Genomic DNA, 115,343 nt, shown 5'->3' on the forward strand with positions numbered 1-115,343 from the left:
GTTCGGCCGCCTTCTGGTCACCGATTCGACCGGTACCGAGTTGCTCGTCTTCACCTCGCACGACCTGCTGATGCGGCAACGGTTTCCGGTCGGGTCGCAGCCGTGGGCGATCGCCTACGATGAGCAGTCCGGTGTCGCATGGGTGACGCTTCCCGCGTCCAACGAGGTGGTCGGGTACACACTCGACACCGGAATTCCGGTCGAGGTCACGAGGTTGGCCACTGTGCGGCAGCCGAATTCGGTTGCCGTCGACGCCGACACGGGCGACTTGTACGTGGGATCGGCAACCGGCGACGGGCTGCAGCGTATCCCCGCTGCGGGTCGCTGAGCTCGAAGCAGGAGTGGAGCCTGCAGGAACGACCGATAGGGCAGGAGTGGAGCCTGCAGGAACGACCGATAAGGACGGAGGAGGCATGTGAACGCACACGAGAGTTCGGCACCTGGCCGCGCGAAGATGCCCGTCGGATGGGAAGTGTCGCCGTCCGACGACTGGGAGTACGTGCCGTTGCGGTTGCCACCGGACGTGACCCGTGTGACGGCCTCGATGCGTCTGGCGATTCAGGCGGAGTTCGGCGGCTGGGAACTGTCGCGGGTTCGCCTCTACACCGACGGCAGCAGGCGTGTGCTGCTCAAACGCAAGAAGACCGCGCATCACATCCCCGAGCCCGGAATCTGAGCGCCTCGCAGTACTGTTCGACCGCACGATCGCTGAATCACAGCACGAGTTCTACCCTGCCAGATCGACCGGAGAGAAGACCGTGGGAGACCGCCTGTACCGCGTCCTGTTGCGCCTGATGTTCCTCGTGCCACCGGAGAGGATTCACCATCTGGCGTTCGGTGTGCTTCGCGCTGTCGCCGCGGTGCCTCCGCTCCGCTTTCTGGCCGAGAAGATGTTCGTGGTCGACGATCCCCGACTGCGCTCGACGGTGTTCGGCGTCGACTTCCCGGCTCCGCTCGGTCTCGCGGCCGGTTTCGACAAGAATGCCGACGGAATCGATGCGTGGGGGCCGATCGGATTCGGTTTCGCCGAGATCGGCACCGTGACCGCGCAGAGCCAGCCGGGCAATCCGACTCCGAGACTGTTCCGGTTGCCTCTCGACCGGGCCATCGTCAACCGGATGGGCTTCAACAACCACGGTGCCGAGCACGCGGCCCAGCGCGTCCGTGCCAGGCGCACCGGTATCCCGATCGGCGCCAACATCGGCAAGACCAAGATCGTCGAGCCGGACGGTGCCGCCGCGGACTACACGGCCAGCGCCCAACTTCTGGGCCCGTTGGCGGACTTCGTCGTCGTCAACGTCAGCTCCCCCAACACCCCTGGACTGCGTGACCTGCAGGCCGTGGAATCGCTGCGACCGATCCTGGTGGCGGTGCAGTCGGTGGTGACGGTCCCGGTACTGGTCAAGATCGCCCCCGACCTGTCCGACGAGGACATCGACGCCGTGGCCGATCTGGCCGTCGAACTCGGTCTCGACGGGATCGTGGCCACCAACACGACGATCTCCCGCGCCGGTCTGCGCACCGACGCAGAACTGGTTGCCGGAATGGGAGCCGGCGGCCTGTCCGGTGCTCCGTTGGCCGACCGCTCGCTCGAGGTACTGCGACGCCTGTACCGCCGAGTGGGTACGCATCTGGCGCTGATCTCCGTCGGCGGAATCGAGACCGAGGCGCAGGCATGGGAACGCATCACCGCGGGCGCGTCACTGGTGCAGGGCTACACCGGGTTCGTCTACGGCGGCCCGCTGTGGATCGAGAACATTCACCGCGGACTGGCCGCTCGGCTCGAGCAACACGGGTTCGCCACGATCGCCGATGCGGTGGGCTCGGCGAACAAGCCCTGAACCGCCGGGTGCCGGAACATAAGTCCGGCACCCGACGACCGAGCTCAGGCCTCGTAGATGCCGGTGAGGACCGCACGACCGATGGCGTGCGAGAACAGATTGAAACCGAGGTAGGCCGGGGTGGCCGTCTCGTCCACTTCGAGCCGTTCCACGTCCACCGCGTGAACCACGATGAAGTAGCGGTGCGGGCCGTGGCCTGCCGGCGGTGCAGCACCGATGTAGCGGAACAGGCCCGCATCGTTCTTGAGCGTCACCGCGGTGCTGGGCACCCCGGTCCCGCCGTCGTCGCCCGCGCCGGACACCAGCGATGTCGTCTCGACGGGGATGTTCGCCACTGCCCAGTGCCAGAAGCCGGATGCCGTCGGCGCGTCGGGATCGTAGACGGTGACAGCGAAGCTCTTGGTGCCCTCGGGGAATCCGGACCAGGACAGCTGCGGGGAGTTGTCGTGCCCACCGGCTCCCATGATTCCACTGACCTGCTGAGCGGCCAGTGTCTTGCCGTCCTCGACGTCCTCGGACGTCAACTCGAAGGACGGTAGGTCCGGAAGCGAGTCGTATGGGTTGTACGCCACGATGGTTCCTTTCGTATCAGCTGTGCAGCAAGAAGTGTTCGAGTACCTGTGTACCGAACTCCAACGATTCCACGGGTACTCGTTCGTCGATGCCGTGAAACAACGCCGCGAAATCCAGTTCCGGCGGCAACTTCAGCGGAGCGAAGCCGAAACAGCGAATACCGATGCGCGCGAATGCTTTTGCGTCGGTTCCACCGGAGAGCATGTAGGGAACGGTTCGACCGTTCGGATCGTGTGCCAACACTGCGTCGTTCATCGCATCGACGAGATCACCGTCGAAAGTGGTCTCGTACGGTTCCAGTTTCGTGATCCACTCGCGTTCGACGTTCGGGCCGATCAACTCGTCGACCTCCTTCTCGAAGGCCGCCTGCCGCCCCGGCAGCACTCGGCAGTCCACCACTGCCGTCGCCGTCTGCGGAATCACGTTGGCCTTGTAGCCGGCCGAGAGCATCGTCGGGTTCGCTGTGTCGCGCAGGGTCGCTCCGACGATGCGGGCGATGCTGCCGAGCTTGAGCAGGGTGCCGTCGATGTCCGGTGACGTCGGATCGAAATCGAGCCCGGATTCCTCCGAGACCGCCTGCAGAAACTGCGAGACCGACTCGGTGAGCACCAGCGGGAACGTGTGATTGCCCAGTTTCGCCACTGCTTCGGCCAGGTACGTCACGGCGTTGTCGTCGTGCAGAAACGATCCGTGCCCGGCTCGCGCCTTCGCCGTCAGCCGCATCCACGCCAGGCTCTTCTCCGCCGTCTCGACCATGTAGAGCCGCTTCTCGGTGCCGTCCGGGCGGGGGACGGTCAGGGAGAAACCGCCGACCTCGCCGACTGCCTCGGTGACGCCCTCGAACAGGTCCGGTCGGTTGTCGACCAACCAGTGCGATCCGTACTTGCCACCTGCCTCCTCGTCCGCCAGGAACGCGAACAGGATGTCGCGCGGTGGGACGGTTCCGTTGGACTTGAACTGTCGGGCCAGCGCCAGGGCCATGCCGACCATGTCCTTCATGTCCACCGCGCCCCGGCCCCACACGTACCCGTCCTCGACGGCCCCGGAGAACGGATGCACGCTCCAGTCGGCGGGCTCGGCCGGCACGACGTCCAGGTGTCCGTGGAGCAGCAGCGCGCCGCGAGAGGAGTCCGATCCGCGCAGCCAGGCGAACACGTTTCCTCGACCGGGGGCCCCGGACTCGACGTACTCCGTCTCGTAGCCCACTTCCTCGAGTTTGCTCGCCACCCACTCGGCACATTCCTTCTCGCCGACCGTGGTGTCGAGCTCCCCCGTGTTCGAGGTGTCGAACCGGATGAGGGAACTGACGAGATCCACGACCTCGTCGAGGGCAACGGTGGCGTCGATATCGGTCGGGTTTCCGGGATTGCTCACATCGTTGGGCACACGTCGTTCCTACCACCAGAATCCGCTCCGGGCACCATGAGAAACGGCCTCGAGGACGAACTGACGTGGGGATTTGGGTTATCGGGAACCCGTCGGATAATCTTACGCAGCACACAGCGGCCGGCTGTGAAAGCAACAAAAGAATATGCGGCAGCGGTCGCACTTGTCCGAGTGGCGGAATGGCAGACGCGCTAGCTTGAGGTGCTAGTGTCCTATTAACGGACGTGGGGGTTCAAGTCCCCCCTCGGACACCGTCTGAAAGATGTAGCCAGACAGAAATTTTCACAGATCTGAGTTGAGACAGACGAAACGGACCCTGATTCTTCGGAATCGGGGTCTTTTTCGTTCTGCACTCGCTCCCTTCGGCTCGAAGGGGCCGATGCTAGGAGACCGACGATGAACGCGATCGACCCGACCGATCTCGAGACGTGCCTGCGCGTGCTGAAGCAGGCGGCCGAGCTGGACAAGAACCATCCCGATTCGATCGCTGTCCAGCGCGCCTCCGGTGCCATGTTCAAGGACCTCAAGCGTGCTCGACGCGTCGCGGCACGCAACGCTGTCAACGCGGCCGACCGCGCCGTCGTCGCCGCCACCGCAACAGGATCCCCGGACCGGATCGACGACGAGACAGCAGGCCTCTCCCTCACCTCCCGCGCCGAGGGAGACATCGCGGGCACGCTGATCAAGGCCCGCCCCTGCTACATCTGCAAGCAGCGCTACACCCACGTCGACTCGTTCTATCACCAGCTGTGCCCGGAGTGCGCGACGCTCAATCGCGGCAAGCGCAACGCTCGAACCGACCTGTCCGGACGTCGGGCGTTGCTGACCGGCGGGCGAGCGAAGATCGGCATGTACATCGCTCTTCGACTGCTCCGCGACGGTGCTCACACCACGATCACCACTCGCTTCCCCAACGATGCCGTACGTCGCTTCGCAGCGATGGACGACAGCGATCAGTGGCTGCACCGTCTGCGCGTCGTCGGTATCGATCTTCGCGATCCGGCTCAGGTGGTGGCACTTGCCGACTCCGTCGCCGCCGAGGGGCCTCTGGACATCCTGATCAACAACGCCGCACAGACCGTCAAACGCTCCCCCGGTTCCTACAGTGCACTGGCCGATGCGGAAGCCGAACCATTGCCCGCCGCCCTGACCGAGGGGGCAGGACCGCAGCGCATCACGTTCGGCAAGACCAGCGATGCGCACCCCGCGTCACTGGCGAGTTCGTTACCCGCCACGGCGATCGGCGGCCGATCGACTGCTGCCCTGAGCGCGGACGACGTGGCCTCCCTCGCCATGGTCGCCGGCTCGGTCACGGCCGAGAGGATCGAGAGCGGGCTCGCCATCGACGCCGGGGGTCTGGTACCCGATCTCGCCGAGACCAACAGCTGGATCCACACCGTCGAGCAGGTCGACCCGGTGGAACTGCTCGAGGTGCAGCTCTGCAATTCCGTCGCACCCTTCATCCTGGTCTCGCGGCTCCGCACCGCGATGGAGGCCTCCGACGCTCGACGAAAGTACGTCGTCAACGTCTCTGCCATGGAGGGCCAGTTCGGCCGCGCATACAAGGGGCCGGGCCATCCCCACACCAACATGGCCAAGGCCGCGTTGAACATGCTGACGCGCACCAGCGCGAAGGAGATGCTCGACAGCAGAATCTTGATGACCGCCGTCGACACCGGCTGGATCACCGACGAACGGCCGCACCCCACCAAGATGCGGCTCGCCGACGAGGGTTTCCATGCTCCACTCGACCTGGTGGACGGGGCCGCGCGGGTGTACGACCCGATCGTGCAGGGAGAGCTCGGAAACGATCTGTACGGCTCGTTCCTCAAGGATTATCAGCCCTCACCCTGGTGATTTTCGCGTGCGTCCCCCTCGGCGAACGCGTACTGCGATACTCGTAACTCGAAGTCGTTGCGCGTGAGCGAACGGCCCATCTTCACGCACCGATAGGCGGTCACCATGGGCGAGGACGTCGAGCGCCGTAAGTTCACCAGGCAGGATCGGCACGAGTTCCGCCAGAAGGTCCAGGACTGTCTCGACGCCCTGGCGGTCATGTTGGCCGACGAGACCTTCCACGTCGGTGAACCGCAGATCGGCATGGAGATCGAGCTCAATCTCGTCGACGACGACATGGAGCCGTCGATGGCCAACGCCGCCGTGCTCGACGCCATCGCCGACCCCGACTATCAAACCGAGCTCGGACAGTTCAACATCGAGATCAACGTCGACCCTCGGCCACTGCGCGGTGCGTCGATCGCCGAGTTGGAGACGGACCTGCGCAGATCGCTGAATGCGGCGGACGAACGCGCCCGCACCTCCGGTAGCCGTCTGGCCATGATCGGCATGCTCCCGACTCTGGACGAGGAACACTTCGAGCATCGGTGGCTCTCGGCGAATCCGCGCTACGACCTGCTCAATCAACAGATCTTCGCCGCGCGCGGTGAAGACATCGAACTGAAGATCGGTGGAGTGCGGCTGCCCGGTGCCGCTGCCGCCGAGGACCTCGACATCGTGACAGACACGATCCTGCCCGAGGCAGCCTGCACTTCGGTTCAGCTCCACCTGCAGGTGGCTCCGGACGAGTTCGCATCGTATTGGAATGCAGCGCAAGCTCTTTCGGGCGTACAGGTGGCGCTCGCCGCCAACTCGCCGTTCTTCGCCGGTCGCGCGCTGTGGCACGAGACTCGTATCCCGTTGTTCGAGCAGGCCACCGACACCAGGCCGCAGGAGCTCAAGAATCAGGGAGTCCGACCACGGGTGTGGTTCGGCGAACGGTGGATCACCTCGATCTTCGATCTGTTCGAGGAGAATTCGCGCTACTTCCCTGCGTTGCTTCCCGTCTGCAGCGAAGAGGACCCCAAAGCTGCGCTGGCCGAGGGCAAGACACCGTCACTGTCCGAACTGCGCATGCACAACGGAACCGTCTACCGGTGGAACCGACCGATCTACGACCGGTCCGGCGACGGCCACCACATTCGGCTCGAGAATCGTGTGCTCCCGGCCGGACCGTCGGTGGTGGACACCCTCGCCGACGCGGCGTTCTACTACGGAACCGTCCGCGCACTGGCCGTTGCAGACCGCCCGCTGTGGTCCCAGATGTCGTTCGACGCGGCCGAGGAGAACGTGCACTCCGCCGCCCGCGGCGGGTTCGATTCGATGCTCTACTGGCCCGAGGTGGGCTGGGTGAGTCCGCAGGAACTGGTGTTGCGCCGGCTGCTGCCACTGGCCGACGCCGGACTGGCCGCCTACGGCGTCGACGCGCCGGTCCGCGACCGCTATCTCGGGGTGATCGAAGCGCGGTGCCTGGCCAAGCAGTCCGGCTCGGTGTGGCAGCGCAACGCCGTCGTCGCCCGTGAACGCGCCGGTGAGAAGCGCGATCGCGCCCTCGCCGGAATGCTCGGCGACTACGTCACCCTCATGAACGCCGGAGAACCCGTGCACACCTGGACGAACTGACGGCGCGTCGACTCACGGGGGTGACCCGCGTTAGTGTCGCTGGTATGAACTCGCCAGCATCCGACTCGACCGTCGGCCCCGATCGCACTCACGACATCGTCGTCTACGGCGTCACCGGCTTCGTCGGGAAACTGACGGCGAAATACCTCGCCGAGCATGCACCGGCCGACACCCGGATCGCCCTCGCCGGGCGCTCGACGGCGCGGGTGGAGGCCGCCAGGAACGACCTGGGCTCGAGGGCTCAGCAATGGTCCGTTCTCGAGGCCGACGCCACCGACGTCGCATCGCTCGAGGCCATGGCCCGATCGACCCGCGTCGTCATCACCACGGTCGGCCCCTACGCCAAGTACGGCCTGGAATTGGCGACGGCGTGCGCCGAGGCCGGGACGGATTACGTCGACCTCACCGGCGAGGTGCTGTTCGCTCGCGAGAGCATCGACACCAATCACGAGATCGCTCAGCGCACCGGGGCCCGCATCGTCCACTCGTGCGGCTTCGATTCCATCCCGTCCGACATCGGCGTACACGCCCTGTACGAGGCCGTCACCGCGGACAACGCCGGTGAGCTGACCGACACGACCCTGGTGGTCACGTCGATGTCCGGTGGGGTCAGCGGTGGCACCATCGACTCGCTGCGAGGGCAGATCGAGGCGATGAAGAAAGACAAGCGGGCCCGACGCATCGCCGCGCGGCCGTACTCGCTCAGTCCCGATCGCGGTCTCGAGCCGCAACTCGGTCGCCAACTCGACACCGTACTGATCGACGGCAAGAAGATCGACCCGAGCCTGCGCGGTTGGAAAGCACCGTTCGTGATGGCCTCGTACAACACACGAGTCGTCCGGCGGACCAACGCACTTCGCGACTGGGCCTACGGAAAGCAGTTCCGCTACAGCGAGGTGATGAGTGTCGGCTCGTCGTTCGCCAGCCCCGTCCTCGCCGGTGCTCTGTCGGCTGGGCTTTTCGTCGGCGTGTCCGCGATGACCGTGCTTCCGGGCAAGGTGCTCGATCGCATTCTGCCCAAGCCGGGCACCGGCCCCAGTGAAAAAGCCCGCGAGAAGGGACATTTCACGGTCGACCTGTACACCCTCACCACATCGGGGGCTCGCTACCGGGCCCGGGTCAAGGCCTCGGGAGATCCCGGCTACAAGGCCACCGCAGTCATGCTGGCCGAGTCGGCACTCGCACTCGTGCACGGCGGTGACGCCCTGCCGAAGGCCAGCGGAGTCCTCACTCCGGCCACTGCGATCGGCGACGTCCTCGTGGACCGTCTCAATGCTGCCGGTATGGAGATCTGGGCCAAGCGCAGTTGATGTCGGGAACGGCAGTCCCCTCGGCGCGGTGCCCGCACCCGTGAGTGCTTGGCTCGCGGCGACACTGCCGGTGGCGACCATCGCTGCCGAATCGGTCGGTGCCCTGGGTACCGCAGTCGGCAGGCTGAGGGGTGTTCTCGAACCGTCTTCGACCGGCGCGGTCCCGACGGCATCGGCGGAGCGGATAGCAGCATCGTTCATGGGGGACTCGATGGTGCGCCTCGACGGTGCACCGGTGCAGCCGTTCGCAGATCTGTCCGGCTTCTTCCGCGTGTCCGACGGCTGGGTGAGAACTCACGCGAACTATCCGCACCACCGGACTGCGCTGCTCGAGACGGTCGGTCTCGACGAAGATTGCGGCACTGAAGAATTCGCGGAGCGGGTGGCGGGGATCACCGCTGTCGAGCTCGAATGGTCGTGCGCACAGAACGGCGCTCTCGCAGTGCGGGTCCGCACCGAAGACCAGTGGCCCGCCGAGCCCGCAGGTGGTGCAGCCGAGTCCGGTCCGGTGATTGCACGCTCGAACGACACGGGCTCCGACACATGTCGAGTTCCCCGATTCCGAGGGACTACCGCTGCTCCGCTGGCCGGGGTCCGGGTGTTGGACCTGACCCGCGTCATCGCCGGACCGGTGGCCACCCGCGCGCTCGCCCTGTTCGGTGCCGAGGTGCTCCGCGTGGATCCGCCCCACCGCCCCGAGATCAGCTGGCAGCACATGGAAAACGGTCAGGGGAAGCGTTCGGCGACGGTGGACCTGAACACGCGTGAAGGGCGTGCAGTGATGAACCGACTGCTCGAGTCCGCCGATGTCTTGGTCACCGGGTACCGCCCGGGCGCTCTCGCACGGTTCGGACTAGAACACCGAGCGGACGTCCTGCATGGACGGGTCAGTGCGTGGAGTACCCACGGACCATGGTCGGATCGGCGGGGCTTCGACAGTCTCGTCCAGGCTGCCACCGGCATCTCGGTACTCGAAGGCAGTGGTGGAGAACCCGGGCACCTGCCGGCCCAGGCGCTGGACCACGCCAGCGGGTATCTACTGGCCGCAGGGATCGTCGGCGAGCTGGCCGATCGCGCGAACAGAACGGGTTCGACCGCCTCCGTCGAGGTGTCGTTGGCCCGGACGGCCGCATGGCTACTGCAACTACCAGGGCGGGATCCGCATCACGGCCCTCGGGCGACGCCGCCGCCCGACTGTGTCGTGACCCACGGGCGTGTCACGACAGCACGGCCGGTTTTCGACGATCATGCCGACTACCCGTTTCCCGCACGCCCGTGGGGCACCGATGAGGCAACCTGGGGGTGAAGGCGAGCCGAGGCCGGATCAGTGGCGTCCGGCGGTCGCCGCTGCCTCGGAATAGAGCTCCTTGGCTTCCTCGGTCGAGTCGACCTGAGGCGGTGAGCCTTCCAGAGGTTGGGTGGCGGACTCGCGCAGGAATCCGACGGCGACGAGGCCGACGAGACCGCTCACGACGAGGTAGTACGCAGGGATCATCGGGCTACCGGTCGAGCTGACCAACGCCGAGGTCACCAACGGCGTCGTACCCCCGAAGATCGACACGGACAGGTTGAAGCCGATCGACAGCGCCGCGTAACGAATCCGGGTGGGAAACAGGGCCGGTAGCGTCGATGCGCTCGGCGCCGCGAAACAGGCCAGAACGAGGCCGAGGAGCAAGCACGCGATCAGCGGACCCAACCACCCGCTACTGCGCAGCAGCAAGAAGCAGGGCACCGCGAGAACGATCTGCCCGACGGCACCGAAGACGAACACCGGTTTGCGGCCGATTCGGTCGGTGAGCCTGCCGACACCCACGATGACGCTCACCACGACGACCATCGCCGACAGGACGAGCAAGTCCGCACTGAGCTGACTTCGACCGACGACCTCGGTGAAGTACGTGGGTAGATATGACGTCACCATGTAGTTGGTCACGTTGTACAACAACACGATTCCCATGCAGATCAACAGCGCCCGCCAATGATCGGTGAAGATCTTCCCGATCGACCTCCGGCCGCTCTCCTGCGCCTTGACCTTGTTGTCGTGTTCGTCGAGTTGCTTGCGGAACGCGGGCGTATCTTCCAGCTTGAGCCGCAGGTACAGCCCGATCAGCCCCATCGGACCCGCGACGAAGAACGGTATGCGCCAACCCCATTCGATCATGGTGGCGTCGCCCAACACCGCGTTGAGGATCGTCACCAGGCCCGAGCCCATCGCGTAACCGACGAAGGTGCCGAAGTCGAGCCAACTTCCGAGGAACCCGCGCCGCTTGTCGGGTGAATATTCTGCGATGAACGTCGTTGCACCGCCGTATTCACCACCGGTGGAGAAGCCTTGGACCAAGCGGGCGACGAGCAGCAGAATCGGTGCCCAGATGCCGATGGTCGCGTAACTGGGGATGAGGCCGACAGCCAGAGTGCCGATCGCCATCATGATCATGGTGGCGGCCAATACCTTCTGCCGACCGATCCGGTCACCGAGCGGCCCGAAGAACAGGCCGCCGAGCGGACGAACGACGAACGCTGCCGCGAACGTGGCGAACGTCGAGATGAGTTGCACCGCAGGCGTGGCATCGGGATAGAACACCTTGCCCAACGTTGCCGCCAGATAGCCGTACACACCGAAGTCGAACCACTCCATCGTGTTGCCGAGAGCAGCTGCCGAGACGGCGCGCTTGAGCATCGGCTGATCGACCACAGTGATGCCCTCCTCCGAGAGCGCCGGCTTCGTGCGCATCCGTTTCGAGAACGCAACGCGGCGAAGATGCTGGACGTGGCGGCGTCCCCATGTGGCCTGCTCTCGGCCGGGTTCGAGACTGGGCACTGATGTCATTCGTTCAACGTTAGCCAGACAAACGATTCGTTTTCAAACGACCGCTGTGCAGATCGACGCACACACTCGGGCGAATGCCCAGGTGAACGCGCGCAACGACGAATGTGCCACACCGCTTTGGCAATCGAGGCATTACGGTCAATGCGGACAACGGTTTCCGCGGCGGATTGTCACCGAACGGGCGGGTACTGGCACGATGGACCAGTGCCGAACCACGATTACGGACTCACGCTGAACTGGACGGGCAACCGCGGTGCTGGGACCACCGGTGCCGAAGCCTACGACCGCGATCACATCGTGTCGGCACCCGGGAAACCCGACCTGCACGCGAGCTCCGATCCGAGCTTCCGCGGCAATCCCGAACGCTGGAATCCCGAGGAGATGCTCGTCGCCTCGCTGTCCAGTTGCCACATGCTCTGGTACCTCGGACTCGCGGCCGCATCCGGAGTGGTGGTCACCGAATACACCGACTCCCCCACCGGAGTGATGACCGAACAATCCGATGGTTCGGGTCAGTTCGTCGAGGTCACCCTGGCTCCGGTCGTGACCGTTGTCGACCCGTCGATGGTGCCGCGCGCCGAGAAACTGCACGCGTCTGCGTCGTCGAAGTGCTTCATCGCGCGATCGGTCAACTTCCCGGTGCGGCACACCCCGACGACCGAGGTCGCATCGTGACCGTCCCCATGATCGTCGACGTCGACACCGGAATCGACGATTCTCTCGCCTTGCTGTACCTGCTGGCCAGCGACGATGCCGAGATCCTCGGTATCGCATCCACCGCGGGCAATGTGCCGGTGAACCAGGTTGCTGCGAACAATCTCGCCTGGCTCGACCTGTGCCGCGCGGGTGACGTCGAGGTCTCGCTCGGCGCACAGGTACCCCTCGTGGCGCCGCTGATGACCACCGAGGACACCCACGGCCCGCAAGGCATCGGGTACGCGGAGCTTCCGGTGTCCACGCGGTCGCTGTCCGGCCGGGACGCCACCACGATGTGGGTGGAGCTGGTTCGTTCGCGACCGGGTGAGATCACCGGACTGGTCACCGGTCCGCTGACCAATCTCGCGCTGGCGATCCGTCGGGATCCCGAGCTACCTCGACTGCTGAAGCGACTGGTGTTGATGGGCGGCGCATTTCAGCACCAGGGCAACACGACACCGACTACCGAATGGAACATCGCCGTCGACCCCGAGGCCGCAGCGGAAGTGTTCGCAGCCTTCTCCGGACTACCGCCGGAACGACATCCCATCGTCTGCGCGCTCGACATCACCGAGACCATCGAAATGACCCCCGATCACATCCGACGGCTGGCAGCGCGAGCGCGGAGCCTTCCGCCCGAGGTGATCTCGCCCGACGACGCACCGGGTGTTCGATCGACGGCGTCGAACCCGATCGTGCGGCACTTCTCCGATGCGGTGCGGTTCTACATGGAATTCCATCGCGATCACGATCAGGGATTCTTGGCGCACATGCACGACCCCTTCGCGGCGGCCGTCGCACTGGATGCCGATATCGCCACCTACCGTCATGCGACCGTCGACGTCGAACTCGTCGGAACCCTCACGCGCGGAACGACGGTCGCGGACTGGCGCGGTATGTGGGGCAAGGCCCCCAATGCGGCGATCGCAACACACACCGATCCCGAGGCATTCTTCGATCGACTCATCGAACGCGTCGGAGCTCTTGCCGACCGGCTCTATCCCGCGCTCCCGGCCGCCGGGGCAGATTCAGGAGTCGAACGCGTCGAGTAGCTCCTGGGCGGCCAGCGCGGCCGTCAGAGAACCGTCGCGTACCCGGGCTTCGACGTCGCCGCGGATGGCCTTGACGGACGGGTTCTGCGCCAGCCGGCGCAGCAGTTGGTCGTTGACCATCGTCCACGTCCAATCGACCTGCTGCTTGCGACGCTTCTCCGCGAATTCGCCTGCGTCACTGAGCACTTGCTGATGGCGCAGCACGGTGTCCCAGTACTCGTCGAGTCCGGTGCCCTCGATGGCGCTCATGGTCAACACCGGGGGCTTCCAGATCGCATCGTGCGGATAGATCAGCCGCAGCGCGCCCGCCAATTCCCGCGCCGCGTTCTTCGCGTCGGTCGCGTGCTTGCCGTCGGCCTTGTTGACGGCAACCAGATCGGCGAGTTCGAGAACGCCCTTCTTGATGCCCTGCAACTGATCTCCGGTACGCGCGAGCGTCAGGAACGTGAAGCAGTCGACCATGTTCGCGACCGTCACCTCGGACTGCCCGACGCCCACCGTCTCCACCAGAATGACGTCGAAGCCTGCCGCTTCGAGGAGCACGATCGTCTCCCTCGTCGCACGTGCGACACCACCCAGGGTTCCCGAGGTCGGAGACGGCCGAATGTATGCGTTCTCCTGCACCGCGAGACGCGACATCCGGGTCTTGTCACCCAGGATCGAACCACCGGTACGCGTCGACGACGGATCGACGGCGAGCACCGCGACCCGGTGCCCCTTCTCGATCAAGCGCATCCCCAGCGCGTCGATGAAGGTCGACTTGCCGACCCCCGGCACGCCGGTGATACCGACGCGATGGGAACCACCCGCATCGGGCAGAACCCGAAGAAGCAACTGCTGAGCCAGATCACGATGATCCGAGCGAGTGGACTCGACCAGCGTGATGGCACGCGCCAGCCCGGATCGCTCGTTCGCACGGACCGAATCGGCCACCGCGTCGATATCGATGGTTCGGCCTCTCGGCGACGGTGCACCGGTCGGAGAACCCGTCTTGTCGTTCGGAGAACCCATACTCAGGCGTTGGCCTCGCGTGGTGCGTGCCCCAGCGCAACGGACAGCTTCTCCACCAGCCCGATCGCCGCGTCGGCGATGACGGTGCCCGGAGGGAAGATCGCCGCAGCGCCCGCCGCGTAGAGCTCGTCGAAATCACCGGGCGGGATGACGCCACCGACGACGATCATGATGTCCTCACGGCCGACTTCGGCCAAGGCCTGTCGCAAGGCGGGCACCAGCGTCAGATGGCCTGCGGCCAGCGACGACACCCCGACGACGTGCACGTCGTTGTCGGCGGCCTGCCGGGCCACCTCCTCGGGGGTCTGGAACAGCGGGCCGACGTCGACGTCGAAGCCGATGTCCGCGAACGCCGTGGCAATCACCTTCTGACCTCGATCGTGTCCGTCCTGACCCATCTTGCACACCAGGACGCGAGGCCGACGGCCCTCGTCCTCGACGAACTGCTCGACCAGCGCGGTGGCGCGGGTGATGTTCTCGGATTTGCCTGCCTCGTCGCGGTACACACCACTGATTGTCCGGATTTCGGCCTGATGGCGCCCGTAGACCTTCTCCAGTGCATCGGAGATCTCGCCGACGGTGGCCATCTTGCGTGCCGCGTCGATGGCGAGAGCCAGCAGGTTGTTCTCCATCCCCGGCTGGTCCGAGGCCGCCGCTCTGGTCAGGTTCGCCAGGGCTGCCTCGACCTCGGCGGTGTCCCGTTCGGCCCGCAGCCGCTCGAGCTTCTCTATCTGCTCGCGCCGAACCTTGGAGTTCTCGACCTTGAGCACCTCGATGGTGTCGGGCTCGTCGGGAACGTACTTGTTGACGCCAACCAGGGGTTGACGGCCGGAGTCGATCCGCGCCTGGGTGCGGGCCGCAGCCTCCTCGATGCGCAACTTGGGGATGCCCTCGCCGATGGCCTGAGCCATGCCGCCTGCTTCCTCGACCTCGGCGATGTGTGCCCGAGCCCGATTCGCGAGCTGGTGGGTGAGCCATTCGACGTAATGCGAGCCGCCCCACGGATCGATCGGGCGCACGGTGTTGGACTCCTGCGCGATGAGCAGCTGGGTGTTGCGGGCGATGCGCGCCGAGAAGTCCGTCGGCAGGGCGAGTGCCTCGTCGAGGGCGTTGGTGTGCAGCGACTGGGTGTGCCCCTGGGTGGCCGCCATCGCCTCCACACAGGTGCGGGCAACGTTGTTGAACACGTCCTGTGCCGTCAAGGACCAGCCCGACGTCTGCGAATGAGTGCGCAGCGAACGGGATTTGGCGCTTTTGGGCTCGAACTGCTGCACGAGCTCGGCCCACAGCAGACGCCCGGCACGCAGCTTGGCGACCTCCATGAAGAAGTTCATTCCGATGGCCCAGAAGAACGACAGTCGCGGTGCGAAGGTATCTATGTCCATGCCTGCATCCAGACCGGCCCGGATGTACTCGACACCGTCCGCGAGGGTGTAGGCGAGTTCGAGATCGGCTGTGGCTCCGGCTTCTTGGATGTGGTAGCCGGAGATGGAGATCGAGTTGTACTTGGGCATCTTCTCGCTGGTGTACGCGAAGATGTCCGAGATGATGCGCATCGACGGTTTCGGCGGATAGATGTAGGTGTTGCGCACCATGAACTCTTTGAGAATGTCGTTCTGGATGGTGCCGGCGAGTTTCTCCGGCCCGACGCCCTGCTCCTCGGCGGCCGCGACGTACAGCGCCAGGATCGGCAGCACAGCGCCGTTCATGGTCATCGAGACCGACACGCTACCGAGGTCGATGCCGTCGAACAGTTGCCGCATGTCGTAGATGGAATCGATGGCGACGCCTGCCATTCCGACGTCACCTTGCACTCGGGGGTGATCGGAGTCGTAGCCGCGGTGGGTGGCCAGGTCGAACGCGACCGACAGACCCTTCTGGCCGGCCGCCAGGTTACGGCGGTAGAACGCGTTGGACTCCGCCGCCGTGGAGAAACCTGCGTACTGGCGGATGGTCCACGGCTGGTTGACGTACATCGTCGGGTACGGCCCGCGGAGAAACGGCGGAGCACCCGGGTAGCTGTGCAGCGGGTAGCCCTCGGCCTCGGCGGCTGCACGGTCTGCCTCGGTGAACACCGGCTTGACGTCGATGCCCTCGGGGGTGGACCACACCACCTGCTCGGGCGTGTAGAAGTTGGCCTTCGCGCCCTGCCGTACATGGGCGTCGACGTCCTGGGCCGACGGCGGCGTCGGCGTCGGCTCGTCGGGGTCGACCAGTGGCACGTCGGCGAAACTGCCGATGGTGTGCGAGATTCGGTTCTCGTCGGTCGTCACTTCGAGGCTCCCAGGGTGTCGAGAAGTTCGGTCAGCACTGCCACGGCGTCGATCTTCGCGGTCAGAAATCCGTCGGGACGCGAGGTGCCCTCGGTGCCGGTGAAGATCTTCTCGGGGCCGGCAAGCAGCACCTGGGTGACGCCTGCGGCCCGCAATGCATCCACGGCAGTGGCGGCCTCGTCGGCGTACCGCTTGTCGGTTCCGCACACCACCGCTATCCGAGCTCCGGACGTCTCTACCGATCCGGCGATTCCGTCGACGGTCAGGGGGCCGGGATCGACGGCCTCGATTCCGCCCGACGCCAGCAGGTTCGACGCGAACGTCGTTCGGACATTGTGTTCGGCGACGCTGCCCAGCGGCACCAGGAGCACCGTCGGGCGCGAATCGTGCTCGGCCAGATAGGCATCAGACCGGTCTCGCAGCGACTCGAATGCCCGGCCGTACCGATACACCGTTGTCGAGCCCTGCGGCGCGGTTCGTTGGGGATCGAGCGGAGCCTCGGCCAGGTTGGGAAATTCGTTGACGCCCGTCAGCGGGGTGACTCGGTGAGCGATGTCGGAATCGCGTTCGGCGCGGGTCTTCTCGATCGCAGTCATCAGCGAACCGTCGTCGACGGCGGCGCGGAAACCTCCGGACGTTTCGATGGTCTGGAAGAACTCCCAGGCCTTCGCCGCGACCGCTGCCGTCAGCTCCTCGATGTACCAGGACCCGGCACCGGGATCCAGGACCCGTCCGAGATGCGCTTCTTCGAGCAGCAGCAGCTGGGTGTTTCGGGCGATACGGGCCGCGAATGTCTTCGACACCCCGGCTGCGCCCCCGGCGAGTGCCGCATCGAACGGGAGCACGGTCACCGAATCGGCACCGCCCACTCCCGCTCCGAACGACGCCAGCGTGGTCCGCAGCATGTTCACCCACGGATCCCGCTGCGACATCATCGCTTCCGAGGTCACCGCATGCTGAGGAGCGTCGCCGGCGTCGGGGACTCCGCACACCTGCGCGATGCGCGCCCACAGCGTGCGAGCGGCCCGGAACTTGGCGATGGTCTGGAACTGGTCGTCGGTGGCCGAGAACCGGAACTCGATCTGCCGCAGGGCATCGGCGATGCCGATACCGGCATCGGTCATGGACCGGAGGTACTCGAGCCCTGCGGCGATCGCCGCACCGAGCTCCTGTGCGTCGCTGCCACCGAGATTGTGGAACACGGTGCCGTCGACCGTGATCGCACGAATCGTCTCGGCACGACCGATCGACTTGCGAGCCAGCTCGAGCGCCTCGGTCATCTCGATCGACTCGGTTCCGCTCAACCCGGCTGTGAGAGTGGACACGCCCAGCCGGATGTCGACGGCGGCGCGCTCGTCGATATCGGCGGAGTCGAGCACCTCGAACACCGCCGCTGCCGCTGCGGACACGTCCCCGCGCGCATCGATCGTCAGCGGTGCGAGCTCGAGAAACACCCCACGCAGAACCTCCGGCAGAGCGGTCGGGTCGACGCCACCGTTGCCGACCGTCAACCACAGGGCGCTGGTGCCGTTGGAGAGCGAATCGAGAATCTGGGTGTTCGCAGTCGCCGCGTCGTCGACACCGTCGCCCCGAACCGAGCCGTGGCGGGTGCACACCTTCCAGCCCGCGTTGACGTCGCGGTGGGGGTCGCGTCCCCGCAGGTAGGGGAACTGCCCGGGCAGCGGACCTTCCGGTCGTTCGTCGAAGGCGGTGTACAACGGGGACACGGTGATCCCGTCGTACGTCGTGGAATCGAGTAGGTGTTCGGCATCGGCCGGCAGATCGGACACCTCGACCCGACGCGATTTGGCCAGGACACCTGCCACTGCCTTCTGCCAGGCCGCATGAGCGCTGCGTGCGGCATCTTCGTGCGACGCGATGGACACGTGTGCTGCTCCCTCGGTTCGGCCGGGTAGTCCTTCGCCCGACGTGAAGTGATGCTAACCCCACCGAGTTGCACATTATCGTGAGGATCACCTCACGTTCGATCGTGCAGTGGCTCTCGGACTCGGGAGGCGACGAGGTGTCGTCTCACGCCGGTACGCTGGCCTCTCGTGACCCGGCACCTGCGTGACGTTCGACTGATCGCGCTGCTGGCGGTGATTGCCGTCTTCGCTGTGGTAGCGGTGTTCGCACCCCATCCGAGTGTCGAACAGATTCGTGATTGGGGTGCGTCCGTCGGTCCGGCATTTCCGCTCGTGTTCTTCGGTGTGCACGCGATCGTGACCGTTGCGCCTGTCCCGAGAACGCTGTTCACGCTCAGTGCAGGAGTGTTGTTCGGGCCCCTGACCGGTCTGGCGGTCACCATCGGCGCGTCGACCGTCAGTGCGATGCTGGCGCTGCTGTTGGTCCGTGCCATCGGTCGCGACGCCGTGGCAGCGCGGATGTCGCACTCGGCTCTCGATTCGGTGGACGAGAGTCTGCGTCGACGAGGATGGCTGGCCGTCGGCTCCCTGCGCCTGATCGCGCCGGTGCCGTTCTCGTTGGTGAACTACGCGTGTGGGGTGTCGGCGGTTCGGCTCGTCCCGTTCGCCCTGGCGACGGCCGTCGGGATGCTGCCGGGCACGCTCGGAATCGTCGTGATCGGCGGAGCGATCGGAGGCGAGACACATCCGGCGCTGCTGGTGTTGTCTGCGGTCTGTATCGCGATCGGTCTGAGTGGGCTGGTGGTGGATTGGCGGCTCTCGCGAGGTTCGCGATCCGTGCCTGCTCCTGCGGGCGGTCGACAGGCCGGGAACCTTGATTCCGACGAATCAAGCCTTGAAGCTTGACTAGACCACATCAACGATCTAGCCTTGTCCGATGTTCGTGCTGACCGTGGACCAACGCCGCAGTAGACGCGATATCGATCGCGTGCCCGAACTGCTCGAACGCTATCGCGACCACGAACTGATCCGGCCCTTCGAGCGCACCGCAGGAGACGAAGTGCAAGCCGTCTGCGAGGACGCCGCTACCGTCGTCTCGATCGCTCTCGAACTGGTCGCCACCCCGCACTGGAGCGTCGGCATCGGCATCGGTTCCGTCGAACTCCCGCTACCCGAGACGACTCGCGCCGGACGCGGACCGGCGTTCGAAGCAGCCAGAGACGCCGTGACCCGAGCCAAGAACGCCCCGGCTGCGCTCGCCGTCAGCGGTCCCGACGACGCTGCCGCCGAGGACGCGGAGACGGCATCGACCCTGGTTGCGCTGCTCGTGATCAGACGATCGGACCAGGGGCGAGAAGCGGTGGAACTCATGGCCCGCGGGTTCTCGCAAACCGAGGCGGCCGAACGGTTGAAGATCAGCAAACAAGCCATGTCGCAACGACTCTCGGTAGCCGGCTGGCACGTCGAGAACGCAGGTCGCACCCTGGCGACTCGACTGCTCGACACCGCGAACACGACGGGAAACCACAGGCCATGATCGTTGCCACCCTGGTGCTACTGGCACTGACCGCAATTGCCGCCATCGTCCCCACCGGCACCGGGATTCGCCGATGGCTGCCCACCGTCGCCGCGTCGAGTCTCCTCGTGGCAGCGGCAGTCCTGGCCACGGTGGCCGGACCGGCCTACGGTCTCGGCCATGCCGTCGGAGTCGTCCTGAGCGTCGTCGCAGCAGCCCTGGGTGGAACGGCGGCGGTACCCACCGTGTTTCGCATCGCACGACGACGCAGCGACTCGACCGGAGACGATCCGGTCGAGCCGCTGCGTGGTGGACTGACCATAGGCGTCCTCGAACGCGTGGCCGTCGCCGTGTCGATTCTCGCCGGATGGCCGGAGGGCATCGCGATCGTGCTGGCAGTCAAGGGCCTCGCGCGCTATCCAGAACTGCGGGAATCCCATGCCTCCGAACAGTTCATCATCGGTACCTTCGCCAGCGTCCTGTGGGCTCTGGCCGCTGCCGGGGTCGGCACGGCCCTGATCAGCTGATCGGGGCCGTCCCTCAACGCTGTTCCGGCTCCGGCTCCGCCTCCGGCGACGCCGCCAGGGCACCGACGTCGAACCCCTTCGACAGCTCGGGCGCGGACGCCAGCGACGTGTCGACCGGCTTGCGCGCCACCGCTTCTGCAGCCTTGACCGCCTCGGCGACCGCCGGATCGGTCTTGGTCTCGAACCATTCGGCAACCTCGTCCGAATCGTCCTCCGGCTTGGGCTCGTTGCCGGCCGACTCGTTGGGCTCGTACCGGAACACACCGTCTTCGCCGGGCGCACCGAGTGTCTTGGCGAACCCCTTGAGAGCGTCACCGAAATCGCTCGGGATCATCCACACCTTGTTCGCATCGCCCTGAGCCATCTGCGGCAGCGTCTGCATGTACTGGTACGCGAGCAACTCGGGCGTCGGCTTGCCTGCCTTGATGGCGCCGAACACCTTCTCGATCGCCTTGGCCTGACCCTGAGCTTCGAGGTACTTCGCGGCGCGGTCACCCTGCGCCCGCAGGATGCGGGACTGGCGCTCGCCCTCGGCGGTGAGGATGGCTGCCTGCTTGCCGCCCTCGGCCGCGAGAATCCGGCTCTGCTTGTCTCCCTCGGCCGTCTTGATCGCCGATTCGCGATGGCCTTCGGCGGTGAGGATGGTCGCTCGCTTCTCGCGATCGGCCTTCATCTGCTTCTCCATCGACTCCTGGATCGAGGGCGGCGGGTCGATGCTCTTGAGCTCGACTCGGGCCACGCGCAGGCCCCAACGGCCGGTGGCCTCGTCCAGTACGACCCGCAGCTGCCCGTTGATCGAATCACGCGAGGTGAGAGTTTCCTCCAGCGTCATTCCACCGACGACGTTGCGCAGAGTGGTGGTGGTCAACTGCTCGACACCGACGATGTAGTTGTTGATCTCGTACACGGCCGATTGCGGGTTGGTGACCTGGAAGTAGACGACGGTGTCGATGGACACGGTCAGGTTGTCCTTGGTGATCACCGGCTGCGGCGGAAACGACACGACTCGCTCACGCAGGTCGACCTTGGCACGGATGCGGTCGACGAACGGCACGAGAAACGTGAGCTGACCGGACACGGTGCGCGTGTAGCGGCCGAGCCGCTCGATCACGGCGGCCTCGGCCTGCGGGACGATCGAGATGGACTTGGCCATCAACACCGCGACGAATGCGACGATGACAGCCAGTGCGATGAGTGCTTCCACGTGGCTACGGTCCCTTCCATACGACGGCGGTTGCGCCGTCTATCTCCATCACGGTCACGGTGGTACCCGGGGCATAGACCTCGGTCTCGTCGAGTGGACGAGCGGTCCACACCTCCCCACCGAGCTTGATCTGGCCTTCGTGGGCAGTGACCTGCTCGAGAACGATCGCACTCTTGCCGGTGAGCGCAGCCATCCCCATCGGGGTTTCGGGCGGAGTCGCGAAGCGACGCAACAGTATCGGTCTCAGACCGAGCACCAATGCCAGCGACAGGACGCCGAAGACGATCGCATCGGCCCACACGGGGAAGTCGGTCAGAGCCGATACGCCTGCGGTGCCGAGCGCGCCGCCGGCGATCATGAGAAGAAAGAAGTCGCCCGTCAGTGCCTCGGCACCGGCGAGAACCACTGCCGCTATGAGCCAAATGATCGCTGCCACAGCCTCCATCCAAGCACGAATCGGACAATTGCCGGTGCGTTGCTGGACACAGCCCTACTCGGTGACGAAGTCGACCAATTGCTCGACGGCTCCGATCAACGGTGCTTCGAGATCACGGAAGCTCGAAACCGACGAGTACACCCGACGCCACCCCTCCCGCGGACTGCCCCACCCCAACTCTCGACAGATTCCGGTTTTCCAATCCTCACCCCGCGGGATCTTCGGCCAAGCATCGATGCCGACAGCAGCGGGCTTGACCGCCTCCCAGACGTCGATGAACGGATGACCGGTGACCAGAACGTGTTCGCCCAGCGACCTCGTCAACTTCGACTCCTTGGAACCGGTCACCAAGTGGTCCACCAGAACTCCCACACGGCGGCCCGGGCCGGGACCGAATTCCGCCAACCGCTCCCCCAGATTGTCCAGACCTTCCAGATGCTCGACGACCACGCCCTCCACCCGAAGATCGTGTCCCCACACACTTTCCACCAGGGCCGCATCGTGCACGCCCTCGACCCAGATGCGACTGGCGCGGGCGGTGCGCGCGCGGAGACCCTCGACCTTGGTCGAACCGGATGCGGAGCGCGTCGGTGCCGCCGCAGCCGCCGCAGGCTTGGGCCGAACCAGGGTGACCCGACGTCCGTCGATCAGGAACGCCGCCTCGCGCAGGGCGAACAGCCGCGTCGTGCGGGCACCGTCCTCGAGCCGGACGAAATCTCCGTCGTAGGTGCGCTCGAAGCCGACCACGGCACCGCAGTACCCGGTGCCGGCATCTTCGACGACCAATCCGCGCTCGGCCGACACCTCCGGTGCCGGAACCTTGCGCATGCGACTGTGCCCTCTGAGAATGTCTCCGCCGTACATGTCGTTCACGGCGACCAACGCTAGCGACACCGGCGTCCCGAGCACCGTTCGCCACGCCGACCTATGCTCGTGAGTCGTGTGTTCCTCTAGCGCAAGTCTCGCCCTGTGGGCCGGTTCCTGGCTGGCCGGTGCCAGCTCGCCCGACGACGTCATCGACGCCATGTACGAGTGGGCACCGATGCATCTGGTGGGTGCAGGCGATGCCGACGCGGCAGTGAATTTCGGGCTCGAGCATCCCGGCTACGCCGATGGAATCGCGGGTCTGCTGCACGCGATCAGGGCGGCTGCAACAGCGTCGACTCCCGAGGCCGGCGACGATCGAGTCAAACTCGTTCTGCCTGCCCCCGGCGCAGTGACCGGACTGCCCGCGAACACGGATTTCTCGCGTGCCGCCCTGAACGCGGGGCAGGCCGTGATCGTCGGGAGCTCGGGCAACGCCGGCATCGGTGTGGTGCCCGTCGTGGAGGGACCGGATGTGTTGCGCTGGACCGTGTACTCGATCGTCGTCCCCGAGCACGGTCATCGAGATCAGGGGTTGGGTGAGGCCGAGTACGAAATGCGTGAGGCCGTGCGCGGCGCAGCGGACGCGCTCGCGCAGATGCAGTCGCTACCCACCCGCACCCTCGACACCGATCCGCGCACCCGTATCGCCGCACTGATCGCCGACGCGGCACGGCATCGCTACCCGGCAGAGATGTCCGACAGAGCGTTCCGCGTCCTCGAATCGGCGGACCGGGTCGCCGCCATTCTGACGGTCGCGGCGGGATCGGCTCCGTCGGAGGCACCGACCGCGTCGGCAGCCGCGGCGCGTGAAGAACTTGTTCGACCGCTGTGGGCTGCGGTGCGCACCGCGCGCACCATTGCGGTCGCGACGAGCATCGAAGCGGCGATGCACTCCGCCTGACACCCGTTGGACGCAGGTGCCGGGCGGACGCGTTCACGACGTGGCTGCGGGCCTGGAGGGCCGGGTGGGCTGCTCACAACAGCCGACGGCGCAGCGACTGCCGTCCAGCGTCGAACCGTAGCCGGGCACACTGCCGAGGCCGCGGCACCGTCCACCGACTCGGTATTCGTCCACGAGCTCGCGAATCATCTGCGGAAAACGCGCATCGGATCCGGGAGTACCTGCACGGGCGAAGGCCATTCCCAGTTCACGGGCCTTCTCCTCCGCTTCGGTGTCCAGATCCCACACGACCTCGAGGTGGTCGGACACGAATCCGATCGGACACACGATGACGGCGTCGACGGACTTCTCCGACAGCGCTTCGAGGTGATCACAGATGTCGGGGTCGAGCCACGGCACCTGCGGAGGGCCGGAGCGGGATTGCCACACCAGGTCGTAATCGTCGACGCCCGACGCGGCTGCGACGAGCCTCGATGCCTCGGCCACCTGACGGCTGTAGAGGTGACCGCCGTCCTGGGGCGGGCCCGCATTGGCGTCGGCGGCCGAGGGGATGGAGTGTGCGGTGAACACCAGACGTGCACCGGCGCGGTGCTGCTCGGGCAGTGAGGCTCGCGCCGATGCGACGGCGTCGCCGAACGCGTCGACCATCAGCGGGTGGTCGTAGTACTGCCGGATCTTGAGCAGATGCGGTGCATCGTCACCGACGGCGGCGCGGGCCCGGGCGATGTCCTCGTGGTACTGCCTGCATCCGGAGTATCCGCCCCACGCGGAGGTCGGGAAAACGAGCGCGTTCCTGATTCCGTCCGACTTCATGGTCGCGACGGTGTCCTCGATCATCGGATGCCAGTTGCGGTTTCCGAAATAGATCGGCAGATCGACTCCGGCGGAATCGAATTCGCTGCGGAGCGCCTCGATGATGTCTCTGTTGAGTCGGTTGATCGGCGAGACTCCGCCGAAGTGCATGTAGTGCTCGACGACGGCGTCGAGCCGCTCGGGCGGCACTCCACGACCGCGAGTGACGTTCTCCAGGAACGGGCGTACGTCGGCGGGCTGTTCCGGCCCGCCGAACGAGAGCACCAACAATGCGTCGAAGTCTCCAGGGGTGGTCATGTTTTCCATTGTGCCCCCGTCGCCGACCGGCCCCTGCGGGGGTCCGATCGGCGAACCAAACCTCTCGGCGGGCGCACGTGCGGGTGCGCCCACCGCGGCATCACATGTTCTCGGGCAGGTACGTGTTGTGGCTGGCTCCGCCGTCGACGTACACGATGGATCCAGTGGTGCCGGGCAGCCAATCCGAGAGCAACGCGACAATGGACTTGGCGACGACGGTGGGGTCGTTGACATCCCAACCGATCGGGGCAGCACCGTCCCAGTAGACGTTGAGCTGGTTCATCTTTGCCGCGTCGTCCGTGGCCGTACCCGCGATGGCCTTGGCGGCGAGGGTCTTGATGGGGCCGGCAGCGACGAGGTTGGAGCGAATGCGCTTGGCGGCGCCCACTTCCCGGGCCACGTAGCGGTTGACCGATTCGAGAGCAGCCTTGGCCACGCCCATCCAGTTGTAGTACGGCATCGACGTACGAGGATCGAAGTCCATTCCGACGATGGAGCCACCCTCGTTCATGACCGGCAGAACTGCACGCGCAAGCGATGCGTAGCTCCACGCCGAGATCTCGAATGCCTTCGCGGCGTCGGGGCCGGGGCCGTCGAGGAACGGCTTGGCGTCGGGGCCCATCAGGGTGCGGGGCGCGAATGCGATCGAGTGCAGAACCCCGTCGATACCTTCGGGCGCGACCTCGCGAACGCGGTCGGCCAACGCCGCCAGGTGCTCCTCGTTGGTGGCGTCGAGCTCGATCGCCGGCGGCACCTCCTTGGGTAGACGCTGTGCGATGCGGTCGATGAGCCGGAGCCGATCGAACCCGGTGATGATCACCTTGGCACCCTGCTCCTGCGCCATGGCCGCGGCGTGGAACGCGATCGAGGCATCGGTGATGATGCCGGTGACGAGAATGGTCTTGCCTTCGAGCAATCCGCCCATAGTGCTGTGTTCCTTAGCTTTCGAAGATGAAATCGATGACGTCGAACTGAAAAATACTGTGCAAGAACGGCTCTCAGTGACCCATGCCCATGCCGCCGTCGACGGGGATGACGGCACCGGACACGTAGGAGGAGTCGGGGCCGGCCAGGAAGCTCACGACCGCCGCGACGTCCTCGGGCTGCCCCAGACGCTGAAGCGGGATGAATTCCTTGGCCTTGCCGCGTAATTCGTCGGAGAGTTCTGCGGTCATGTCGGTTTCGATGAATCCCGGGGACACCACGTTCGCGGTGATCGAGCGTGATCCGAGCTCACGAGTGATCGACCTCGCCATGCCGATGACACCGGCTTTCGAGGCGGCATAGTTGATCTGCCCCGGTCCGCCGGCCATGGCCACGACCGAACTCAGGAAGATCATCCGGCCCCAACGCGCGCGCAGCATGGCACGGTTGGCGCGCTTGGCGACCCGAAAGGCCCCGGTCAGGTTCGCGTCGATCACGCGCTGGAACTGCTCCTCGGTCATGCGCATCAGCAACGTGTCGTCGGTGATTCCGGCGTTGGCCACGAGCACCTCGACCGGACCCTGCTTCTCCTCGACCTCCTTGAAGGCCGCGTCCACCGAGGCGGAGTCGGTGACGTCGCAGACGACTCCCAACAGCCCGTCGGGGGCGCCGGAGCCGCGGTGGGTGACGGCCACCTTGTGTCCGTCGGCTAGGAGCCGCTGGGCAATGGCGAGACCGATACCTCGGTTACCTCCGGTGACGAGTACCGATCGCGCGATGAAGTCAGGTGTGGACATGCCTAGCAACCTATCTGTTCGTCCTGGAATGACAAAGCGAAACTTACTGGTGAGTAAGAACAAAGATCACGGCAGACGTTGCCGCATCACCAACGCCGAACCGAGGCCGACCGATATGCAGAGAACACCGAGTATCAGCCACGGACGCGACGCGTCGCCGCGGGTGATCTCGAACCCGATCTGTTCTTCGAGGGTGTCGTAGACGTCTCGGAGACCCTCGAGCGACGACGCGGAGAAGAAGCTGCCGCCGGACAGGTTCGCGATCTCTCGCAACGACGGATCGTCGACCGGTACGGGGACGCGTTCGACGCCGTTCTCGTCCTCGATCTCGACCGAGCCGTAGCTGGTGCCGAACGAGATCGTGGAAATGGGCACGTTCTTGTCCTTGGCGGCACGCGCTGCGGTGTACCCGCCGCGTGGGTCGTCGAGGTTCTGCGGGACGGTCTGCTTACCGTCCGAGAGCAGCACGATGCGCGCAGGCGGTGCCGCGTCGCCGCCGCCGAGGATGGCACCGAGAGTGTCGATGGACTGGAGCGAGGTGAAGATCGCCTCGCCTGTGGCCGTTCGCTCGCTGAGCTGCAACTTGTCGATGGCGGACTTGGTGGCCTCGCGGTTGGCCGTTGGCGAGACCAGAACCGAGGCCGTACCGGCGAACGCGACCAGTCCGAGATTGATGCCGGGTGTCAGACCGTCGGCGAAGGATTTCGCTGCTTCCTGCGCGGCGGCCAACCGAGTCGGCTCGACGTCCGTGGCCTCCATGGACAGTGACACGTCGATCACCAGCATGACCGTTGCCCGGTTCCGGGGCACGCGTTGATCGGCGGTGGGGCCGGCCAACGCGACGGTGAGGAACATCAGGCCGACCAGAACGAGAGCCGTCGGCAGGTGCCGCAGCCGATTGGGCCGATCGGGTGCGACGGACTCGAGCAGTTCCATGTTGGAGAACCGCAGTACGTGCTTCTGCTTGCGCCGCTGGACCCAGACGTATCCGACCGTCAGTGCGACGACGACGACGAGAAAGCCCAGCCACCACGGCGAGGCGAAATCGGTCAGGCTCATCGCGGCGCCCGCGCGGTGTTGGTGAACCCGGCCCCGATGGTGTGCCTGCGTGCGGTCACGAACCGTACGACGTCGGCGATCCAGTCACCGTCGGTACGGAGCGTCAATCGAGGTGCGCCGCACCGCCGCAGCGCCTTCTCCACGTCGTCGCGGTGTGCCGCGGCTGCGCGCGCAAAATCTGCCCGCAACCGCGGTGTCGTACTGAATTCGCGAGTACGACCGGATTCCGGATCGTGGAGAACGACGTCACCGACGTCGGGCAGTTCGAGATCACGTGGGTCGAGTACCTCGACGGCCAAGACGTCGTGACGCGCGGAGATGGCACGGAGCGAGCGCTCCCAGTCGATCGGCCCGAGAAAGTCGCTGATCACCACTGCCATCCCACGGCGTCGTTCGGGGCGTCGCAACGCTTCGATGGCCGCGCGCAGGTCGCCGCGCACACCGTCGGCTGCAGCAGGAGTGGTGGCAATGGCGCGAAGCATCGACTGCGTGTGCACGCGGCCGCCCCGTGCCGGAATGCGGTTGGTGTCCGAACCTGTTGCCACCACCGCGCCGATTCGATTTCCGCCACCGCCGGACAGATGCGTGATGGCAGCCGAGGCCGCGACCGCGAGGTCGCGCTTCTCGCACCCTGTGGTGCCGAAGTCCAGGCTGGCCGACAGATCGACCACGAGCCAGGTCTCCAGCTCGCGGTCGGCGACGGACTGCCGCACGTGCGGATGCGTCGTACGCGCGGTGACCGACCAGTCCATCTGGCGAACGTCGTCACCCGGCTGGTACTCCCTGGCATCGCCCGGCTCGGACCCCGGACCGGGTATCAATCCGAGATGGTCACCGTGCAACACCCCGTCCAGCCGTCGACGCACGGTCAGTTCCAGGGTCCGCAGCGCTGCGGCCAGCTTCGGATCACGCAGCTCACCCGAGCGGAACGACGGTGGCCGGGAAACGACGGCTCGGCCCGCGGAGGCGGTGTCGGGTCCGCTCACTGCCCCGGCGTACCGATCGATGATCCGTCACCGGACGGCTTCTGCAGAGACGGTGCGGGCTGGCCGTACTGCCCGGCTTGCGGATGGCTCTGGGGCCCTGGCTGCTGGGGACCCGGCTGCTGGGGCGCAGGCGGTTGGCCCTGGCCGGGAAACTGACCGGGTGCCGGGTACTGCCCCTGCGGCGGGTAGGGCCCCTGCGGCTGACGTCCGTCGAAGTGCTGCCCGGCCGGACCCCCTCCGTTGCTCTGCGGCACCGGTACCGCCTGCGGCGACACCTGCGGTAGACCGACGGTCTGCAGCACCCGGGAGATGACCGTCTCGGGGGTCACCTCGTCGGCCAGAGCGTCGTAGGAGAGCACGAGACGGTGCCGGAGCACGTCGGGAATGACTTCGAGAACGTCCTGAGGAACGACGTAGTCGCGACCACGGAGCAGAGCCAGTGCGCGGGAGGCCGCGATGATGCCGAGTGTCGCACGTGGCGATGCACCGTAGGCGATCCAGCTCGCCACGTCGTCCATCCCGAACTGCTCGGGCGTTCGGGTAGCGGCGATGACCCGCACCACGTAGTCGACGAGCGCGTGGTGCACGAACACCGAGCTGGCCAGATTCTGCAGCCGAACCAACTCGGCCGGGTCGAGGATCTGCTTGGGCTCGGGGGCCTTGATGCCCATGCGGTAGACGATCTCGCGTTCCTCTTCGACCGTCGGGTAGTCGACGACGATCTTGAACAGGAACCTGTCTCGCTGAGCTTCGGGAAGGGGGTACACACCCTCGTTCTCGATGGGGTTCTGCGTGGCCATCACCAGGAACGGGTCGGGCATCGGGAACGTCTTGCCGCCGATGGTCACGTGCCGCTCCGCCATGACCTCGAGCAGTGCGGACTGAACCTTGGCCGGTGCACGGTTGATCTCGTCGGCCAGCACGAAGTTGGCCACGACGGGTCCCAGTTCGGTGTCGAACTCCTCACGGCCCTGACGGTAGATCCGGGTGCCGACGAGGTCGGTGGGCACCAGGTCGGGAGTGAACTGAACTCGTGAGAACGAACCACCCACCACCCGTGCGAAGGTCTCGACGGCGAGGGTCTTGGCGACACCGGGGACGCCCTCGAGCAACACGTGTCCGCGTGCGAGCAACCCCACCAGAATGCGCTCCACCAGTCGGTCCTGACCGACGATCACGCGCTTGACCTCGTACACGGCCTTCTCGAGAAGTTGGACGTCCTCGGCCAGGGCCGGACTGTCCACCCGCTTCGGCTCCGCACTCAGTGGATTCGGAGTCGCAGACTCGACTCGCGTCGACCCCTCGTCGTTCGAAATCCGGCCGTCACGTGATGTCACCAAGAATTCACCGCTTTCAGTCGATCGTCGTCGGGCTCGTTTCGTACCGCCGCAATCAACTATTCCAGGTGATCGGTGTGTGCGCCGAAAGGCACCCCCGACGGGAAGCCGGAGTGGAGCCTGCGGAACGACTCGAGAAGCCGGAGTGGAGCCTGCGGAACGACTCGAGTAGCCGGAGTGGAGCCTGCGGATCGCGGTCAGGACACCATGCGCACGGCGTACGGCGTCATTCCGCTGTAGCGAACGTCGGACACCTTCACCACCGAACCCGATTGCGGGGCTTCGAGCATCTTGCCGTCGCCGAGGTAGAGCGCGACGTGTTGGCTCGCGTTGGGTCCGTAGAAGATCATGTCGCCGCGCTTCATCTCCGAGGACGGCACCTGCTTGCCGGCGGTGTATTGGTAGCCGGTGTAGTGCGGTAGCGAGATACCCAGTCCTGCGAAGGCGTAGATCATCAGCCCCGAGCAATCGAAGCCGACCTTGTTGTAGTCGCCGTAGCTGTCGGCGACTCCGCCGTCCCTGATGCCCTTGGTCGGTCCGTTCTCGTCGCCGCCGCCCCATGAGTACGGCACACCGAGCTGGCTCATTCCGCGGTCGATCGCCAACTCGACAGCTGCGCTGCCGGTGACGGACGGGGTCGTGGAGGTCTTCGGTTTGGTGGGCGTCTTGGGCTTGGTGGGGGTGGTGGGCGTGGTCGTGGTCGAGCTGTCCGAGTCGGTCGACGCGCTCGAATCGTCGTCCACGTCCACGTGCGAACGCTGGCCCTCGGCGATGGCGGCCGCGCGTTGCTGCGCCGCCAGGTTGGCCGACACTCGGGCAGCTGCCTGCACAGCAGCTTCCTTCGCTGCGGCCGTGGCGGCGGCAATGGCCGCGTCCTCGGCCGCCTTCTGCGCCTCCCAGTCGCCGTATGCGGCTCGCTGGTCTTGCAGACCGGCGACGTTGCTGCGGGCGGCATCGAGTTCGGTCTGCGCCGAGTCGCGCTCCGATTCGATCGTGGCCTTCCGGTCGGCCTCTGCCTGCAGCGCGGCCTGCGCCTCGGCGATCGCCTGCTCGGCCTCCGCCTTCTTCGCCTCTGCTTCCGAGGCAGCGGCGTCGGCTTGCTGCTTGGACTCACGCGCTGCCGAGTCGCGGTTCGCCTGCTCGGTACGGGCTCGCTGTAGGCCGTCGAGTACTGCGTTCTGACTGTTGGAGAGAATCTTCAGGACCTGGGCGCGGTCCAGGACGTCGTCCGGTCCGCTGGATCCCAGGAACGACGCCATCGAGGCGACGCCCGAGCCCTGGGTGTAGCTCGATTTGGCGAACTCGTCGAACTTGGCCTGGGCCGCCTGGATCTGGGTGCCTGCGTCGGCGAGAGCCTGCTGTGCGGCACCGACGACCGCGGCGGCCACGTCGGCCGCGTCGCGCGCATTCTGCAGATCGACCAGGGCCTTGTTGACGCCTTCGCGCTTCGACGCGACCTCGTCGTCGAGTTGGGCGAGCTGCTGGTTGGCCGAGGCGATCGCGTCGATCAGTTGGCCGACTCGGCCGAGGCTCGAATCGACGGCGCTGCCCGCGGCGGCGATGTCGGTGTCCGAGGGGTTGGGCGGTGGCGGTGGTACCGCGGCGGCAACCCCGGGAAGGGTCGCCGTCAACGCGAGAACGAGGCCTGCGCCTACCAGCACGAATCGGGTACGGACGAGTGCACGGCGGTGAGTTCCGCGGACTTGACGTCGGCTCACAAATGTCTCCCTCGGGTCCGGCATTCACTCGGGTTCGCGTCGAACCGTCGTGCCGTCGGGAAGCTCTCCGTCCTCCACCCCGATCGCAGGTGACGGTGAGCGCTCTCGCCGGGCAGGAAAGAAACACGCAGCGATACGACAGGTGCGAACCACGTCAGTCACACCCGAAGCAGTGGCCTCCCGAGTTCCCCACGGATGACAACCGCCTTCTGCGACACTCCTTCCCCAGCAGTGCCAATGGCACCGTACGACACTTCGCACCCTAAAGAAACTCCAGTCACAAATGACACATTGGTAATTTCACCAGGCACAACGCCGTGAACTCGGGGTTTACCGAAAACAATTTTTCCGACTTTTTCGGACGACCCGACGGTCACCATCGGGACGGGGTCGAACGGGGCGAGCGTCGGTCGGTCGAACGACACTCCGACGCGCGTGTTCAGTCGGCGACGGACTCGCTGTGCGCGCGGTCGTTCGACTCCGAACGCGAGCGATATCTGCGGACCTTCACGACAGCGGTCAGAGCCGCGACCGCGGCGACCACGACGACCAGGCCGCCCGTGAGCAGACCCCACGGCGTCTGATCCTCGACGAGGGTGTCGACGAAGTTGTCGGCCGCCACGACGTGGTTCCCGGTGTACGTACGGTCCTGGCCTGCTTCGAGGGTCACCCGGCTGATCGAGTCGCTGAACGTACCCACCTGCCCTGGGCTGAGCACGAGAACAGTCCCGCCCTCGCGTGCTCCGACAGCGGTTGCGAGGTCTCGAAGTTGCGAGTCGTGGCGAGGTTCGGTCGGCACGATGACGATGCTCAGATCGATGCCGTGGTCCTCGGCGCGCGCGACGGCCGCGGACAAACCGGCTTCCTCGTCGGCGGGGGCACTGACGCCGGACTCGCGGACCGTGGCGACGATGCTGTCGACGTCCAGACCTGCCGGTATATCGGTGGCAAGTGGGGAAACGGCGTGAATCGGCTCAGGCATCTCTCGTCCAGTCGGTAGGAACCAGTCGGCTCGAACCCTACGTCACCGCCACGTGCGAACCTGGTTGCCCCGCAGGTCCGGCTTCACTACTGAGGTCGCCCTTCATTGCGCAGCCGGGAGCACTGCGTGAGGATCGTCGTGTGGTTCGGTGCCTCCAGACCCACCGAGGACCCGACCGCAGGTTTTCACAGGACAAGCGTACTGTTAGACTTCCATCGAGACACCGACCGTGCGTCCGCCCCGAACTCTCGCTACCGAGATTCGAGGCCGAGGCCCGCAGTCGGCGCCTCGCTTCAACCGTCGACACAGCCCCGTCGGCGGTGTGCCTCATAGACGAGTGGAGCTGAAGTGACCGCAAGTAAAGATTCATTCGGTGCAAAGGGCACCCTCGAAGTCGGAGAGAACTCGTACGAGATCTTCCGACTGTCGGCCTTGCCCGGTGCCGAGAAGTTGCCCTACGCACTGAAGGTCCTCGCGGAGAACCTCCTTCGCACCGAGGACGGTGCAAACATCACCGCCGACCACATTCGTTCGATCGCCTCGTGGGATCCGTCCGCGGAACCGAGCTTCGAGATCCAGTTCACCCCTGCACGCGTCATCATGCAGGACTTCACCGGCGTTCCCTGCATCGTCGACCTCGCCACGATGCGTGAAGCCGTCACCACCCTGGGCGGCGACCCGAACAAGGTCAACCCCCTCTCCCCCGCCGACATGGTCATCGACCACTCGGTCATCCTCGACGTCTTCGGCCGCGCCGATGCTCTCGAGCGCAACGTCGACCTCGAGTACGAGCGCAACGGTGAGCGCTACCAGTTCCTGCGTTGGGGACAGGGCGCGTTCGACGACTTCAAGGTCGTCCCTCCGGGCATGGGCATCGTGCACCAGGTCAACATCGAATACCTCGCACCGACGATCATGACCCGCAAGGGCCAGGCCTACCCCGACACCTGCGTCGGCACCGACTCGCACACCACGATGGTCAACGGCCTCGGTGTGTTGGGCTGGGGCGTCGGCGGTATCGAAGCCGAGGCGGCCATGCTCGGCCAGCCCGTCTCGATGCTGATCCCCCGCGTCGTCGGTTTCAAGCTCTCCGGTGAGATCCAGCCCGGCGTCACCGCGACCGACGTGGTGCTGACCGCCACCGAGATGCTGCGCAAGCACGGCGTCGTCGGCAAGTTCGTCGAGTTCTACGGCGAGGGCGTGGCCGAGGTTCCGCTCGCGAACCGCGCCACCCTGGGCAACATGAGCCCCGAGTTCGGTTCCACCGCAGCGATCTTCCCGATCGACGAGGAAACCATCAACTACCTGCGCCTCACCGGCCGCAGCGACGAGCAGCTCGCGCTCGTCGAGGCGTACGCCAAGGAACAGGGCATGTGGCACGACCCGAAGAACGAGGCCGTGTACTCCGAGTACATCGAACTCGACCTCAACACGGTCGTTCCGTCCATCGCAGGACCGAAGCGCCCGCAGGACCGAATCCTGTTGTCCGAGTCCAAGGTTGCCTTCCGCAAGGACATCCACAACTACGTCGAGGAGAACCACCCGGCGCACGAGGGTGACAGCAAGCTCGACGAGGCACTCGACGAGTCGTTCCCGGCCAGTGATTCCGCTTCGCTGAGCTTCGCCGAAGAGGACTCCGTCGACGTACGTTCTGCCGCATACGGTTCCGAGGGCCGCCCGAGCAAGCCGATTCGGGTCACCACCGACGAGGCCGGCGAATTCGTCCTCGACCACGGTGCCGTCGTCGTCGCAGGCATCACCTCGTGCACCAACACCTCGAACCCGTCGGTCATGCTCGGCGCAGCACTGCTCGCCCGCAATGCCGTCGAGAAGGGGCTGTCCACCAAGCCGTGGGTCAAGACCAACATGGCACCCGGTTCGCAGGTCGTCACCGACTACTACGAGAAGGCCGGCCTGTGGCCGTACCTCGAGAAGCTCGGCTACTACCTCGGTGGTTACGGCTGCACCACGTGCATCGGTAACACCGGTCCGCTGCTCGAGCCGATCTCGAAGGCGATCAACGACAACGACCTCTCGGTCACCGCAGTCCTGTCGGGCAACCGCAACTTCGAAGGCCGCATCTCCCCCGACGTGAAGATGAACTACCTGGCTTCGCCGCCGCTGGTCATCGCCTACGGCCTGGCGGGCACGATGGACTTCGACTTCGAGACCGACGCTCTCGGCGAGGATCACGAGGGCAATCCGGTGTTCCTCAAGGACATCTGGCCGTCCTCGCAGGAGATCGAGGAGACCATCCAGTCCTCGATCAGCCGGGACATGTTCAGCAAGTCCTACGAGACCATCTTCGCCGGTGACAGCCGCTGGCAGAACCTGTCGACCCCCGAGGGCGACACGTTCGAGTGGGATCCCAAGTCGACGTACGTGCGCAAGCCTCCGTACTTCGACGGCATGACGATGGACCCGGCTCCCGTCGAGGACATCAAGGGTGCACGCGTGCTGGCGCTGCTCGGCGATTCGGTCACCACCGACCACATCAGCCCGGCCGGTCCCATCAAGGCGGGTACACCTGCCGCGCAGTACCTGGATTCGCACGGCGTCGAGCGCAAGGACTACAACTCGCTCGGTTCGCGCCGCGGAAACCACGAGGTCATGATTCGCGGAACGTTCGCGAACATCCGCCTGAAGAACCAGCTCCTCGACGACGTCTCGGGCGGCTACACCCGCGACTTCACGCAGGACGGCGGACCGCAGTCCTTCATCTACGACGCGTCGCAGAACTACCAGAAGGCCGGCATCCCGCTGGTCGTGCTGGGCGGCAAGGAGTACGGCAGCGGCTCCTCACGTGACTGGGCCGCCAAGGGCACCTCGCTCCTGGGCGTCAAGGCCGTCATCACCGAGTCGTTCGAGCGCATCCACCGCTCCAACCTCATCGGCATGGGCGTCGTTCCCCTGCAGTTCCCGGCCGGTGAGAGCGCATCGTCGCTCAAACTGGACGGCACCGAGACCTTCGACATCGTCGGAGTCGCGAAGCTGAACGAGGGCACCACCCCGAAGACGATGACCGTCATCGCCACCAAGGAAGACGGCTCGAAGGTCGAATTCGAGGCAGTGGTTCGCATCGACACCCCGGGTGAAGCGGACTACTACCGCAACGGCGGCATCCTGCAGTACGTGCTGCGCAACATGATCAGAGGCTGAGTGCGCGTCGTCTGACGTACGCCTCGAACGGCGATGGGCCCGGAACCGACAACGTGTTTCCGGGCCCATCGCCGTCTCGGTCGAGGCCCTCATCGAAAGTAGGAAACCCACACGTGCCCAAGGTCAGCGAAGACCACCTGGCCGCCCGTCGAAGCGAGATTCTCGACGGCGCGCGTAAGTGCTTCGGCGAGTTCGGTTACGAGGGCGCGACAGTACGGCGTCTCGAAGAAGCCACCGGCCTGTCGCGCGGAGCCATATTCCACCACTTCAAGGACAAGGACGGGCTCTTCCTCGCGCTGGCTCAGGAAGATGCCCGACGCATGGCCGAGGTCGCGGCCACTCAGGGTCTGGTGCAGGTGATGCGAGACATGCTGGCGCAACCCGAACAATTCGAGTGGCTCGGCACGCGGCTCGAGATCACCCGACGATTGCGCACGGACGCGGACTTCCGGTCCAGCTGGGCCGAGAGGTCGGCCGAGCTGACCGACGCCACACTCGGACGACTCGAGCGTCAGAAGACCGCAGGACGACTGCGCGACGACGTACCCAACGACGTCCTCGCCGACTACCTCGATCTCGTGCTCGACGGCCTGGTGGCTCGCATTGCGTCCGGCCACGGCGGCTCGAACCTCGCCGCGATCCTGGACCTGGTCGAGGAGTCGGTCCGCAGGCAGGACTGAGCACCGTTACGCGAGCTGGATCAGTTCCAGGTATTCCTGCGACCAGTGGTCCTCGGTGCCGTCGGGAAGCAGAATCACTCGTTCGGGTGACAGCGCTTCGGCGGCACCGGGATCGTGGGTCACCAGTACGACCGCGCCCTTGTAGCTGCGGAGCGCGTCGAGCACCTGCTCACGGGAGATCGGGTCGAGGTTGTTGGTCGGTTCGTCGAGCAGGAGAACGTTCGCCGCGGAGGACACCAACCCGGCGAGAGCCAAACGGGTCTTCTCGCCACCGGACAGTGTTCCTGCCGGCTGGTCGAGCTGGGGCCCGGTGAACATGAAGGCTCCGAGCAGCGACCGCAGTTCCTGTTCGCCGGTGTCGGGTGCCGCGTGCCGGATGTTCTCCCAGACCGACGCGTGGTCGTCGAGAGTGTCGTGTTCCTGCGCGAAGTATCCGACGCGCATGCCGTGGCCGGGTTCGATCTCACCGGTATCCGCCTTCTCGGTTCCGGCGAGGATCCGCAGCAGCGTCGTCTTGCCTGCACCGTTGAGCCCGAGCACTACGACACGGCTGCCCCGGTCGATGGCGAGGTCGACGCCGGCGAAGATCTCCAGCGATCCGTACATCTTGGTCAGGTTCTTCGCCATCAGCGGCGTCTTGCCGCACGGTGCCGGCTCGGGGAAACGAATGTGCGCCACCTTGTCGGACACCCGTTCGGCATCGAGGTTGGCGAGCAGCTTGTCGGCGCGCTTCGCCATGTTCTGTGCTGCAACGGCTTTCGTCGCCTTGGCCCCCATCTTGGCGGCCTGCACGCGCAGTGCCCCGGCTTTCTTCTCCGCGTTGGCGCGCTCACGACGGCGACGCTGCTCGTCCGTGGCGCGGGCGTCGAGGTACTTCTTCCAGTTCATGTTGTAGATGTCGGCTTCGCCGCGGACGGCGTCGAGGAACCACACCCTGTTCACCACGTCTCCGAGCAGTTCGACGTCGTGGCTGATCACGATGAGTCCGCCCTCGTGGTTCTGGAGGAATCCGCGCAGCCAGGTGATGGAATCGGCGTCGAGGTGGTTGGTCGGCTCGTCGAGCAGCAAGGTGGTGTTCGATCGTCCACCACTGCCGTCGGACGCGGCGAACAGAATGCGAGCCAGCTCGACGCGTCGACGCTGTCCACCGGACAGGGTCCGTAGCGGTTGGCCGAGGATGCGGTCGGCCAGGCCGAGGCTGTTGCAGATGCGGGCCGCTTCGCTCTCGGCTTCGTAACCGCCGAGGGAGGCGAAACGCTCTTCGAGTTCGCCGTATTTACGGACGGCTTTGTCGAGCAGCGCCTCGTCGGCGACCTCGGCCATCAGCGCTTGCTGCTTTTCCATCTTGTGCAGGAGGGTGTCCAGGCCACGGGCCGAGAGCACGCGATCCTTGGCCAGCACGTCGAGGTCGCCTTCTTTGGGATCCTGCGGCAGGTAACCGAGTTCGCCGGTGCGCACGACCTCGCCCGCGTAGGGCTCGCCTTCGCCCGCCAGGATGCGCAACGTGGTGGTCTTTCCTGCACCGTTGCGACCGACCAACCCGATGCGGTCGCCCGCCTGTACCCGGAGCGCGGGCCCCTCGGTGGACAGAAGGGTCCGCACACCGGCACGAACTTCCAGGTCGGTGGCGGTGATCACGCGTGAGCTCCTAGCGATTGCCGAACAAGATCGTCGCCCGTCGACCGACGGGCGAACCATGCCGCCGAACAGCACAGCAAACCCCCATTTTAGCTCAGCATTCACGTGCCCTCACCCAGGAACGACGGTGACACCGGTAACGTCTGATCGATGACCGACGCCTCCGAAACAGTCAGCTCTTCCAGCGCGCCGACCCCCGATCTCGCCGGGCGCACCGCACTCGTCACCGGCGGCAGCCGAGGCATAGGCAAGGCCATCGTTGCGGAACTGCTCGCCCGCGGCGCGAACGTCGCCATCACCGCTCGCAAGCGCGAACCTCTCGTTGCGGCGGCAGCGGAACTCGGCGATTCCGTGCTCGCGATCGACGGTAATGCGGGCGACCCGGAGCACCGACGCAACGCGGTCGCGAGCACCGTGGAGACCTTCGGTTCACTGGACATCCTGGTCAACAACACCGGCATCAACCCCGTCTACGGCTCACTGATGGACGCCGACCTGGCCGGCGTGAGCAAGATCTTCGACACGAACGTCGTGGGTACCCTCGGATTCGTCCAACAGGCGTTCCATGCCTGGATGGGCGAGCACGGCGGCGCGATCGTCAACGTCGCCAGCGTGGCCGGCATCCGCTCCACCGGCGTGATCGCCGCGTACGGCGCATCCAAAGCCGCTCTGATCCGCCTCACCGAGGAGCTCGCCTGGCAGCTCGGTCCGAAGATTCGCGTCAATGCGGTGGCTCCGGGCGTGGTGAAGACGAAATTCGCCGAGGCTCTCGTCGCCAACGGCGAAGACGCGGCAGCGGCCGGCTATCCGATGAAGCGTCTCGGCAATCCTGAGGACGTGGCGGCCCTGGTGGCCTTCCTGGTGTCGGACGCGTCCTCCTGGATCACGGGCGAGACCGTGCGCGTGGACGGTGGTTTGCTCGCCACCGGCGGAATGTGAACGATTTCTCGGCCGACGTCGCGGTGGTCGGACTCGGTCCCGCGGGGCGGGCCGTCGCCCATCGGTGCGCCGAGGCCGGACTCGATGTGCTCGCACTCGATCCACACCCGTCGCGCACCTGGACACCGACGTATTCCGCTTGGGCCGACGAGTTGCCGTCGTGGTTGCCTCCGACCGCCGTCGCCTCGACTGCACAGAAGCCGGCGGTATGGACCGACCGTCATCGGATCATCGACCGGACGTACTGCGTGCTGGACACACCTGCCCTGCAAGCGACCCTGTCCCTCGACCGGGTCCGAGTGCTGGCGGGGACAGCCGTCGACGTCACCGGTTCCCGGGTGACGACCGCCGACGGCACCATCGTCGACGCTCGTCACGTCGTCGACGCCCGCGGCACGCTCGATTCTCGGGACCTCGCACAGCAGACGGCGTACGGCATCGTCGTCGACCGGGACCGCGCCGAGCCGATCCTCGAAGGGTCGGACGCCTGGTTCATGGACTGGCGCACCGACAACGGAGCTCGGCCCGGTGAGGCCCCGAGTTTTCTCTACGCCGTGGCGCTCGACGAGGATCGGATCCTGCTCGAGGAGACGTGTCTGGTCGGCCGGCCACCGCTGGAACTCGCACTGCTTCGATCGCGGCTGCACCACCGGCTCACCCGTCGGAACCTGGAACCGACCGGCGACGAGGACGTCGAGCGAGTGCGGTTCTCGGTCGAACCGCCGCCTCGGTCGCGGCTGCACACCGGGCGAGGCGGACCGGTGCTCTTCGGTTCCCGCTCCAATCTGATGCATCCGGCCACGGGGTACAGCGTTGCGGCGTCGCTGGCGACGACGGATCACCTCGTCGAGAGATTCCGAGGCGGTGGACGTTCGCGCCCGATGCGCCCGGTGCACGTCTGGACGGTTCAGAAGCTTCGCAACCTCGGGCTGCGCACGGCACTGGCTCTCGAACCCGAGATGGTCCCCCAGTTCTTCTCCAGCTTCTTCTCGCTCCCGGTCGAACTGCAGCGCTCGTACCTGTCCGGGTACGACGACGCCCTCGGAACGATGACCGCGATGCTGAAGATGTTTCCGACGCTCCCGGGATCGGCCAGGCTCGCGATCGCGCGCACGATAGTGCGCACTCCGGGCCGCGGCTGAGTTTCCCGCCAACGGTCGACACGCGGGCGCCCGGTCGGCGATCATGGACAGATGCGCAGCATTTGGAAGGGCTCGATCGCCTTCGGACTGGTCAATGTTCCGGTGAAGGTCTACTCGGCCACCGAGCAGCACGACATTCGGTTTCATCAAGTGCACGCGAAGGACGGCGGGCGCATCAAGTACGACCGCATCTGTCAGGAATGCGGCAAGTCGGTGCAGTTCGCCGATATCGACAAGGCGTACGACTCCCCCGACGGGGAACGCGTCATTCTCACCGACGACGACTTCGACAAGCTGCCTGCGGCGGAGAAGCACGAAATTCCGGTTCTCGAATTCGTGCCGACCGAGCAGATCGATCCGATCCTCTACGACAAGAGTTACTTCCTCGAGCCGGACTCCGCGTCACCCAAGGCCTACGTGCTGCTTCGGGAGACGCTGGAGGAAACCGAACGCACCGCGCTGGTGCATTTCACTCTGCGACAGAAGACCCGCCTGGCCGCACTACGCGTGCGCGACGACGTACTGGTGATCCAGACACTGCTGTGGCCGGACGAAGTCAGGGCCGCAGAGTTTCCTTCGCTCGAAGACGCGCCGTCCGCGCGCCCGCAGGAAGTGAAGATGGCGACGTCCCTGGTCGAAAGCATGTCCTCGGAATTCGATCCCACCGAGTACACCGACGACTACCAGATCGAACTGCGCAAGCTGATCGACGAGACGCTCGCCAACGGCGGTGAGAAGGTCATCCACACCGAGACGGAGAAGGACGACGACGGAGAGGATGCCGAGGTCGTCGATCTCGTGGCGGCTTTGCAACGCAGCGTCGAGGCGGCAGGAAAGAACACGAAGTCGGGGTCCTCCACATCCGCTTCGGCGAAGAAGACACCCGCGAAGAAAGCCCCGGCGAAGAAGGCGGCCGCCAAGAAGACGACAGCGAAGAAGTCGACCCCCGCCAAGACCACCGACTCCAAAGCCGACGAAGCCAAGGGTGCGTGAGGGGGCCGACTCGGCCGTACGTCAGACGGTGAAGCCGAGGGCCCTGAGCTGCTCGCGACCGTCGTCGGTGATCTTGTCCGGACCCCACGGCGGCATCCAGACCCAGTTGATCTTGAGGTCGGCGGCCAGACCGCTGCGCACGAGCGCGCCGCGAGCCTGATCCTCGATGACATCGGTCAACGGGCATGCCGCCGACGTCAGCGTCATGTCGACCGTGACGATGTCGTCGGCGTCGATCTTGATGTCGTACACCAGTCCCAGGTCGACGACGTTGATCCCGAGTTCGGGGTCGACGACGTCGCGCATCGCTTCTTCGAGGTCCTCGAGCACCTTGATCTCGTCGGCGGTCAGAGCCACAGGAGTGGTCTCCGATGTCTCCGACGCTGACTGGGTCGTATCTGTTGTATCCGTCATGATCCCTGTCCTCCGGAAAATGCCGACTGGGCGGTCTCGCCCGTCGTGACTGTCGAATCTGCGTCCACTACCTGAACAACCGCGTCCTTGAAAGCCATCCATCCCAGCAGGGCGCACTTGACACGGGCCGGGTATTTGGCCACACCGACGAACGCGATTCCGTCACCGATGACGTCCTCGTCGCCTTCGACGGTACCTCTGCTGCCGACCATGTCGCTGAACGCGTCGACCGTCTTCAACGCATCGGCGACGCTCAGGCCGACGACCTGGTCGGTGAGCACCGATGTCGCCGCCTGGCTGATCGAGCAGCCCTGGCCGTCGTACGAGACGTCGGCGACGGTGCCGTTCTCGATCTGCACGCGCAGGGTCACCTCGTCGCCGCAGGTGGGGTTGACGTGGTGTACCTCGGCACCGAAGGGCTCGCGCAGTCCACGGCCGTGCGGGTGCTTGTAGTGATCGAGGATCACTTCCTGGTACATCTGTTCCATGCGCATCTACCGCTGACCTCCCCCGCCGTTGTCGGTGGTGCCGAAGAACGACTGTGCGCGGCGAATCGCCTGTGCCAGAACCTGCACTTCCTCGACCGTGTTGTAGAGCGCGAACGAGGCGCGCGCTGTCGCAGCCACACCGAACCGACGATGCAGGGGCCACGCGCAGTGATGTCCGACGCGGATGGCGACCCCCTCGTCGTCCAGGATCTGTCCGAGGTCGTGGGCATGAATGCCGTCGACCACGAACGACACCGCCGAACCGCGGTCGACGTTCTCCGTCGGTCCGATCACGCGAACACCGTCGATCTTCGCGAACTCGGCGAGAGTTGCTGCGACCAAGGCCTTTTCGTGCGCGGCGATGACATCGATGCCGATGTTCTCCAGGTAGTGCACAGCTGCGCCGAGTCCGACGACCTGCGAGGTCATCGGAACGCCGGCCTCGAACCGTTGCGGCGGCGCGGCGAACGTCGTCTCCTCCATGGTGACGGTCTCGATCATCGAACCGCCGGTGATGAACGGAGGCATCGCTTCGAGGAGTGCAGCCTTGCCGTACAACACGCCGACCCCCGATGGACCGAGCATCTTGTGACCGGAGAACGCGGCGTAGTCGACGTCGAGCGCGTGGAAATCGACCTTCATGTGCGGCACCGACTGGCATGCGTCGAGGACGACGAGTGCGCCCACCGCCCTGGCCCGACGCACCAATTCCTCGACCGGAGCGACCGCGCCGGTCACGTTGGACTGATGCGTGAACGCGAGAACCTTGACGGCCGAGGACAATTCGAGCGAGTCGAGGTCGATTCGACCGTCGTCGGTGACGCCGTACCAGCGAAGCGTGGCACCGGTTCGAGCTGCCAGCTCCTGCCACGGAACGAGGTTGGCGTGGTGTTCGAGTTCGGTGACGACGATCTCGTCGCCGGGACCGAGGTGGCGATCGAATCGCTGATCGGCAAGCACGTACGTCACCAGGTTGAGCGACTCGGTCGCGTTCTTGGTGAACACGATCTCGTCGACGTCGGCACCGACGAACGACGCGATGGCGGCGCGCGCACCCTCGTAGGCATCGGTGGCCTCTTCGGCCAACTGATGCGCCCCGCGGTGTACGGCGGCGTTGCATGTGGTCAGAAATTCACGCTCGGCGTCGAGTACCTGCACGGGCCGCTGAGAGGTGGCACCGGAGTCCAGATACACCAACGGCTTACCGTCTCGCACGGTACGCGAGAGGATGGGGAAGTCGCGGCGAACCGTGGCGACATCGAACGATGCCGCCACCGCCGCAGCTGCGGGTGCAGCCATACTCATGCTCCGGTGGTCGCGGCCTGCGTGTAGCCGGCGTATCCGTTGGCCTCGAGCTCGTCGGCCAGCTCTGCACCGCCGGACTTCACGATTTCACCGTTGACGAAGACGTGGACGAAGTCGGGCTTGATGTAGCGCAGGATGCGGGTGTAGTGCGTGATCAGCAGCACTCCACCGTCTTCGCGCTCCTTGTACTTGTTGACGCCCTCGGACACCACGCGCAGAGCGTCGACGTCGAGGCCGGAGTCGGTCTCGTCGAGGATGGCGATCTTGGGCTTGAGCAGTCCCAGCTGAAGAATTTCGTGACGCTTCTTCTCGCCGCCGGAGAATCCCTCGTTGACGTTGCGCTCGAGGAAGTTCGCCTCGATCTCGAGCTCGCTCATCGCGGTCTTGGCTTCCTTGACCCAGTGCCGCAGCTTCGGAGCCTCACCGCGCACGGCGGTGGCGGCGGTGCGGAGGAAGTTCGACATCGACACGCCCGGCACCTCGACCGGGTACTGCATCGCCAGGAAGAGGCCGGCGCGCGCACGCTCGTCGACGCTCATCTCGAGCACGTCTTCACCGTCGAGGGTGATGGTGCCCGAGGTCACTGTGTACTTCGGGTGGCCGGCGATGGCGTAGGACAGGGTCGACTTGCCGGAACCGTTGGGACCCATGATCGCGTGCGTCTCACCCGACTTCACGGTGAGGTCGACACCCTTGAGGATGTTGATGGGCTCCGCAGTGGCGTCGGAGTTGGCGACGCTGACGTGCAGATCGCGGATTTCGAGTGTGGACATCAAAAAGTTCCTTTGTGCAGTCGAGAAAGGTTCGGGTGTGACCTACGCGCCGACGACGGCGAGTTCGGTCTCGATGGCAGCGTCCAGGCGCTCGCGCACGGCGGGGACCGGAATCTTGTCGATGACCTCGTGGAAGAAGCCGCGGACGACGAGTCGGCGAGCGACCTCCTCGGAGATGCCACGAGCGCGCAGGTAGAACAGCTGCTCGTCGTCGAAACGGCCGGTGGCACTGGCGTGGCCTGCTCCGACGATCTCCCCGGTCTCGATCTCGAGGTTCGGTACCGAATCGGCGCGCGCGCCGTCGGTGAGAACCAGGTTCCGGTTGAGCTCGTAGGTCTCGGTTCCCTCGGCCTCGGCGCGGATGAGAACGTCGCCGATCCAGACGGTGTGCGCGTCGTGCTTGCCCGGGCCCACTTCGCCCTGCAATGCGCCCTTGTACATGACGTTGGACTTGCAGTGCGGAGCCGAGTGGTCGACGAGCAGACGCTGCTCGAGGTGCTGGCCCGCGTCGGCGAAGTACAGACCCAGCATGTCGGCGTCACCACCGGGCGCGCTGTAGCGCACGGTCGGGCTGATGCGCACCAGGTCGCCGCCGAGACTGACGTTGTAGTGCCGCAGCACGGCGTCGCGTCCCAGGAGTGCGTGGTGTGCCGCCACGTGCACGGCGTCGGACTGCCAGTCCTGGATCAGCACGACGTGCAACTGCGAGCTGTCACCGAGAACGAACTCGACGTTCTCCGCGTACGTGCCACTACCTCGCTGGTCGATCACGACGGTGGCACGAGCGAACGTGCCGAGTCGGATCTGGAGGTGGCCGTAGGCGACGTGGTCGACACCGGGACCGTCGACGGTGATCTCGATCGGATCGGCCACCTCGACCTCGTTCGGCACGGAGACGATCGTGGCCTCGGTGAACGCCGAGAATGCCTGAGCGGCAACACGATCGGCAGGAACGCCGGCCTTGCCCAGTCGCTCGTCCTCGCGCCCGACGGTCTCCACGGTCACCGATTCCGGGGTGCCGACGGTGACCTGAGCGGCCCCGTCGGCGACGGCGGAACCGTCGTGCAGGCCGCGCAGCCGACGCAGCGGCGTGAAACGCCACAGCTCGTCACGACCCGACGGGATCTCGAACGCATTCACGTCGTAGGACGTGAACTGAGCGCCCTTGTTCACGACGAGCTTCGACTTGTCTTCCTTGGCCGACTCGGGGTTTTCGGATGCCACGGCACCCATCACTCCGGTGAGGGGGTTGTTCACTTATCCGACCGACCCTTCCATCTGCAGCTCGATGAGCCGGTTGAGCTCGAGCGCGTATTCCATCGGCAGTTCGCGAGCGATCGGCTCGACGAAGCCGCGCACGACCATCGCCATCGCCTCGTCCTCGGTCATGCCGCGGCTCATCAGGTAGAACAACTGATCGTCGCTGACCTTCGAGACGGTGGCCTCGTGGCCCATCGAGACGTCGTCCTCGCGGATGTCGACGTACGGGTAGGTGTCGGAACGACTGATCGTGTCGACGAGCAACGCGTCGCACTTGACCGTCGAACGCGAACCGTGCGCACCCTTGTTGATCTGGATCAGACCGCGGTACGACGTCCGGCCGCCGCCGCGAGCGACGGACTTGCTGACGATGTTCGACGACGTGTGCGGTGCCAGGTGCAACATCTTCGAGCCGGTGTCCTGGTGCTGGTCCGGGCCTGCGAACGCGACCGAGAGAACCTCGCCCTTGGCGTACTCACCGGTCATCCAGACGGCCGGGTACTTCATGGTGACCTTGGAGCCGATGTTGCCGTCGACCCACTCCATCGTTGCGCCTGCCTCGGCCTTGGCGCGCTTGGTGACGAGGTTGTAGACGTTGTTCGACCAGTTCTGGATGGTCGTGTAGCGGCAACGACCACCCTTCTTGACGATGATCTCCACCACGGCGGAGTGCAGCGAGTCCGACTTGTAGATCGGCGCGGTGCAACCTTCGACGTAGTGCACGTAGGCACCCTCGTCGACGATGATCAGCGTGCGCTCGAACTGACCCATGTTCTCGGTGTTGATCCGGAAGTAGGCCTGCAGCGGGATGTCCACGTGGACGCCCGGCGGGATGTAGATGAACGATCCACCGGACCACACCGCGGTGTTCAGTGCGGAGAACTTGTTGTCGCCTGCGGGGATGACGGTTCCGAAGTACTCGCGGAACAGCTCCGGCTGCTCCTTGAGGGCGGTGTCGGTGTCGAGGAACAACACTCCCTGAGCCTCGAGGTCCTCACGGATCGAGTGGTAGACGACCTCGGACTCGTACTGGGCGGCGACACCGGAGACGAGGCGCTGCTTCTCCGCCTCGGGGATGCCGAGCTTGTCGTACGTGTTCTTGATGTCCTCGGGCAGGTCTTCCCACGTTGCAGCCTGCTTCTCGCTGGACCGCACGAAGTACTTGATGTTGTCGAAATCGATGCCGTCGAGGTCGGAACCCCAGTTCGGCATCGGCTTGCGCTCGAACGTCTTGAGCGCCTTGAGGCGCGCCTCGAGCATCCACTCGGGCTCGCTCTTCTTCTGCGAGATGTCGCGGACGACGGCCTCGGAGAGACCGCGCTTGGCGCTTTCACCTGCTACGTCCGAGTCGGCCCAGCCGTATCCGTAGGTGCCGAGCGAGGCGATGGTCTCGTCCTGGGTCAGCGGCGCGGTGGGTGTCACCTGGTCTGGTGTGACGGTCATGCGGGCTCCTTCCGGAGGCGTGGGCGTTCTCCGACACGGGGCTGCGCGTCGGGAGTCTTCTTGTCGGAACTATCGGTGTTCGAGTACCGCGTCGATGACAGCGGTACGTGCGTCGTACACGCGCAATTACCGTTGGCGATGGTCGCCAAACGCTGCACGTGCGTGCCGAGGATCTCGGCGAACGCGGTCTGCTCGGCCTCGCACAGCTCCGGAAACTCGGAGGCGACGTGCGACACCGGGCAGTGGTGCTGGCAGATCTGCACACCGTTGCCCACCTGACGGGTGGTGGCCGAGAATCCGGCCGCGCTGAACGCGTCGGCGATTCGGTCGGCGGCGTCCTCCACGGCATGCGCATCGGATCCCGTCGCAGGCTCCACGTCGGCCACGATGGTGTTGACGCGTTGCCGAGCGAATGTCTCGATTGCCGCGTCTCCCCCGATCTTGCGCAGCTGCCGCATGGCGGCACCGGCAAGATCGTCGTAGGTGTGGCCGAGACGGTTGCGCCCGGCTGCGGTGAGCTGGAAATGCTTGGCCGGTCGGCCCCGGCCACGTTGCCGAGCACCTGCGGGGGTGGTGATGCGGGCCTCGCCCGCGTCGATGAGTGCGTCCAGGTGACGTCGGACACCCGCAGCGCTCAACCCCAGCCGAGTACCGATGTCGGAGGCGGTGATGGGGCCCTCTTCCAGCAGTAGTGTGACCACAGCGCTCCGCGTCTGCCCCTCGGGGGCCGACGTGGGTCGCACCGACGAAACGCCTGCGCCGGACGCCGAAGACTCGACACTTCCCGGACGCACGAGCGAGCTCTCGGTTGTTTTCACAACACCAGTGTGACGGAATTGCGGGACCCGGTCCAGCAAGGGTGCCCTATGCAGGGCGCTCGTCCGACGACGTGGCCGATGCCGTGCCTGCGGATGGAGCACGGTGCAGGCCGTGCGCGAGTGCACAGCTACGCTCCCACTGTGCCATCGACCGACAGTGAGCCCAGTTCCGAGAGCTCACCTTCCGCGAGCGGTTCCGAGTTCTCCTCGGCATCCGGCACATCGAAGTCCACCCCGGGCGCGCTCGTCCAGCGGTTCGTCGTGGTCCCCGCCCGTCGAGTCATCGGCCTGGAACCGACGCCTCCCGGCGGGGCGGTCGCCACCCTGCACGGAGACGAGCAGGAGGCACCGGGGCTGAACCCCTCGGAGACGAACCAACTCAGGAACATCCGTCGTTTCGGTGCCGCGGGTGCGCTGCTGATGGCGATCGGTGCCCTCGGCGCGGGCGCGCAGCCGGTGCTGCAGAACCCGATCGCGGGTGTCCGACTGCTGAGCTTGCCGTCCCGAATGGCGACCACCGCACTGACCGTCACGATGACCGGAACCGTCATCGTGGTGCTCGCGTGGTTGCTGTTGGGAAGATTCGCGTTGGGACGCACACGGTCGGGAACCACCCCACGTCGGCTCACTCGTTCCCAGATGGACCGCACACTGCTGCTGTGGATCCTGCCGTTGAGTGTGGCACCGCCGATGTTCTCGCGCGATGTCTACTCGTACCTCGCCCAGAGCGAGATCACCGCACGCGGACTCGACCCGTACGAGGTCGGTCCGGTCGATGCACTCGGGGCCGACAACGTGCTGACCCGAACGGTTCCCAACATCTGGCGGGAGACCCCGGCACCCTACGGTCCGCTGTTCCTGTGGATGGGGCGTGGAATCACGTACTTGACCGGTGAGAACATCGTCGCAGGCATTTTCCTCCATCGTCTGCTTGCGCTGGTGGGCGTAGCGCTGATCGTTTGGTCGCTGCCACGTCTCGCCCGACGCTGTGGGGTCGCGTCGGTCACGGCACTGTGGCTCGGTGCCGCGAACCCGCTGCTGCTGTTCCACCTGGTCGCCGGTATCCACAACGAGGCCCTGATGATCGGGCTCATGCTGGCCGGTACCGAACTGGCCCTTCGCGCGATCGAGCGCGCGGGTCCTTTGCGCAGCACCGATATCGCATTCCTCGTCGGCGGAGCAGGCCTGATCGCGCTGTCGTCTGCGATCAAGATTCCCTCGCTCATCGCGCTCGGCTTCGTGGGGATGGCACTGTCGAGGCGATGGGGCGGGACCCTCAGATCCGTGATGTACGCGGCACTGTTGCTCGGCTCGATCGCCGTCGTGGTCCAGGTCGCCGTGAGCCTGGGTAGCGGGCTGGGCTTCGGCTGGATCAACACTCTGGGGACCGCGGGAGTGGTGCGCAGCTGGATGTCGATTCCCACGATCCTCGGTCTCGGTACCGGATTCGTCGGTGTGCTGCTGGGTCTCGGCGACCACACCACCGCTGTGTTGGGTCTCACTCGCCCGATCGCTGCCGTCGTCGCAGGAATCATCGTCGTCCGCATGCTGATCGCCGTTCTGCGCGGCCGCCTGCATCCGGTCGGCGCACTCGGCGTCGCGCTCGGTGCCGTCGTCCTGTTGTTCCCGGTGGTGCAACCCTGGTACCTGCTGTGGGCGGTGATTCCGCTGGCCGCGTGGGCCACGACTCCCTCGTTCCGGCGTCCGGCCATCGCCTTCTCGTCGTTGGTGAGCGTGATCCTCATGCCGAACGGCAGTGAGTACCAACCGTTCCAGATCGTGCAGGCCGCCGTCGTGACCATCCTGACGATCGCGGTGCTCTATCTGCTCACGCGAAACCGGATGCCGTGGCCCATCCGCACCGGACCACCGGAACGCGACCGCAGCGACGACGAATACGCTGAGTCCTCGTGATCTCCGGGACGTCCGACGCGGCGCAACCTGTCGTACAGCTGACCGACGTACGCAAGTCGTACGACGGTGTCAGTGCCGTCGACGGACTGAGCCTGAACATCGGCCCCGGCGAGGTTCTCGCGCTGCTGGGCCCCAACGGAGCAGGAAAGACCACCACCGTCGAGATGTGCGAGGGGTTCGTCGTGCCGGACAGCGGCTCGGTCCGGGTCCTCGGACTGGACCCCGTGGCGCAGTCGGCGCAGCTGAGGCCACGCATCGGCGTCATGCTCCAGGGCGGAGGTGCGTACCCCGGTTCCAAGGCAGGCGAGATGCTCCAACTCGTCGCCTCGTACTCGGCCGACCCCCTCGACCCGGCGTGGCTGCTCGACTGCCTCGGCCTGACCTCTGCCGTCCGCACCCCGTACCGGCGGCTCTCCGGTGGGCAACAGCAGCGGCTGGCTCTGGCCTGCGCCATCGTCGGGCGGCCCGAACTGGTGTTCCTCGACGAACCGACCGCCGGGCTCGACGCCCAGGCCCGGCTGCTGGTGTGGGAATTGATCGACGCCCTGCGCCGCGACGGTGTCGGCGTACTGCTCACGACACATCTGATGGACGAGGCCGAGCAGCTCGCGGATCGGCTGACGATCATCGACAACGGCCGCGTCGTCGCCTCGGGCACACCCTCCGAGCTGACCAAGCAGGGTGCCGAGGGCCAACTGCGCTTCACCGCACCCCCGGGACTCGAACTGTCCATGCTCGACGCGGCACTCCCCCCGGGTTACGTACCGTCGGAACCGGCGCCAGGCTCCTATGTGGTCTCCGGTGTGATCGAGCCGCAGATTCTGGTGATCGTCACGTCCTGGTGCGCACAGCAGGACGTGTTGGCCACCGAATTGCAGGTCGACCAGCGCCGCCTCGAGGACGTGTTCCTCGAACTGACCGGCAGAGAATTGAGGAAGTGACCGTGCGCAGAGAAGCCCGGCTCGCCGACAACCGATTCGAGACAGGCCTGTTCGCGCCTCGCCCGCAGCCCGCCTCGGCTGCGCGGATGCTGCTCGCACAGACCCGCCTCGAACTGAAGTTGTTGCTGCGCAACGGTGAACAGTTGCTGCTGACGATGTTCATCCCGATCACCCTGCTGATCGGATTGACCCTGCTGCCCTTCGGCGAACTCGGTGCCGACCGAGTGGCCCGCGTCGTCCCGGCCGTGATGATGGTGGCCATCATGTCGACGGCGTTCACCGGCCAGGCGATCGCTGTCGGCTTCGATCGCCGCTACGGCGCGCTCAAGAGACTCGGGGCGACACCCCTTCCGCGGTGGGGCATCATCGGCGGCAAATCCGCCGCCGTGGTGATCGTGGTGATTCTGCAATCGATTCTGCTCGGCTCGATCGGCGTCGCTCTCGGATGGCGCCCGAGCGCGACGGGTCTGTTGCTCGGGGCCGTCATCATCGCTCTGGGAACCGTCACCTTCGCGTCGATGGGACTGCTGCTCGGCGGCACCCTGCGCGCCGAGATCGTGTTGGCGCTGGCGAACATCGCCTGGTTCGTGATGCTCGGCATCGGCAGCGCGGTGTTCGTGGACGACCAGATCCCCCAGGGACTGCAGAACGTCGCACGCATCGTGCCGTCCGGCGCGCTCGGTGAGGCACTGAGCAGAGGTGTGTCCTCGTCCTTCGACATCTTCGGTGTGGTCGTACTGCTGGTGTGGGCTGCGGTGTGCGGCACCCTCGCGGTACGCACGTTCAAGTTCACCTGAGCGGGGCTCGCCACCCAACGACGCTCGCCACCCAACGACGCTGTGTAGTTGATCGGCGTTTACCATCGAGGGGTGCTGTACAGAGCGTTCTTGCGCGTCGTCGATATCCTGCCCGTGCCCTCGCTTCGAGTGCAGCGGGTGCTGGCATTCATTGCGATCCTGACGCAGGGTGGCATCGCTGTCACCGGCGCCGTCGTTCGTGTCACCGGTTCCGGACTCGGGTGCCCCACGTGGCCGCAGTGCTTTCCCGGTAGCTTCACTCCCGTCGGGGTGTCCGAGGTCCCCGTTCTGCACCAGGCCGTGGAGTTCGGCAACCGTCTGCTCACGTTCGTGGTCGTTCTCGCGGCCGCCGCGGTCGTCATCGCCGTCACCAGGGCACGGCGGCGTCGGGAAGTGCTGTTCTTCGCGTGGCTGATGCCGCTCGGTACCGTCGTACAGGCCGTGATCGGCGGATTCACGGTGCTGACCGGACTGCTGTGGTGGACGGTAGCCGTTCACCTCGTCGTCTCGATGGCCATGGTGTGGCTGGCCACGTTGCTGTACGCCAAGGTCGGCGAGAGCGATGCGCCGGCCGAGTCCACGCCGACGGTGCCGGGTGCTCTGCGAGCGCTGACGGGGCTGTCCGGGATCGCTCTGACGGGCGTGCTGATCGCGGGCACCATGGTGACCGGAGCCGGCCCGCACGCGGGCGACAAGAGCATCGAGGAACCGGTACCGCGTCTCGGTATCGAGATCGTGACGCTGGTGCACGCACACTCTCAGTTCCTGGTCGGCTACCTGGCCCTGCTCGTCGGATTGGCATTCGCGCTGTATGCGGTTCGTGCGCCGAAGGCGGTCACGTTCCGACTCAACGTCCTGATCGGCCTGGTGCTGGCGCAGTCTCTTATCGGACTGGTGCAGTACTTCACCGGGGTTCCGGCCGTGCTCGTCGCCTTCCACGTGGCCGGTGCGGGCGGATGTACCGCCGCCACCGCTGCAGTCTGGGCGGCCTGCCGCACTCGCGGCCCGGTGGCGACCGAGACGGTCGAGACCACCGAGGACGTCGCAGTTCGCTCGTGACGATCGGTCGAGCTTCGAACAGGGTGGAGGGGCAGCGGGCCTCCCCCTCAGATGGCCGACTGCCCCTCCACTGACTTCGACGCATCGGGTACCGAGATGGTTCCCGCCGGATCGAAGGAATTTCCGCAGTTTTCTCCGCTCAGACGATCGCCTGGTTGCGCGCCTTCGGGAACTTCTTCTGACCGGCCACCCACCCGGCCATCTTCTCGTAGTGTCCGGGGGCCGGATTGACCGAACTGACCAGCTCGCGGTCCCATTCGGCCTCGGTCAACTGGTCGAGACCGTCGACGATCGCGCGGGCGATGGCGGTCGTCGCCACCACCTGGTCGCCCAGTACGCCGTCGGCACCGACCATGGTGAGCCGAGTTCCTGCTCGACCGATCGGCTGGATCACCACGTTGGCGGAGTTGCCGTGGTCGGCGAGAAAGCTCTTCACGGCCGCGAGTGTTCCCTTCGGAACCTCGTTCGACTCGTTCTTCTCGATGCCCGCGCTGTCGATTTCGGTAGCCATGCCGACACGATACCGAGGCCGTCCGCGTCGCCAGCATCCACCCGTCGAGTCGTTACTGATCGGTAACTTCGGCCGCGTGCGTGTGTTACCCGGATCCGTGTACCCGAGTGTGACGCGCCCGTGTAGAACGGTCTCATGCGTGCCATTCGAATAGACAACACCGGCGGACCCGAGGTCATGAACGTCGTCGACATTCCGATACCGACGCCGGGACCGGCTCAACTACTGGTCCGGATCGAGGCCGTCGGCATCAACTACATCGACACGTACTTTCGACGCGGTCTGTATCCACGCGCGCTGCCGTACGTTCCCGGCGACGAGGGATCCGGGGTGATCGAACAGGTCGGAACGGACGTCACCGACTTCGCACCGGGACAGCGCGTCGCCTGGGCCGCAGCGCCGGGCAGCTACGCGGAATACGTACTGGTCGACGCCTCGTCGGCCATCGCGGTTCCCGAGGGCGTTCCTGCCGATCAGGCCGCCTCGGCGCTGCTGCAGGGTATGACGGCGCACTACCTGATCGAATCCACCTACCCGGCCCAGCAGGGTGACACCGTCCTCGTGCACGCCGGCGCAGGTGGCGTCGGACTGTTGCTGACGCAGATGGCGGTGGCGAAGGGAGTGAACGTCATCACCACGGTCTCCACGGATGCGAAGGCCGAGCGGTCCGCGCAGGCCGGTGCCGCCCACGTGTTGCGCTACGAAGAGGACATCGCTGCTCGCGTGCGCGAGATCACCGACGGCGAGGGTGTCCATGCGGTGTACGACGGCGTCGGTGCCGACACGTTCGAGGCAAGTCTGGCGTCGTTACGGATCAGAGGGACGTTGGCCCTGTTCGGAGCGGCGAGCGGTCCGGTCCCGCCCCTGGACCCGCAGAGGTTGAACGGCGCAGGATCGCTGTTCCTCACCAGGCCGACACTCGCCCACCACATACGGGACCGGGCCGAGCTCGAGTGGCGGGCCGGAGATGTGTTCGGGGCGATATCGCGTGGCGCGCTCACGGTCGAGGTCGGCGCTCGATACGCGCTGGAGGACGCCGCGCAGGCCCACATCGATCTGGAGTCACGCCGAACGACGGGATCGATCGTGCTCGTTCCCTGACCGATCCGTCGGGTGACGCTCGCTCAGGAGAGAAGCTGGGCGAGCGTCTGCCAGCCGAGGACCGAGTCGACGGCCAAGCCGCAGAACACCAGTGCCAGGTATTCGTTGGAGAGGATGAACAGCTTCAGTGGCTTGACCGGAGTTCCCGCTCGCACGCCTGCGTACAGGCGGTGTGCGACGACGAGAAACCACACTCCCGACGCCACGGCGACGGCCGCGTAGACGATGCCCGAGCCCGGTGCCAACGCAAGTGTCGCGGCAACGGTGGCCCACGCATACAGCACGATGTGCTTGGTGACCTTCGTCTCCGACGCGACCGCAGGCAGCATCGGTACGTTGGCCGCCTGGTAGTCCTCCTTGTAGCGGAGCATGAGCGCCCAGGTGTGCGGCGGCGTCCACAGGAAGATGACCAGGAACATCACCAGAGCCTGCCACCCGATCGTGCCGGTCACAGCGGACCAGCCGATCATCACCGGCATGCAACCGGCCGCGCCACCCCACACCACGTTCTGCGAGGTGCGCCGCTTGAGCACCAGCGTGTAGACGAAAATGTAGAAGCAGATGGTGACGACGGCGAGAACACCGCTGAGCAGATTCGTGGTGGCCCACAGCCAGAAGAACGAGAACACACCGAGTACGAGCCCGAAGATCAGCGCGTGCGAGACGGGCATGGCACCGCGGGCGAGCGGGCGCTTCTCGGTGCGCTTCATCACCTTGTCGATGTCTGCGTCGACCACCATGTTCAGCGTGTTGGCACTGGCCGCGGCCAGCATTCCGCCGAAGAGGGTGGTGAGGATCAGCCACGGATCGACGTTTCCCCGGTCGGCCAGCAACATCGCCGGAATGGTCGTGACGAGGAGGAGTTCGATGACCCGGGGCTTCGTGAGCGCGACATACGCAAGAAAGAGTGCGAATGCTCTACGTGGGGCGGACGTTGCCGGCGCGGCCTGCGTCGGCTCACCTGTCTCGTCTGCTCCGAATCCGGGGCCGCCGGCGAAACCGTGTCCGCCCGGCTGCTGCCCAATTCGCACTGCGTCTCCTCGCACGACTGTCGTTCTCTGGCGCTCGGCCACTTGCTCACGCGCCACCGGCACGCGGGTTGTCTCTCGACGGCGACACTTCGGCGCCTGCGCGCACGCGCAACTCCGCGACCACAACCGCGGGAGCCGACGACCGTGCGCCTACTACGACCGATGGTAGACGGCGGGGTTTGCACCTCCAATTCGCAGGGCACCCAAAGTGAGGAATACGTCGCCTACGAGTAACCCGCGCGCAATCGCCCGGGGGAAGGCACGACAGTAGGGTCGGACAGAACTAGGCTGGTGGAGGACGTCCTTCGGCACCGACCACATGCGTGCTCCACCCAGGCGCATTGCAGTCGCCGCCGGGCGACGATTCCCCGGAGCCACAACTCGAACGAATGTCAGGAGATTTCTGCTCGTGTCGATCACAGACGATATTGACGTCCTCACCACGGCGCACCACCCGAGCGACTGGACGGACCTGGACACCCGAGCGGTCGACACCGTTCGTGTTCTGGCAGCGGACGCAGTGCAGAAGGTCGGCAACGGCCACCCCGGAACCGCGATGAGCCTGGCTCCCCTCGCCTACACCCTCTTTCAGCGCACCATGCGTCACGACCCCACCGACACGCATTGGATCGGCCGCGACCGGTTCGTGCTCTCGTGCGGGCACTCGAGCCTGACTCTCTACCTGCAGCTGTACTTGGGCGGCTTCGGTCTCGAGCTCGCCGACATCGAGGCACTGCGTACCTACAAGTCGAAGACTCCCGGACACCCCGAGTTCCGCCACACCGACGGCGTCGAGATCACCACCGGCCCGCTCGGTCAGGGACTCGCCTCCGCCGTGGGCATGGCCATGGCGGCGCGTCGCGAGCGCGGTCTGTTCGATCCCGAGCCCGCACTCGGTGAGAGCCCGTTCGATCACTACATCTACGTGATCGCCTCCGACGGAGACATCGAAGAAGGCGTGACGTCCGAGGCGTCGTCGTTGGCCGGTACTCAGCAGCTCGGCAACCTGATCCTGTTCTACGACGACAACAAGATCTCCATCGAGCACTCCACCGACATCGCTCTCTCCGAGAACACGGCCGCGCGCTACGAGGCCTACGGCTGGCACGTACAGGTGGTCGAAGGCGGCGAGAACGTCACCGCAATCGAAGAAGCCGTCGAGGCTGCCAAGGCCGTCACCGACAAGCCGTCGATCATCGTGCTGCGTACCATCATCGGCTTCCCGGCCCCCACCATGATGAACACCGGCGCAGTCCACGGTGCCGCACTGGGCGACGAGGAGATCGCGAAGGTCAAGCAGGCCCTCGATTTCGATCCGGCCAAGACGTTCGAGGTCACCGACGAGGTCATCGGCCACACCCGCAAGCTGCAGGAGCGCGGCCGCAAGGCCCACGCCGAGTGGACCGTCCAGTTCGACGCCTGGGCCGCCCGCGAGCCCGAGCGCAAGAAACTGCTGGACCGCCTCACCCGGGGCACGTTGCCCGAGAACTGGACCGACGTTCTGCCCACCTGGGAGCCCGGCAGCAAGGCCGTCGCCACGCGTGCCGCGTCCGGTGAGGTTCTCAACGCCGTCGGACCTGTTCTCCCGGAGCTGTGGGGCGGCTCGGCCGACCTCGCAGGCAGCAACAACACGACGATCAAGGGTGCGAAGTCCTTCGGCCCCACGTCCATCTCCACCGACGACTGGGACGCCGAGCCGTACGGCCGCACCCTGCACTTCGGTATCCGTGAGCATGCGATGGGCGCGATTCTTTCGGGCATCGTGATGCACGGCCCGACCCGTGCATACGGCGGAACGTTCATGCAGTTCAGCGATTACATGCGGCCTGCGGTCCGGCTCGCGTCACTCATGGACATCGACCCCATCTACGTGTGGACCCACGATTCCATCGGCCTCGGTGAGGACGGCCCGACGCACCAGCCGGTCGAGCATCTCGCCGCGCTGCGGGCCATCCCCAACCTCTCGGTGGTACGCCCCGGCGACGCCAACGAAACCGCGTTCGCATGGCAGGCAGTGCTGGCCAGGTCCAGCAGCAGCGGACCCGTCGGCCTTGCGCTGACGCGTCAGGGCATCCCGATTCTCGAGGGCACCAGCTACGAGGGCGTCTCCAAGGGCGGATACATCCTCGTCGAGTCGTCCGAGGCGACCCCCGACGTCGTGCTGATCGGCACCGGTTCCGAGCTGCAGTACGCCGTGGAGGCACAGAAGCAGCTCGAGGCGCAGGGCATCGCCGCCCGCGTCGTCTCGATGCCGTGCGTCGAGTGGTTCGAGAGCCAGGATCAGAACTACCGCGACCAGGTGATCCCGCCCACCGTCAAGGCCCGGGTGTCGATCGAAGCCGGCATCGCGATGCCGTGGTGGAAGATCGTCGGCGGCTTCGGCGAGATCATCTCGCTCGAGCACTACGGCGAATCTGCCGACGCTGCAACACTTTTCCGCGAGTTCGGCTTCACGGCCGAGGCCGTCACGGCAGCCGCACAGCGCTCCATCACCAATGTGAAGGGATAATTCATGACCCAGAACAAGAATCTTGCAGAACTCTCCGCCGCCGGAATCTCGGTATGGCTGGACGACCTCTCCCGTGATCGCATTCGTTCGGGCAACCTCCAGGACCTCATCGACACGAAAAGTGTCGTCGGAGTGACCACCAACCCGTCGATCTTCCAGGCGGCCCTGAGCAAGGGCGAGGCGTACGACGAGCAGGTGAACAAGCTCGCCGGTGAAGGTGCCGACGTCGAGACCACCATCCGCACGGTCACCACGGACGACGTTCGTGAGGCCTGCGACATCCTGATGCCACAGTACGAGGCAAGTGCAGGCGTCGACGGCCGCGTGTCCATCGAGGTCGATCCGCGCGTGGCACACGACGCCGACAAGACGTACGAGCAGGCCGTCGAGCTGTGGAAGATCGTCGACCGTCCGAATCTGCTGATCAAGATCCCGGCGACCGAGGAGGGGATTCCCGCTATCGCCAAGGTGATCGGCGAGGGCATCAGCGTCAACGTCACGCTCATCTTCTCCGTCGAACGCTACGAGCTGGTGATGAACGCCTACCTCGACGGTCTGGAGAAGGCGCGTGCGGCCGGCCACGACCTCGACAAGATCCACTCGGTCGCGTCGTTCTTCGTCTCCCGCGTCGACAGCGAGATCGATTCCCGTCTCGATGCGATCGGTACCCCCGATGCCGAGGCACTCAAGGGCAAGGCCGCTCTGGCCAACGCTCGTCTGGCGTACGTGGCATACCAGCAGATCTTCGAGGTGGCCCCTCGGTTCCGCGAGCTCGTCGGCAGTGGCGCACGCCCGCAGCGTCCGTTGTGGGCGTCGACCGGCGTGAAGTCCGACGCCTACCCCGACACCATGTACGTCACCGAGCTCGTCTCACCGAACACGGTGAACACGATGCCGGAGAAGACCATGGACGCGGTTGCCGATCACGGCGAGATCGTCGGAGACACCGTCTCGGGCAAGGGACCGGAATCGCAGGAGATCTTCGACCGCATCTCGGCACTCGGGATCGACATCACCGACGTCTTCCTGACGTTGGAGAACGAAGGCGTCCAGAAGTTCGAGGCGGCCTGGAACGAGTTGCTCGAAGCCACCGGCGAGCAGCTTCGCCAAGCAGGTCAGAAGAGCTGACCGACTGTGCCCACCGCAGAAACCGAACCTCTCCACTCCGCGGACTGGGTCAACCCACTCCGCGACGCGCGGGACAAGCGGCTCCCCCGCATAGCGGGCCCGTGCAGCATGGTCATCTTCGGAGTGACCGGCGATCTCGCGCGTAAGAAGCTCATGCCTGCGGTGTACGACCTGGCGAACCGGGGGCTTCTACCCCCCGGTTTCGCCTTGGTCGGCTTCGCCCGTCGGGAATGGCAGAACCAGGACTTCGCGAAGATCGTGCACGATTCCGTGCGCGATCACGCGCGCACTCCGTTCAGCGAGGAGGTCTGGAACACCCTCGCCGAAGGATTCCGGTTCGTCCAGGGCACGTTCGACGACGACGCAGCGTTCGACGAGTTGTCGCGGACACTGACCGAACTCGACGAGACCCGCGGCACCGGCGGCAATCATGCCTTCTACCTGTCCATTCCGCCCAGCGCCTTTCCCGTCGTTCTCGAGCAGCTGTCTCGGTCCGGTCTGGCGCAGGGCGAGGACGGTAATTGGCGACGTGTGGTGATCGAGAAGCCGTTCGGCCACGACCTGCAGAGCGCGAAAGAGCTCAATGCCGTCGTCAACCGAGTGTTCCCCGAGGACACCGTGTTTCGCATCGATCACTACCTGGGCAAGGAGACGGTGCAGAACATCCTCGCACTGCGCTTCGCGAACCAGTTGTTCGATCCGATCTGGAATGCGCACTACGTCGACCACGTTCAGATCACGATGGCCGAGGACATCGGATTGGGTGGTCGCGCAGGGTATTACGACGGAATCGGTGCCGCCCGCGACGTCATCCAGAACCACCTTCTGCAGCTCCTCGCCATCACCGCGATGGAGGAGCCGGTCAGCTTCAACCCCAAGGAGCTGCAGTCGGAGAAGATCAAGGTGCTCTCGGCGACCAAACTCGCCGAGCCACTCGATCGAACCTCGGCGCGCGGTCAGTACACCGCGGGGTGGCAGGGCAGCCAGAAAGTGAAGGGGCTCAAGGAGGAAGAAGGGTTCGACTCCGAGTCGAACACCGAAACCTACGCCGCCATCACCCTCGAGGTGGATACGCGGCGATGGGGTGGGGTGCCCTTCTATCTCCGTACCGGCAAGGCACTCGGGCGCCGAGTCACCGAGATCGCGATGGTGTTCAAACGCGCCCCGCACCTGCCGTTCGACGCCACCATGACCGAGGAACTCGGTCAGAATGCGTTGGTGATCCGAGTCCAGCCCGACGAGGGCGTGACGATGCGGTTCGGCTCCAAGGTGCCGGGTTCGAGCATGCAGGTGCGCGACGTCAGCATGGACTTCAGCTACGGCCAGGCGTTCACCGAATCCTCCCCCGAGGCCTACGAACGACTCATCCTCGACGTGCTGCTCGGCGAGCCGTCGTTGTTCCCGGTCAATGCCGAGGTGGAACTGTCGTGGAAGATCCTCGATCCGATCTTGGAGTTCTGGGCCTCCGGCGGCACCGCGGAACCGTACGAAGCCGGTACCTGGGGGCCCTCCTCGGGTGACGAGATGATGCACCGCACCGGACGCGAATGGAGAAGACCGTGATTGTCGACATCCCCGCCACGACGACGGCCGAGGTCGGCAAGAAGTTGGTGGAGGTGCGCGAAGCAGGCGGTGCGGTGACCATCGGCCGAGTGCTGACTCTGATCGTGGCCAGCCGTGATCCGGCCAAGGCCGAACGAGCGATCGACGCGGCGAACGAGGCGAGCCGTGAGCATCCGTGCCGCGTCATCGTGCTCATCCACGGAGATCGGTCGGCCGAGTCGAGCCTCGACGCGCAGATCCGGGTGGGCGGCGACGCCGGTGCATCGGAGGTCGTCGTGTTGCGCCTGAACGGCGAACTCGCCGACCACGAACACAGTGTCGTCATCCCGTTCCTGCTGCCCGATACCCCGATCGTGGCCTGGTGGCCGGACGAGGCACCAACGGTTCCGGCGAAGGATCCGTTGGGGCGCTTGGCGATTCGACGCATCACCGATGCCACGAACTCCCCCGACACCACCGCGACGATCAAGGGACGGCTCAGCAGCTACACCGAGGGCGACACCGATCTCTCCTGGAGTCGCATCACGTACTGGCGTGGCCTGTTGGCCACCGCGCTCGACCAGGCTCCGTACGAGGCTGTCGTCTCGGCCACGGTGTCGGGACTGGCCGAGGAGCCCGCACTCGACATCCTTGCCGGTTGGCTGGCCGCGAAGCTGGACGTGCCGGTCCACCGCCGTGCGGGTGAGCTGAAAGTCGAGCTGATCCGGGAGAACAGCAGCATCTCGCTGACGCGACCGCAGACCGGTAAGACCGCAACCCTGTCGCGTACCGGTCAGCCCGACGCCGAAGTCGCACTGGCGCGGCGCAACACGCGCGAGTGCCTCGCCGAGGAACTGCGCAGACTCGACACGGACGAGATCTACGAACTCGCCTTGAACGGACTGTCGAAAGTGAGCTATGAGTAAGACATCGGTACTCCAGTACCTGGACGCGCAAGCCCTTGTCGACGCAGCGCGATCGCGCTTCGTCGACGTGATCACCGCCGCGCAGGCCGAGCGAGGATCTGCGTCGGTGGTGCTGACCGGCGGTGGCACAGGAATCGCATTGCTGGAGGCGCTGCGCACGGACTCCGGCTCGATCGACTGGGGCAGAGTGGACGTCTACTTCGGTGACGAACGCTTCCTGCCCTCGGGCGATCCCGAGCGCAACGAAGTTCAGGCCTCGGAGGCGCTGCTCGATTACGTCGATGTCCATCCGGATCGGGTGTTCCGGATGGCCGCATCCGACGGACCACACGGAAGCGACCCCGAAGTTGCCGCGGCAGCGTACGCACAGATCCTCCATTCCGGATCCGAAGGCGAGCCGACGCCTCGGTTCGACGTCCATCTGCTCGGCATGGGCGGCGAAGGCCACATCAATTCACTCTTCCCCCACACCGATGCGGTGCGCGAACAGCATCGCTTCGTCGTGGCGGTCGAGGACTCCCCCAAGCCCCCACCGGTGCGCATCACACTCACGCTGCCTGCGGTCCGCCGCGCGCAGCACGTGTGGTTGCTCGTCTCGGGAGCGAACAAGGCCGATGCCGTCGCTGCTGCGGTGGGCGGGGCCGATCCCGACGACGTCCCGTCGGCCGGAGCACTGGGCACCGAATCGACGGTCTGGTTCCTCGATACCGGCGCAGCGTCCAAGCTGGACACGGTGTGAGAGCCCGGAGCTAGTCCGGTTCGACTGCGTCGGGGTCACGTCCCGGCCACGCATCGTCGTAACCGCCCACGCACCGAACACGTCCTGATGTCGAGCGATCTATCCGCCTACCGTTCGCACGGTAGGCGGATCCCTCGCGCCAGGCATCGGTGTCGTTGCTGCACTGCCTCATACCTCGTTGGACGCTTCTCGCCGCCGACCGGTTCCACGCCCCCCGTGCGGGTCAGCCGCTGTTACGCAGTGCCGTCGCGAGACCGTTCATCGTCAGCAGGATTCCTCGCTTGACGCGTTCGTCGTCGTCCCCGTTTCGGTAGCGCCGGAGCATCTCCACCTGCATCTGATTGAGCGGCTCGAGGTACGGGAATCGGTTGTGCACGGAGCGTTCGAGAGACGGATTGTCTTCGAGCAGTCGACTGTGACCGGTGATCTTCAGGTACATCCGCACCGTCGTGGCGTGCTCGGCCTCGATCATGCCGAAGATACGAGCCCGGAGATCGGCGTCGGGAACCAACTCGGCGTAGCGAGCCGCGATGCCCAGATCGGACTTGGCCATGACCTGCGCGAGGTTGGACAGAACCGTCTGGAAGAACGGCCACTTCCGGTAGAGGTCGGTCAGCACCTCGAGCCTGGAATCGTCGTCGCCGACCCACTCCTCGAACGCCGATCCCGTTCCGTACCACCCGGGCAACATCACGCGGCACTGACTCCACGACATCACCCAGGGAATGGCACGCAGGTCGTACACCGAGTTGGTCGGCTTCCGCGATGCCGGACGGGAGCCGATGTTCAGCTCCCCTACCTCGGCAACGGGAGTCGACGTTCGGAAGTACTCGACGAAACCTGGCTCCTCGTGCACCAGACGGCCGTACGCTGCGCGTGCCTTGGCGGCCAGATCGTCCAGAATGTCGTACGCGGCTTCGGCACCGTCACCGAGGCCCTCGACGTCGAGCAGAGTCGATTCGAGAGTTCCGGCAACCAGGGACTCGAGGTTTCGTCGCGCCAAGGACGGCTCCGCGTACTTCGCTGCGATGATCTCGCCCTGCTCGGTCAGACGCAGGGATCCCTGCACCACACCGGGCGGCTGCGCCAGGATCGCGTCGTAGCTCGGACCGCCGCCGCGGCCGACCGTGCCACCGCGACCGTGGAAGAGCCGCAACCGGATCCCCGTCTTGCGCGATGCCTCGAGTAGATCCAACTCGGCGCGATACAGCGCCCAGTTGGCCGCGAGGTATCCACCGTCCTTGTTCGAGTCGGAGTACCCGAGCATGACTTCCTGGTTCATGCCGCGACCGGCGACCAGCGCGCGGTAGATCGGAACGTCGAGCGTGGCCAGCAGAGTCGCCGCGCCCTGCTGGAGGTCCTCGATGGTCTCGAACAGCGGAACGACACCGACGGTCGAGGTCGGTGCCGAACCGTCGGTGCCGGGGTCGAAGATGCCGGCCTCCTTGAGCAGCAACGCCGCTTCGAGCATGTCGCTGACCGACTGGCACATGCTGATGATGTAGTTCTGGATGGTGTCGGGGCCCAAGTGGTCGATGGCCTCCTTGGCCGCCCTGACGATGCCCAGTTCCTTCGTCGCGAGCTCACTGAGCTGCGCGTTGGGGCCGACGAGCGGCCGCCTGGTCGCGAGTTCCCGCGACAGCACCGACACCCGCTCGTCCTCGCCGAGGGACACGTAGTCGGGGTGAACACCGGCCCAGGCCAGCAGCTCGGCGACCACCTCTTCGTGGGTCTCCGAGTTCTGCCGCATGTCCAACGCCTGCAGATGGAATCCGAACGTCTCGACCGACTGTCGAAGCCGGAGCAGTCGATCGTCGGCGATCAACGCGTCACCGTCCGCACGAAGTGCCCGGTCGATGACGTCGAGGTCGTCGAGGATGTCCTGCGGGCCGTCGTACTTCTGCGCTCCGAGGTCGATGCCGGAGACCGGTACGGCGTCGAGCACCGCCTCGGCGGTGGCGGTGAGCCGAGCCCGGATGCCGACCACCGCGACCCGATACGGTTCGTCCGATCGGCGGTCGTCCGGTTCGGCCGATGCGCCGGCCAGAGCCGCGAGCTCCTCGGTGACATCCACCAGGCGCGCGGACATCGACAGTTCCTTCTCCAGCGCGACCAGCTCGTCCAGGTAGTGCTCGAACGCTACGTAACCCGCCTGATGTGTCGCAGTGTGCACCACGTCGGCGGTGACGTTCGGATTGCCGTCGCGGTCGCCGCCGATCCAGGAACCGGGGCGAAGGATGGGGCGCGGCAGAAGATCGTCCTCGGGCCACCGTGCGCGCAGCGCGGCACGCACATCCGCATTGAGGGCAGGCATGACGTCGAACAGAGACGACTCGAAGTAACGGAGGCCGACCTCGATCTCGTCCTGAATTCGCAACCGCGACAACCGAATCAGAGCTGTCTCCCACAGGGTCAGTACCTGCCTGCGGATCTGCACGTCGATGGCGGCCAGTTCCTTGGCCGCGCGGGCGGCCTTGCCCTCGACCGCCGCAACGGCGACATCGCGGCGACGCATCAGCTCGGTGATCTTCGATTGCACGTCGAAGATGGTCCGTCGACGTGTCTCGGTGGGGTGCGCTGTAATCACCGGGGCGACCAACGCATCGGTGAGAGCGGCTGCCACCTGCTCGCGCGACGGTGCCGCGGCATCGATCTTGAGCCAGGTGGCGTCGAGGCTGCTGTCCTGCGGCGGATCCTGGCGGTCGAGGTGAATCGCGCGGCGACGTTCGCGGTGCAGGTCCTCGGCGAGATTGGCCAGCAGCGAGAAGTGACTGAACGCGCGAATCAGTGGAACTGCCTGTGCCACTTCCACATCGGTGTAACGTCCGACCGAATCGTCACGCTCGATCTCGGATCTGCGTACCGCGAAGGATTCGACGCGCGCTGCCTCGATCAGGTCGAAGACGTCCTCGCCCTCGTGCTCGCGAATGATCTCGCCCAAGATACCGCCGAGATAGCGGATGTCCTCACGGAGAGGCTCTGTCAACTCTCGACCCTGAGCTGTCGGTGGGACGAAGGCTGGGGAACCGACTGACTCGTAGGAGGATTCGCTCATCCACCCAGTATCGTCGCTCCGTCACCAACTCGCACTCGGAGCCGAATTCGATCAGGTGTACTTGATCTCCAGACCGATACCGAGGATGGCGATGAGCCAGATGATGCCGGTGAAGACCGTGAGGCGATCGAGATTCTTCTCGACGACGGTCGAACCGGAGAGGCTGGACTGCACTCCGCCACCGAACAGGCTGGACAATCCGCCGCCCTTGCCGCGATGCAGCAGGATCAGCAAGATCAGTGCCAGGCTGGTGATGACCAGCAGAATATCCAGAAACAGATCCATGTCCACCTCAAACTCGATTCGATGCCTTCAGCAGCCTACCTGGCCCCGTGAACGGCTTCGGACACCCCGCCGAAGCGAGGTGCCCGAAAACCGTTCGTCGTAGCGTTGCCGATCAGGGCAGGGGTCCTCCTGCAGCGATGGCCGACAACGTGGCGAACTCGTCGGCCTTGAGCGAAGCGCCACCGACCAGTGCGCCGTCGACATCGGGCTGACCGACGATCTCGCCGACGTTCTTGGCGTTGACCGATCCGCCGTAGAGCACGCGCACACCCGCGGCGACCTCGCCCGAGGAGAGCGACTTCAACTCCTCGCGGATGGCACCGCACACTTCCTGAGCGTCCGACGCGGACGCGACCCGGCCGGTTCCGATCGCCCACACCGGCTCGTAGGCGATGACGACCTTCGAGATGTCCTCGGCCGACAGTCCGTCGAGTGACCCGCGGAGCTGCGCGACGTTGTAGGCCACGTGCTCGCCCGCCTCGCGGATGTTCAGACCCTCGCCGATGCACACGATCGGAGTCAGTCCGTTCTTCAGCGCCGCCTTCGTCTTGGCGAGAACGACGGCGTCGTCCTCGTTGTGCAACGTGCGTCGTTCGGAGTGACCGACGACGACGAAGGTGCACCCCAGCTTGGCCAGCATCGATCCGCTGATCTCGCCGGTGAACGCACCCTTGTCCTCGGACGAGACGTCCTGTGCACCGTAGGTGAGCAGGAGCTTGTCGCCCTCGACCAGAGTCTGGACGCTCCGGATGTCGGTGAACGGCGGGATCACCGTGACGTCGACCTTGTCGAAATACTTCTCGGGCAACGAGAATGCGATCTTCTGCACCAGCGAGATGGCCTCGAGGTGGTTGAGGTTCATCTTCCAGTTGCCCGCGATGAGCGGCTTACGTGCCATGCGTTACGCCTCCAGGACGGATAGGCCGGGGAGCTGCTTGCCTTCGAGGTATTCGAGGGATGCACCGCCGCCGGTGGAGATGTGCGAGAAGCCGTCGTCGGGCAGTCCGAGGGTGCGCACCGCAGCCGCGGAGTCGCCGCCACCGACGACGCTGAACGCGCCCTTCTCGGTGGCTTTGATGATCGCTTCCGCGATGCCCTTGGTGCCGGCCGAGAACTTGTCGAACTCGAACACTCCTGCCGGTCCGTTCCAGAAGACGGTCTTCGCATTCGACAGCACGACAGCGAAACGACTGACCGAGTCGGGTCCGATGTCCAGGCCCATCCAGCCGTCCGGAATTTCGGACGCCTTGACGGTCTTCGCCTCGGCGTCCGCCGCGAACTTGTCTCCGACGACGATGTCGACGGGCAGGTGGATCACGTCGCCGAAGCGCTCGAGCAGGTCCTTGCAGACCCCGATCTGATCCTCCTGCAGCAACGAGTTGCCGACCGAATATCCCTGTGCGGCAAGGAAGGTGAACGCCATGCCGCCGCCGATCACGAGGGTGTCGACCTTGGGGGCCAACGCCTCGATGACGCCGAGCTTGTCCGAGACCTTGGAGCCGCCGAGCACAACCGCGTACGGACGCGCAGCGTCCTCGGTGAGCTTGGCCAGCACCTCGACCTCGGCAGCGACGAGGGTGCCCGCGTAATGGGGCAGCAGCTGCGCCACGTCGTAGACCGACGCCTGCTTGCGGTGCACGACGCCGAATCCGTCGGAAACGAACGCCGCGTCGTCGCCGGCCAGAGCCACCAGCTCGCGAGCCAGGGCAGCTCGCTCGGACTCGTCCTTGCTGGTCTCGCGCGGATCGAAGCGAATGTTCTCGAGCAGCAGCACGTCGCCGTCCGTCAGACCCTCGGCGCGAGCCTCGGCGTCCTGACCCACGACGTCGCCCGCGAGCTGAACATGGCGTCCGAGCAGCTCGCCGAGTTTCGCGGCGACCGGAGCCAGGCTGTACTTCGCGTCGGGCTTACCGTCGGGACGACCGAGATGCGCGGTGACGATGACCTTGGCACCGGCCTCGACCAGAGCCTCTAGAGTCGGGATCGACGCCTGGATACGGCCGGGATCGGTGATCGTGCCGTCCTCGAGCGGGACATTGAAGTCCGATCGCACGAGGACGCCACGGCCTTCGACACCGGCATCGAGCAGATCCTGCAGTGTCTTGACAGCCATCGGTGTCAGAGGGACTTGCCGACGAGACCGATGAGGTCGGCGAGGCGGTTGGAGTAGCCCCACTCGTTGTCGTACCAGGAGACGATCTTGACCTGGTCGTCGATGACCTTCGTCAGCGGCGCGTCGAAGATCGACGAGTGCGGGTCGGTGACGATGTCCGAGGACACGATGGGATCGGTGTTGTACTTCAGGATGCCCTTCAACGGTCCCTCGGCAGCAGCCTTCATCGCAGCGTTGATGTCGTCGGCGGAGGCCGACTTCTTCAGCAGCGCGGTGAGGTCGGTGACCGAGCCGGTGGGGATCGGAACCCGGAGCGCGTAGCCGTCGAGCTTGCCCAGCAGCTGCGGGAGCACCAGGCCGATGGCCTTGGCTGCGCCGGTGCCGGTCGGCACGACGTTCAGAGCCGCAGCGCGAGCGCGACGCAGATCGCTGTGCGGGCCGTCCTGCAGGTTCTGATCCTGTGTGTACGCGTGGATCGTGGTCATCAATCCCGAGACGATGCCGAACTCGTCGTCGAGAACCTTGGCGATGGGGCCGAGGCAGTTGGTGGTGCACGACGCGTTGGAGATGATGTTCTGGCTGCCGTCGTACTTGTCGTCGTTGACGCCCATCACGATGGTGATGTCCTCGCCCTTGGCGGGCGCGGAGATGATGACCTTCTTCGCACCGGCGTCGATGTGACCCTGGGCCTTCGCAGCGTCGGTGAAGATGCCGGTGGACTCGACGACGACGTCGACACCCAGGTCACCCCACGGAAGTGCGGACGGGCCCTCGCGCAGCGACAGTGCCTTGATCTTCTGGCCACCGACGACGATGGTGTCTTCGCCCTCGAGCGAGACATCGTGCGGCAAACGGCCCAGGATCGAGTCGTACTTGAGCAGGTGTGCGAGCGATGCGTTGTCGGTCAGGTCGTTGACAGCAACGATTTCGATGTCGGTGGTACCGAGCGCCTTCTGCGCGTCGACAGCCCTGAAGAAGTTACGCCCGATGCGGCCGAAGCCGTTGACGCCTACCCGGATCGTCACTGTTCGCTCCTAAAAGTTGTGAAAACAGATGTCTGATTGTGCCTGCGTGCGGGGTGCCACACGCGGTTCCCACCCTAGTGTGCGCGCAGGCAGAGCGCGCGCATCACGTGATCGGGCCGATCACGCCTCGTCGAGCAGCTCGGCGGTGACCGCGGACTCGGTGTCGGGAATTCCGGTTTCCTTGGCCTTGCGATCGGCCATGGACAGCAGGCGTCGAATTCGGCCGGCCACGGCGTCCTTGGTCATCGGAGGGTCGGCCAACTGGCCCAGTTCCTCGAGTGACGCCTGCCGATGCTGGACTCGGAGCGATCCGGCTGCGGCCAGATGGTCCGGCACGTCGTCGCCGAGGATGTGCAGGGCGCGCTCGACTCTCGCTGCGGCGGCGACGGCGGCCCTGGCCGAGCGGCGCAGGTTGGCGTCGTCGAAGTTGGCGAGCCGGTTCGCAGTGGCTCTGACCTCGCGTCGCATGCGTCGTTCTTCCCAGATCAACCGGGTGTCCTGTGCTCCCATGCGGGTGAGCAGGGCTCCGATGGCCTCGCCGTCGCGGACGACCACTCGATCGGTGCCGCGGACCTCACGAGCCTTCGCGGCCACTCCGAGGCGGCGGGCGGCTCCGACGAGCGCGAGCGCCGCCTCCGGTCCGGGGCAGCTGATCTCCAGGGCCGAGGACCTACCCGGTTCGGTGAGGGAGCCGTGCGCCAGGAATGCGCCCCGCCATGCTGCCTCGGAATCCCCCACCGTGCCGCCGACGACCTGTGCGGGGAGGCCGCGAACCGGGCGTCCCCGCAGATCCAGCAGGCCGGTCTGGCGGGCCAGCGCTTCGCCGTCCTTGGCCACTCGGACCACGTACCGCGAGGTCTTGCGTAGCCCGCCTGCGCCGAGCATGTGCACGTCGGAGGAGTAGCCGTACAGCTCGAAGATCTCCCGCCGCAGCCGTCTCGCAATGGACCCGAGGTCCACCTCGGCTTCGACCACCACCCGGCCCGCCACGATGTGCAGTCCACCGGCGAATCGCAGCAGTGCGGACACCTCGGCCTTGCGGCAACTGACCTGGCTGACGGTCAGCCTGCTCAGCTCGTCCTTGACCTCCGCTGTCATGGCCACGAAGTGATCCCCTCTCTGCGTGCGGCAGTCGGTGCGGTGCCGCCGGTGGGCGACACGATGGAGCCGAGAGCCGCGGCAAGCTTGCCGTAATGATGTGCGTGGGTGCCGTTTTCGGCAACGTCGACGTAGACGACCTCGGCACCGAGCCGGGCCGCAGCCCGCGCCACGTGCTCGCGGTTGCTGCCTTCCGGGACCGAGGCGGAATCGACCAACACGTAGTCGATTCCCAAATCCGGTGCGTGTTGGGAGAGTACGTGGACATGGCGCTCGGCGGAGAATCCGGTGGTCTCACCGAGTTCGGGGGCCAGGTTCAGCACCAGTACCTTCGGCGCGCTCGTACGAGCCAGCGCGGTGAGCTGATCCGGCACCAGTACGTGCGGGATCACGCTGGAGAACCACGATCCCGGTCCGAGCACCACGAGGTCAGCCTTCTCGATCGCAGCGAGTGCATCCGCGGACGCCGGCGGTTCGGGTGGAAGCAGCCGAACGCGGCGAACCTTGCCGGGAGTCGTCGCCACCGCCACCTGTCCGCGAATGACGCGGCTCACGCGCGGATCGTCCTCGAGACCGGAGACGTCGGCCTCGATGTCGAGTGCGATCGGCGACATCGGAAGCACTCGTCCGTCGATTCCGAGCATCCGCACCATCTCGTCCAGTGCGGCGATCGGGTCGCCCAGTACCTCGGTGAGGCCGGCGAGGATGAGGTTGCCCACCGAGTGCCCGGCCAGCGCGCCCGTGCCACCGAAGCGGTGCTGGAGGACGTCGGTCCACAGCTGTGTTCGCTCGTCCGAGCGTGCCAGCGCGGCCAGCGCCATGCGCAGATCCCCGGGCGGAATGACGCCGAGCTCGGCCCGCAGACGTCCCGAGGATCCCCCGTCGTCGGCGACCGTGACGATGGCGGTGACGTCGTGACCGAGCAACCGGGCCGCCGACAGCGTTGCGTACAGGCCGTGACCGCCTCCGAGTGCGACGATCCTGGGGCCCGATACCGGTACTTCGGTGTCGACCTCGCTCATTCGCGACCCAGATCCCGATGCAGCACCCGCACCGACACATCACCCTGATCGGCGAGAATCGCGGCCAGTGCCTCGGTCATCGCAACACTTCGATGCTTCCCTCCGGTGCAGCCCACGGCCACCGTCATGTATCTCTTGCCTTCCCGCACGTATCCCTCGATCGTCAGATTCAGCAGATGCGTGTACGTCTGCAGGTAGTCGCGTGCCCCGTCCTGCCCCAGCACGTAATCCCGAACGTCCGCGTCCTGGCCGGTGTGTTCGCGCAGCTCCGGAACCCAATGGGGATTGGGCAGAAAGCGCACGTCGCAGACCAGGTCGGCGTCCATCGGCAGGCCGTACTTGAAGCCGAACGACTGCACGGTGACCCCGACGCCGGTGGTGTCGGACTCGCCGAACACCGTCTCGATCTTGCGCCGCAGTTGATGCACCGACAGGGATGTGGTGTCCACGGTCAGATCCGCGGCCGCCTTGACCTGGGCGAGTCGCAACCGTTCGGCGGTGATGCCCTCGGTCAAGGTTCCGTCCTGACCGTCGTTCTGCAGAGGATGGCTGCGCCGGTTGGACTCGAATCGACGGATCAACACGGCGTCGGACGCGTCGAGGAAGAGCACTCTGTTGCGCACGCCCTTGGAATCGAGTTCTTTGACCACCCAGCCCAGATCGCCGGTGAACAGGCGACTTCGAACGTCCATCACCAGCGCCAGTCGCTCGATTCTGGGCTTGGACTCGCGGCCGAGATCGACCATCTTGGAGATGAGCTCCGGCGGTAGGTTGTCGGCGACGTACCAGCCGAGATCCTCGAGAATCTTGGCCGCCGTGCGCAATCCTGCTCCGGAAACCCCGGTGACCAACGCCACTTCGATCTCGTCGTGCCGCGACTCCCCCGCGGAGGGCTGTTCGAGATGGTCTTCGGACGGTGGGTGTCTCTGTGTCTGGTGTTCGCTCACTACGAAGCCTGTCCCGCCGATTCCACGCGCGGTGCGATCGCATGTTCCGCCGTGTTCTCGCCCGATGTCGTTGCAGTTGCGCTGCCATCATCGCCTACATCGGCGTCGTCCGTGTCGGAACACAGTGCGGCCAGCACCGACTTGGCTGTGGTCTCTCCGATCCCGGGCACCTCGACGATCTCCGCGACCGTCGCGCGTTTGAGGTTGGCGACGGAACCGAAGTGTGCCACCAGCGCCGTTCGACGCGACTCGCCGAGTCCGCGAACCGAATCCAGAGCCGAGGCCGTCATGCGTCGCGATCGCTTGCTGCGATGGAACGTGATCGCGAACCGGTGCGCTTCGTCGCGGACCCGTTGGAGCAGGTAGAGCGACTCGCTCGTACGCGGAAGGATCACCGGATCCTCCTCCCCCGGAACCCATACCTCCTCCAGCCGCTTCGCCAGACCGACCACGGCCACGTCGGTCACGCCGAGCTCGTCCAGCACGGCCGCGGCAGCGGCCACCTGAGGGGCACCGCCGTCGACGACGAACAGATTGGGTGGATACGCGAATTTGCGCGGTCTGCCGGTCTGTGGATCCAACGCCGCTTCGGGGGCGAGATCGCCTCCGGTCCCCTCGGCCGAACCGTCCGCGGAGTGCCGTAGGAACCGGCGACGGGTCACCTCGGCGATGCTCGCCACGTCGTCGGAGTGCCCGTCGCCTGCCGCTTCCTTGATCGCGTAGTGGCGGTAGTCGCTCTTGCGGGGCAATCCGTCCTCGAAGACGACGAGCGAGGCCACCACATCGGTTCCCTGCACGTGGGAGATATCGATGCACTCGATGCGCAGCGGTGCCGAGTCCAGATCGAGTGCCTCCTGAATACCCTGCAGCGCAGCCGATCTCGATGTGAAGTCGCCCGCGCGCTTGAGCTTGTGCTGCTGCAGGGCTTCCTTGGCGTTGCGTTCGACGGTCTCGGCCAACGCCTTCTTGTCGCCGCGCTGGGGAACACGCAGAGTCACGTTCGAGCCCCGAAGTTCACTGAGCCAGGCCTGAACCTCGTCGGCGTTGTCCGGCAGGACCGGAACCAGCACCTCCCTCGGGACGGCGTTGGAACCACCGTCGTCACCGCCCGGTGCCTGTGCGGACAGGGCGGCCTGCTCGCCGTAGAACTGCGTCAGGAACTGCTCGACCAGAGCGGGCAGATCGGCCTCGTCCTGGCGTTCGATCACCTCTCCTGCCTTCTCCACCACCCAGCCGCGCTGCCCGCGCACGCGGCCGCCTCGGACGTGGAAGACCTGAACGGCAGCTTCGAGGGCGTCGGTGGCGAAGGCGACGAGATCGGCGTCGGTGCCGTCGCCGAGCACCACCGCCTGCTTCTCCAATGCCCGACGCAGCGCACCGACGTCGTCTCTCAGACGTGCGGCGGTCTCGAAATCCAGGTCCTCGGATGCAGCCTGCATCTTCTTCTCGAGCTGACGAACGAGCTTGTCCGTCTTTCCGGCCAAGAAGTCACAGAAATCCTCGACGGTCGCCCGATGCTCCTCGGCGCTGACCCGTCCGACGCACGGTGCCGAGCACTTGTCGATGTAGCCCAGCAGGCAGGGCCGGCCGATCTGATTGTGGCGCTTGAACACTCCGGTCGAGCACGTGCGCGCGGGAAATACTCGCAGCAACAGATCCAGCGTCTCGCGAATGGCCCACGCGTGCGCGTAGGGGCCGAAATAGCGGACACCCTTGCGCCGGGGTCCGCGGTAGACGAACAACCGAGGAAACTCCTCGTTCATCGTCACCGCGAGCATCGGATAGCTCTTGTCGTCGCGGTAGCGGACGTTGAACCGTGGATCGAATTCCTTGATCCAGTTGTACTCGAGCTGGAGGGCCTCGACTTCGGTGGTCACCACGGTCCACTCCACCGATGCCGCGGTGGTGACCATCTGGCGAGTACGCGGATGCAGCGAGGCTATGTCTGCGAAGTAGGAATTGAGTCGACTGCGGAGGCTCTTGGCCTTTCCCACGTAGACGACGCGGCCGTGCGGATCGCGAAATTTGTACACCCCCGGCTCCACCGGGATGGTTCCGGTGGCCGGGCGGTAGGTAGCGGGGTCGGACACGGCATCCACGTTAGCCGTCGGGTCCGACGTTCTCCGCATCCGCAGCTCAGCCGCGGTGCGGAGGTAGGACGTCAGTCCCGATCGACCGGGATGTCCGGAACGGAGGCGGCGGGCGCGTACGTGCGTTCGAGAGTGCGGAACTTTCGTACGGCCGCGACCGCATGGTCACGATCGTTGGACTGGATGGCCATCACGTTGATGAACTCGTCGTCGGGAATGTCGATCCTGGCCCACATCGCTCCTTCGGGGAAGGACAGACCACGCACCAGATCCCATTCGATCAGACGCTCCGACAACAGGTTCCGCACCGCGACACCTGCAGGCCCGACGCGAATGCGCGGGCGCGTCAGCACGAGCGCCAGGCCTCCCAGAAGAAGTCCGATACCTGCCATCGCCAGTTGGTCCGCGGTTCTGAAGTACACCCCGGTCGGCGAGACCCTCAGCAGGATGGCGACGGTCGAATGCGCCACCACGAGCAACACCGCCGTCGCGATGGCGTAACGAGCCGACTTGCGCGACTTCACCACCATGTCCCACTCGGTGGACGGTGCGCTGCCGGTCACGTGAACTCCTGATTCGTCCAGGGTTGGCGTAGGTGTTTGAGAGTAAGCGCTGTGTCGATCGCGGCTGCCGTGGCCTGCGCGCCCTTGTCCTCGAACGAACCGGGCAACCCTGCGCGATCGAGCGCCTGCTGCTCGTCGTTGGTGGTGAGCACACCGTTGGTGACCGGAGTGCCCTCGTCGAGCGAGACGCGCGTCAGACCGGCCGTGACGGCGTCGCACACGTACTCGAAATGCGGTGTGCCACCGCGGATGACGACGCCGAGTGCGACGACGGCGTCGTGGTTGCGGGCCAACGCCTGCGCGACGACGGGCAGTTCGATGGCTCCGGCCACACGGATGACCGTGACGTCCTCGATCCCGGCCGACTCGGCTTTGCGAAGTGCACCGTCGAGCAAAGCCTGAGAGATCTTCTGGTGCCACTGACCGGCGACGATCGCCAGTTTGAGATCAGTGGCGCCTGCGAGCTGCAGGGTGGGTTCGCCTTCGCCGCTCATGAGGTGGCCCCGTTCTCGGATGCGGGAGTGGAGCCTGCGGAACGACCGTTCTCGTACTCGTCCAACCCGGTGAGGTCGTGGCCCATCCGGTCGCGTTTGGTGCGCAGGTAGGTGAGGTTCTCGGCGTTGGCGCGCAACGGCATCGGCACTCGTTCGGTGACGTGCAGACCGTAACCATCGAGTCCCACTCGCTTGGCGGGGTTGTTGGTCAGCAGCCGCATCGACGAGACACCGAGGTCGACGAGGATCTGAGCACCGATTCCGTAGTCGCGGGAGTCGGCCGGGAGGCCCAGTTGCAGGTTGGCGTCGACGGTGTCGGAGCCTGCGTCCTGGAGCTGGTAGGCCTGGAGCTTGTGCAGTAGACCGATTCCGCGACCTTCGTGTCCGCGCATGTACAACACGATGCCGCGTTCCTCGGCGGCGACCATTTCCAGGGCCGCGTCCAACTGTGGTCCGCAGTCGCAGCGCAGTGATCCGAACACGTCGCCGGTGAGGCATTCGGAGTGCACTCGGACGAGCACGTCGTTGCCGTCTCCGTCGGGGCCCGCGATGTCGCCGCGGACGAGCGCGACGTGCTCGACCTCGTCGTAGATGCTCTGATAGCCGACGGCGCGGAAGGTGCCGTGACCGGTGGGGATCCGGGCGTCGGCGACGCGGACGACGTGCTTCTCGTGCTTGCGACGCCAGGCGATGAGGTCGGCGATGGAGATGAGGGCGAGGTCGTGCTCGTCGGCGAAGACGCGCAGTTCGTCGGTCTGGGCCATCGCGCCCTCGTCCTTCTGACTGACGATTTCGCAGATGACGCCTGCAGGCCGCAGGTCTGCCATGCGGGCGAGGTCGACGGCAGCTTCGGTGTGGCCGGGGCGACGCAGCACTCCGCCGTCCTTGGCGCGCAGCGGTACGACGTGGCCCGGACGGGTGAAGTCGTTGGCCCCGGTGTCGGGGTCGGCGAGCAGTCGCATCGTGGCCGCCCGGTCGGACGCCGAGATTCCGGTGCCGATGCCCTCGCGGGCGTCGACGGTGACGGTGTACGCGGTTCCGTGCTTGTCCTGATTGGTGGCGAACATCGGCGGCAGGCCGAGTCGGTCGCAGTCCTCACCGGAGAGTGGAACGCAGAGATAACCGGAGGTGTAGCGGACCATGAAGGCGACCAGTTCCGGGGTGGCCTTCTCGGCGGCGAAGATGAGGTCGCCTTCGTTCTCGCGGTCCTCGTCGTCGACGACCACCACTGCTTTGCCCGCAGCGATGTCCGCAACTGCGCGCTCGATACTGTCGAACCTGGTCACCACGGTGTGCTCCATACGTCTCGGGCCTGGCTCAGCGCCCTGGAAATTCTCCGATGCACCATCGATTGCGTGCATGTCAACAGTACTTACTGTGCGTCGATCGTCTGCAGCCGCTCCACGTACTTGGCGATGACGTCGACTTCGAGGTTGACCGGCGATCCGACCTCGGCCGTGCCGAGAGTGGTCAGGTCGAGGGTGGTGGGGATCAGGGAGATCTCGAACCAGTGCGCTCCGTCGTCGACGCCGAGTCCGGAGACGGTGAGCGAGACGCCGTCGACGGTGATCGAGCCCTTCTCCACGACGTAGCGCGCGACCGAGGTGGGCAGTGCGATGCGCACGACGGTCCAGTTCTCGGACGGCGATCGGCCGATGATCGTTCCGGTGCCGTCCACGTGACCCTGTACGAGGTGCCCGCCGAGACGGCTGCCGAGCGCGGCCGCACGTTCGAGGTTGACGCGGCTGCCCACCTCGAGGGCACCGAGGCTCGAGCGGTTCAGCGTTTCCTGCATCACGTCGGCGGTGAATCCGCCGTCGGGCAGCACCTCGACGACGGTCAGGCAGACCCCGTTCACCGCGATGGAGTCGCCGTGGCCTGCATCGGAGGTCACCACCGGGCCCCGAACGGTGAACCGCGCGGCGTCGGGCAGTTCGTCCTTGGCGACGATCTCGCCGAGCTCTTCGACAATTCCGGTGAACATCTACTTCGCTCCTTCGGGCACGACGCCGATCAGAATGTCGTTGCCGATCATGGTGACTGTCTCCGTGCGGAACCGAATTGCGTCGGCAATTGTTCCGATGCCCGCATTCTCCACCGCTGTGGGCCCGCTGCCCAACACCGCCGGTGCGACGTACGCCACGACGCGGTCCACCAGGCCCGCAGCGAGGAATGCCCCGGCCAACGTCGGGCCGCCTTCGATCTGGATGTCGGTGTGCTCGCTGAGGGCGTCGATCACGGCCGCGGGGTCGTGTGTGTCGAGGAACACCGTGGGGGCATCCGTCCCACGTATCGCTGCGGTCGACGGTATCGACCGCGATCCGACAACGACGCGCACGGGTTGGTGCGGCTCGAGGGTCCCGTCCGGACGTCGTGCGGTCAGTCGCGGGTCGTCGGCCAGCACGGTGCCGGTTCCGACGACGATGGCGTCGAGCTTGGCCCGCTCGGCATGGACGTGCGCCCGGGCCTGCGGTCCGGTGATCCACTGGCTCGTGCCGTCCGCCGCAGCGCTGCGTCCGTCGAGGGTGGCGGCATATTTCCACGTCACGTGCGGCCGACCGGTGCGTTGCTTGTGCAACCAGGCGCGCAGCGGCCCCTGCCGCACCGCGATCTCACCGATCCCCTGTTCGACGCGAATGCCCGCCGCGCGCAGGGCTGCCGCGCCGCCCGATGCGAGCGGATTCGGATCGGCGACGGCGTGCACGACCGCCGCGATGCCCGCGTCGATCAGGGCCTGCGAGCACGGTCCGGTGCGGCCGGTGTGGTTGCAGGGTTCGAGGGTCACCACCGCGGTGCCGCCGCGCGCTCGGTCACCGGCCTCGGCCAGCGCGACGATCTCTGCGTGCGGACCGCCGGGCGGACGCGTCGAGCCGATGCCGACGACGACGCCACCGGCATCGAGAATCACGGCACCGACCGCGGGATTGGGACTGCTGATGCCCCGGGCGGACTCGGATGCCTCGACGGCGAGGGCCATGGCGTCCGCGACGGACAGTGCTGCGCCCTGGCCGTTCATTACGACAGGTGGTGTGATGCGCGGGCGGCTCGGTCGCGTAGGTCGCGCACTGCGGCTGCGGGGTCGGCGGTGTTGTAGACGGCCGATCCGGCGACGAAGCAGTCGATTCCGGCCTCCGCGGCCTGCTCGATCGTGTCGGAGTTGATGCCACCGTCGATTTCCACGACCAGTCGCAGATCCCCGGAATCGACAAGTGCTCGAACGGCTTTCGCCTTCGCGAGTACCTCCGGCATGAACGACTGCCCACCGAAGCCCGGCTCGACGCTCATCACCAGCAGCGTGTCGAAGTCGCGCAGGATCTCGAGGTACGGCTCGATGGGTGTTCCCGGCTTGACGGACAGTCCGGCTTTGGCTCCCGCCGCCCGGATGTCGCGCGCAACCGCGGACGGGTCGTCGGTCGCTTCGGCGTGGAAGGTGACGTTGTACGCACCCGCCTCGGCGTACGGCGGTGCCCAGCGGGCCGGGTCCTCGATCATCAGGTGGCAGTCGAGCGGAATGTTCGTCGCCTTCAGCAAGCTCTCCACGACCGGCAGCCCCAGGGTGAGGTTGGGTACGAAGTGCGCGTCCATGACGTCGACGTGCAACCAGTCGGCTCCGGACACCGCCTCGGCTTCGGCGGCGAGCCGGGCGAAATCGGCGGACAGAATGGAGGGGGCGATCATCGGGGAAACCACGATTGACGAGCCTAGCCCAGCCGGTATCGTTCGCCCATGACCACCATGGATTCCGTGACAGCGGTGATCGCCGAGTTGCCCGAGGTCACCGAGAGTGTCCGGTACGGCCGTCCGGCGTGGTCGGTGGGCAAGAACGTGTTCGCGTGGGTCCGCCCGTTCAGCAAAGCCGATCTGAAGCGGTTCGGCAGCGAGATCCCGCCCAGCGGACCGATTCTCGCCGTCCGCACCGCCGATCTCAACGAGAAGGACGCGATTCTCGCCTCACACCCGCGGGCATGTTTCACCATCTCGCATTTCGACGGGTTCGCTGCCGTTCTGGTCGACCTCGACAACACCGAGGACGACGAACTGCGTGAACTGATCATCGACGGGTGGCTGGTTTACGCCCCGACAGATGTGGCCGAGACGTTCCTGGCCGGCAACTGATCACACCGCTTCCCGGTCACGACGGCTCACCGGTCACATCGGCTTACGCAGCGCCGCCATGAACATTGCGTCCGTGCCGTGTCGATGCGGCCACAATTGCACCGATGTACCGTCGCCGAGTTGGGGCACTCCTGGGACCAGCTCGCGGGTGTCGAGCTGTTCGACGCCGTAGCGGCGGACCGCGTCGGCGACGACGGCGGTGGTTTCGGACAGGTGCGGCGAACACGTCGAATACAGCACCACTCCGCCCGGGCGGACCAGCTCGATCGCCGCGGCCAGCAGTTCCTTCTGCAATGTCACCAGTGCCGCCACATCGGAGGGCAGTCGTCGCCACCGGGCCTCGGGCCTGCGGCGCAGAGCACCGAGCCCGGTGCAGGGCGCGTCCACGAGCACGCGATCGTAGCCGCCGTCGAGTCCGGACTGCCTGCCGTCGACGGTGTGCACCGTCACCGGAAGGTCCTTCGTCGTCTTGGACACCAGATCGGCTCGGTGCGGCGTCGGTTCGACGGCGTCGACCGTGGCACCGTCGATCTCGGCGATGGCACCGAGGAGGGCAGCTTTACCACCCGGTCCGGCGCACAGGTCCAGCCACCGGCCACCGTCCTCGCCGACGAGCGGCGCGAGGGTGAGTGCCCGGCCGACGAGTTGACTCCCCTCGTCCTGCACCCCGGCCAGTCCGTCCCGGACGGCGTCGAGCTTGCCGGGATCTCCGCCGTCGAGGTGCACTGCGTACGGCGAATAGGGTCCCTCTTCTCCCCCGGTGATCAGCGCCAACTCCTCGGCGGAGATCTCACCGGGCCGAGCCACCAGGTGGACCGAGGGACGGGCGTCGTCGGCCTCGAGCACCGCGGCCAGTTCACCGGCGTCGGCACCGAGTGCATCGGCGAAGGCCTGCGCGATCCACTTGGGATGGGCGTACTCGAACGCGAGGTGGCCGACGGGATCGGTTGCCGCAGCGGGCGCGAGCTCGTCGACCCACTGGGCAGCCGTCCGCTCGGACACACGGCGCAGTACCGCGTTGACGAAACCTGCTTTGCCGGTGCCGAATTCGGACCGAGCCAGGTCCACCGACGTGGCGACGGCCGCGTGCGGTGCCACTCGGGTCCGGAGCAGTTGGTAGGAGCCGAGTCGCAGAATGTCGAGCAGCGGCCCGTCGATCTCGGCGGCAGGCCGACCGGCTGCATGGGCGATCACCGCGTCGAGCACACCACGCGCGCGGGACGCGCCATAGGCGAGTTCGGTGGCCAGTGCCGCGTCGCGCGAGTCCAGCTTGCGCTCTCGCAGCAGGCCCGGAAGCACCAGATTGGCGTAGGCATCCCGCTCGCGTACCGCCTTGAGGACGTCCCGGGCAGCCCGGCGGGCCGGGTCGATCGCGTCGACGGCACGCGGTCCCGCGCCTTGCGGGGGCCGGTTTCCCTTCGGCCCGCGGGCTCCGGGCGACTTCTTGACGTGCTTGCGAGCTGGACTGGACTCGCGCTTTCGGGGCCTGTCGGGTTCTGTCATCGTGCTACCGCCGTATCGTCCAGCCGAGCGCCGCGCGCCCAGTCGAGTGCCTTCATGAGCTTCTTGCCCTGCGGCTGAACATCGCCGAGAACCACTGCCGTCGTCCCTGTTCCGATGTGTACGCCGGACTTTCGCACCGATATCTCGCCCGGGGCCAACGTGTCCTCCGAGGGCGTTGTCGGAGCGATCTTGACGCGGAGTTCACCGATCGTGGTCCACGCGCCCGGTGCGGGGGTGACCGATCTGATGTGCCGGTCGACGAATGCCGCAGACCGAGTCCAGTCGATGCGCGCGGCGTCGACGCTCACCTTGCTCGCGTAGGAGATCCCGTCCTCGGGCTGTGGATGCGCGGATGCCGTCCCGTCCTCGATCGCGTCGAGGGTCGCAGCCAGTAGGTCTGCTCCGCTCGACGCCAGTCGGGTGAGCAGGTCCCCCGTCGTATCGGTTGCGCGCACCCGCTCGGTGACGACGCCGAGTACCGGGCCGGTATCCATTCCTGCGTCGAGCAGGAAGGTGGAGGCGCCGGTGATCTCGTCGCCCGCGGCGATGGCGGCCTGTACCGGCGCGGCACCTCGCCACGCGGGCAGCAGCGAGAAGTGCAGATTGATCCAGCCGAAGCGAGGGATGTCGAGCACCGGCTGCGGCAGCAGTGCCCCGTATGCGACGACCGGACACACGTCGGGCGCGAGTTCGGTGAGCTGTGCGACGAAATCCGGATCCGAGGGCTTCGCCGGTGTGAACACGGGGATTCCGTGCTCGTCGGCCAGCAGGCCGACCGGTGAGCGCATCGTCTTGCGGCCCCTACCGGCTGCGGCGTCGGGCCGGGTCACCACCGCGATCACCTCGTGGCGTTCGGACTCCAACAGTCGCTGCAGCGACGGGACTGCGGGCTCCGGTGTACCGGCAAAGACGACGCGCACTCGAGCAACTCCCTGGATGGACGAAAGGATCTCGGGTGTTCATCCTAGGGAGTCGCGAGCGCCGCGGACGATTCCGCAGGTGCCGATCACGTCGCGTCGGGGGCGTCGACCGTGTCGTCGGGATCTCGATCGGTCGGACCGTCGTCGGCGAGGATCCGATACAGCGACCTGCGTGCTTCGGTGAGGATCTCGGCGGCCTGCTCCACCTGTGCCGGTGTGCCGACTCCGGCGACCTGACCGGCTGCGCCCATCAACTGGCCGATCAGGGCCCGAAGATCGCGAGCGTCGACACCGACGGACTCTGCCACGTCGTCCCATGGGCTGCCCAGATCGCCGCGATGAGCGTCGACATGCGTTCGCCCCTCGTCGGTCAGCGCAGCCGTCTTGCGGCCGGCCACCTTGTCGATCAGGACCAAGCCCTCGTCTTCGAGTTGGGACAGGGCCGGATAGATGGAACCCGGACTCGGCTTCCAGGTTCCGTTGCTCTTCGCGGCGATCTGCTGGATCAGTTCGTATCCGTGCATCGGACGTTCCTCGAGCAGTAGCAGGATCGCAGCGCGCACGTCCCCGCGTCGTCCGCGTCCTCCCCGACCCCGGCCTCGACCGAAGTCTCCGTTCGGCCCGAAACCGCCGGGACCGAAGCCGGGGCGCATGCCTTCCCGTCCCCGTCCGAACGGGCCACCCTCACCGTGCCTGTTCCGTTCACCATGAGCTCTCCTTCCACGGCCTCGTTCTCGCGGACCGTGATCGTCCGACGGGCCTCGATCGTCGCTCTGCGCGACCCACATCTGAAAGGGCGCGCCTCGCATTTGGCGACGTACTGCGCGGCGTCCGAATTCGTGAGCGAATCCCTCGAATGCGTGGTTCATGTCGTTCTCCTTTGTATCGATTCACAAGTCGACGATATATCGTCAATAGAACTTTGACAATACCCAGAGGCAACCTCCACGTTTTCCGGATCCGAGGAACACGTCGTGGATCGCTTCCGCTCGTTAGAATGGCGCGGTCGGTGCGAGCTCACGTCCAACGAACCGTGTACAGCGGCCGGCTCGACAGCGATCGCTCACGAACGAGGGGGGCCGTGTGGCCGGATCGACGAGGCGACGCGTGACCGTCGTTCTCGGCTGCGTCCTGGCCATCGTTCTGCTCGCCGGCTCCAACGTTCTCGGCCAGAGAATCTCGGTACTGATCGACGACGTCGCACAGCTCGCAGGTGGCATCACCGCAACGGTCGTCTGCTGGCGAACGGCGTCGAGACGGACGGGCTCCGAACGGCAGTGGCGCGTTCTGATGGCCGCGGGAATGGCGTGTTGGAGCGCAGGCATGGCCGTGTGGGCTTTCTATCGATCCGCTCTCGACATGCCGCTGCCGAACACATCGGTCGCCGACGTGGGGTTCTTTCTCTTCCCGATCTTCGCCGTGCCCGCGCTGCTCGCCTTCGTCGGCCCGTCGCCCCGGCGGGCGGCCTCACTTACACGCCATGTCTGGGTGATGTCGTTGCTCGACGGGGCCGTGGTCGTCGGGTCCCTCTTCGTTCTGTCCTGGGCCACCGTCCTCGGGGCGGTCGTGCACTCGTCGGAATCGGAGTCCATCGCGTTCCTCGTGGCGATCATGTATCCCATCACCGACCTCGTTCTCGTGGCCATGATCGTGCTGCTCGCCGTGATCCCGAAGATCGCGTCGCGTTACCGAACGCAACTCACCCTGCTCGGTGCCGGAATCCTCATGATGGCGGTGTCCGACAGCATCTACGCGTACCTCGTCGCCATCGGTGCGGACTTCATGCCGGTTCTGACCGACGGCGGATTCATCGCAGGCACTGCACTCATCGCTCTCGCGGCCGCCGCCCCGAGGACCGTCGAGGACGATCCGCCTGGTCCGCCGATACACGGCTCGTCACTGCACGGATCGGCGACAGCTGCGCGGGTGTACACCGAGACCGTCACCGGTGAGAGAACACAACTGTTGTTGCCGTACGGGCTGATGGGCGCGATAGGGATCGTGCTGGCGATACTGCGCGTGCAGACCGGGGACCTGGATTCGACGGTGGTGGTACTCGGGGTAGCGGTGGTGCTGCTCTCGCTCGTGCGCCAGGTGATCACCCTGGTTCAGAACGACAATCTGCTTCGGAGCCTGTCTCTGGCACAGGCCGAGCTGACGTATCGCGCGCACCACGACGGACTCACCGGGCTGCTCAACCGGTCGTCGTTCGACGAACACCTTCGAGCGGCGGTGAACGACGCCAGGGCGGGCCGGGGCCGCGCCGTCCTGCTGCTGATCGACCTCGACGACTTCAAGAGCGTCAACGACAGATTCGGCCACGGCGGCGGCGATCGACTACTCGTCGAACTCGCCCGCCGCCTCGACCGATGCGTGGTCGACGGAGTGGTTGCGCGCTTCGGCGGCGACGAGTTCACCGCCCTGGTGAACGCGGATCTGCGAACCGGCCGTACCACGGCGGTCCGCATCGCCGAGGCCATGCGGACCGCGCACGAGATCGACGGCCATTCGGTGTCGGTCGGCGCGTGCGTGGGTGTGGTGCAGATCGGTCGTCCCGACCGCACCGCCGACGGGACGACGACCGTGCCCGGCACCGACACCTTCGACGTCGACGAGGACGAGCTGATGCGCCTCGCCGATCGCGCGATGTACAAGGCCAAGCGCTCGGGCAAGGCCGGCGTCTACGCCTACGACACCGCAGGAACACTCAGCATGGTCCCGTGCGGTTCCGATCAGGGAAGCTTGGGAATCAATCCGAAAATGGTTGCAGGCGAACCGGATCCGGCCCGGTTGATCGGTCCGCCGACCAGAACGTAGGCACCCGTGGTCGGTATCGACTCCAGATTGGTCAGGTTCTCGAGACTGATCCGACGCCGGTCGTAGAGCTTGACCGATACCGGATAGGTTTCGTCGTTGCCCAAGTCGGGTCCGAAGGTGTCGGTTCCGAGGGCACCTCTGTCGGCGAGCCTGCCCGTGTCGATCAACCACTGCGCCGCCTCCGCCGAGAAGCCGGGTTGGTGCGTCACGCCGTCCGCGTCCGCGTTCGCGTAGGCATCGGTACCCCAGCGTGACGCCCATCCGGTCCACAGAATTACGGCCGCGCCGTGCGGAATGGCTCCGTTGACTGCTTCCCAGTTCTGCAGGTCGGCCACGGTCACGGCGTAGTCGGCGTCGGCTGCCGCCCGATCACGAATGTCGATCTTCACCGCGGGCAGAAACAGATCCTCCGGATCGAGCTGGTCGGCGGTCAGCCCACCTTCCTGGAAGTGTGCGGGCGCTCCCCAGTGCGTGCCGGTGTGCTCGCCCTCCTTGACGTACTGGAGGTAGAAACCGTCGTCCGCGACGGTGAACGCCGTCTCGAGCGAGAATTCGGGATCGCCGGGAAAAATCGGGGTGAGCGCCGGATCGTTGACGTGCGACAGCGACACGATCCGTAGCAGTCGATCCAACGGAACGGCCGGTGTCGGCGGCTGCGCCGAGCCGGTACCGGGCAGGGCGTCGGCGGAGGCAGGTGCCACGAGCCGGGCTCCGATCACCACTGCCAAACCTGTTGTCGCACGGCGAAAGAGCTGCCTTCTCTTCATGTCCCCGACCCACCTCTCATCGGCGCCCCGTGCGCCGCCCCGACGCAACCTTAGGCCACGGCTGCCCCGGACGGCAGTGTCAGCCGATTCGAATCGGGTCTATCTGAACCCGCACTCCGCCGCCGAGCTTCTTGGCGCTACGAGATGCCTGAGCGGCGGCCAGCGCCCGCGCCAAGGCCGCCCCGGTGCTGCGCGGCACGCGTATCAACAGCCGCTGCACATCACCGGGAAGCACGTCCTCACCGCCGCCCGCGGGTGCGCGTTGGCCGTCCGGCAGATCGACCGGTCCGAGTATCTCCACTGCCTCGGGCAGATCTGCACCCTCCACCAGCGCCGTGATCGCATCGGTGGTTCCGTCGATCGCCGCGACGTGTACGGCGGGCGGGAACCGTACCTCCACTCGTTCGTCCAACTGACTTCTGGCGTGCCACAGAGGATCCCAGCGAACCAGCGCCTGCACCGTCGGTATCTCGGACTCGGCGACGACGACAACGCGACCTCCCGCAGAGCCGGGCCGGACCAACGCGGCGGCCGTCATCCACCGACGCAGTGTCTCCTCTGCCGCGCGCAGGTCTGCCCGGCCGAGCAGGGCCCAGCCGTCCAGCAGAAGAGCTGCGCCGTACCCACCGTCGACCGTCGGCTCGGCACCGACGGTCGACACGACCAGACCGGCACCGGGTCGGACGGAGTCGAGCACGGCGGCGCCTCCCGAGTTGTGTATCGGTACGCCGGGAAATGCCCGTCCGAGTTCCTCGGCGGTGCGGCCCGCTCCGATCACGACCGCCCGCAGGTTGCGTGATCCGCATACGGTGCAGCGATGCGCGGTGTCGGCGATTCCACACCACGAGCAGGTCGGACTGCCGGCTCCGTCGCTTCCAGGGGCCGACGGCAGGGCCAACGGCCCGTTGCACCGGCGACACCGAGCCGGGTGCCGACACTTCGCACACGCCAGTGACGGCACGTATCCGCCGCGCGGAACCTGAACCAGCACAGGCGAATCGGCTTTCAGTGCGGCTCGCGCCGCCTCGAACGCGATGGCGGGAAGCCGGGCGACACGGGCTGCCGGGTCCCGCGCGAGCGCATGGTCCGAGTCCGCCAAGGCCACCACATGGGGTTGACGCTCACGGACCAGCTCACGAGGAGCCACCAGATCGTGTGCCCAACCGGAATCGACGAGAGCTTCCGCCTCCGCCGTCCGCGAATGTCCGCCGATCACCACCGCCGCCCCGGATACGTGCGCTCGGAGCAACGCGACTTCTCTGGCGTGCGGATACGGCGAACGGGGCTCGGCGAAGCTGTCGTCACCGTCGTCCCAGACGGCGATCATGCCCAGAGTGGACACCGGAGCGAACACGGCGCTGCGCGTCCCCACCACAACGACCGGGCCCGATCGCAGACCGCGCAACCATTGCCGATACCGCTTCGCCGGACCCAGTCCGGCCGACAACGCCACCACCCGGTCGGCTCCGAGCAGAGCCGTGCAGGCCGTTTCCAGTCGATCGAGATCACGCTGATCGGGTACCACCACCACGGCGGATCGACCGGCGGCGACGGTCACGGCAGCGGCCTCCGCCAGCCGCACCGGCCACCGCTCACCGGGCAATGCCTGCCACACCGCGCGGGGTACGCGTCCCGATGCCAACGCGTCGAGGAAGTTCGACCCGTGGGTGTAGGCCGACCATGCCGACCTGTCGACGGCAGGCTCGACCGGGGGCTCGACGACGGGTGTCGGTTCCGCCTCGACTCGGGCGTGGCGAGCCGGGATCGCCAGACGCAGTACGTCCGCTCTGGTCCCGGCGTACCGATCGGCCACCGCCTCGGCCAGTTCCGCGATCTCGGGAGTCAGAACTTGCTCTGCCGACACCACCCGATCGAGCCAGCCGAGCTTGCCGGAGTGCTCGGTCTCGGCCAGTCTGGCCAGCACGAAACCGTCGACCAGTCGGCCCGCGAACCGAATCCGAACTCGCACACCGGGCCGAGCATCGCTGCTCATCTCCTCGGGTACGAGGTAGTCGAACTCTCGGTCGAGATGCGGCAGCGGCAACATCGGGAGAATGCGCGCGATCGGGAGATCCGACGCCGCCACCCGCGCTACGCCCGCCACCGCACCTCCTCCTCGATTCTCACCCCACACTCGATGACGGAGCACCGAGCCGGTGCGAGCAGGGTACGTGCAGAACGGTCGACGCCGAACTCAGAGTCCGGCAGCCTCGCGGAGCTTGCCTGCGCGATCGGTGGACTCCCACGGGAGATCGATGTCGGTGCGGCCGAAGTGTCCGTACGCCGCAGTGGGCGCGTAGATCGGTCGCAGCAGATCCAGATCGCGAATGATGGCACCGGGGCGCAAGTCGAACACCTCGCTGATCGCCGCCTGAATGCGCGCGGGATCGGTCTTCTCGGTGCCGAACGTCTCGACGAACAATCCGACCGGCGCGGCCTTGCCGATGGCGTACGCCACCTGGACCTCGATGCGATCGGCGAGCCCAGCCGCGACAGCGTTCTTCGCGACCCAACGCATCGCGTATGCAGCGCTGCGGTCGACCTTGGACGGGTCCTTGCCGGAGAATGCGCCGCCGCCGTGCCGTGCCATGCCGCCGTAGGTGTCGACGATGATCTTGCGACCGGTCAGCCCGGCGTCACCCATCGGACCACCGAGCACGAACTTTCCGGTGGGATTGACCAACAGACGCACATCGGACGTGTCCAGCGTCGGCACGTCCAACTCGGCGAGTACCGACCCCAGTACCTTCTCCCTGATATCGGGGGTGAGCAGGTTGTCGAGATCGATGTCGGCCGCGTGCTGAGTCGAGATCACCACGGTGTCGAGGCGAACGGCGTTGTCACCGTCATATTCGATCGTCACCTGTGTCTTGCCGTCCGGACGCAGGTAGGGCAGAACCCCACTCTTGCGGACCTCGGTCAGCCGCCGGGAAAGACGGTGCGCCAACGCGATCGGCAACGGCATCAATTCGGGAGTGTCGGTGTTGGCGTAGCCGAACATCAACCCCTGATCCCCCGCGCCCTGACGGTCGATCTCGTCGTCGGACAATCCTTCGACTCGGGCCTCGTGCGAATGATCGACGCCCTGCGCGATCTCGGGAGACTGCGCGCCGATCGCGACGTTCACACCGCACGAATTTCCGTCGAATCCCTTGGCCGACGAGTCGTACCCGATCTCGAGCACCTTCTCGCGCACGATCTTGGGGATGTCGGCGTACGCGGTGGTATTGACCTCACCCGCAACGTGGACCTGGCCGGTGGTGACGAGGGTCTCCACGGCCACCCGAGCACGCGGATCCTCCGTCAACAGAGCATCGAGAATCGAATCGCTGATGGCGTCACAGATCTTGTCGGGATGACCCTCTGTGACGGACTCGCTGGTGAAAAGCCGACTACCGGACTTGCTCACGGACTTCCTCTCGACGCATGTTCCTGTCCGACCCGACGCCGCGCGCCGGTCGGGCACTCCATGAAAATTTGACGTTCCCTCGGTGTTATCGCCCCTGCCGGAGCCAGGCAAACCTCTACGGCCTCACACGTGGTGCTCAGCACGGTAGCCGGTGCGACATCGCTCGTGCACCCTCACCGTCGTCACTGTGTCGACCTCGTTCGGGGACTACGTGCGTCGAGCATCTGCGCCACAGAATCCAGTACGCGGCTCGCGAGAAGCGCTTTGGAGCCCTCGCCGAGCGCATCCTCGGAACCGTCGGAACCGAGCAACCATCCATCGTTGTGGTCGACCTCGAAGGCCTTACCGTCACCGACAGCGTTGACCACGAGCAGGTCGCAGCCCTTGCGTTCGAGCTTGGCCCGCGCGTACGTCAGTACGTCTCCGTCCGCGTCACCGGTCTCCGCCGCGAATCCGACGATGACAGTGGACGATTCGAGCTCACCGTCGCGGCGAGCCGAGACGAGGCCTGCGAGTATGTCGTCGTTGCGGACCAACGGGATCGACGACGGCTCGTTCGCCCCCTTCTTGATCTTGCTGCCCGCGATGGACTCCGGGCGGAAGTCCGCGACCGCGGCCGCCATCACCACTGCATCGACACCGACGGCGAGTTTACGAACCGCATCCTGCATGTCCGAGGCCGTCTTGACGTGCACCACGTCGACCGCGGCCGGATCGTCGAGGTCGCTGGTGTACCCGGCGACCAACGTCACCTGGGCTCCGCGTTGCGCTGCCACGCGGGCCAGTGCATATCCCTGCTTGCCCGAGCTTCGATTGCCCAGAAAACGGACCGGATCGAGAGGCTCACGAGTGCCGCCGGCAGACACCAGAACATGCCGTCCTTCGAGGTCACGAGGAAGCGCATCCGCTCGCTCGGTCACGAGCATCGACAGTGCGAAGATCTCGTCCGGCTCCGGCAGCCGACCCGACCCGGTGTCACGTCCGGTCAGACGACCCGACGCAGGTTCGATCACGTGTGTACCGCGCGAACGAAGCGTCGCGACGTTGGCGACCGTGGCCGGGTGCTCCCACATCTCCGTGTGCATCGCGGGAGCCAGAACCACCGGGCACCGCGCGGTGAGCAGGGTGGCCGTCAGAAGATCGTCGGCGCGTCCCCCGGCGATGCGCGCCATCAGATCTGCGGTGGCGGGGGCCACGACGACGAGGTCCGCCTCCTGACCCAGGCGCACGTGCGGGACCTCCGGCACGTCCGCGAAGACTCCGGTGTGCACCGGTTGGCCGGACAGCGCCTCGAACGTCGCACGCCCGACGAACTCCAGAGCGGACGCGGTCGGGATCACCCGTACCTCGTGCCCGCTCTCGGTGAAGCTGCGAATGAGCGAACAACTCTTGTAGGCGGCGATACCTCCGCCGACTCCGACGACAACGCGCAAGTCAGATGTCCTCTGTGAGGTTCTTATTCGCCTTCGGTGTGCTCGAGCAGATCCGCGTGGATTTCGCGGAGAGCGATCGACAGCGGCTTCTCCTGCAGACCCGGCTCGACGAGAGGTCCGACATACTCGAGGATGCCGTCACCGAGCTGGTTGTAGTAGTCGTTGATCTGACGTGCACGCTTGGCTGCGTAGATCACGAGGGCGTACTTGGACGAGGTGCGTGCGAGCAGCTCGTCGATGGGTGGATTGGTGATGCCGAGCGGCGTGTCGTAGGCCGGCAGAGCGCTGCGTCCGTCGAAGTCGGAAACGGCCGCTGAAATGCTGCTCACTGATGATCTCCTGAAATTGCATCGTTGGTGCTACGAACTAGCTGGTCGGGGCCTCGTGCGCCGTGAAACTGGTCAGCTGTTGCCGACCGACGACCTACCGACCAACAAGGATACCAACTGTTCGCACGAATGGTCGACATCGGTATTGACAACCACGGTGTCGAACTCGTCCTGTGCGGCCAATTCCACCCGTGCGGTCTCCAACCTCCGCTCGGTGGCAGCGCTCTCCTCGGTCGCGCGCCCGACCAGACGGGCGACCAGGTCGTCCCACGTCGGTGGTGCCATGAACACCAACAAGGCCTCGGGCTTGGACACCCGCACGGCACGGGCACCGGCCAGATCGAGCTCGAGCAGCACCGGGCTGCCCGCCTCCAGCGCGGCCTCGACGGGTGCGGCCGGAGTTCCCGACCGCTGCAGACCACCGTGAATGCTCGCCCACTCGAGCAGCTCGTCGTCGGCGATCATTCGATCGAACTCGCCGGCGGAGACGAAGTGGTAATCCTGCCCGTCCACCTCGCCCGGCCGCGGCGATCGCGTCGTGACCGACACGCTGAAGACCAGCTCGGGCAGCGCCGCACGCACGAGCCGAACGACACTGGACTTGCCGACGCCGGAGGGGCCGGACAGCACCACCAACCGGCCGCGCTCGATCTCCGGGACCGATGTCGCCGCAGTGTCACTCACCGTCGTCAGGCCTCGAAATCGAACTTCGTCAACAGCGCCTTGCGCTGCCGATCACCGAGACCGCGCAGTCGACGGGTTGGCGCGATCTCCAATTCCGTCATCAACTCCGCAGCCTTGACCTTGCCCACCTTCGGCAGGGCCTCGAGCAGCGCGGAGACCTTCATCTTTCCGAGGATCTCGTCCGTCTCGGCGTCCTCGAGCACCTGCTTGAGGTCGGTGCCGCCGCGCTTGAGGCGCTCCTTGAGTTCGGCGCGCGCTTTCCGGGCGATCGCAGCCTTCTCGAGGGCAGCAGCGCGCTGCTCGGGGGTCAACTGGGGAAGGGCCACTGTCGGTTCCTCCGTCTTCTCGTTTCTGGGCGATACGACGCACACGATCGCTGTCGGCACGTCGACCATCGGTCTTCCACTGCCACCGATCGCGGTCATCAGCGCTGCGCACTGGCGATCAGCACTGTTCGTCGGCAGCGTTAGCGACCGTACCGACGACCCGCGTGAACCGCTAACTCGCCCCCGAGCGCCGATGCGCCGCAGCATCGACTATGCGAGACCGGCTTCGATCTCGTCGCGCAATCGTGTCGCCGCGTCGCGCAAGGCCGTCACCGACGGGCCAGCGGCCAGGACACCGCGAGAGGAGTTGGGCAGCAACAGCTCACGCGAATAGCGGAAGATCTCCGCGAGATCGGCAACCGTTGCTCCCTGCGCTCCCAGACCAGGCGCGAGAATCGGACCGGTGTAGTTCGACAGGTCGAGACCGTGATCACGAGTGGCACCGACGACTATCCCCACCGTGTCGGCATCGACGCGATTGCGCGCGGCTGCGGCATCGACGATCGACTGAGCCACCGACCCACCGTTCGACGTCGCGGCCTGCTGCAGGGCCGAGCCCTCCGCATTCGAGGTGCGGGCAAGCACGAACAGCCCGCGCCGGTGTCGCACCGCTCGATCGACGGTCTCCCCCAGCGAATCGAAGCCCAGGTACGGCGAGACCGTGACGGCATCGGAGGACAACGGCGAATCGGGTTCGAGCCAGGCCTGCGCGTACGCATCCATCGTGGTGCCGATGTCGCCGCGCTTCGCATCGGCGATCACCAGGGTGCCCGCGTCCCTGAGCACACTGACAGTGCGTTCGAGCACCGCGTACCCGGCCGATCCGTAGGCCTCGAAGAACGCCACCTGAGGCTTGACGATCGCCACCTCACCGACGAACGCTTCGACACACAGCTCGGCGAACACCTCGAGACCGTCCGCCGAGCGTGGCAGGTCCCATGCCTCGAGCAGAGCCGGATGCGGATCGATACCGACACACAGTCGACCACGCGCCGCGACCGCGGCGCGCAACCGATCCGACCAACTGCGATGATGGCTCACTCCACTCCCAGCCCCTGCTTCAGGCCCGCATGCAGATCCTGCAGCGAGCGAACACCGATTCCGCCGGCGATCCCGGCTTCGATGCCCTGCACCGCTGCCGACGCGCCCTGCACCGTGGTGATGCACGGAATGTTCTGCGCCACGGCGGCGCTACGGATCTCGTACCCGTCGACGCGGGGGCCGGAGTTGCCGTACGGGGTGTTGATCACCATGGCGATGTCACCTGCGAGTATGCGGTCGACGATGGTCCGCTCCCCCTCCGGCACGTCCTCGCCGGACTGCTTGTACACCTGCTCGCATTTGATTCCGTTGCGCCGCAACACATCTGCAGTGCCTTCGGTCGCCAGAATCGTGAAGCCCAGATCCGCGAGTCGCTTCACCGGGAAGATCAGTGATCGCTTGTCCTTGTTGGCCACCGACACGAACACCGCGCCGCCCGCAGGCAACGAGCCGTAGGCGGCGGTCTGACTCTTGGCGAACGCGGTACCGAAATCGAAGTCGATTCCCATCACCTCACCGGTGGACTTCATCTCCGGGCTGAGCAGAGTGTCCACTCCGGTTCCGTCCGCACGACGGAACCGGTTGAACGGCAACACCGCTTCCTTCACCGCGATCGGGGCACCGGCCGGGACGGTGCCACCGTCTCCGGTCTCGGGCAGGATGCCTGCGGTCCGCAGCTCGGCGATGGTCTCCCCCAGCATCACTCGGGCGCAGGCCTTCGCGAGCTGAACCGCCGTCGCCTTGGAGACGAACGGAACCGTGCGGCTCGCACGCGGATTGGCCTCGAGAACGTACAGGATGTCGTCCTTGAGTGCGTACTGCACGTTGAGCAGGCCGCGCACGCCGATGCCCTTCGCGAGAGCCTCGGTGGACCGCCGGACGTTCTCGATGTCGGTCTTGCCGAGTGTGATCGGCGGCAACGCGCACGCCGAGTCGCCGGAGTGGATACCGGCCTCCTCGATGTGCTCCATGATGCCGCCGATGTAGACCTCGGTGCCGTCGCACAGTGCGTCGACGTCGATTTCGACCGCGTCTTCGAGGAACCGATCGACCAGCACCGGCCGGTCGTCCGAGATCTCCGTCGCGTTGGAGATGTACGTCGCGAGCGAGGCCTCGTCGTACACGATCTCCATGCCGCGTCCGCCGAGAACGTAGGACGGACGCACCAGGACCGGGTACCCGATTCCTGCGGCGATCTCACGGGCTCCGTCGAACGTCGTCGCGGTGCCGTACTTCGCTGCCGGCAGTCCGGCTGCATCGAGCACCTTGCCGAATTCGCCACGATCCTCGGCCAGATCGATGGCCTCGGGCGACGTGCCGACGATCGGGACGCCTGCGGCCTTCAGCCGCTTGGCGAGCCCGAGCGGGGTCTGCCCGCCGAGCTGGACGATGACGCCCCGCACCGTGCCCGACGCCGCCTCGGCCCGGTACACCTCGAGGACGTCCTCGAAGGTCAGTGGCTCGAAGTACAGGCGGTCCGCGGTGTCGTAGTCAGTGGAGACGGTTTCGGGGTTGCAGTTGACCATCACCGTCTCGTAACCGGCCTCGGACAGGGTCTGCGCCGCGTGCACACAGCTGTAGTCGAATTCGATGCCCTGGCCGATGCGGTTGGGACCCGAGCCGAGGATGAGCACCTTGGGGCGGTCCGGCTGCGGGGCGACCTCGGATTCGGCTTCGGGGTCGAGCTCGTAGGTGCCGTAGTGGTAGGGCGTCTTGGCCTCGAACTCGGCGGCGCAGGTGTCGACCGTCTTGTAGACCGGATGCACACCGAGCTCGGTACGGAGCGCCCGCACACCGTCCTCACCGTCGAGTTCGGGGCGCAGAGCCGCGATCTGGCGGTCGGACAGACCGTGATACTTCGCCTGGCGCAGCAGCGCCTCGTCGAATTCGGCCGCCTCGCGAACCTGAACGCCGAGTTCGTGGATCTGTTGAAACTGGTCGAGGAACCACGGGTCGATCTTGGTCGCCTCGAACAGCTGCTCGAGGGTGGCACCCATCGCGAAGGCCTTCTCGATCCCGTACATCCGACCGTCCTGAGGAACGGACAGGTCCTCGAGCAACGCCTCCAGGCTCTCTGCCTCGACCTCGGGGCCGGTCCAGTAGCCTGCGCGCTTGGTTTCGAGCGAGCGCATCACCTTGCCGAAGGCCTCGGTGAAGTTGCGGCCGATCGACATCGCCTCGCCGACGGACTTCATCGTCGTGGTCAGCGTGCCGTCGGCACCGGGAAACTTCTCGAACGCGAACCGCGGAGCCTTGACGACCACGTAATCCAGGGTCGGCTCGAAGCAGGCCGGGGTCTCGCGGGTGATGTCGTTGACGATCTCGTCGAGGGTGTAGCCGATGGCCAGCTTGGCCGCCATCTTCGCGATCGGGTAACCGGTTGCCTTGGACGCCAGCGCCGACGAGCGTGACACACGCGGGTTCATCTCGATGACTACGAGGCGACCGTCCGCTGGGTCCATCGCGAACTGGATGTTGCAGCCGCCGGTGTCGACGCCCACCTCGCGCAGGATGTCGATGGAGAGGTCGCGCATCTTCTGGTATTCGCGGTCGGTCAGCGTCATGGCCGGGGCGACGGTCACCGAGTCGCCGGTGTGCACGCCGACGGGGTCCACGTTCTCGATGGAACACACGATGACCACGTTGTCGCGGCCGTCGCGCATCAGCTCGAGCTCGTATTCCTTCCAGCCGAGGATGGACTCCTCGATGAGGACGTTCGCCGTGGGCGAGGCCGCAAGTCCGCCGCCGGCGATCCGGGTCAGGTCCTCGTCGTTGTACGCCAACCCCGAACCGAGACCGCCCATCGTGAACGACGGACGTACGACCACCGGGAAGCCGAGCTCGGCGACGGTCTCGCGGACCTCGTCCATCGTGTAGCAGACGGCCGACTTGGCGGACTCGCCACCGACCTTGGCCACGATGTCCTTGAACTTCTGCCGATCCTCGCCGCGCTGGATGGCGTCGAAATCGGCACCGATCAGCTCGACGCCGTACTTGGTGAGAATGCCCTGATCGTGCAGCGCAACAGCGGCATTGAGCGCCGTCTGTCCACCCAGAGTGGCGAGCACTGCCTGAATGGGGTGACCCTGCTCGGCTTCGCGGGCGAAGATCTTCTCGATGAACTCCGCCGTGATCGGCTCGACGTAGGTGGCGTCGGCGAACTCGGGGTCGGTCATGATCGTCGCGGGGTTGGAGTTGACGAGGCTGACCCGCAGTCCTTCCTCGCGCAGCACTCGGCAGGCCTGGGTGCCGGAGTAGTCGAACTCGCAGGCCTGACCGATGACGATCGGGCCGGATCCGATGACCAGGACGTGGTTCAGGTCTGTGCGGCGTGGCATTACTTCTTCTCCTGAAGGACGCTGGTGAAACGGTCGAAGAGATAGGCGGCGTCGTGTGGACCGGCCGCGGCCTCGGGGTGGTACTGCACGGAGAAGGCGCTACCGCCGATCAGCTCGACGCCCTCGACGGTGCCGTCGTTGGCGCAGGTGTGACTGATCCGGGCTCGGCCGAAGTCGGTGTCGAACTCCTCGCCCGCTTCGCCTTCGAGTGCGAATCCGTGGTTCTGCGCGGTGATCGCGATGCGGCCGGTGGTGTGCTCGATGACCGGGATGTTCATCCCGCGGTGGCCGAACTTCATCTTGTAGGTGCCACGGCCGAGTGCGCGCCCGAAGATCTGGTTTCCGAAGCAGATACCGAACAGCGGCAGCTCACGCTCGAGCACTTGCCTGGTCAGTGCAACGCTGGTGTCGGCCGTGGCCGGGTCGCCTGGTCCGTTCGACAGGAAGACACCGTCGGGGTTCAGTTCCAGAACCTGCTCGATGGTGGTGTTCGACGGCACCACGTGCACGCGGATACCGCGCTCGGCGAACATCCGCGGGGTGTTGGTCTTGATACCGAGATCGACTGCGACGACGGTGAATCGAGCATCCCCGGTCGGCTCGATGGTGTAACCGGCTCCGGTGGTCACTTCACCGGCGAGGTCGGCACCGAGCATCGACGGCTGACCGACCACCTGCGCGAGCATCTCGTCGGAGGTGCCGAGGGCGTCGCCCGAGAACACTCCCGCACGCATGGACCCGCGGGTGCGCAGGTGCCGGACCAGGGCGCGCGTGTCGATTCCGGCGATGCCGACGACGTTCTGCGCCTCGAGCTGGTCCTGCAGCGTTCCGGTGGAGCGCCAACTCGAGGTGCGGCGTGCCGGATCTCGAACGACGTAGCCGGCGACCCAGATCTTGTTGGGATCCTGCGCGCTTGCGGCTTCACCGTCTTCCTGATTCCAGCCGGTGTTACCGATCTGCGGCGCGGTCGCGACGACGATCTGTCGGTGATAGCTCGGGTCGGTGAGAGTTTCCTGGTACCCGGTCATTCCGGTGCAGAACACGGCCTCGCCGAGGGTGCGCCCCTGTGCGCCGAATGTGGTGCCGCGGAATGTCCGGCCGTCCTCCAGAACAAGAACTGCGCTGCTCACGCGGTTTCCTCCTTGGTTTCTCCGGTGGAACTCGCTGTCCACACCGGGTAGATCTGCTTGTCGTCGGCCCGGAAGCCGGTGTCTATCTCGGTCCCCGTCGGCAGCTCCCAGCGAATGACCAGGAGCCCGTCCTTGGTCATGACCTTGCCTGCCAACCCGCGTTCGGTACGGATCGCACGGATCGATTCCGCCGGGATCCAGATGGGAGATTCACCGTCTCGGTCGAGCAGGATGCCCTTCTCGTGTCGGGACAGTTCACCGGTGGCGCGGTGGCCTATGTCGCCGACGGCGATGCGGTCCTGCCAGCTCGGAGCGATGGTGCTGCCGACGTACAGGCCGGTGCTCGGCTCGACGAGGGTTGCTCCCAGATCGTCCGGCACGGCCGGGAAGTCACCGATTCGCTCTTCCTGGCGCTTCTGCCGTCCTCGCCAACCCCAGAAGATCAGCGCGATCATCAGTGCCCAGAACAGGATGAATCCGATGACGATGAGAACTCTGTCCACGGCTCTACTCTCCCGCTCTGTTCGCCACTGCTCCGTCGCGGACGGTGATTCGCCCGCGCAGCACCGTCGTGGTCACCTTCGAGGAGAAGCTCATGTCCTCGAACGGCGTGTTGTGTGCGACGCTGGCCAGCTTCTTGCCGGAGACCGTCCAGCTCGCTTTCGGGTCGACCAGCGTGAGGTTGGCGATCTCGCCGACCTCGATGGGTCGTCCCTGATCGGCCAATCCGACGATCTGGGCGGGACGCTCGCTCATCACCCGCGCCACGCCGCGCCAATCGAGCAGTCCCGGGGTCACCATCGTGTCGACGACGATGGACAGTGCGGTTTCGAGCCCGAGCATTCCGGGACGAGCGATCGAGAACTCGCAGCACTTGTCCTGCTCGGCATGCGGAGCGTGATCGGTTGCCACACAATCGATCACGCCGTCCGCCAAGCCCTTACGCAGGGCGTCGACGTCGGACTTCTCACGTAGTGGCGGGTTCACCTTGTTGATCGCGTCGTACGTCTCGAGCCGCGAATCGTCGAGCAGCAGGTGATGCGGGGTTACCTCGGCGGTGATCGAAATACCCTGTCCGCGTGCCCATTTCATCAAATCGACGGTGCCTGCAGTGGATGCGTGACAGATGTGCACCCGCGCACCTGCGTCACGAGCCAGCAGGGCGTCGCGAGCGACGATCGATTCCTCGGCCGCACGCGGCCAACCGGCCAGTCCGAGGCGCGCCGCCGTCGGGCCCTCGTGTGCGACGGCACCGACGGTGAGCCGGGGTTCCTCGGCGTGCTGAGCGATGAGCACACCGAGGGAACTCGAGTACTCCAGCGCCCGACGCATGATCAGTGGATCGTCGACGCAGTGGCCGTCGTCGGAGAACATCTTCACCCGGCCGATTCCCGCGGCCATCGTGGCCATCTCGGCGAGCTGCTTGCCCTTCAATCCGACGGTGATCGCTCCGACGGGGTGGACGTCGACGAGACCGACTTCCTGTCCCCGACGCCATACGTGGTCGGTCACCACCACCGAGTCGGCGACCGGGTCGGTGTTCGCCATCGCGAACACCGCGGTGTAGCCGCCCAGAGCTGCTGCGGCCGAGCCGGATTCGATCGTTTCGGTGTCCTCGCGGCCGGGCTCGCGCAGGTGCGTGTGCATGTCGACGAATCCCGGCAGCAGTATCTGGCCGCGGGCGTCGACGACCTCGGCTCCGTCGGCGTCGAGGTCCGAGCCGATCCCCGCGATCTCCTCACCGGCGATCAGGACGTCGGTCTCGGGGCCCTCGCCGTACAGCAGCACGCCGCGGAGCAGAACGGAGGTCGCGGGTGCGGTCACGACGCACCCCCGTCCGAACCGACCAGCAATCGGAACAGCACCGCCATCCGCACGTGAACTCCATTCGTAACCTGTTGCAGGACTGCAGTTTTCGGAGAGTCGGCCACCGAGGACGCGATCTCCATACCGCGCAGCATCGGACCGGGGTGCAGTACGACGGCATGCTCGGGCAGCAGGTCGAGCCTGCGCTGCGAGAGCCCGTACGTGATCGAGTACTCGCGAGCGGAGGGGAAGAATCCGCCGTTCATTCGCTCGGCCTGCACTCTGAGCATCAGCACCGCATCCAGTCCGGGCAGTTCGGCGTCGATGTCGTGCGAGACCCGCACCGGCCAGCCGGTCACTCCGACGGGCAGCAGGGTCGGTGGTGCGATCAGCACCACCTCGGCACCGAGCGTGGCCAGCAGGATCGCATTCGAGCGCGCCACCCGGCTGTGCAGGATGTCGCCGACGATCGCGATCCGACGGCCGGCGATGTCGCCGAGTCGTTGGCGCACCGTCAAGGCGTCGAGCAGAGCCTGGGTGGGGTGTTCGTGCGTGCCGTCGCCTGCATTGATCACCGCGGGGCCCCGTCCAGGAGTGGAGCCTGCGGAACGACCATCGGTGGTGCTGCCGGTGCCCTGATCGGCGGTCCATTGGGCGATCTGATGTGCGGCTCCGGATGCCGGGTGCCTGACGATCAGTGCATCGGCTCCGGCGGCGCGCAGCGTCACCGCGGTGTCGCGGAGCGACTCTCCCTTCGACACCGACGAGCTGCTGGCGCTGACGTTGATGACGTCGGCGCTCATCCACTTGCCTGCGACCTCGAACGAGACGCGGGTACGTGTCGAGTTCTCGAAGAACACCGTCATGATGGTGCGTCCGCGCAATGTCGGGAGCTTCTTGACTTCGCGGCCGAGAAGCGCCTGCTCGAATCGTTCGGCTTCGTCGAGGAGTTCGGTGGCCGATTCGGCCGTCAGGTCGGCGACCGAGAGCAGATGCTTCATCGAGCGGATCCTCCCTCGGACAGGCTGACCCCGTCGCGGCCGTCGTGTTCGGAGAGCAACACCGACACGTCCTCGGTGCGCGCTGTGGGGACGTTCTTGCCGACGTAGTCCGCCCGAAGCGGAAGCTCGCGGTGGCCGCGGTCGATCAGGACTGCGAGCTGCACGGCGCGGGGGCGACCGAGGTCACGGAGGGCGTCGAGCGCAGATCGCACGGTTCGGCCGGAGAACAGCACGTCGTCGACAAGCACCACCAGTGCGTCGTCGACACCGCCTGCGGGCACCGACGTACGCTCGAGCGGACGGTGCGGCTTGTTTCGCAGATCGTCGCGGTAGAGGGTGATGTCGAGAGAACCCAGCGGGGGGCGTACTCCGGAGAATGCCTCGATACGTTCGGCGAGACGTTCCGCCAACGTGGTCCCGCGGGTGGGAATGCCGAGGAGCACCACGCGCGGCGAGTCAGCGGCGTCGAGGGCCGTCTTCTCGATTATCTGGTGGGCCATGCGGGAGATGGTGCGCCCCACATCGGCCGAGGACAGCAATTCGCGAACGGCGGGGTTCGCGGACGAGCTTTCGGGCGCAGGCAAACTACGACCTCCTTCTCCGCCTCTCTGGACGGATCGTTAAAGGATGTCTGACAACAACTGCGTAGAGCCTAGCAACGCTCTGCGAACCACGACCAGCAGGCTCGCAGAGCGTTCGGTCACACGGGCGTCGACCGGTCGATCACTGCTCGGCGTCGACCGATGCCTCACCGGACGCGTCGGTTTGCGTACGGCTCGAGACCGCCGCGGCCGCGGCGCGTACCTGCGGCGCGACGAGGACGATCTGACCCAGTACGCCGTTGACGAAGCCGGGCGAATCGTCAGTGGACAACTGCTTGGCCAGCTCGACGGCTTCGTCGACGGCCACGACCGGTGGAACATCGGTGGCGTGGAACAACTCCCACACCGCGACGCGCAGGATGGCCCTGTCCACTGCGGGCAGACGGGTGAGCGTCCAGTCCTTGAGGTGATCGGCGATCACGCCGTCGAGGCGATCGAGATTCTCGGCGACGCCCTCGACCAGGGTCGAGGTGTAGTCGCTGACGGGAGCGATGGTGTCGTCGCCGCGTGCGAGTTCGATTCGCTCGGTGGTGAGGTTCACCGGATCGACGTTGCGCGCCTCCGCCTCGAACAGAAAGTCCACCGCGCGCTTGCGGGCCTTGTGGCGCGCACCCAGCTTCTTCGCACCGGGGGCACCGTTCTGCGAGGCGGAGGAGGTCGACTTCTTCGATGACACGTTAGGAGTTCACACGCCCGAGGTAGTTTCCGTCACGCGAGTCGACCTTGAGCTTGTCGCCGGTGTTGATGAACAGCGGCACCGAGATCTCGGCTCCGGTCTCGAGGGTTGCCGGCTTGGTGCCACCGGTGGAGCGATCACCCTGCAGGCCGGGGTCGGTGTGCTTGACCTCGAGCTCGACGGTGACGGGAAGCTCGACGTACAGCGGAACGCCCTCGTGCATGGCGACCTGCACGCGCAGGTTCTCGAGCAGGAAGCGTGCGCCGTCACCGACGGTTGCCTCACCGATCGAGAGCTGGTCGTAGGTGTCGGCGTCCATGAACACGTAGTCGCTACCGTCGTGGTAGAGGTACGTCATGTCGCGACGGTCGACCGTTGCGGTCTCGACCTTCACACCGGCGTTGAACGTCTTGTCGACGACCTTGCCCGAGAGCACGTTCTTGAGCTTGGTCCGCACGAATGCGGGCCCCTTACCCGGCTTGACGTGCTGGAATTCGATGATCGACCACAGCTGGTTCTCCAAGTTGAGAACCAGTCCGTTCTTGAAATCGCTGGTGGAAGCCACTTGCTTCGCGTCTCCTCAATCGTTTGTGCGCGTGACGCGCCGTCGGTCACGTGCTTGGATTCGCTCCAGCCCGCGCGCTAGACGGACGTGAGTTCCTTGCTTGTCAGGGTGAGCAGTTCCGGACCCCCGTCGCGAACGACGAGTGTGTCCTCGATCCGAACGCCGCCGCGACCGGAGAAGTAGACACCCGGCTCGACGGTGACCGCTGCACCGCCCAGCAGTGTACCGGTGCTCGTCTTCGCGATTCCCGGCGCTTCGTGGATTTCCAGGCCGACGCCATGGCCGAGCCCGTGCAGGAAGTACTCCCCGTACCCCGCATCCTCGATCACCGAGCGCGACGCAGCGTCGACCGAGGCGGTGGTCACCCCTGGAGCCAGAGCGTCGCGACCGGCTGTCTGCGACCGCTGCACCAGCTCGTACAGATCGCGCTGCCACTGCGCGGGAGTCCCGATGACGAAGGTGCGAGTCATGTCCGAGTGGTAGCCGCCGACGAGTGCACCGAAGTCGAGCTTGACGAAGTCTCCGTCGGCCAGCACCGCATCGGTCGGCCGGTGATGCGGGACCGCCGAATTGGCTCCGGCAGCGACGATGGTCTCGAACGACACAGCATCGGCACCGTGATCGAGCATCGACGACTCCAGCTCGCGGGCGACCTCACGCTCGGTCCGGCCTGCACGGATCCCGCCCCCACCGATCAGGTCGGCCAGCGCGTCGTCGGCGGCGCGGCAGGCGTCCCTGAGCAATCCCACCTCGAACTCGTCCTTGACCATGCGCAACGACTCCACGACACCCGGTGCGCGCACCAACTCCACGGCACCGTCGAGCTCCGACCACGCTCGGTGTGCATCCACTGTCACCACGTGGCTCTCGAAGCCCACGCGACCGGTGTTGCCCGCGACCGACGATCGAAGCAGATGCACCGCCGACGCCCGGTCGATCTCGGCGCGCAGATCCGGGACCTGTTCGGCCACCTGAGTGACGTACCGACCGTCGGTGCAGATCACCGTCCGATCCTCGTCGCCGGCCGAATCGGCCGCCGAGACCAGCAACGCGGCATTCGAGCCGGTGAATCCGGTCAGGTATCGGACGTTGAGGAGATCGGTGATCAACATCGAATCGAGTCCGTCGGCGGCCAACAGTTCTCGTAGGGCACCACGACGGGCACCGAAATCGGCAGGCATGGTTTCGACATTACCGGGCGTGGCACACGCTCCGTTCGACTCGACCGGGTCATCGAACTTGTGGGCCCCGACACACAAAGTTCGACGTGCGGATATGCTGTGCCGCATGACTGGGTGGGCAGTGCGTGGCATAAGTATGGGATTGGTCAACGTCGTCGTTCGACTGCTGCTGGGGGCGGCAGTGTCGATGTGGCCGCTGAGCGGATCGGCACTGCGCTGGGTGGCCTACGCCCTCGTGCTGCTCGTCATCATCGTGTGGGCCGGCATCGACGGAATCCGCGACCGACGCAGGCACCCCGACCCCGACGACGGCGAGGACCTGACCATGGTCTGGATCAAAGCCGCAGTGGTCGGCGGGCTCCTCGGAGGTCTCCTGAGCTGGATAGTGGACTTCTTCGTCGACTTCAGCCTGGGGCAGAACGGTCTGGTCTTCGAGTTGACGTCCGGAGCCGCGTTCACCATTCTCACCATCTTCATCGCCGCGAGCATCGCGGTGTTCGCGGGAAGGCAGATCGTCAACCGCGAGGCCAAGAAGAAACTGGCCACGTCGGACGCCGAACGCGCGCACGACCGCCAGCTGGTCAACGCCGGTCAGGAGAATCGGTCGAGACAGGGCGAGGCAACGCAGTCCGAACCTCAGCGGTCCGAAACTCAGCGGTCCGAAACTCAGTGGGCCTCCGAGCACGGCGAAGCCGACACCGAGGTGTTCTCGGCGGTGGACTCAGACGGCAAGCCGCGTCTGGACAAGCGTGGACGTCACGGCAGCGCCGACGGTTCCTGACTCCCCCACATCGACCGACGGGCGGTGATCGACGCTTTCGCGTCGATCACCGCCCGTTCTTCGTCCGTACCCGAGTCGCCTCTCACGAGGTCACAACAGAATGGCCGACCCACCTGCGGCCGGGGCCTCACGACCGACCGCGGAGAATGCGGCGACGAGCAGTGCCGGGTCCGGCCCCTCGAGCCGTCCGGGCTTGGCGAGACCGTCCAGAACCACGAACCGCAACAGCCCGGCCCGGTTCTTCTTGTCCGTCTGCATGCCCTTGAGCAGATCCGAGAACGCGTGCTCGTCGTAGGTGACCGGCAAGCCGACCGATTCGAGAATCGAACGGTGGCGGTCGGCGGTCGCGTCGTCCAGGCGTCCGGCCAGGCGTCCGAGCTCGGCCGCGAACACCAGACCGACCGACACGGCGGCACCGTGACGCCAGCGGTACTGCTCCCGCCGCTCGATCGCGTGCGCGAGCGTGTGCCCGTAGTTAAGAATCTCGCGCAGGTTCGACTCGCGCAGATCCGCCGCCACGACCTTCGCCTTGACCTCGACGGAGCGCCTGATCAGCTCCGGCAGCACGTCGCCGGTCGGATCCAGCGCTGCGGCAGGATCCGCCTCGATGATGTCCAGGATCTTCGGGTCCGCGATGAACCCGGTCTTGATCACCTCGGCCAGGCCGGAGACGATCTCGTTCTTGGGGACGGTCTCGAGCGTCGCCAGATCGATCAACACGGCGGCCGGTTCGTGGAACGAGCCGACGAGGTTCTTGCCCGCATCGGTATTGATGCCGGTCTTGCCGCCCACGGCCGCGTCGACCATGGCCAGCAGCGTGGTCGGGACGTGGACGATACGAACTCCGCGCATCCAGGTCGCTGCAACGAAGCCGGCCAGGTCCGTTGCCGCGCCGCCGCCCAGACTGACGATGGCGTCGCTGCGGGTGAGACCGATTCGACCGAGAACCTCCCAGCAGAACCCCGCCACTGCCAGATCCTTGCCGTCCTCGGCATCCGGGATCTCGATGCGGTGAGCGTCGATTCCCTTGTCCGCCAACGCAGCTCGCACAGCCTCCGCGGTCTCGGCCAGCGGAGGTTGGTGGAAGATCGCCACGGTGGCCGTTCCGGCGAGCTCGTCGACGAGGTCCGTCAACAGACCTCGGCCGATGATCACCGGGTACGGGTTGGCTGTCTCGACCTGGACGCGCACGGGCTCTGTCATCGAATCACCTTCATCTACTGGGGGTTTCTCTCGTTCGCATCGCGCCCGGGAACAGGGGCGATCGCCGTCAGCTTCGCCACCAACTGGCCCACGACCCGAGCGGGGCTGCGACTGTCGGTGCGCATTCGCACCGTGGCCACCGAGCGATAGAGAGGTCGCCGATGACGCATCAGTTGCTGGTACTTCGCACGCGGGTCGGGGCCCGCGAGCAGCGGCCGAACCGTGTTCGCACCGGTTCGCCGAAGCCCCTCGGCCACACTGATCTCCAGGTACACCACGGTGTGCCCGGACAGTAGGGCGCGGGTCGCGGGCGAGAGCACGGCACCACCGCCGAGGGAGACGATCCCGTCGTGCGAGGCCAGAGCACCGGCGACTATCCGCTCCTCGATCTGCCGAAACGCCGGTTCGCCGTCGTGCGAGAAGATGTCGGCGATCGTGCGACCGGTGTCTCGCTCGATGGCCACGTCGGTGTCGAACAGGTCCAGGTCCAGCGCCTGTGCCAGCCGTCGACCGATCGTCGACTTCCCTGCTCCCGGCGGTCCGACGAGGACCGCGTACGGGGTCATCGTGGAGGTCGGGCGGCGGTGCCCTTCACGTAGTGGTCGACGTTGCTCGTCGTCTCCGCCAGCGAGTCCCCACCGAACTTCTCCAACGCTGCCTGCGCGACCACCAGGGCGACCATGGTCTCCGCGACGACGCCTGCAGCCGGAACAGCGCAGACGTCCGAGCGCTGATGAATGGCCACTGCCTCGTCACCGGTCGTCATGTCGACCGTTGCCAGCGCACGCGGAACCGTCGAGATGGGCTTCATCGCCGCCCGCACTCGCAGTGCCTCACCGTTGGTCATACCGCCCTCGATGCCGCCTGCGCGGTTGGTCGAGCGCAAGACACCGTCGGGCCCGGGCTTGATTTCGTCGTGGGCGACGCTTCCGCGTCGACGTGCGGTCTCGAAGCCGTCCCCGATCTCGACCCCCTTGATGGCCTGGATGCCCATCAGTGCTGCGGCCAGTCGGGCGTCGAGTTTGCGTTCTCCGGAGACGAACGATCCGAGGCCGACGGGTAGGCCGTGCACGACGACCTCGACGACGCCGCCGAGGGTGTCGCCGTCCTTCTTCGCGGCTTCGATCTCGGCGATCATCGACTCCTCGGCGGCCTTGTCGAAGGCGCGAACCGGGGAGGCGTCGATCGCGTCGAGGTCGGCACCTGCGGGCGGCGGTCCGACATAGGGGTCGGACGCACCGATTGAGATCACATGGGACACGACGTCGACGCCGAACGCCTGCTTCAGGAACAGACGGGCGACGGTGCCGATGGCGACCCGGGCGGCGGTCTCACGAGCGCTGGCGCGTTCGAGCACAGGACGAGCGTCGTCGAATCCGTACTTGAGCATTCCGGAGAAGTCGGCATGGCCGGGCCGCGGCCGGGTCAACGGAGAGTTGCGCGCAAGATCCGCGAGCACTGCGTCGTCGACGGGGTCGGCCGACATCACCTGCTCCCATTTGGGCCACTCGGTGTTGCCGACCTCGATCGCAACCGGCCCGCCCATGGTGCGTCCGTGTCGGACACCGCCGGTGAGGGTCACTTTGTCGGCCTCGAACTTCATGCGGGCACCGCGGCCGTAGCCGAGGCGACGGCGCGCGAGTTGAGACGCAATGTCGTCCGAGGTCACCTCTACTCCCGCGACCATTCCTTCGAGGATGGCGACGAGAGCGGGTCCGTGGGATTCTCCGGCAGTTATCCAGCGCAGCACTCGAACATCTTTTCACGCCAGGGACGCCGCGGATGCCAGCAGGGTGGCCGCGCACATGGACGGGCCGTGCGCGATGCGCGCGCGCCCGTGCCCGAACGCCGCGACGACCGACCCCACCACGGCAGTTACCACCGGTGCCGCCACTGCGGCGATCGCCCATCCTTCTCCGCCGCCCACGCCTGCGATCGAGCCGACCGACCAGGCGAGTTTGACGTCCCCCGCGCCGAACGCGGCGGGCGCGAGAAGGTGAACGACCAGATAGATCGCGAACAGCAGAGCGCCGCCGAGCACTGCGCTCGCCGAGCCGGTGACGACGAGCGCGATCGTCACCACGATCGCTCCGGGGACGGTCAGGATGTTCGGCAACCGGCGCTGCTGCAGGTCGACGGCGCTGAGGGCGGCGAACCACCACATCGTTATGCACAACGAGAACGCGTACTCGGAGCCGCCGAACCGCCACCAGACCCATCCGGTCCCGATCGCAGACAGCAGCGGCAGGAGCCGAGGATTCCATCGGACCAGGCAGCGGCGCATCGTCATCCCCGCGGCGGCGCCGACCACGACCGCGACACACAGACCCGTCATGATCGAAGGGTTGCATCGCGGTGGCGGCCGGCTGTGACGAAAGCCCAGGTGACAGATTGCCCTGTGTACAACTCACGGCCTGTGGACAACTCGCGGCCCGTGGACTATCGGCGGACGAAGCTCACCGCACGGTGGCCAGCGCGTCCCGCATGATCGCTCGTGGTGCCGGCTTGCCGGTGAATTGCTCCACCTGCCCGTAGGCCTGATTGAGCAGCATCGACAATCCGCTGATGACGGTTCCACCGGCCGCCTCCACGGCAGCTGCCAGGGGCGTCGGCCACGGATCGTAGATGGCGTCGAGTACCAGCGACGCATGGGCGAGATCCGACGCGATGTCGGCCGCTCCGGCCGCCGGAACGGTGCTCACCAGTACCGCCGAGGCCGCTGCGACAGTGGCGAGACGAGGGTCTGTCATGTTCACGAACTCCGCGCGCATTCCCGCGGCGACGGCGCAGTCCAGTGTGTCCCGGGCGCGCTCGGCCGACCGCGCGACCACGGTGACCGCAGCCGCTCCGAGCCCGGCCAGCGCCACGATCGCCGGCCTCGACGTTCCCCCGGCACCGACCACCGTCACGGTGCCACCGGACAGGTCCTCGACTCCGGCGTCGCGCAGTGCACCCACGATTCCGTCGACGTCCGTGCAGTCGGCGCGCCAGCCCGACGCGGTCCGCACCAGGGTGTTCGCCGAGCCGGCCAGAACTGCCCGCGCGGTGCGTTCGGTCGCGTACTCCAGAGCAGCAACCTTGCCCGGCATGGTGACCGACACGCCGACCCATTCGGGGCCGAAACCGTCGAGCAGGCCGGGCAACTGCTCACCGGTGCAGTCGATGCGCTCGTAGGTCCAGTCGGTGAGGCCGAGCGCGCGGTACGCAGCGCAGTGCAGCACGGGCGACTTCGAGTGTTCGACGGGGCTTCCCAGCACCGCGGCGCGCACGTCAGCGGCCGCTGTCGAGGAATCCACCCTCGACCTTGGTGATGTTGGCCAGGTGTTCCTCGTAGCTGCGGGTGAACAGGGTTTCGCCCGCCTGGTTGATGGTCACGAAGTACAACCAGTCACCGTCGGCGGGCATCTCGACCGCCTGCACCGCACCGATACTCGGCGAGGAGATCGGGGTTGCCGGTAGCCCTTCGCTGGCATAGGTGTTCCACGGGGTGACTCGGGCGCGGTCGGCGTCGGTGGTGGCCACCTCGGTCGTGTCGAGCGAGTAGTTGACCGTCGAGTCGAACTCGAGCTTCTGCGGTACGGCGAGGCGATTGAGAATCACCCGGGCCACTTTGCTGAAGTCCTGGGGCAGGGACTCACGTTCGACGAGCGACGCAGCGACGAGGGTGTCGTACGGAGTCAGCCCGGAGTTGGCGCCCGCGGTGAGAATTCCGGTGTCCTCGTAGCGGGTGGCACTCTCGGACACCAACTGCTCGAGGATGTCGGTCGGAGCCGCGCTGGGATCGAAGTCCCAGGTACCCGCGGCGATCAGGCCCTCGAGCTGCCGATCGCGGTCCGGGACTCCTTCGACGCGATCGGTGGCCCAGTCGGGCACGCCCAGGGCAGCCGGGTCGTCCACAGCTCCGGCTGCGTTGAGGTCGTCGTAGCTCACGCAGGTCGGGGTTCCACTGCCGGTTCGGTCCACGCAGCTGGCCTCGGAGATCAGGGTGTAGATGCCCTTCTTGACCGCACCGGTGTTCACGTCGCGGGCGTCGTGCAACTGGCGGCCCTCGGAGATCACCATGTTGCCCACTCGGGACGCGGGGTCGACCAGTTCGGAGACGGCCTGCGAGGCAGGCACGTTGCTGGCGAGCAGATAGAAGCCGGGTTGAACCGAGGTGATGGCGTTGTTCGACAGCGCTGCTTCGAGGAACGCCCCCGAGCTGGCCACGACACCTTTGTCCGCTGCCTGGGTACCGATCTGTTGCGCGGTGTCGTTCGGATGAACCTGAATCACCACGCCGTCCCCCGGTGAGCCTGCGGCGAAGTCCGCGTTCGGTGTCGTGCGATTGCCGAACTTGTTCACCGCGAAATATCCTCCGCCTGCCACTGCCACGATCAACACGAGCCCGAGCACCGCAGCCACCATGCGGCCGCGACGCTTGCGGCTGGACGCGGCTCGGTCCTTGCGGCTCGCAGCACGGCTGCGTCCGACCTCCTGGGGCACCGCTGGGCGCTCGGCCTCGCGATCGGGCTCGCGATCGCCGTGACGAGAGGCCCGTGGGTGCGGCTCCTGCCGCTGCGGATGGCCGTGCAGGCTGCGGTGGAACTCGCTGCCCTCGTCCACCGAATAGCCGATCGGGTCGGTGTGCGCCTCGTCCGCGCGCGGGTCTCGGCGGTCCCGATCGGGCCCTTGGTAGTTCACTCGTCGACCTCCGTCGATCCTGAATTCGTCGCTGCACGATCCGATACGGCGCGGCGCTCGTCGAGCCACCCCTGCAGTATCGCCACCGCCGCAGCCTGATCGATCACCGATCGTTGGTTCTTGGCTCGCACTCCACTGTCCCGTAACGCACGCGATGCGCTCACGGTAGTCAGTCGCTCGTCGGCCATCCGAATCGGAACATGACCCAACCGCCGGTACAGGGAACGGCCGAATCTCTCGGCTGCCTCGACGGCGCTGCCGCGTTCTCCGCGCAGCGTCCGCGGAAGCCCGATCACGATCTCGACTGCCTCGTACTCGGCGACGATCTCCGCCACTCGCACCACATCCGGCGCGTCGGGACCCTTGATCTTCGAGCGCGGCACGGTCTCGACCGGCGTGGCCAGCACACCGTCCGGATCGCTCGCGGCGATGCCGATGCGGACGCTGCCGACGTCGATGCCGATACGACGGCCACGTCCGGGATCGTCGGCACCGGGCCGATCGGGGCCACGCCCCTGAGTCACCACGATCGTCAGTGGGTCGTGAGTTCGGTCAGTCGAGCCCGCGCGGCGTCGATACCGGCGTCGATTCCGGCGACGTCCGATCCCGATCCCTGGGCCAACTCGGGCTTGCCGCCGCCTCGGCCACCGATGCTCGGACCGAAGGCCGCCACCAGATCGCCTGCCGCGACGCCTGCATCCTGAGCTGCCTTGTTGGCCGAGACCACGAACGGGACCTTGCCGCTGACGGTGCCGAACAGCACCACCACGGCCGGATCGGTGCCCAGCCGTCCTCGGATGTCGGTCACCAGGGTGCGCAGATCGTTACCGCCGACACCCTCCGGTGCTCGGGCAACCACCGCTCGCACGTCACCGAATCGCTCGGCCTTGCCGACGAACTCACCTGCCGAGGCCAGCACAGCGGCGGCCTTGACGGCGTCGAGTTCCTTCTCCGCCACCCGCAGTCGCTCGACCAAGGTCTCGATGCGCGCCGGGACCTCCTCGGACGGAACCTTCAGCGAGGAGGCGATGCCGGCCAGCAGCGCGCGTTCCTTGGCGAGGTAGCGGTAGGAGTCGAGGCCGACGAATGCTTCGACTCGGCGCACTCCGGAGCCGACGGACGATTCACCGAGAATGGTGACCGGTCCGATCTGCGACGAGTGCTGCACGTGCGTACCACCGCACAGTTCCATCGAGAACGGTCCACCGATCTCGACCACCCGCACTTCGTCGCCGTAGTTCTCGCCGAACAGGGCCATCGCGCCCATCTTCTTGGCGCTGTCGAGGTCGGTGACCAGGGTGTTGACCGCGAAGTCCGAGCCAACCGCGTCGTTGGCGACGTTCTCGATGTCGTCGCGCTGCGCCTCCGAGAGCGCGCCCTGCCACGAGAAATCGAATCGAAGGTAGCCGGGCTTGTTCAACGAACCCGCCTGCGTCGCGTTCGGACCGAGGACCTGTCGCAGGGCCGCGTGCACCATGTGGGTACCGGAGTGGCCCTGCGTCGCACCCTTGCGCCAGGCGTGATCGACGTCGACGTGGACGGTGTCGCCCTCGGTGATCTGCCCCGACTCGACCACGGACTTGTGAGTCCAGAGCTTCTTGGCGATCTTCTGCACGTCGTCGACCTTGACCGAGAGCCCGGGCGCGGTGATGGTGCCGATGTCGGCGATCTGGCCACCGGACTCGGCGTAGAGAGGGCTGCGGTCGAGAATGATCTCGATCCGCTCTCCCGCAACCGCGGTCGGAACCCGGACGCCGTTGGAGATCAGGGCCAACACCGTTGCGTCGGAACCGAGTTCGTCGAATCCGGTGAACTCGGTCGGCGAACCGTCGACGAAGTCCTTGTAGACCGTCAGGTCGGCGTGTGCGTGCTTACGGGCGCGAGCGTCGTCCTTGGCCCGGTTGCGCTGCTCGGACATCAGCGACCGGAATCCGTCCTCGTCGACGGACAACCCCGCCTCGGCGGCCATTTCGAGCGTCAGATCGATCGGGAACCCGTAGGTGTCGTGCAGTGCGAACGCTTCTGCGCCGCCGATCTTCTTCGCACCCGACGCCTTGACTGCCTCGGCGGCACCCTCGAACAGCCGTGAACCCGAGGTGAGGGTCTTGAGAAACGCGGTCTCCTCCCCCACAGCGACGGTGAGAATTCGATCGAAGTCGGTGACGAGGTTCGGGTAGGACTCGGCCATCGTGTCGCGCACGACGGTGATGAACTGCGCCATCGTCTCGTCGGGTGCTCCGAGCAGCCGTGCCGATCGCACGATGCGGCGCAGCAACCGGCGCAGCACGTAGCCGCGGCCGTCGTTGCCGGGGTTGACGCCGTCCGAGATGAGCAGCGCGGCGGTGCGCGCGTGATCGGCGATGACGCGGAAGCGGACGTCGTCCTCGTGATTCGCACCGTAGGCGCGTCCCGAGAGCTCCTCGGCCTTGGCGATGACCGGTCGGACGAGGTCGGTCTCGTAGACGTTGTCCACGCCCTGCAGTAGGAATGCGACGCGCTCGACGCCCATGCCGGTGTCGATGTTCTGCTTAGGCAGCGGACCGAGAATTTCGAAATCGTCCTTGCTGATCCCCTTGCCGCGTTCGTTCTGCATGAACACGAGGTTCCAGATCTCGATGTACCGGTCCTCGTCGGCCTCGGGACCACCCTCGGCACCGAACTCGGGTCCGCGGTCGTAGTAGATCTCCGAGCACGGGCCACAGGGCCCGGGAATGCCCATGGACCAGTAGTTGTCGGCCATTCCGCGACGTTGAATTCGTTCGTCGGGCAGGCCTGCGATCTCCTTCCAGAGCTCGATGGCCTCGTCGTCGTCGAGATACGCAGTGGCCCAGATCCGCTCGGGGTCGAACCCGTACCCGCCGTCCTCGACACTGTCGGTCAACAGCGACCAGGCATGCCGAATGGCGTCGCGCTTGAAGTAGTCGCCGAACGAGAAGTTGCCTGCCATCTGGAAGAACGTGTTGTGGCGGGTGGTGATACCGACGTTCTCGATGTCGAGGGTGCGCACGCACTTCTGAACGCTCGTCGCCGTCTTGTACGGCGGCGTCTGCTGACCGAGGAAGAACGGGACGAAGGGGACCATGCCCGCATTGACGAACAGCAGATTCGGGTCGTCGAGGATCAACGACGCACTGGGTACTTCGGTGTGTCCCGCCTTCACGAAATGGTCGAGGAAACGCCTGCGGATCTCATGGGTCTGCACTGATACAGGTTAGCGTCCGAGGCCGTGTACCGACTCGAGGGCCTATCGGCCTCGGATGATGCGTCGCAGTTTCCCCACTCTGGTCGCGATTTCTCGCTCGGCACCGTGTTCGGTGGGCTCGTAGTAGTTCACGCCCACCAGCTCGTCCGGTGGGTACTGCTGCCCCAGCACGCCGCCGGGACTGCTGTGCGGGTACCGGTATCCGACGGCGTTTCCCAATCCTTGCGCTCCCTTGTAGTGGCCGTCGCGTAGATGCGGCGGCACCGATCCCGACTTGCCCGCCGCCACGTCGGCCATCGCCGCACCGAGTGCGCCGATCACCGCCCCGGACTTGGGCGCGGTCGCCAGGTGGATCGTGGCCTGCGCCAGAGCCAACCGCGCCTCGGGCATCCCGATCATCTGCACCGCGCTGGCAGCGGCCGTCGCGGTCTGCAAGGCGGTGGGATCGGCCATCCCGATGTCCTCGCTTGCGTGCACCACCAGACGCCGCGCGATGAACCGCGCGTCCTCGCCTGCCGTGATCATCCGAGCCAGATAGTGCAGGGCGGCGTCGACGTCGGACCCTCTGATCGACTTGATGAACGCACTGATGACGTCGTAATGCTGGTCCCCGTCGCGGTCGTATCGCACGGCGGCCTTGTCGACACTGGCTTCGACCGTCGCGAGGTCCAGCGTTCCGTCGGTCGCGGCACCCGCTGCCGCCTCGAGAGCCGTCAGCGCTCGGCGGGCGTCGCCGGCCGCGAGACGCACCAGGTGATCCATGGCGTCCTCGGCGATGGTCACCGCGCCGTCCAATCCGCGCGGATCGTTGGCGGCACGAGTGAGCAACAACTCGATGTCCTCGGATCCCAGCGGTTGCAACTGCAGCACCAACGACCTGGACAGCAGCGGAGACACCACCGAGAACGACGGGTTCTCGGTGGTCGCAGCCACCAACAGCACGATCCGATTCTCGACGGCGGCGAGCAGTGCATCCTGCTGCGTCTTGGAGAACCGGTGCACCTCGTCGATGAACAGCACGGTCTGCTCACCCGAGAGGAGTCGGCGTCGCGCCAATTCGATGACGTTACGCACTTCCTTGACTCCGGCCGACAGGGCCGACAGCGCCTCGAACTTGCGTCCGGTCGCCCCAGAGATCAGCGACGCCAGCGTCGTCTTGCCGGTTCCCGGTGGACCGTAGAGCATCACCGAGGACGCACCGGAGCCCTCGACGAGCCGCCGCAGCGGTGCGCCGGGAGCCAACAGATGAGACTGCCCCACCACCTCGTCGAGGGTCGTCGGCCGCATTCGCACCGCCAGCGGGGCGTCGGGCCTGACATAGGCGGACGTCGGACGGGATTCGGCGATCGTCGCCTCCGGTGCCGCAGGACTGTCGAAGAGTCCGTCCTCGCCGAACTCGTCGCTCCCCGAGATGTCCCCGCCCGAGATGTCACTTCCGAAACCGCTGCTCACCGGTCGAACGCTACCGATCCGACCGCCGCGAGCGCGAACGACGTCTTTCTCAGCGCTCCCACTTCGTCCGCAGAGCGGTTCCGACCGACGTCGCGTACTCCGCGATGCCTGTTTCGCCGACGCGCGCCGCACTGTCCGCCAGCACCGCCCACCGCGAGATCAGTGCCTGCGACCGCGGAACCGACAGGTGGTGCGCCCGCGCGGCTGCGATGCGAGTGTGGTCGTCGGGCAGGAACCAGTAGGTGCTCAGCCACACCCAGATCAGACGCGCGTCGAGGATCTTGCTCGCCAGGGCGGTGTCGTCGGCCAACGCAGGCCAGATGCCCACCACTTCCGCGCGCCAGGCGTCGATCATCGCCTGCTCGCGATCGTGCGAGAGCTCGAAGCTGCACAGGCAACCGGGGAACGACGCCAACGCGTAGGTGATGTCGAGGGTGGCGTCACGGAATCCGCCCCACTCGTAATCGAGGAATCGCACGCCTTCGTCGTTGACGATGATGTTGTCGGGGCACAGGTCGGACGGGCTGAAGGCACGGAAGGCTCCGTGCGCGAACAGCCGTCCGCTGCGAGAGACGCGATCGAGAATCGCATCGGGGGTGGCTCCGACGCCCAGGAGATCGGTCAGCATCCCTGGAACGTCGGCGAGCGCGCCCGGTATCTGGGCGGAGATCCCGTCGGTGGAATCCGGTTGCCCCACCCGACGCAACAGAGCGGCGAAGTCGTCCTCGCGGCCGACGGTGGCGGCATGCATGCGGCCGAGGGCCTGGGCCATGGCCATCAGAGAATTGGTCACCGCGGCTTCGTCGGAATTACGCAGCAGAGTGGTGATGGGACTGGCGTCGCCGAGATCGCTGAGCACCAGCAGCCGCGCATCGAGATCGTAGGCGTGCAGCTCGGGTCCTGGCCTGCTGTCCGTGGCCAGGGCGTTGGCGAACTGGTACGAGGCCGCCTCGCGCAGGAACGCACTCGAGCTGGAGATGTCGGCGAGCTCGGCGGGCTGTCCGGATTCGGCGGGCAGGTCGCGGACCTGCTTGATCACCAGGGTGCGGGGAAGTTGAAACGGGTTCTCGGAGACTCGGACTCGCAACACGATCGCTTGGCCGCTACCCCCCAGGTTCACCGGGTCGATCAACGTCACCGGAGCTCCGGTGCGTTTGGTGAGGAGTCGCTGAGCTGCTGCTACTACCTCTGATACAGGGTCTGCCAGTGTTGCGGTCATCGATGTCCAAGCTACCCGTTCGGTGCGTTCTGCTGTGCTGTGTCGACGACTACGAATGAGACACGATTGTCCGTTTTGCGGCATTTTTCGTTCTGCATCCCCAGATTCGACCAGGTGGTCGGTTACCCCCGAGCCATCAGATTATGCCGGGTTCGCTACAGCGGTGCAACGTCCACCGACACGGCGATGGTGCTCTCCTCCGCCTCGGTGTAGATCACCCCGCGCAGTGGAGGTACATCGGCGTAGTCGCGTCCCCACGCCACGGTCGCGTACCGCTCGTCCACCAATTGATCGTTGGTGGGATCGAAGGCCAGCCAACGATCGTTCGGCATCCACACCGCAGCCCACGCATGGGTCGCGTCGACACCGATCATCCGCTCCTTGCCGGGCGGAGGTTCGGTGGCGAGATAACCCGACACGTACCTCGCCGCGAGACCCTGGGACCGCAAGCACGCGATCGCGAGACGAGCGAAGTCCTGACACACTCCCGATCGCGCGGCGAGCACGTCGACCACGGTGGTCGAGACCGTCGTCGAGCCCGAGAGATAGCGAAAATC

104 protein-coding genes and 1 tRNA gene (2 of these 105 running past the window's edge) are annotated in these 115,343 nt (G+C 66.1%); 32 read left to right on the forward strand and 73 right to left on the reverse strand.

Annotation, left to right across the window (positions count from 1 at the left end):
* The 3 genes from CH306_RS21700 to CH306_RS21710 form a co-directional block, all read left to right on the forward strand.
* Positions 1–328, forward strand: partial view of a YncE family protein gene (locus tag CH306_RS21700; protein WP_094647923.1) — the end only. The gene continues 698 nt to the left of window position 1, outside the view; the window shows 328 of its 1,026 coding nt (coding positions 699–1,026); its start codon lies off the left edge, out of view; the stop codon is at positions 326–328.
* A 126-nt stretch (positions 329–454) separates the two neighbouring features.
* Positions 455–676: a DUF5703 family protein gene (locus tag CH306_RS21705; protein ID WP_032377864.1), complete on the forward strand. Its 222-nt coding sequence runs from the start codon at positions 455–457 to the stop codon at positions 674–676.
* A gap of 94 nt (positions 677–770) precedes the next feature.
* A complete protein-coding gene (locus CH306_RS21710) occupies positions 771–1,841 on the forward strand; it encodes a quinone-dependent dihydroorotate dehydrogenase (RefSeq protein ID WP_094648009.1) in 1,071 nt (356 codons plus the stop codon).
* Positions 1,842–1,885: 44 nt separating this feature from the next.
* Here CH306_RS21710 and CH306_RS21715 read toward each other — a convergent pair whose 3' ends face one another.
* Together CH306_RS21715 and CH306_RS21720 are read right to left on the reverse strand one after the other, a co-directional pair.
* A complete protein-coding gene (locus CH306_RS21715) occupies positions 1,886–2,413 on the reverse strand; it encodes a YbhB/YbcL family Raf kinase inhibitor-like protein (RefSeq protein ID WP_032398050.1) in 528 nt (175 codons plus the stop codon).
* Between the two features lie 16 nt (positions 2,414–2,429).
* Positions 2,430–3,761 (reverse strand): M20/M25/M40 family metallo-hydrolase, encoded by a 1,332-nt coding sequence (locus CH306_RS21720; RefSeq protein WP_094630096.1) that lies wholly within the window; start codon positions 3,759–3,761, stop codon positions 2,430–2,432.
* 204 nt (positions 3,762–3,965) lie between these two features.
* On the opposite strand from CH306_RS21720, the gene CH306_RS21725 reads away from it, so the two are divergent.
* The 5 genes from CH306_RS21725 (at position 3,966) to CH306_RS21745 (ending at position 9,875) form a co-directional block, all read left to right on the forward strand.
* A tRNA-Leu gene (locus tag CH306_RS21725) sits at positions 3,966–4,051 on the forward strand.
* 145 nt (positions 4,052–4,196) lie between these two features.
* On the forward strand, positions 4,197–5,657 hold the full coding sequence (locus CH306_RS21730; protein WP_094629997.1) for an SDR family NAD(P)-dependent oxidoreductase: 1,461 nt from the start codon (positions 4,197–4,199) through the stop codon (positions 5,655–5,657).
* Between the two features lie 105 nt (positions 5,658–5,762).
* Complete coding sequence (locus tag CH306_RS21735) at positions 5,763–7,259, forward strand: glutamate-cysteine ligase family protein (RefSeq protein ID WP_094647924.1); 1,497 nt, start codon at positions 5,763–5,765, stop codon at positions 7,257–7,259.
* Positions 7,260–7,303: 44 nt separating this feature from the next.
* Positions 7,304–8,569, forward strand: coding sequence for a saccharopine dehydrogenase family protein (locus tag CH306_RS21740; RefSeq protein WP_094647925.1), 1,266 nt, complete (start codon positions 7,304–7,306; stop codon positions 8,567–8,569).
* 40 nt (positions 8,570–8,609) lie between these two features.
* Positions 8,610–9,875 carry a CoA transferase gene (locus tag CH306_RS21745; RefSeq protein WP_256980544.1) on the forward strand — a complete coding sequence of 422 codons (1,266 nt, stop codon included), beginning with the start codon at positions 8,610–8,612 and terminating at the stop codon, positions 9,873–9,875.
* An 18-nt stretch (positions 9,876–9,893) separates the two neighbouring features.
* On the opposite strand, the gene proP is transcribed toward CH306_RS21745, so the two are convergent.
* Positions 9,894–11,303, reverse strand: a complete 1,410-nt coding sequence (gene proP / locus CH306_RS21750) for a glycine betaine/L-proline transporter ProP (protein WP_373453532.1) — start codon at positions 11,301–11,303, stop codon at positions 9,894–9,896.
* Between the two features lie 300 nt (positions 11,304–11,603).
* Between proP and CH306_RS21755 the strand changes: the two genes are divergently transcribed.
* A complete protein-coding gene (locus CH306_RS21755) occupies positions 11,604–12,074 on the forward strand; it encodes an OsmC family protein (protein ID WP_256980545.1) in 471 nt (156 codons plus the stop codon).
* Positions 12,075–12,082: 8 nt separating this feature from the next.
* On the forward strand, positions 12,083–13,147 hold the full coding sequence (locus CH306_RS21760) for a nucleoside hydrolase (RefSeq protein WP_256980571.1): 1,065 nt from the start codon (positions 12,083–12,085) through the stop codon (positions 13,145–13,147).
* Here the strand turns inward: CH306_RS21760 and meaB are convergent.
* Genes meaB through mutA form a run of 3 tightly spaced genes read right to left on the reverse strand, consistent with a single transcriptional unit; the run spans position 13,124 to position 18,317 of the window.
* On the reverse strand, positions 13,124–14,158 hold the full coding sequence (gene meaB / locus CH306_RS21765) for a methylmalonyl Co-A mutase-associated GTPase MeaB (protein WP_094630001.1): 1,035 nt from the start codon (positions 14,156–14,158) through the stop codon (positions 13,124–13,126). The genes CH306_RS21760 and meaB overlap by 24 nt on opposite strands.
* 2 nt (positions 14,159–14,160) lie before the next feature.
* Positions 14,161–16,431, reverse strand: coding sequence for a methylmalonyl-CoA mutase (gene scpA, locus CH306_RS21770; RefSeq protein ID WP_094647928.1), 2,271 nt, complete (start codon positions 16,429–16,431; stop codon positions 14,161–14,163).
* Positions 16,428–18,317, reverse strand: a complete 1,890-nt coding sequence (gene mutA, locus CH306_RS21775; protein WP_094647929.1) for a methylmalonyl-CoA mutase small subunit — start codon at positions 18,315–18,317, stop codon at positions 16,428–16,430. Before mutA ends, scpA begins: the two co-directional genes overlap by 4 nt.
* Positions 18,318–18,485: 168 nt before the next feature.
* On the opposite strand from mutA, the gene CH306_RS21780 reads away from it, so the two are divergent.
* From CH306_RS21780 to CH306_RS21790, 3 genes are read left to right on the forward strand one after another with little or no spacing between them, the layout of a single operon-like run.
* The gene (locus tag CH306_RS21780) at positions 18,486–19,202 is read left to right on the forward strand and encodes a TVP38/TMEM64 family protein (RefSeq protein WP_094647930.1); all 717 of its coding nucleotides are present in this window, start codon (positions 18,486–18,488) and stop codon (positions 19,200–19,202) included.
* A gap of 31 nt (positions 19,203–19,233) precedes the next feature.
* Positions 19,234–19,833 (forward strand): hypothetical protein, encoded by a 600-nt coding sequence (locus tag CH306_RS21785; protein WP_032398042.1) that lies wholly within the window; start codon positions 19,234–19,236, stop codon positions 19,831–19,833.
* Positions 19,830–20,339, forward strand: coding sequence for a hypothetical protein (locus CH306_RS21790; protein ID WP_032398041.1), 510 nt, complete (start codon positions 19,830–19,832; stop codon positions 20,337–20,339). The genes CH306_RS21785 and CH306_RS21790 overlap by 4 nt, the downstream gene beginning before the upstream one ends.
* A gap of 13 nt (positions 20,340–20,352) precedes the next feature.
* On the opposite strand, the gene CH306_RS21795 is transcribed toward CH306_RS21790, so the two are convergent.
* From CH306_RS21795 to CH306_RS21805, 3 genes are read right to left on the reverse strand one after another with little or no spacing between them, the layout of a single operon-like run.
* Positions 20,353–21,543 (reverse strand): SPFH domain-containing protein, encoded by a 1,191-nt coding sequence (locus CH306_RS21795; protein WP_094647931.1) that lies wholly within the window; start codon positions 21,541–21,543, stop codon positions 20,353–20,355.
* Positions 21,544–21,547: 4 nt separating this feature from the next.
* A complete protein-coding gene (locus tag CH306_RS21800) occupies positions 21,548–21,979 on the reverse strand; it encodes an NfeD family protein (RefSeq protein ID WP_032398457.1) in 432 nt (143 codons plus the stop codon).
* Between the two features lie 54 nt (positions 21,980–22,033).
* Positions 22,034–22,843 carry a DUF3097 domain-containing protein gene (locus CH306_RS21805; protein ID WP_032398456.1) on the reverse strand — a complete coding sequence of 270 codons (810 nt, stop codon included), beginning with the start codon at positions 22,841–22,843 and terminating at the stop codon, positions 22,034–22,036.
* A 76-nt stretch (positions 22,844–22,919) separates the two neighbouring features.
* Here CH306_RS21805 and CH306_RS21810 point away from each other — a divergent pair, with 76 nt between their 5' ends.
* Positions 22,920–23,747 (forward strand): hypothetical protein, encoded by an 828-nt coding sequence (locus CH306_RS21810; protein WP_179272735.1) that lies wholly within the window; start codon positions 22,920–22,922, stop codon positions 23,745–23,747.
* Between the two features lie 33 nt (positions 23,748–23,780).
* Here the strand turns inward: CH306_RS21810 and CH306_RS21815 are convergent, their stop codons facing one another.
* From CH306_RS21815 to CH306_RS21850, 8 genes are all read right to left on the reverse strand, one after another.
* A complete protein-coding gene (locus CH306_RS21815) occupies positions 23,781–24,857 on the reverse strand; it encodes a ferrochelatase (protein ID WP_094648011.1) in 1,077 nt (358 codons plus the stop codon).
* Positions 24,858–24,957: 100 nt separating this feature from the next.
* Positions 24,958–25,782 (reverse strand): NADH-dependent enoyl-ACP reductase InhA, encoded by an 825-nt coding sequence (inhA, locus tag CH306_RS21820; protein ID WP_032398037.1) that lies wholly within the window; start codon positions 25,780–25,782, stop codon positions 24,958–24,960.
* Positions 25,783–25,855: 73 nt separating this feature from the next.
* Entirely contained in the window at positions 25,856–26,578 is a 723-nt protein-coding gene (gene fabG1 / locus CH306_RS21825; RefSeq protein ID WP_094630006.1) for a 3-oxoacyl-ACP reductase FabG1, read from the reverse strand.
* Between the two features lie 66 nt (positions 26,579–26,644).
* Positions 26,645–27,637 (reverse strand): VWA domain-containing protein, encoded by a 993-nt coding sequence (locus CH306_RS21830; protein ID WP_094647933.1) that lies wholly within the window; start codon positions 27,635–27,637, stop codon positions 26,645–26,647.
* Positions 27,634–28,623: a DUF58 domain-containing protein gene (locus tag CH306_RS21835; protein ID WP_032398034.1), complete on the reverse strand. Its 990-nt coding sequence runs from the start codon at positions 28,621–28,623 to the stop codon at positions 27,634–27,636. Before CH306_RS21835 ends, CH306_RS21830 begins: the two co-directional genes overlap by 4 nt.
* Complete coding sequence (locus CH306_RS21840; protein WP_373453990.1) at positions 28,620–29,888, reverse strand: AAA family ATPase; 1,269 nt, start codon at positions 29,886–29,888, stop codon at positions 28,620–28,622. Before CH306_RS21840 ends, CH306_RS21835 begins: the two co-directional genes overlap by 4 nt.
* A 269-nt stretch (positions 29,889–30,157) precedes the next feature.
* Complete coding sequence (locus CH306_RS21845; protein ID WP_094648012.1) at positions 30,158–31,678, reverse strand: NlpC/P60 family protein; 1,521 nt, start codon at positions 31,676–31,678, stop codon at positions 30,158–30,160.
* A gap of 439 nt (positions 31,679–32,117) precedes the next feature.
* Positions 32,118–32,660, reverse strand: coding sequence for an Rv1476 family membrane protein (locus tag CH306_RS21850; protein ID WP_032398033.1), 543 nt, complete (start codon positions 32,658–32,660; stop codon positions 32,118–32,120).
* Positions 32,661–33,008: 348 nt separating this feature from the next.
* On the opposite strand from CH306_RS21850, the gene CH306_RS21855 reads away from it, so the two are divergent.
* Entirely contained in the window at positions 33,009–35,819 is a 2,811-nt protein-coding gene (locus CH306_RS21855; RefSeq protein ID WP_032398032.1) for an aconitate hydratase, read from the forward strand.
* Between the two features lie 113 nt (positions 35,820–35,932).
* Positions 35,933–36,499 (forward strand): TetR/AcrR family transcriptional regulator, encoded by a 567-nt coding sequence (locus CH306_RS21860; protein WP_032398031.1) that lies wholly within the window; start codon positions 35,933–35,935, stop codon positions 36,497–36,499.
* A gap of 6 nt (positions 36,500–36,505) precedes the next feature.
* On the opposite strand, the gene CH306_RS21865 is transcribed toward CH306_RS21860, so the two are convergent.
* Positions 36,506–38,137, reverse strand: a complete 1,632-nt coding sequence (locus CH306_RS21865) for an ABC-F family ATP-binding cassette domain-containing protein (protein WP_032398030.1) — start codon at positions 38,135–38,137, stop codon at positions 36,506–36,508.
* A gap of 150 nt (positions 38,138–38,287) precedes the next feature.
* On the opposite strand from CH306_RS21865, the gene CH306_RS21870 reads away from it, so the two are divergent.
* The 3 genes from CH306_RS21870 to ku are packed head-to-tail and all read left to right on the forward strand — an operon-like array spanning position 38,288 to position 41,211.
* Positions 38,288–39,076, forward strand: a complete 789-nt coding sequence (locus CH306_RS21870; protein ID WP_094647935.1) for an SDR family oxidoreductase — start codon at positions 38,288–38,290, stop codon at positions 39,074–39,076.
* Positions 39,073–40,218 carry a lycopene cyclase family protein gene (locus CH306_RS21875; RefSeq protein ID WP_094630010.1) on the forward strand — a complete coding sequence of 382 codons (1,146 nt, stop codon included), beginning with the start codon at positions 39,073–39,075 and terminating at the stop codon, positions 40,216–40,218. The genes CH306_RS21870 and CH306_RS21875 overlap by 4 nt, the downstream gene beginning before the upstream one ends.
* Positions 40,219–40,269: 51 nt before the next feature.
* Complete coding sequence (gene ku / locus CH306_RS21880) at positions 40,270–41,211, forward strand: non-homologous end joining protein Ku (protein ID WP_094647936.1); 942 nt, start codon at positions 40,270–40,272, stop codon at positions 41,209–41,211.
* Between the two features lie 21 nt (positions 41,212–41,232).
* On the opposite strand, the gene CH306_RS21885 is transcribed toward ku, so the two are convergent.
* From CH306_RS21885 to CH306_RS21915, 7 genes are read right to left on the reverse strand one after another with little or no spacing between them, the layout of a single operon-like run.
* The gene (locus CH306_RS21885) at positions 41,233–41,625 is read right to left on the reverse strand and encodes a metal-sulfur cluster assembly factor (RefSeq protein ID WP_032398026.1); all 393 of its coding nucleotides are present in this window, start codon (positions 41,623–41,625) and stop codon (positions 41,233–41,235) included.
* Positions 41,622–42,119, reverse strand: coding sequence for a Fe-S cluster assembly sulfur transfer protein SufU (gene sufU, locus CH306_RS21890; protein ID WP_032398025.1), 498 nt, complete (start codon positions 42,117–42,119; stop codon positions 41,622–41,624). The genes CH306_RS21885 and sufU overlap by 4 nt, the downstream gene beginning before the upstream one ends.
* Positions 42,120–43,412: a cysteine desulfurase gene (locus CH306_RS21895; protein WP_094647937.1), complete on the reverse strand. Its 1,293-nt coding sequence runs from the start codon at positions 43,410–43,412 to the stop codon at positions 42,120–42,122.
* Between the two features lie 2 nt (positions 43,413–43,414).
* Entirely contained in the window at positions 43,415–44,191 is a 777-nt protein-coding gene (gene sufC / locus CH306_RS21900; RefSeq protein ID WP_032398023.1) for a Fe-S cluster assembly ATPase SufC, read from the reverse strand.
* A 42-nt stretch (positions 44,192–44,233) separates the two neighbouring features.
* Complete coding sequence (gene sufD / locus CH306_RS21905) at positions 44,234–45,424, reverse strand: Fe-S cluster assembly protein SufD (RefSeq protein ID WP_094648013.1); 1,191 nt, start codon at positions 45,422–45,424, stop codon at positions 44,234–44,236.
* Between the two features lie 24 nt (positions 45,425–45,448).
* Positions 45,449–46,894, reverse strand: coding sequence for a Fe-S cluster assembly protein SufB (sufB, locus tag CH306_RS21910; protein WP_032398021.1), 1,446 nt, complete (start codon positions 46,892–46,894; stop codon positions 45,449–45,451).
* A complete protein-coding gene (locus CH306_RS21915; protein ID WP_373453991.1) occupies positions 46,891–47,637 on the reverse strand; it encodes a helix-turn-helix transcriptional regulator in 747 nt (248 codons plus the stop codon). Before CH306_RS21915 ends, sufB begins: the two co-directional genes overlap by 4 nt.
* A 336-nt stretch (positions 47,638–47,973) precedes the next feature.
* Between CH306_RS21915 and mptB the strand changes: the two genes are divergently transcribed.
* From mptB to CH306_RS21935, 4 genes are all read left to right on the forward strand, one after another.
* The gene (mptB, locus tag CH306_RS21920) at positions 47,974–49,626 is read left to right on the forward strand and encodes a polyprenol phosphomannose-dependent alpha 1,6 mannosyltransferase MptB (protein ID WP_094648016.1); all 1,653 of its coding nucleotides are present in this window, start codon (positions 47,974–47,976) and stop codon (positions 49,624–49,626) included.
* Positions 49,623–50,567, forward strand: a complete 945-nt coding sequence (locus CH306_RS21925) for an ABC transporter ATP-binding protein (RefSeq protein WP_179272737.1) — start codon at positions 49,623–49,625, stop codon at positions 50,565–50,567. The genes mptB and CH306_RS21925 overlap by 4 nt, the downstream gene beginning before the upstream one ends.
* Positions 50,568–50,569: 2 nt before the next feature.
* Entirely contained in the window at positions 50,570–51,364 is a 795-nt protein-coding gene (locus tag CH306_RS21930; protein WP_371828407.1) for an ABC transporter permease, read from the forward strand.
* A gap of 72 nt (positions 51,365–51,436) precedes the next feature.
* The gene (locus CH306_RS21935) at positions 51,437–52,423 is read left to right on the forward strand and encodes a COX15/CtaA family protein (RefSeq protein ID WP_094647938.1); all 987 of its coding nucleotides are present in this window, start codon (positions 51,437–51,439) and stop codon (positions 52,421–52,423) included.
* Between the two features lie 139 nt (positions 52,424–52,562).
* Here the strand turns inward: CH306_RS21935 and CH306_RS21940 are convergent, their stop codons facing one another.
* Positions 52,563–52,934: a hypothetical protein gene (locus CH306_RS21940; RefSeq protein ID WP_045195275.1), complete on the reverse strand. Its 372-nt coding sequence runs from the start codon at positions 52,932–52,934 to the stop codon at positions 52,563–52,565.
* Positions 52,935–53,069: 135 nt separating this feature from the next.
* On the opposite strand from CH306_RS21940, the gene CH306_RS21945 reads away from it, so the two are divergent.
* Positions 53,070–54,035 (forward strand): quinone oxidoreductase family protein, encoded by a 966-nt coding sequence (locus tag CH306_RS21945; protein ID WP_032398016.1) that lies wholly within the window; start codon positions 53,070–53,072, stop codon positions 54,033–54,035.
* Positions 54,036–54,058: 23 nt separating this feature from the next.
* Here CH306_RS21945 and CH306_RS21950 read toward each other — a convergent pair whose 3' ends face one another.
* Entirely contained in the window at positions 54,059–55,066 is a 1,008-nt protein-coding gene (locus tag CH306_RS21950; RefSeq protein ID WP_045199760.1) for a heme o synthase, read from the reverse strand.
* 409 nt (positions 55,067–55,475) lie between these two features.
* Here CH306_RS21950 and tkt point away from each other — a divergent pair, with 409 nt between their 5' ends.
* From tkt to pgl, 5 genes are read left to right on the forward strand one after another with little or no spacing between them, the layout of a single operon-like run.
* A complete protein-coding gene (tkt, locus tag CH306_RS21955; RefSeq protein ID WP_094647939.1) occupies positions 55,476–57,575 on the forward strand; it encodes a transketolase in 2,100 nt (699 codons plus the stop codon).
* A gap of 3 nt (positions 57,576–57,578) precedes the next feature.
* Positions 57,579–58,703, forward strand: coding sequence for a transaldolase (gene tal / locus CH306_RS21960; RefSeq protein ID WP_094630016.1), 1,125 nt, complete (start codon positions 57,579–57,581; stop codon positions 58,701–58,703).
* A gap of 6 nt (positions 58,704–58,709) precedes the next feature.
* Positions 58,710–60,266, forward strand: coding sequence for a glucose-6-phosphate dehydrogenase (gene zwf / locus CH306_RS21965; RefSeq protein ID WP_032398013.1), 1,557 nt, complete (start codon positions 58,710–58,712; stop codon positions 60,264–60,266).
* Entirely contained in the window at positions 60,263–61,171 is a 909-nt protein-coding gene (opcA, locus tag CH306_RS21970; RefSeq protein ID WP_179272738.1) for a glucose-6-phosphate dehydrogenase assembly protein OpcA, read from the forward strand. Before zwf ends, opcA begins: the two co-directional genes overlap by 4 nt.
* Complete coding sequence (gene pgl, locus CH306_RS21975; RefSeq protein ID WP_094647941.1) at positions 61,164–61,910, forward strand: 6-phosphogluconolactonase; 747 nt, start codon at positions 61,164–61,166, stop codon at positions 61,908–61,910. The genes opcA and pgl overlap by 8 nt, the downstream gene beginning before the upstream one ends.
* A 223-nt stretch (positions 61,911–62,133) precedes the next feature.
* Here pgl and ppc read toward each other — a convergent pair whose 3' ends face one another.
* From ppc to rpe, 15 genes are all read right to left on the reverse strand, one after another.
* Positions 62,134–64,965 (reverse strand): phosphoenolpyruvate carboxylase, encoded by a 2,832-nt coding sequence (ppc, locus tag CH306_RS21980; protein ID WP_094647942.1) that lies wholly within the window; start codon positions 64,963–64,965, stop codon positions 62,134–62,136.
* 51 nt (positions 64,966–65,016) lie between these two features.
* On the reverse strand, positions 65,017–65,250 hold the full coding sequence (secG, locus tag CH306_RS21985; protein WP_032398009.1) for a preprotein translocase subunit SecG: 234 nt from the start codon (positions 65,248–65,250) through the stop codon (positions 65,017–65,019).
* Positions 65,251–65,362: 112 nt separating this feature from the next.
* A complete protein-coding gene (tpiA, locus tag CH306_RS21990; RefSeq protein WP_032398008.1) occupies positions 65,363–66,148 on the reverse strand; it encodes a triose-phosphate isomerase in 786 nt (261 codons plus the stop codon).
* A gap of 3 nt (positions 66,149–66,151) precedes the next feature.
* Positions 66,152–67,363, reverse strand: coding sequence for a phosphoglycerate kinase (locus CH306_RS21995; protein ID WP_094630019.1), 1,212 nt, complete (start codon positions 67,361–67,363; stop codon positions 66,152–66,154).
* 5 nt (positions 67,364–67,368) lie between these two features.
* Complete coding sequence (gene gap, locus CH306_RS22000) at positions 67,369–68,388, reverse strand: type I glyceraldehyde-3-phosphate dehydrogenase (RefSeq protein ID WP_032398006.1); 1,020 nt, start codon at positions 68,386–68,388, stop codon at positions 67,369–67,371.
* Positions 68,389–68,508: 120 nt separating this feature from the next.
* Positions 68,509–69,492, reverse strand: coding sequence for a DNA-binding protein WhiA (gene whiA, locus CH306_RS22005; RefSeq protein WP_032398005.1), 984 nt, complete (start codon positions 69,490–69,492; stop codon positions 68,509–68,511).
* On the reverse strand, positions 69,483–70,508 hold the full coding sequence (locus CH306_RS22010; RefSeq protein ID WP_032398004.1) for a gluconeogenesis factor YvcK family protein: 1,026 nt from the start codon (positions 70,506–70,508) through the stop codon (positions 69,483–69,485). The genes whiA and CH306_RS22010 overlap by 10 nt, the downstream gene beginning before the upstream one ends.
* The gene (gene rapZ, locus CH306_RS22015) at positions 70,505–71,455 is read right to left on the reverse strand and encodes an RNase adapter RapZ (protein WP_371828397.1); all 951 of its coding nucleotides are present in this window, start codon (positions 71,453–71,455) and stop codon (positions 70,505–70,507) included. The genes CH306_RS22010 and rapZ overlap by 4 nt, the downstream gene beginning before the upstream one ends.
* The gene (gene uvrC, locus CH306_RS22020; RefSeq protein WP_094648017.1) at positions 71,455–73,545 is read right to left on the reverse strand and encodes an excinuclease ABC subunit UvrC; all 2,091 of its coding nucleotides are present in this window, start codon (positions 73,543–73,545) and stop codon (positions 71,455–71,457) included. The genes rapZ and uvrC overlap by 1 nt, the downstream gene beginning before the upstream one ends.
* 71 nt (positions 73,546–73,616) lie before the next feature.
* Positions 73,617–74,075: a PH domain-containing protein gene (locus CH306_RS22025; protein WP_094648018.1), complete on the reverse strand. Its 459-nt coding sequence runs from the start codon at positions 74,073–74,075 to the stop codon at positions 73,617–73,619.
* Positions 74,076–74,104: 29 nt separating this feature from the next.
* Positions 74,105–74,602: a 6,7-dimethyl-8-ribityllumazine synthase gene (gene ribH, locus CH306_RS22030; RefSeq protein WP_094647943.1), complete on the reverse strand. Its 498-nt coding sequence runs from the start codon at positions 74,600–74,602 to the stop codon at positions 74,105–74,107.
* Positions 74,599–75,888 (reverse strand): bifunctional 3,4-dihydroxy-2-butanone-4-phosphate synthase/GTP cyclohydrolase II, encoded by a 1,290-nt coding sequence (locus tag CH306_RS22035; protein WP_052050500.1) that lies wholly within the window; start codon positions 75,886–75,888, stop codon positions 74,599–74,601. The genes ribH and CH306_RS22035 overlap by 4 nt, the downstream gene beginning before the upstream one ends.
* A gap of 86 nt (positions 75,889–75,974) precedes the next feature.
* Entirely contained in the window at positions 75,975–76,586 is a 612-nt protein-coding gene (locus CH306_RS22040; RefSeq protein WP_094630020.1) for a riboflavin synthase, read from the reverse strand.
* Positions 76,587–77,618 carry a bifunctional diaminohydroxyphosphoribosylaminopyrimidine deaminase/5-amino-6-(5-phosphoribosylamino)uracil reductase RibD gene (ribD, locus tag CH306_RS22045; RefSeq protein ID WP_094647944.1) on the reverse strand — a complete coding sequence of 344 codons (1,032 nt, stop codon included), beginning with the start codon at positions 77,616–77,618 and terminating at the stop codon, positions 76,587–76,589.
* Entirely contained in the window at positions 77,618–78,292 is a 675-nt protein-coding gene (gene rpe / locus CH306_RS22050) for a ribulose-phosphate 3-epimerase (protein WP_032398000.1), read from the reverse strand. The genes ribD and rpe overlap by 1 nt, the downstream gene beginning before the upstream one ends.
* A 36-nt stretch (positions 78,293–78,328) precedes the next feature.
* Between rpe and CH306_RS22055 the strand changes: the two genes are divergently transcribed.
* A complete protein-coding gene (locus tag CH306_RS22055) occupies positions 78,329–78,718 on the forward strand; it encodes an MmcQ/YjbR family DNA-binding protein (RefSeq protein WP_094647945.1) in 390 nt (129 codons plus the stop codon).
* 33 nt (positions 78,719–78,751) lie between these two features.
* Here CH306_RS22055 and CH306_RS22060 read toward each other — a convergent pair whose 3' ends face one another.
* From CH306_RS22060 to CH306_RS22070, 3 genes are all read right to left on the reverse strand, one after another.
* Complete coding sequence (locus tag CH306_RS22060; protein WP_032397998.1) at positions 78,752–80,221, reverse strand: RsmB/NOP family class I SAM-dependent RNA methyltransferase; 1,470 nt, start codon at positions 80,219–80,221, stop codon at positions 78,752–78,754.
* On the reverse strand, positions 80,218–81,141 hold the full coding sequence (gene fmt, locus CH306_RS22065) for a methionyl-tRNA formyltransferase (RefSeq protein ID WP_094647946.1): 924 nt from the start codon (positions 81,139–81,141) through the stop codon (positions 80,218–80,220). Before fmt ends, CH306_RS22060 begins: the two co-directional genes overlap by 4 nt.
* Before the next feature lie 86 nt (positions 81,142–81,227).
* Positions 81,228–81,950: a PadR family transcriptional regulator gene (locus CH306_RS22070; protein ID WP_256980573.1), complete on the reverse strand. Its 723-nt coding sequence runs from the start codon at positions 81,948–81,950 to the stop codon at positions 81,228–81,230.
* Between the two features lie 298 nt (positions 81,951–82,248).
* Between CH306_RS22070 and CH306_RS29790 the strand changes: the two genes are divergently transcribed.
* A complete protein-coding gene (locus CH306_RS29790) occupies positions 82,249–83,958 on the forward strand; it encodes a GGDEF domain-containing protein (protein WP_306436758.1) in 1,710 nt (569 codons plus the stop codon).
* On the opposite strand, the gene CH306_RS22080 is transcribed toward CH306_RS29790, so the two are convergent.
* From CH306_RS22080 to CH306_RS22160, 17 genes are all read right to left on the reverse strand, one after another.
* Positions 83,874–84,725, reverse strand: coding sequence for a cyclase family protein (locus CH306_RS22080; RefSeq protein ID WP_094630025.1), 852 nt, complete (start codon positions 84,723–84,725; stop codon positions 83,874–83,876). The two genes, CH306_RS29790 and CH306_RS22080, sit on opposite strands and share 85 nt — an antisense overlap.
* A gap of 79 nt (positions 84,726–84,804) precedes the next feature.
* Positions 84,805–86,772, reverse strand: a complete 1,968-nt coding sequence (locus CH306_RS22085) for a primosomal protein N' (RefSeq protein ID WP_179272771.1) — start codon at positions 86,770–86,772, stop codon at positions 84,805–84,807.
* Between the two features lie 147 nt (positions 86,773–86,919).
* Positions 86,920–88,134, reverse strand: a complete 1,215-nt coding sequence (gene metK / locus CH306_RS22090) for a methionine adenosyltransferase (RefSeq protein WP_032397994.1) — start codon at positions 88,132–88,134, stop codon at positions 86,920–86,922.
* 182 nt (positions 88,135–88,316) lie between these two features.
* A complete protein-coding gene (coaBC, locus tag CH306_RS22095) occupies positions 88,317–89,567 on the reverse strand; it encodes a bifunctional phosphopantothenoylcysteine decarboxylase/phosphopantothenate--cysteine ligase CoaBC (RefSeq protein ID WP_094638045.1) in 1,251 nt (416 codons plus the stop codon).
* A gap of 23 nt (positions 89,568–89,590) precedes the next feature.
* Positions 89,591–89,896, reverse strand: a complete 306-nt coding sequence (rpoZ, locus tag CH306_RS22100) for a DNA-directed RNA polymerase subunit omega (RefSeq protein WP_032377808.1) — start codon at positions 89,894–89,896, stop codon at positions 89,591–89,593.
* A gap of 72 nt (positions 89,897–89,968) precedes the next feature.
* Positions 89,969–90,580 carry a guanylate kinase gene (gene gmk, locus CH306_RS22105; protein WP_094630027.1) on the reverse strand — a complete coding sequence of 204 codons (612 nt, stop codon included), beginning with the start codon at positions 90,578–90,580 and terminating at the stop codon, positions 89,969–89,971.
* A 5-nt stretch (positions 90,581–90,585) separates the two neighbouring features.
* Positions 90,586–90,906, reverse strand: a complete 321-nt coding sequence (gene mihF / locus CH306_RS22110) for an integration host factor, actinobacterial type (RefSeq protein ID WP_045199768.1) — start codon at positions 90,904–90,906, stop codon at positions 90,586–90,588.
* Positions 90,907–91,116: 210 nt separating this feature from the next.
* Complete coding sequence (gene pyrF, locus CH306_RS22115) at positions 91,117–91,947, reverse strand: orotidine-5'-phosphate decarboxylase (RefSeq protein WP_179272739.1); 831 nt, start codon at positions 91,945–91,947, stop codon at positions 91,117–91,119.
* Positions 91,944–95,285, reverse strand: coding sequence for a carbamoyl-phosphate synthase large subunit (gene carB / locus CH306_RS22120; RefSeq protein ID WP_094647949.1), 3,342 nt, complete (start codon positions 95,283–95,285; stop codon positions 91,944–91,946). Before carB ends, pyrF begins: the two co-directional genes overlap by 4 nt.
* On the reverse strand, positions 95,285–96,415 hold the full coding sequence (gene carA / locus CH306_RS22125; RefSeq protein ID WP_032397989.1) for a glutamine-hydrolyzing carbamoyl-phosphate synthase small subunit: 1,131 nt from the start codon (positions 96,413–96,415) through the stop codon (positions 95,285–95,287). The genes carB and carA overlap by 1 nt, the downstream gene beginning before the upstream one ends.
* Positions 96,412–96,918 (reverse strand): PH-like domain-containing protein, encoded by a 507-nt coding sequence (locus CH306_RS22130; protein ID WP_045195300.1) that lies wholly within the window; start codon positions 96,916–96,918, stop codon positions 96,412–96,414. Before CH306_RS22130 ends, carA begins: the two co-directional genes overlap by 4 nt.
* 4 nt (positions 96,919–96,922) lie before the next feature.
* Positions 96,923–98,239 carry a dihydroorotase gene (locus CH306_RS22135; RefSeq protein ID WP_094647950.1) on the reverse strand — a complete coding sequence of 439 codons (1,317 nt, stop codon included), beginning with the start codon at positions 98,237–98,239 and terminating at the stop codon, positions 96,923–96,925.
* Positions 98,236–99,222: an aspartate carbamoyltransferase catalytic subunit gene (locus CH306_RS22140; protein WP_094647951.1), complete on the reverse strand. Its 987-nt coding sequence runs from the start codon at positions 99,220–99,222 to the stop codon at positions 98,236–98,238. The genes CH306_RS22135 and CH306_RS22140 overlap by 4 nt, the downstream gene beginning before the upstream one ends.
* Entirely contained in the window at positions 99,219–99,806 is a 588-nt protein-coding gene (gene pyrR / locus CH306_RS22145) for a bifunctional pyr operon transcriptional regulator/uracil phosphoribosyltransferase PyrR (protein WP_032397985.1), read from the reverse strand. The genes CH306_RS22140 and pyrR overlap by 4 nt, the downstream gene beginning before the upstream one ends.
* A gap of 139 nt (positions 99,807–99,945) precedes the next feature.
* Positions 99,946–100,500 carry a transcription antitermination factor NusB gene (gene nusB / locus CH306_RS22150; RefSeq protein WP_045195309.1) on the reverse strand — a complete coding sequence of 185 codons (555 nt, stop codon included), beginning with the start codon at positions 100,498–100,500 and terminating at the stop codon, positions 99,946–99,948.
* 1 nt (position 100,501) lies between these two features.
* On the reverse strand, positions 100,502–101,065 hold the full coding sequence (gene efp, locus CH306_RS22155; RefSeq protein WP_027496978.1) for an elongation factor P: 564 nt from the start codon (positions 101,063–101,065) through the stop codon (positions 100,502–100,504).
* A 77-nt stretch (positions 101,066–101,142) separates the two neighbouring features.
* Complete coding sequence (locus tag CH306_RS22160) at positions 101,143–102,246, reverse strand: M24 family metallopeptidase (protein ID WP_094648021.1); 1,104 nt, start codon at positions 102,244–102,246, stop codon at positions 101,143–101,145.
* Between the two features lie 106 nt (positions 102,247–102,352).
* Between CH306_RS22160 and CH306_RS22165 the strand changes: the two genes are divergently transcribed.
* Positions 102,353–103,027 carry a B-4DMT family transporter gene (locus CH306_RS22165; RefSeq protein ID WP_094647952.1) on the forward strand — a complete coding sequence of 225 codons (675 nt, stop codon included), beginning with the start codon at positions 102,353–102,355 and terminating at the stop codon, positions 103,025–103,027.
* 90 nt (positions 103,028–103,117) lie between these two features.
* On the opposite strand, the gene aroB is transcribed toward CH306_RS22165, so the two are convergent.
* From aroB to CH306_RS22220, 11 genes are all read right to left on the reverse strand, one after another.
* Positions 103,118–104,230, reverse strand: a complete 1,113-nt coding sequence (aroB, locus tag CH306_RS22170; protein ID WP_032397983.1) for a 3-dehydroquinate synthase — start codon at positions 104,228–104,230, stop codon at positions 103,118–103,120.
* A gap of 14 nt (positions 104,231–104,244) precedes the next feature.
* Positions 104,245–104,796 (reverse strand): shikimate kinase, encoded by a 552-nt coding sequence (locus tag CH306_RS22175; RefSeq protein WP_094647953.1) that lies wholly within the window; start codon positions 104,794–104,796, stop codon positions 104,245–104,247.
* Positions 104,793–105,980, reverse strand: a complete 1,188-nt coding sequence (gene aroC / locus CH306_RS22180; RefSeq protein WP_032397981.1) for a chorismate synthase — start codon at positions 105,978–105,980, stop codon at positions 104,793–104,795. Before aroC ends, CH306_RS22175 begins: the two co-directional genes overlap by 4 nt.
* A gap of 12 nt (positions 105,981–105,992) precedes the next feature.
* Positions 105,993–106,565 carry a prepilin peptidase gene (locus CH306_RS22185; protein ID WP_045195316.1) on the reverse strand — a complete coding sequence of 191 codons (573 nt, stop codon included), beginning with the start codon at positions 106,563–106,565 and terminating at the stop codon, positions 105,993–105,995.
* Between the two features lie 121 nt (positions 106,566–106,686).
* Positions 106,687–107,526 carry a shikimate dehydrogenase gene (locus CH306_RS22190; protein ID WP_373453987.1) on the reverse strand — a complete coding sequence of 280 codons (840 nt, stop codon included), beginning with the start codon at positions 107,524–107,526 and terminating at the stop codon, positions 106,687–106,689.
* Positions 107,501–108,913, reverse strand: coding sequence for an endolytic transglycosylase MltG (locus tag CH306_RS22195; protein ID WP_094647954.1), 1,413 nt, complete (start codon positions 108,911–108,913; stop codon positions 107,501–107,503). The genes CH306_RS22190 and CH306_RS22195 overlap by 26 nt, the downstream gene beginning before the upstream one ends.
* A complete protein-coding gene (ruvX, locus tag CH306_RS22200; protein WP_373453988.1) occupies positions 108,910–109,440 on the reverse strand; it encodes a Holliday junction resolvase RuvX in 531 nt (176 codons plus the stop codon). Before ruvX ends, CH306_RS22195 begins: the two co-directional genes overlap by 4 nt.
* 5 nt (positions 109,441–109,445) lie before the next feature.
* Positions 109,446–112,115, reverse strand: coding sequence for an alanine--tRNA ligase (gene alaS, locus CH306_RS22205; RefSeq protein WP_094647956.1), 2,670 nt, complete (start codon positions 112,113–112,115; stop codon positions 109,446–109,448).
* A gap of 42 nt (positions 112,116–112,157) precedes the next feature.
* Positions 112,158–113,567: a replication-associated recombination protein A gene (locus CH306_RS22210; protein WP_254924105.1), complete on the reverse strand. Its 1,410-nt coding sequence runs from the start codon at positions 113,565–113,567 to the stop codon at positions 112,158–112,160.
* Between the two features lie 49 nt (positions 113,568–113,616).
* Positions 113,617–114,786 (reverse strand): kinase, encoded by a 1,170-nt coding sequence (locus tag CH306_RS22215; RefSeq protein WP_094630038.1) that lies wholly within the window; start codon positions 114,784–114,786, stop codon positions 113,617–113,619.
* 155 nt (positions 114,787–114,941) lie between these two features.
* Positions 114,942–115,343: the final stretch of a transglutaminase family protein gene (locus CH306_RS22220; RefSeq protein WP_045199773.1), read on the reverse strand. Its footprint extends 498 nt past the window's final position; only the last 402 of its 900 coding nucleotides appear in the window; its start codon lies off the right edge, out of view — the gene reads right to left on this strand; the stop codon is at positions 114,942–114,944.

The organism is Rhodococcus sp. 15-725-2-2b, from assembly GCF_002259075.1.
Taxonomy (GTDB): domain Bacteria; phylum Actinomycetota; class Actinomycetes; order Mycobacteriales; family Mycobacteriaceae; genus Rhodococcoides.

What these genes read in the sequence shown, in the direction of transcription:
- CH306_RS21705 (WP_032377864.1), top strand. Translation starts at nt 455, where the DNA reads ATGCCCGTCGGATGGGAAGTGTCGCCGTCCGACGACTGGGAGTACGTG.
- CH306_RS21730 (WP_094629997.1), top strand. Translation starts at nt 4,197, where the DNA reads ATGAACGCGATCGACCCGACCGATCTCGAGACGTGCCTGCGCGTGCTG.
- CH306_RS21735 (WP_094647924.1), top strand. Translation starts at nt 5,763, where the DNA reads ATGGGCGAGGACGTCGAGCGCCGTAAGTTCACCAGGCAGGATCGGCAC.
- CH306_RS21740 (WP_094647925.1), top strand. Translation starts at nt 7,304, where the DNA reads ATGAACTCGCCAGCATCCGACTCGACCGTCGGCCCCGATCGCACTCAC.
- proP (WP_373453532.1), bottom strand. Translation starts at nt 11,303, where the DNA reads ATGCGCACGAAGCCGGCGCTCTCGGAGGAGGGCATCACTGTGGTCGAT.
- CH306_RS21760 (WP_256980571.1), top strand. Translation starts at nt 12,083, where the DNA reads ATGATCGTCGACGTCGACACCGGAATCGACGATTCTCTCGCCTTGCTG.
- meaB (WP_094630001.1), bottom strand. Translation starts at nt 14,158, where the DNA reads ATGGGTTCTCCGAACGACAAGACGGGTTCTCCGACCGGTGCACCGTCG.
- CH306_RS21785 (WP_032398042.1), top strand. Translation starts at nt 19,234, where the DNA reads ATGTTCGTGCTGACCGTGGACCAACGCCGCAGTAGACGCGATATCGAT.
- CH306_RS21790 (WP_032398041.1), top strand. Translation starts at nt 19,830, where the DNA reads ATGATCGTTGCCACCCTGGTGCTACTGGCACTGACCGCAATTGCCGCC.
- CH306_RS21805 (WP_032398456.1), bottom strand. Translation starts at nt 22,843, where the DNA reads ATGTACGGCGGAGACATTCTCAGAGGGCACAGTCGCATGCGCAAGGTT.
- CH306_RS21815 (WP_094648011.1), bottom strand. Translation starts at nt 24,857, where the DNA reads ATGACCACCCCTGGAGACTTCGACGCATTGTTGGTGCTCTCGTTCGGC.
- inhA (WP_032398037.1), bottom strand. Translation starts at nt 25,782, where the DNA reads ATGGGCGGATTGCTCGAAGGCAAGACCATTCTCGTCACCGGCATCATC.
- fabG1 (WP_094630006.1), bottom strand. Translation starts at nt 26,578, where the DNA reads ATGTCCACACCTGACTTCATCGCGCGATCGGTACTCGTCACCGGAGGT.
- CH306_RS21830 (WP_094647933.1), bottom strand. Translation starts at nt 27,637, where the DNA reads ATGAGCCTGACCGATTTCGCCTCGCCGTGGTGGCTGGGCTTTCTCGTC.
- CH306_RS21850 (WP_032398033.1), bottom strand. Translation starts at nt 32,660, where the DNA reads ATGCCTGAGCCGATTCACGCCGTTTCCCCACTTGCCACCGATATACCG.
- CH306_RS21870 (WP_094647935.1), top strand. Translation starts at nt 38,288, where the DNA reads ATGACCGACGCCTCCGAAACAGTCAGCTCTTCCAGCGCGCCGACCCCC.
- ku (WP_094647936.1), top strand. Translation starts at nt 40,270, where the DNA reads ATGCGCAGCATTTGGAAGGGCTCGATCGCCTTCGGACTGGTCAATGTT.
- CH306_RS21885 (WP_032398026.1), bottom strand. Translation starts at nt 41,625, where the DNA reads ATGACGGATACAACAGATACGACCCAGTCAGCGTCGGAGACATCGGAG.
- sufU (WP_032398025.1), bottom strand. Translation starts at nt 42,119, where the DNA reads ATGCGCATGGAACAGATGTACCAGGAAGTGATCCTCGATCACTACAAG.
- CH306_RS21895 (WP_094647937.1), bottom strand. Translation starts at nt 43,412, where the DNA reads ATGGCTGCACCCGCAGCTGCGGCGGTGGCGGCATCGTTCGATGTCGCC.
- sufC (WP_032398023.1), bottom strand. Translation starts at nt 44,191, where the DNA reads ATGTCCACACTCGAAATCCGCGATCTGCACGTCAGCGTCGCCAACTCC.
- sufD (WP_094648013.1), bottom strand. Translation starts at nt 45,424, where the DNA reads ATGGGTGCCGTGGCATCCGAAAACCCCGAGTCGGCCAAGGAAGACAAG.
- sufB (WP_032398021.1), bottom strand. Translation starts at nt 46,894, where the DNA reads ATGACCGTCACACCAGACCAGGTGACACCCACCGCGCCGCTGACCCAG.
- CH306_RS21940 (WP_045195275.1), bottom strand. Translation starts at nt 52,934, where the DNA reads ATGGCTACCGAAATCGACAGCGCGGGCATCGAGAAGAACGAGTCGAAC.
- CH306_RS21945 (WP_032398016.1), top strand. Translation starts at nt 53,070, where the DNA reads ATGCGTGCCATTCGAATAGACAACACCGGCGGACCCGAGGTCATGAAC.
- tal (WP_094630016.1), top strand. Translation starts at nt 57,579, where the DNA reads ATGACCCAGAACAAGAATCTTGCAGAACTCTCCGCCGCCGGAATCTCG.
- pgl (WP_094647941.1), top strand. Translation starts at nt 61,164, where the DNA reads ATGAGTAAGACATCGGTACTCCAGTACCTGGACGCGCAAGCCCTTGTC.
- ppc (WP_094647942.1), bottom strand. Translation starts at nt 64,965, where the DNA reads ATGAGCGAATCCTCCTACGAGTCAGTCGGTTCCCCAGCCTTCGTCCCA.
- secG (WP_032398009.1), bottom strand. Translation starts at nt 65,250, where the DNA reads ATGGATCTGTTTCTGGATATTCTGCTGGTCATCACCAGCCTGGCACTG.
- tpiA (WP_032398008.1), bottom strand. Translation starts at nt 66,148, where the DNA reads ATGGCACGTAAGCCGCTCATCGCGGGCAACTGGAAGATGAACCTCAAC.
- CH306_RS21995 (WP_094630019.1), bottom strand. Translation starts at nt 67,363, where the DNA reads ATGGCTGTCAAGACACTGCAGGATCTGCTCGATGCCGGTGTCGAAGGC.
- CH306_RS22010 (WP_032398004.1), bottom strand. Translation starts at nt 70,508, where the DNA reads ATGAGCGAGGTCGACACCGAAGTACCGGTATCGGGCCCCAGGATCGTC.
- CH306_RS22025 (WP_094648018.1), bottom strand. Translation starts at nt 74,075, where the DNA reads ATGGTGGTGAAGTCGCGCAAGTCGGCTCGTTACGCCATCGCGACGGCG.
- ribH (WP_094647943.1), bottom strand. Translation starts at nt 74,602, where the DNA reads ATGAGCGGCGAAGGCGAACCCACCCTGCAGCTCGCAGGCGCCACTGAT.
- CH306_RS22040 (WP_094630020.1), bottom strand. Translation starts at nt 76,586, where the DNA reads ATGTTCACCGGAATTGTCGAAGAGCTCGGCGAGATCGTCGCCAAGGAC.
- ribD (WP_094647944.1), bottom strand. Translation starts at nt 77,618, where the DNA reads ATGAACGGCCAGGGCGCAGCACTGTCCGTCGCGGACGCCATGGCCCTC.
- CH306_RS22055 (WP_094647945.1), top strand. Translation starts at nt 78,329, where the DNA reads ATGACCACCATGGATTCCGTGACAGCGGTGATCGCCGAGTTGCCCGAG.
- CH306_RS22060 (WP_032397998.1), bottom strand. Translation starts at nt 80,221, where the DNA reads ATGACAGAACCCGACAGGCCCCGAAAGCGCGAGTCCAGTCCAGCTCGC.
- CH306_RS22070 (WP_256980573.1), bottom strand. Translation starts at nt 81,950, where the DNA reads ATGCGAGGCGCGCCCTTTCAGATGTGGGTCGCGCAGAGCGACGATCGA.
- CH306_RS22080 (WP_094630025.1), bottom strand. Translation starts at nt 84,725, where the DNA reads ATGAAGAGAAGGCAGCTCTTTCGCCGTGCGACAACAGGTTTGGCAGTG.
- CH306_RS22085 (WP_179272771.1), bottom strand. Translation starts at nt 86,772, where the DNA reads ATGTTGCCGCTGCCGCATCTCGACCGAGAGTTCGACTACCTCGTACCC.
- carB (WP_094647949.1), bottom strand. Translation starts at nt 95,285, where the DNA reads ATGCCACGCCGCACAGACCTGAACCACGTCCTGGTCATCGGATCCGGC.
- CH306_RS22140 (WP_094647951.1), bottom strand. Translation starts at nt 99,222, where the DNA reads ATGAAGCATCTGCTCTCGGTCGCCGACCTGACGGCCGAATCGGCCACC.
- CH306_RS22160 (WP_094648021.1), bottom strand. Translation starts at nt 102,246, where the DNA reads ATGCCTGCCGATTTCGGTGCCCGTCGTGGTGCCCTACGAGAACTGTTG.
- CH306_RS22165 (WP_094647952.1), top strand. Translation starts at nt 102,353, where the DNA reads ATGACTGGGTGGGCAGTGCGTGGCATAAGTATGGGATTGGTCAACGTC.
- aroB (WP_032397983.1), bottom strand. Translation starts at nt 104,230, where the DNA reads ATGACAGAGCCCGTGCGCGTCCAGGTCGAGACAGCCAACCCGTACCCG.
- CH306_RS22175 (WP_094647953.1), bottom strand. Translation starts at nt 104,796, where the DNA reads ATGACCCCGTACGCGGTCCTCGTCGGACCGCCGGGAGCAGGGAAGTCG.
- CH306_RS22185 (WP_045195316.1), bottom strand. Translation starts at nt 106,565, where the DNA reads ATGACGGGTCTGTGTGTCGCGGTCGTGGTCGGCGCCGCCGCGGGGATG.
- CH306_RS22215 (WP_094630038.1), bottom strand. Translation starts at nt 114,786, where the DNA reads ATGACCGCAACACTGGCAGACCCTGTATCAGAGGTAGTAGCAGCAGCT.